106 protein-coding genes (2 of these 106 only partly in view) are annotated in these 112213 nt (G+C 65.0%); 55 read left to right on the top strand and 51 right to left on the bottom strand.

Features of this window, described 5'->3' with window-relative positions; all coding sequences use genetic code 11:
• The 5 genes in view from BRAGE_RS0116935 to BRAGE_RS55905 are tightly spaced (at most 11 nt apart) and all read right to left on the bottom strand, a layout consistent with a single transcriptional unit that may run on beyond the window.
• Positions 1 to 971, bottom strand: partial view of an O-antigen ligase family protein gene (locus BRAGE_RS0116935; RefSeq protein WP_027557818.1) — the 5' portion only. Its footprint begins 310 nt before the window's first position; 971 of the gene's 1281 nt are visible here — the first part of the coding sequence; the start codon lies at positions 969 to 971; its stop codon lies off the left edge, out of view.
• Positions 972 to 982: 11 nt separating this feature from the next.
• Positions 983 to 2362: a glycosyltransferase family 4 protein gene (locus BRAGE_RS0116930; protein ID WP_027557819.1), complete on the bottom strand. Its 1380-nt coding sequence runs from the start codon at positions 2360 to 2362 to the stop codon at positions 983 to 985.
• Entirely contained in the window at positions 2359 to 3099 is a 741-nt protein-coding gene (locus BRAGE_RS0116925) for an ABC transporter ATP-binding protein (protein ID WP_027557820.1), read from the bottom strand. Before BRAGE_RS0116925 ends, BRAGE_RS0116930 begins: the two co-directional genes overlap by 4 nt.
• A gap of 3 nt (positions 3100 to 3102) precedes the next feature.
• The gene (locus BRAGE_RS0116920; RefSeq protein ID WP_027557821.1) at positions 3103 to 5043 is read right to left on the bottom strand and encodes a glycosyltransferase; all 1941 of its coding nucleotides are present in this window, start codon (positions 5041 to 5043) and stop codon (positions 3103 to 3105) included.
• An 8-nt stretch (positions 5044 to 5051) separates the two neighbouring features.
• Entirely contained in the window at positions 5052 to 5213 is a 162-nt protein-coding gene (locus BRAGE_RS55905) for a hypothetical protein (RefSeq protein WP_167336510.1), read from the bottom strand.
• Positions 5214 to 5338: 125 nt separating this feature from the next.
• On the opposite strand from BRAGE_RS55905, the gene BRAGE_RS0116910 reads away from it, so the two are divergent.
• Together BRAGE_RS0116910 and BRAGE_RS0116905 are read left to right on the top strand one after the other, a co-directional pair.
• A complete protein-coding gene (locus BRAGE_RS0116910; protein WP_027557822.1) occupies positions 5339 to 6226 on the top strand; it encodes a DUF6502 family protein in 888 nt (295 codons plus the stop codon).
• The gene (locus BRAGE_RS0116905; protein WP_027557823.1) at positions 6223 to 7452 is read left to right on the top strand and encodes a DUF5666 domain-containing protein; all 1230 of its coding nucleotides are present in this window, start codon (positions 6223 to 6225) and stop codon (positions 7450 to 7452) included. The genes BRAGE_RS0116910 and BRAGE_RS0116905 overlap by 4 nt, the downstream gene beginning before the upstream one ends.
• Positions 7453 to 7483: 31 nt before the next feature.
• Here BRAGE_RS0116905 and BRAGE_RS0116900 read toward each other — a convergent pair whose 3' ends face one another.
• Together BRAGE_RS0116900 and BRAGE_RS0116895 are read right to left on the bottom strand one after the other, a co-directional pair.
• Positions 7484 to 8848 (bottom strand): M23 family metallopeptidase, encoded by a 1365-nt coding sequence (locus tag BRAGE_RS0116900; protein WP_027557824.1) that lies wholly within the window; start codon positions 8846 to 8848, stop codon positions 7484 to 7486.
• A gap of 111 nt (positions 8849 to 8959) precedes the next feature.
• Positions 8960 to 9640, bottom strand: coding sequence for a peroxiredoxin (locus BRAGE_RS0116895; protein ID WP_084334134.1), 681 nt, complete (start codon positions 9638 to 9640; stop codon positions 8960 to 8962).
• Positions 9641 to 9844: 204 nt separating this feature from the next.
• Here BRAGE_RS0116895 and BRAGE_RS0116890 point away from each other — a divergent pair, with 204 nt between their 5' ends.
• Complete coding sequence (locus BRAGE_RS0116890) at positions 9845 to 13654, top strand: YhdP family protein (RefSeq protein ID WP_051378469.1); 3810 nt, start codon at positions 9845 to 9847, stop codon at positions 13652 to 13654.
• A 133-nt stretch (positions 13655 to 13787) separates the two neighbouring features.
• On the opposite strand, the gene BRAGE_RS0116885 is transcribed toward BRAGE_RS0116890, so the two are convergent.
• From BRAGE_RS0116885 to tyrS, 4 genes are all read right to left on the bottom strand, one after another.
• Complete coding sequence (locus BRAGE_RS0116885) at positions 13788 to 15482, bottom strand: methyl-accepting chemotaxis protein (protein WP_027557827.1); 1695 nt, start codon at positions 15480 to 15482, stop codon at positions 13788 to 13790.
• Positions 15483 to 15876: 394 nt separating this feature from the next.
• Complete coding sequence (locus BRAGE_RS0116875) at positions 15877 to 16281, bottom strand: DoxX family protein (RefSeq protein ID WP_027557828.1); 405 nt, start codon at positions 16279 to 16281, stop codon at positions 15877 to 15879.
• 219 nt (positions 16282 to 16500) lie between these two features.
• Positions 16501 to 17712: an MFS transporter gene (locus BRAGE_RS0116870; protein ID WP_416207773.1), complete on the bottom strand. Its 1212-nt coding sequence runs from the start codon at positions 17710 to 17712 to the stop codon at positions 16501 to 16503.
• Between the two features lie 116 nt (positions 17713 to 17828).
• Positions 17829 to 19082 carry a tyrosine--tRNA ligase gene (gene tyrS / locus BRAGE_RS0116865; protein ID WP_027557830.1) on the bottom strand — a complete coding sequence of 418 codons (1254 nt, stop codon included), beginning with the start codon at positions 19080 to 19082 and terminating at the stop codon, positions 17829 to 17831.
• A gap of 160 nt (positions 19083 to 19242) precedes the next feature.
• Here tyrS and BRAGE_RS0116860 point away from each other — a divergent pair, with 160 nt between their 5' ends.
• From BRAGE_RS0116860 to BRAGE_RS0116845, 4 genes are all read left to right on the top strand, one after another.
• Positions 19243 to 20346, top strand: coding sequence for an anhydro-N-acetylmuramic acid kinase (locus tag BRAGE_RS0116860; protein ID WP_027557831.1), 1104 nt, complete (start codon positions 19243 to 19245; stop codon positions 20344 to 20346).
• Between the two features lie 55 nt (positions 20347 to 20401).
• Positions 20402 to 20647, top strand: a complete 246-nt coding sequence (locus BRAGE_RS0116855) for a hypothetical protein (protein ID WP_027557832.1) — start codon at positions 20402 to 20404, stop codon at positions 20645 to 20647.
• 96 nt (positions 20648 to 20743) lie between these two features.
• Positions 20744 to 21421, top strand: a complete 678-nt coding sequence (locus BRAGE_RS0116850) for a glutathione S-transferase family protein (protein ID WP_027557833.1) — start codon at positions 20744 to 20746, stop codon at positions 21419 to 21421.
• Positions 21422 to 21430: 9 nt separating this feature from the next.
• Complete coding sequence (locus BRAGE_RS0116845; protein ID WP_027557834.1) at positions 21431 to 21754, top strand: DMT family transporter; 324 nt, start codon at positions 21431 to 21433, stop codon at positions 21752 to 21754.
• On the opposite strand, the gene BRAGE_RS0116840 is transcribed toward BRAGE_RS0116845, so the two are convergent.
• The gene (locus tag BRAGE_RS0116840; RefSeq protein WP_027557835.1) at positions 21751 to 22263 is read right to left on the bottom strand and encodes a DUF1697 domain-containing protein; all 513 of its coding nucleotides are present in this window, start codon (positions 22261 to 22263) and stop codon (positions 21751 to 21753) included. The genes BRAGE_RS0116845 and BRAGE_RS0116840 overlap by 4 nt on opposite strands.
• A 7-nt stretch (positions 22264 to 22270) precedes the next feature.
• Complete coding sequence (locus BRAGE_RS0116835) at positions 22271 to 22918, bottom strand: alpha/beta hydrolase (RefSeq protein WP_018641706.1); 648 nt, start codon at positions 22916 to 22918, stop codon at positions 22271 to 22273.
• Between the two features lie 351 nt (positions 22919 to 23269).
• Here BRAGE_RS0116835 and BRAGE_RS0116830 point away from each other — a divergent pair, with 351 nt between their 5' ends.
• From BRAGE_RS0116830 to BRAGE_RS0116795, 8 genes are all read left to right on the top strand, one after another.
• A complete protein-coding gene (locus BRAGE_RS0116830) occupies positions 23270 to 24409 on the top strand; it encodes a cysteine desulfurase family protein (protein ID WP_027557836.1) in 1140 nt (379 codons plus the stop codon).
• Between the two features lie 113 nt (positions 24410 to 24522).
• Positions 24523 to 26019 (top strand): Fe-S cluster assembly protein SufB, encoded by a 1497-nt coding sequence (gene sufB / locus BRAGE_RS0116825; protein ID WP_028146302.1) that lies wholly within the window; start codon positions 24523 to 24525, stop codon positions 26017 to 26019.
• Positions 26020 to 26080: 61 nt separating this feature from the next.
• Entirely contained in the window at positions 26081 to 26830 is a 750-nt protein-coding gene (sufC, locus tag BRAGE_RS0116820; protein ID WP_027557854.1) for a Fe-S cluster assembly ATPase SufC, read from the top strand.
• An 11-nt stretch (positions 26831 to 26841) separates the two neighbouring features.
• Positions 26842 to 28164 carry a Fe-S cluster assembly protein SufD gene (gene sufD / locus BRAGE_RS0116815; RefSeq protein ID WP_027557855.1) on the top strand — a complete coding sequence of 441 codons (1323 nt, stop codon included), beginning with the start codon at positions 26842 to 26844 and terminating at the stop codon, positions 28162 to 28164.
• Positions 28161 to 29408 carry a cysteine desulfurase gene (locus BRAGE_RS0116810; protein ID WP_027557856.1) on the top strand — a complete coding sequence of 416 codons (1248 nt, stop codon included), beginning with the start codon at positions 28161 to 28163 and terminating at the stop codon, positions 29406 to 29408. The genes sufD and BRAGE_RS0116810 overlap by 4 nt, the downstream gene beginning before the upstream one ends.
• Positions 29405 to 29776: an SUF system Fe-S cluster assembly protein gene (locus BRAGE_RS0116805; RefSeq protein WP_027557857.1), complete on the top strand. Its 372-nt coding sequence runs from the start codon at positions 29405 to 29407 to the stop codon at positions 29774 to 29776. The genes BRAGE_RS0116810 and BRAGE_RS0116805 overlap by 4 nt, the downstream gene beginning before the upstream one ends.
• 49 nt (positions 29777 to 29825) lie before the next feature.
• Positions 29826 to 30224, top strand: coding sequence for a HesB/IscA family protein (locus BRAGE_RS0116800; protein ID WP_027557858.1), 399 nt, complete (start codon positions 29826 to 29828; stop codon positions 30222 to 30224).
• A gap of 176 nt (positions 30225 to 30400) precedes the next feature.
• Entirely contained in the window at positions 30401 to 30838 is a 438-nt protein-coding gene (locus BRAGE_RS0116795; protein WP_027557859.1) for a TfoX/Sxy family protein, read from the top strand.
• Positions 30839 to 30934: 96 nt separating this feature from the next.
• Here BRAGE_RS0116795 and fabA read toward each other — a convergent pair whose 3' ends face one another.
• The 4 genes from fabA to BRAGE_RS0116775 all read right to left on the bottom strand — a co-directional run bounded on the left by fabA (position 30935) and on the right by BRAGE_RS0116775 (position 35555).
• Positions 30935 to 31468: a bifunctional 3-hydroxydecanoyl-ACP dehydratase/trans-2-decenoyl-ACP isomerase gene (gene fabA, locus BRAGE_RS0116790; protein WP_027557860.1), complete on the bottom strand. Its 534-nt coding sequence runs from the start codon at positions 31466 to 31468 to the stop codon at positions 30935 to 30937.
• Positions 31469 to 31547: 79 nt separating this feature from the next.
• Positions 31548 to 32615 carry a GGDEF domain-containing protein gene (locus BRAGE_RS0116785; protein ID WP_027557861.1) on the bottom strand — a complete coding sequence of 356 codons (1068 nt, stop codon included), beginning with the start codon at positions 32613 to 32615 and terminating at the stop codon, positions 31548 to 31550.
• Between the two features lie 161 nt (positions 32616 to 32776).
• The gene (locus BRAGE_RS0116780; protein WP_027557862.1) at positions 32777 to 34306 is read right to left on the bottom strand and encodes a DEAD/DEAH box helicase; all 1530 of its coding nucleotides are present in this window, start codon (positions 34304 to 34306) and stop codon (positions 32777 to 32779) included.
• 286 nt (positions 34307 to 34592) lie between these two features.
• Positions 34593 to 35555, bottom strand: a complete 963-nt coding sequence (locus BRAGE_RS0116775) for a helix-turn-helix domain-containing protein (protein WP_027557863.1) — start codon at positions 35553 to 35555, stop codon at positions 34593 to 34595.
• 209 nt (positions 35556 to 35764) lie between these two features.
• Here BRAGE_RS0116775 and BRAGE_RS0116770 point away from each other — a divergent pair, with 209 nt between their 5' ends.
• From BRAGE_RS0116770 to BRAGE_RS0116745, 5 genes are all read left to right on the top strand, one after another.
• A complete protein-coding gene (locus BRAGE_RS0116770; RefSeq protein ID WP_027557864.1) occupies positions 35765 to 37279 on the top strand; it encodes a caspase family protein in 1515 nt (504 codons plus the stop codon).
• 306 nt (positions 37280 to 37585) lie between these two features.
• Positions 37586 to 37774, top strand: a complete 189-nt coding sequence (locus BRAGE_RS48765) for a hypothetical protein (RefSeq protein ID WP_027557865.1) — start codon at positions 37586 to 37588, stop codon at positions 37772 to 37774.
• 475 nt (positions 37775 to 38249) lie between these two features.
• Positions 38250 to 39497, top strand: a complete 1248-nt coding sequence (locus BRAGE_RS0116755) for an FAD-dependent oxidoreductase (protein ID WP_181411716.1) — start codon at positions 38250 to 38252, stop codon at positions 39495 to 39497.
• Between the two features lie 179 nt (positions 39498 to 39676).
• Positions 39677 to 40444 carry an outer membrane protein gene (locus BRAGE_RS0116750; RefSeq protein ID WP_027557867.1) on the top strand — a complete coding sequence of 256 codons (768 nt, stop codon included), beginning with the start codon at positions 39677 to 39679 and terminating at the stop codon, positions 40442 to 40444.
• A 334-nt stretch (positions 40445 to 40778) separates the two neighbouring features.
• Positions 40779 to 41570, top strand: a complete 792-nt coding sequence (locus BRAGE_RS0116745; RefSeq protein ID WP_051377905.1) for an outer membrane protein — start codon at positions 40779 to 40781, stop codon at positions 41568 to 41570.
• Between the two features lie 72 nt (positions 41571 to 41642).
• Here the strand turns inward: BRAGE_RS0116745 and BRAGE_RS0116740 are convergent, their stop codons facing one another.
• Positions 41643 to 42413 carry an SDR family NAD(P)-dependent oxidoreductase gene (locus BRAGE_RS0116740; protein ID WP_027557869.1) on the bottom strand — a complete coding sequence of 257 codons (771 nt, stop codon included), beginning with the start codon at positions 42411 to 42413 and terminating at the stop codon, positions 41643 to 41645.
• A gap of 21 nt (positions 42414 to 42434) precedes the next feature.
• Entirely contained in the window at positions 42435 to 42620 is a 186-nt protein-coding gene (locus BRAGE_RS0116735; protein WP_027557870.1) for a hypothetical protein, read from the bottom strand.
• A 143-nt stretch (positions 42621 to 42763) separates the two neighbouring features.
• Between BRAGE_RS0116735 and BRAGE_RS0116730 the strand changes: the two genes are divergently transcribed.
• On the top strand, positions 42764 to 43399 hold the full coding sequence (locus tag BRAGE_RS0116730; RefSeq protein ID WP_027557871.1) for a hypothetical protein: 636 nt from the start codon (positions 42764 to 42766) through the stop codon (positions 43397 to 43399).
• Positions 43400 to 43468: 69 nt separating this feature from the next.
• Here BRAGE_RS0116730 and BRAGE_RS0116725 read toward each other — a convergent pair whose 3' ends face one another.
• From BRAGE_RS0116725 to parE, 3 genes are all read right to left on the bottom strand, one after another.
• Complete coding sequence (locus BRAGE_RS0116725; RefSeq protein WP_027557872.1) at positions 43469 to 45016, bottom strand: outer membrane protein; 1548 nt, start codon at positions 45014 to 45016, stop codon at positions 43469 to 43471.
• 287 nt (positions 45017 to 45303) lie between these two features.
• Positions 45304 to 46086, bottom strand: a complete 783-nt coding sequence (locus tag BRAGE_RS0116720; RefSeq protein WP_027557873.1) for an outer membrane protein — start codon at positions 46084 to 46086, stop codon at positions 45304 to 45306.
• Positions 46087 to 46481: 395 nt separating this feature from the next.
• Complete coding sequence (parE, locus tag BRAGE_RS0116715) at positions 46482 to 48530, bottom strand: DNA topoisomerase IV subunit B (protein WP_027557874.1); 2049 nt, start codon at positions 48528 to 48530, stop codon at positions 46482 to 46484.
• 274 nt (positions 48531 to 48804) lie between these two features.
• Here parE and BRAGE_RS0116710 point away from each other — a divergent pair, with 274 nt between their 5' ends.
• Positions 48805 to 49335: a DedA family protein gene (locus BRAGE_RS0116710; RefSeq protein ID WP_027557875.1), complete on the top strand. Its 531-nt coding sequence runs from the start codon at positions 48805 to 48807 to the stop codon at positions 49333 to 49335.
• A 39-nt stretch (positions 49336 to 49374) separates the two neighbouring features.
• Here the strand turns inward: BRAGE_RS0116710 and BRAGE_RS0116705 are convergent, their stop codons facing one another.
• Positions 49375 to 50376, bottom strand: a complete 1002-nt coding sequence (locus BRAGE_RS0116705) for an MBL fold metallo-hydrolase (RefSeq protein WP_027557876.1) — start codon at positions 50374 to 50376, stop codon at positions 49375 to 49377.
• A gap of 378 nt (positions 50377 to 50754) precedes the next feature.
• On the opposite strand from BRAGE_RS0116705, the gene BRAGE_RS0116700 reads away from it, so the two are divergent.
• Positions 50755 to 51423: an FMN-binding negative transcriptional regulator gene (locus BRAGE_RS0116700; protein WP_027557877.1), complete on the top strand. Its 669-nt coding sequence runs from the start codon at positions 50755 to 50757 to the stop codon at positions 51421 to 51423.
• Positions 51420 to 52403, top strand: a complete 984-nt coding sequence (gene argC, locus BRAGE_RS0116695) for an N-acetyl-gamma-glutamyl-phosphate reductase (RefSeq protein WP_027557878.1) — start codon at positions 51420 to 51422, stop codon at positions 52401 to 52403. Before BRAGE_RS0116700 ends, argC begins: the two co-directional genes overlap by 4 nt.
• 119 nt (positions 52404 to 52522) lie before the next feature.
• On the opposite strand, the gene BRAGE_RS0116690 is transcribed toward argC, so the two are convergent.
• The 4 genes from BRAGE_RS0116690 to BRAGE_RS0116675 form a co-directional block, all read right to left on the bottom strand.
• Complete coding sequence (locus BRAGE_RS0116690) at positions 52523 to 53293, bottom strand: outer membrane protein (protein WP_027557879.1); 771 nt, start codon at positions 53291 to 53293, stop codon at positions 52523 to 52525.
• A 176-nt stretch (positions 53294 to 53469) separates the two neighbouring features.
• Complete coding sequence (locus tag BRAGE_RS0116685; protein WP_027557880.1) at positions 53470 to 54336, bottom strand: ornithine carbamoyltransferase; 867 nt, start codon at positions 54334 to 54336, stop codon at positions 53470 to 53472.
• Positions 54337 to 54369: 33 nt separating this feature from the next.
• A complete protein-coding gene (locus BRAGE_RS0116680) occupies positions 54370 to 54768 on the bottom strand; it encodes an MAPEG family protein (RefSeq protein ID WP_027557881.1) in 399 nt (132 codons plus the stop codon).
• A 131-nt stretch (positions 54769 to 54899) separates the two neighbouring features.
• Positions 54900 to 56708, bottom strand: a complete 1809-nt coding sequence (locus BRAGE_RS0116675; protein WP_027557882.1) for a PHA/PHB synthase family protein — start codon at positions 56706 to 56708, stop codon at positions 54900 to 54902.
• A gap of 254 nt (positions 56709 to 56962) precedes the next feature.
• On the opposite strand from BRAGE_RS0116675, the gene BRAGE_RS0116670 reads away from it, so the two are divergent.
• The 5 genes from BRAGE_RS0116670 (at position 56963) to BRAGE_RS0116650 (ending at position 62023) form a co-directional block, all read left to right on the top strand.
• On the top strand, positions 56963 to 57235 hold the full coding sequence (locus tag BRAGE_RS0116670) for a hypothetical protein (protein ID WP_027557883.1): 273 nt from the start codon (positions 56963 to 56965) through the stop codon (positions 57233 to 57235).
• A gap of 217 nt (positions 57236 to 57452) precedes the next feature.
• Complete coding sequence (locus BRAGE_RS0116665; RefSeq protein ID WP_027557884.1) at positions 57453 to 58673, top strand: LL-diaminopimelate aminotransferase; 1221 nt, start codon at positions 57453 to 57455, stop codon at positions 58671 to 58673.
• A gap of 30 nt (positions 58674 to 58703) precedes the next feature.
• The gene (locus tag BRAGE_RS0116660; protein WP_027557885.1) at positions 58704 to 60020 is read left to right on the top strand and encodes a homoserine dehydrogenase; all 1317 of its coding nucleotides are present in this window, start codon (positions 58704 to 58706) and stop codon (positions 60018 to 60020) included.
• A 138-nt stretch (positions 60021 to 60158) separates the two neighbouring features.
• On the top strand, positions 60159 to 61160 hold the full coding sequence (gene glpX / locus BRAGE_RS0116655; RefSeq protein WP_027557886.1) for a class II fructose-bisphosphatase: 1002 nt from the start codon (positions 60159 to 60161) through the stop codon (positions 61158 to 61160).
• A 143-nt stretch (positions 61161 to 61303) separates the two neighbouring features.
• Positions 61304 to 62023 carry a haloacid dehalogenase type II gene (locus tag BRAGE_RS0116650; protein WP_027557887.1) on the top strand — a complete coding sequence of 240 codons (720 nt, stop codon included), beginning with the start codon at positions 61304 to 61306 and terminating at the stop codon, positions 62021 to 62023.
• A gap of 19 nt (positions 62024 to 62042) precedes the next feature.
• Here the strand turns inward: BRAGE_RS0116650 and BRAGE_RS0116645 are convergent, their stop codons facing one another.
• Entirely contained in the window at positions 62043 to 62918 is an 876-nt protein-coding gene (locus BRAGE_RS0116645) for an ABC transporter substrate-binding protein (protein ID WP_159073915.1), read from the bottom strand.
• A gap of 88 nt (positions 62919 to 63006) precedes the next feature.
• Between BRAGE_RS0116645 and BRAGE_RS48760 the strand changes: the two genes are divergently transcribed.
• The gene (locus tag BRAGE_RS48760; RefSeq protein WP_159073916.1) at positions 63007 to 63933 is read left to right on the top strand and encodes a LysR family transcriptional regulator; all 927 of its coding nucleotides are present in this window, start codon (positions 63007 to 63009) and stop codon (positions 63931 to 63933) included.
• 34 nt (positions 63934 to 63967) lie between these two features.
• On the opposite strand, the gene BRAGE_RS0116635 is transcribed toward BRAGE_RS48760, so the two are convergent.
• Positions 63968 to 64582: a TetR/AcrR family transcriptional regulator gene (locus tag BRAGE_RS0116635; protein ID WP_051377904.1), complete on the bottom strand. Its 615-nt coding sequence runs from the start codon at positions 64580 to 64582 to the stop codon at positions 63968 to 63970.
• 262 nt (positions 64583 to 64844) lie between these two features.
• Between BRAGE_RS0116635 and BRAGE_RS0116630 the strand changes: the two genes are divergently transcribed.
• Both BRAGE_RS0116630 and BRAGE_RS0116625 read left to right on the top strand, forming a co-directional pair.
• The gene (locus BRAGE_RS0116630; RefSeq protein ID WP_028146301.1) at positions 64845 to 66047 is read left to right on the top strand and encodes an efflux RND transporter periplasmic adaptor subunit; all 1203 of its coding nucleotides are present in this window, start codon (positions 64845 to 64847) and stop codon (positions 66045 to 66047) included.
• A gap of 5 nt (positions 66048 to 66052) precedes the next feature.
• The gene (locus BRAGE_RS0116625) at positions 66053 to 69196 is read left to right on the top strand and encodes an efflux RND transporter permease subunit (RefSeq protein ID WP_027557891.1); all 3144 of its coding nucleotides are present in this window, start codon (positions 66053 to 66055) and stop codon (positions 69194 to 69196) included.
• An 85-nt stretch (positions 69197 to 69281) separates the two neighbouring features.
• Here BRAGE_RS0116625 and BRAGE_RS0116620 read toward each other — a convergent pair whose 3' ends face one another.
• The 4 genes from BRAGE_RS0116620 to BRAGE_RS0116605 all read right to left on the bottom strand — a co-directional run bounded on the left by BRAGE_RS0116620 (position 69282) and on the right by BRAGE_RS0116605 (position 72454).
• A complete protein-coding gene (locus BRAGE_RS0116620) occupies positions 69282 to 69968 on the bottom strand; it encodes an alpha/beta fold hydrolase (protein WP_027557892.1) in 687 nt (228 codons plus the stop codon).
• 168 nt (positions 69969 to 70136) lie between these two features.
• Positions 70137 to 70553 carry a cupin domain-containing protein gene (locus BRAGE_RS0116615; RefSeq protein WP_027557893.1) on the bottom strand — a complete coding sequence of 139 codons (417 nt, stop codon included), beginning with the start codon at positions 70551 to 70553 and terminating at the stop codon, positions 70137 to 70139.
• A gap of 46 nt (positions 70554 to 70599) precedes the next feature.
• Positions 70600 to 71343 (bottom strand): SDR family oxidoreductase, encoded by a 744-nt coding sequence (locus BRAGE_RS0116610; RefSeq protein ID WP_027557894.1) that lies wholly within the window; start codon positions 71341 to 71343, stop codon positions 70600 to 70602.
• A gap of 178 nt (positions 71344 to 71521) precedes the next feature.
• Complete coding sequence (locus tag BRAGE_RS0116605; protein WP_027557895.1) at positions 71522 to 72454, bottom strand: LysR family transcriptional regulator; 933 nt, start codon at positions 72452 to 72454, stop codon at positions 71522 to 71524.
• 102 nt (positions 72455 to 72556) lie between these two features.
• On the opposite strand from BRAGE_RS0116605, the gene BRAGE_RS0116600 reads away from it, so the two are divergent.
• From BRAGE_RS0116600 to BRAGE_RS0116585, 3 genes are all read left to right on the top strand, one after another.
• Complete coding sequence (locus BRAGE_RS0116600) at positions 72557 to 72883, top strand: hypothetical protein (RefSeq protein ID WP_027557896.1); 327 nt, start codon at positions 72557 to 72559, stop codon at positions 72881 to 72883.
• Positions 72884 to 72899: 16 nt separating this feature from the next.
• Positions 72900 to 73373 carry a hypothetical protein gene (locus BRAGE_RS0116595; RefSeq protein ID WP_027557897.1) on the top strand — a complete coding sequence of 158 codons (474 nt, stop codon included), beginning with the start codon at positions 72900 to 72902 and terminating at the stop codon, positions 73371 to 73373.
• Positions 73374 to 73662: 289 nt separating this feature from the next.
• Positions 73663 to 74421 (top strand): sulfite exporter TauE/SafE family protein, encoded by a 759-nt coding sequence (locus BRAGE_RS0116585; protein WP_027557898.1) that lies wholly within the window; start codon positions 73663 to 73665, stop codon positions 74419 to 74421.
• Positions 74422 to 74437: 16 nt separating this feature from the next.
• Here the strand turns inward: BRAGE_RS0116585 and BRAGE_RS51680 are convergent, their stop codons facing one another.
• Positions 74438 to 75724 (bottom strand): adenylate/guanylate cyclase domain-containing protein, encoded by a 1287-nt coding sequence (locus tag BRAGE_RS51680; RefSeq protein ID WP_051377902.1) that lies wholly within the window; start codon positions 75722 to 75724, stop codon positions 74438 to 74440.
• 224 nt (positions 75725 to 75948) lie between these two features.
• On the opposite strand from BRAGE_RS51680, the gene BRAGE_RS48750 reads away from it, so the two are divergent.
• Positions 75949 to 76440, top strand: coding sequence for a cupin domain-containing protein (locus tag BRAGE_RS48750; protein ID WP_051377900.1), 492 nt, complete (start codon positions 75949 to 75951; stop codon positions 76438 to 76440).
• Between the two features lie 55 nt (positions 76441 to 76495).
• On the opposite strand, the gene BRAGE_RS0116570 is transcribed toward BRAGE_RS48750, so the two are convergent.
• Entirely contained in the window at positions 76496 to 77161 is a 666-nt protein-coding gene (locus BRAGE_RS0116570) for a GntR family transcriptional regulator (protein WP_027557899.1), read from the bottom strand.
• Between the two features lie 118 nt (positions 77162 to 77279).
• On the opposite strand from BRAGE_RS0116570, the gene BRAGE_RS0116565 reads away from it, so the two are divergent.
• The 7 genes from BRAGE_RS0116565 (at position 77280) to BRAGE_RS0116535 (ending at position 84830) form a co-directional block, all read left to right on the top strand.
• Entirely contained in the window at positions 77280 to 78074 is a 795-nt protein-coding gene (locus tag BRAGE_RS0116565; protein ID WP_027557900.1) for an enoyl-CoA hydratase/isomerase family protein, read from the top strand.
• A gap of 9 nt (positions 78075 to 78083) precedes the next feature.
• Positions 78084 to 79337, top strand: coding sequence for a CaiB/BaiF CoA transferase family protein (locus BRAGE_RS0116560; RefSeq protein ID WP_027557901.1), 1254 nt, complete (start codon positions 78084 to 78086; stop codon positions 79335 to 79337).
• A 51-nt stretch (positions 79338 to 79388) separates the two neighbouring features.
• Positions 79389 to 80381: a Bug family tripartite tricarboxylate transporter substrate binding protein gene (locus BRAGE_RS0116555; protein WP_027557902.1), complete on the top strand. Its 993-nt coding sequence runs from the start codon at positions 79389 to 79391 to the stop codon at positions 80379 to 80381.
• Positions 80382 to 80581: 200 nt separating this feature from the next.
• The gene (locus BRAGE_RS0116550) at positions 80582 to 81064 is read left to right on the top strand and encodes a tripartite tricarboxylate transporter TctB family protein (protein ID WP_028146300.1); all 483 of its coding nucleotides are present in this window, start codon (positions 80582 to 80584) and stop codon (positions 81062 to 81064) included.
• A gap of 11 nt (positions 81065 to 81075) precedes the next feature.
• Positions 81076 to 82617 (top strand): tripartite tricarboxylate transporter permease, encoded by a 1542-nt coding sequence (locus BRAGE_RS0116545; RefSeq protein WP_027557903.1) that lies wholly within the window; start codon positions 81076 to 81078, stop codon positions 82615 to 82617.
• Positions 82614 to 83621 carry a 4-hydroxythreonine-4-phosphate dehydrogenase PdxA gene (locus tag BRAGE_RS0116540; RefSeq protein WP_027557904.1) on the top strand — a complete coding sequence of 336 codons (1008 nt, stop codon included), beginning with the start codon at positions 82614 to 82616 and terminating at the stop codon, positions 83619 to 83621. The genes BRAGE_RS0116545 and BRAGE_RS0116540 overlap by 4 nt, the downstream gene beginning before the upstream one ends.
• Positions 83622 to 83807: 186 nt before the next feature.
• A complete protein-coding gene (locus BRAGE_RS0116535; RefSeq protein WP_035729772.1) occupies positions 83808 to 84830 on the top strand; it encodes a L,D-transpeptidase family protein in 1023 nt (340 codons plus the stop codon).
• Here BRAGE_RS0116535 and BRAGE_RS0116530 read toward each other — a convergent pair.
• The 10 genes from BRAGE_RS0116530 to BRAGE_RS0116485 all read right to left on the bottom strand — a co-directional run bounded on the left by BRAGE_RS0116530 (position 84809) and on the right by BRAGE_RS0116485 (position 96524).
• Entirely contained in the window at positions 84809 to 85816 is a 1008-nt protein-coding gene (locus BRAGE_RS0116530; RefSeq protein ID WP_027557906.1) for an ABC transporter substrate-binding protein, read from the bottom strand. The genes BRAGE_RS0116535 and BRAGE_RS0116530 overlap by 22 nt on opposite strands.
• Entirely contained in the window at positions 85813 to 87909 is a 2097-nt protein-coding gene (locus BRAGE_RS0116525) for an adenylate/guanylate cyclase domain-containing protein (protein ID WP_027557907.1), read from the bottom strand. The genes BRAGE_RS0116530 and BRAGE_RS0116525 overlap by 4 nt, the downstream gene beginning before the upstream one ends.
• Positions 87910 to 87930: 21 nt before the next feature.
• Positions 87931 to 88947, bottom strand: a complete 1017-nt coding sequence (locus BRAGE_RS0116520; protein ID WP_027557908.1) for a SphA family protein — start codon at positions 88945 to 88947, stop codon at positions 87931 to 87933.
• 51 nt (positions 88948 to 88998) lie between these two features.
• Positions 88999 to 90429 (bottom strand): DUF1254 domain-containing protein, encoded by a 1431-nt coding sequence (locus tag BRAGE_RS0116515; protein ID WP_035731270.1) that lies wholly within the window; start codon positions 90427 to 90429, stop codon positions 88999 to 89001.
• A 29-nt stretch (positions 90430 to 90458) separates the two neighbouring features.
• On the bottom strand, positions 90459 to 91484 hold the full coding sequence (locus BRAGE_RS0116510) for a DUF1254 domain-containing protein (protein ID WP_027557910.1): 1026 nt from the start codon (positions 91482 to 91484) through the stop codon (positions 90459 to 90461).
• 12 nt (positions 91485 to 91496) lie between these two features.
• Entirely contained in the window at positions 91497 to 92438 is a 942-nt protein-coding gene (locus BRAGE_RS0116505) for an HlyD family secretion protein (protein ID WP_027557911.1), read from the bottom strand.
• Positions 92438 to 92677: a DUF3302 domain-containing protein gene (locus BRAGE_RS0116500; RefSeq protein ID WP_027557912.1), complete on the bottom strand. Its 240-nt coding sequence runs from the start codon at positions 92675 to 92677 to the stop codon at positions 92438 to 92440. Before BRAGE_RS0116500 ends, BRAGE_RS0116505 begins: the two co-directional genes overlap by 1 nt.
• 13 nt (positions 92678 to 92690) lie before the next feature.
• Entirely contained in the window at positions 92691 to 93674 is a 984-nt protein-coding gene (locus BRAGE_RS48745; RefSeq protein ID WP_051378467.1) for an HAD family hydrolase, read from the bottom strand.
• 119 nt (positions 93675 to 93793) lie between these two features.
• Positions 93794 to 95500 carry an arylsulfatase gene (locus BRAGE_RS0116490; RefSeq protein WP_027557914.1) on the bottom strand — a complete coding sequence of 569 codons (1707 nt, stop codon included), beginning with the start codon at positions 95498 to 95500 and terminating at the stop codon, positions 93794 to 93796.
• A gap of 10 nt (positions 95501 to 95510) precedes the next feature.
• The gene (locus BRAGE_RS0116485; RefSeq protein WP_027557915.1) at positions 95511 to 96524 is read right to left on the bottom strand and encodes a formylglycine-generating enzyme family protein; all 1014 of its coding nucleotides are present in this window, start codon (positions 96522 to 96524) and stop codon (positions 95511 to 95513) included.
• Positions 96525 to 97004: 480 nt separating this feature from the next.
• Between BRAGE_RS0116485 and BRAGE_RS0116480 the strand changes: the two genes are divergently transcribed.
• Positions 97005 to 97991 (top strand): helix-turn-helix domain-containing protein, encoded by a 987-nt coding sequence (locus tag BRAGE_RS0116480; protein WP_027557916.1) that lies wholly within the window; start codon positions 97005 to 97007, stop codon positions 97989 to 97991.
• Positions 97992 to 98447: 456 nt separating this feature from the next.
• On the opposite strand, the gene BRAGE_RS0116470 is transcribed toward BRAGE_RS0116480, so the two are convergent.
• Positions 98448 to 99524, bottom strand: a complete 1077-nt coding sequence (locus BRAGE_RS0116470; protein WP_028146299.1) for a methyl-accepting chemotaxis protein — start codon at positions 99522 to 99524, stop codon at positions 98448 to 98450.
• Between the two features lie 282 nt (positions 99525 to 99806).
• Here BRAGE_RS0116470 and recJ point away from each other — a divergent pair, with 282 nt between their 5' ends.
• The 3 genes from recJ (at position 99807) to BRAGE_RS0116455 (ending at position 103416) form a co-directional block, all read left to right on the top strand.
• Positions 99807 to 101648 carry a single-stranded-DNA-specific exonuclease RecJ gene (gene recJ / locus BRAGE_RS0116465; protein ID WP_027557917.1) on the top strand — a complete coding sequence of 614 codons (1842 nt, stop codon included), beginning with the start codon at positions 99807 to 99809 and terminating at the stop codon, positions 101646 to 101648.
• Between the two features lie 64 nt (positions 101649 to 101712).
• Positions 101713 to 102522, top strand: coding sequence for an SDR family NAD(P)-dependent oxidoreductase (locus BRAGE_RS0116460; RefSeq protein ID WP_027557918.1), 810 nt, complete (start codon positions 101713 to 101715; stop codon positions 102520 to 102522).
• A 96-nt stretch (positions 102523 to 102618) separates the two neighbouring features.
• Positions 102619 to 103416, top strand: coding sequence for an aldolase (locus tag BRAGE_RS0116455; RefSeq protein WP_027557919.1), 798 nt, complete (start codon positions 102619 to 102621; stop codon positions 103414 to 103416).
• 6 nt (positions 103417 to 103422) lie between these two features.
• Here the strand turns inward: BRAGE_RS0116455 and BRAGE_RS0116450 are convergent, their stop codons facing one another.
• Positions 103423 to 104652 carry a lytic murein transglycosylase gene (locus BRAGE_RS0116450; protein WP_027557920.1) on the bottom strand — a complete coding sequence of 410 codons (1230 nt, stop codon included), beginning with the start codon at positions 104650 to 104652 and terminating at the stop codon, positions 103423 to 103425.
• Between the two features lie 124 nt (positions 104653 to 104776).
• Here BRAGE_RS0116450 and BRAGE_RS0116445 point away from each other — a divergent pair, with 124 nt between their 5' ends.
• The 3 genes from BRAGE_RS0116445 (at position 104777) to BRAGE_RS0116435 (ending at position 105617) form a co-directional block, all read left to right on the top strand.
• Positions 104777 to 105031, top strand: coding sequence for a hypothetical protein (locus BRAGE_RS0116445; protein ID WP_027557921.1), 255 nt, complete (start codon positions 104777 to 104779; stop codon positions 105029 to 105031).
• A gap of 61 nt (positions 105032 to 105092) precedes the next feature.
• Positions 105093 to 105344, top strand: coding sequence for a hypothetical protein (locus tag BRAGE_RS0116440; protein ID WP_027557922.1), 252 nt, complete (start codon positions 105093 to 105095; stop codon positions 105342 to 105344).
• An 84-nt stretch (positions 105345 to 105428) separates the two neighbouring features.
• The gene (locus BRAGE_RS0116435) at positions 105429 to 105617 is read left to right on the top strand and encodes a hypothetical protein (protein ID WP_027557923.1); all 189 of its coding nucleotides are present in this window, start codon (positions 105429 to 105431) and stop codon (positions 105615 to 105617) included.
• 33 nt (positions 105618 to 105650) lie between these two features.
• On the opposite strand, the gene BRAGE_RS0116430 is transcribed toward BRAGE_RS0116435, so the two are convergent.
• Positions 105651 to 106181, bottom strand: a complete 531-nt coding sequence (locus BRAGE_RS0116430) for a MarR family winged helix-turn-helix transcriptional regulator (protein ID WP_027557924.1) — start codon at positions 106179 to 106181, stop codon at positions 105651 to 105653.
• Between the two features lie 54 nt (positions 106182 to 106235).
• Here BRAGE_RS0116430 and BRAGE_RS0116425 point away from each other — a divergent pair, with 54 nt between their 5' ends.
• Together BRAGE_RS0116425 and BRAGE_RS0116420 are read left to right on the top strand one after the other, a co-directional pair.
• Positions 106236 to 106715: a carboxymuconolactone decarboxylase family protein gene (locus tag BRAGE_RS0116425; RefSeq protein WP_027557925.1), complete on the top strand. Its 480-nt coding sequence runs from the start codon at positions 106236 to 106238 to the stop codon at positions 106713 to 106715.
• 21 nt (positions 106716 to 106736) lie between these two features.
• Entirely contained in the window at positions 106737 to 107240 is a 504-nt protein-coding gene (locus BRAGE_RS0116420) for a cupin domain-containing protein (RefSeq protein WP_027557926.1), read from the top strand.
• A gap of 19 nt (positions 107241 to 107259) precedes the next feature.
• On the opposite strand, the gene BRAGE_RS0116415 is transcribed toward BRAGE_RS0116420, so the two are convergent.
• Positions 107260 to 108861 (bottom strand): peptidase M23, encoded by a 1602-nt coding sequence (locus BRAGE_RS0116415; RefSeq protein ID WP_027557927.1) that lies wholly within the window; start codon positions 108859 to 108861, stop codon positions 107260 to 107262.
• Positions 108862 to 108906: 45 nt separating this feature from the next.
• Complete coding sequence (gene efp, locus BRAGE_RS0116410; protein WP_027557928.1) at positions 108907 to 109473, bottom strand: elongation factor P; 567 nt, start codon at positions 109471 to 109473, stop codon at positions 108907 to 108909.
• 162 nt (positions 109474 to 109635) lie between these two features.
• Between efp and epmA the strand changes: the two genes are divergently transcribed.
• Genes epmA through BRAGE_RS0116395 form a run of 3 tightly spaced genes read left to right on the top strand, consistent with a single transcriptional unit; the run spans position 109636 to position 112092 of the window.
• The gene (epmA, locus tag BRAGE_RS0116405) at positions 109636 to 110700 is read left to right on the top strand and encodes an EF-P lysine aminoacylase EpmA (RefSeq protein WP_027557929.1); all 1065 of its coding nucleotides are present in this window, start codon (positions 109636 to 109638) and stop codon (positions 110698 to 110700) included.
• Positions 110697 to 111791, top strand: coding sequence for a lysine-2,3-aminomutase-like protein (locus tag BRAGE_RS0116400; protein WP_027557930.1), 1095 nt, complete (start codon positions 110697 to 110699; stop codon positions 111789 to 111791). Before epmA ends, BRAGE_RS0116400 begins: the two co-directional genes overlap by 4 nt.
• A gap of 46 nt (positions 111792 to 111837) precedes the next feature.
• On the top strand, positions 111838 to 112092 hold the full coding sequence (locus tag BRAGE_RS0116395) for a hypothetical protein (protein ID WP_027557931.1): 255 nt from the start codon (positions 111838 to 111840) through the stop codon (positions 112090 to 112092).
• 52 nt (positions 112093 to 112144) lie between these two features.
• On the opposite strand, the gene BRAGE_RS0116390 is transcribed toward BRAGE_RS0116395, so the two are convergent.
• A protein-coding gene (locus BRAGE_RS0116390; RefSeq protein ID WP_027557932.1) for a 3-deoxy-7-phosphoheptulonate synthase crosses the window boundary here: on the bottom strand, positions 112145 to 112213 show its end. The gene runs 1017 nt beyond the window's last position; the window shows 69 of its 1086 coding nt (coding positions 1018-1086); its start codon lies beyond the right edge, outside the window; the stop codon is at positions 112145 to 112147.

The following is a 112213-nucleotide window of genomic DNA, read 5'->3' as shown; positions in this document are numbered from 1 at the left end:
TGCTCGAACTGGCGCTTGATCGAGCCGGTACCGTGGCCGATCAGAGGCGCCTCCGTGAAGGCGTGAAGCGCCTTACGCCAATAGGTCAGCCGCTGTGCGGTCGATGCGTGGCTGATGTCCTCGTGGCCGTGGCGGTATTCGACGGCAATGTCGGTGACGCGCTGGCGCAGATAGGGCGACGTCGTCCAGGCGAGGCTGCTCGCGGCGATCGTGCCCGCGAGCAGGATCAGCGCCGCGCGCCGGCTGAGGTGTTTCCACGCGAACAGGCCGAGCAGCACCGCGATGCAGAGCAGGGCGGTGCGGGCCGCGGCGACGAACACCATGTTGGTGGCGAACAGCAGGATCAAGGCGATGCAAGCGGCGGTCGCGACCGCGCGTCCGCCGCGCCAGAACGTCATCGCCGGCAGCGCGAGAGCGAAGGCGCAAAGCGTGAATTCCTGGCTCTGATCGATGTAGTTCTTGACCGGGACGCCTGATGACGCCGTCGCGGTGATCTTCCAGGCGGGATCGAGCAGCACGATCCAGGAGTAGACCGCAAGCAGCGCGCAGGAGCCGAGAAAGGCGAGACAGACCTGGAGGCCGCGTTCCGACCGGCCGAAATGGTAGATCAGCGGCGGAATGAGCACGAGCTTTGCGACCGGCTTGACCGCGTGCAGCCGGTCCGGCCAGGCGCCGTCCGACCACGGCATGCCCACAAGCGCGAGCAGCAGGAAGGCAAAGGGCAGCGCAAAGGCAGGCCGTGCGAACTCGCGCGCATAGTCGCGCCAGTCGATGGTCGGAGTGACAGCCAGCAGCCAGAACCCGACGAAGATTGAAGGCGCCGTGGTCGACCATGGCAGCGACGCTGCGATCAGGACGACGAGCACGTCCGCGGCCCGGCCCAGCGCTGCTGAACGGCCCAGCGCCTGCCATCGGCTGCGCCGGATCTGCGGACCGGCCGGGCCAGACCATAGCGCGGATTCGGCGGTCATGCGGACGGCGCCTACTGTGCGGCGACCAGCCGTTCCCTCGTCAGCTCATGGCCGAGGAAGTCGCGGGCCTGGGTCTCGTAGCCGAAGCGCTTTGCAAGCTCGTGGCGCCTTGCGCGGATCCTGCCGCGGCACTCCTCCTGCCGCGTCAGCACGCGCGTGACGGAGGCGGCGATCGCCTCGGTCGAGAACGGGTCGAAATAGTCGGCGAGCTCGCCCGCGACCTCGCGGAACACCGCGATGTCGGAGCACAGCACCGGCGTGCTGGCCGCGAGCGCTTCGATGATCGGGATGCCGAAGCCTTCGGCAAGGCTCGGCATGATCACGCCGTGTGCCTCCGCGATCAGCGCGGCCTTTTCATGCTCGTCGACATAGCCGGCGAAACGGACGTTGTTCGGAAGATCGCGCATCCGGCTGATCTGGCCGGCATAGCCGATCACCACGAGATCGGCCTGGGGGATGTTGCGGAAGGCGCGAATGACGGTGGCGACGTTCTTGCGCGGCTCGTTCGACACGATGATGACGAAGTTCGGCCGCCCCGGACGCCCCGACGGGGCTGGGAGGTGCAGGACATCCGGGGCGTCGAACCGGGTGCGGGGATACACGACCCGCGCCGGCAGGTGCGCAAATTGCGGCAACAGTTCCCTGAACCGCATCATGCTGTAGTTTGAAACGAAGGCGAGCTCGTCGGCCTGGCGCAGGCTGGTGCGAATTCGCGCCAGGAACTGCCGCGTGGCGATGTCGCTGAGCTTGAGGTCGGTGAGCGGCAACAGATCGTGGACGACGCAGATCACCTTGGCGTCCGGCCTGCGCCTGATCGCGACGCGAGTCGGGGTGTCCACGACGATGACGTCGTAGTCGCGCGCATCGATCCGCGGCGGCGGCAGCAGGAAGAAGGCCGAGGAGTCCTGATAGTTGAAGAATCCGGGCTCGAGCTGGAAGTCGCGGAACAGTTCGAGGTGGCTCAGATCCGGCGGAATATATTCGAGCGCGGCGGTGCGGTTCTCGATCAGCCGCGCGTGCAGGCCACGCAGGCCGATCGCGCGCAGCAGGCAGAGCAAGTTGTCCCGCGACAGCAACAGGCCGGCCCGCTGGCGGAGCCAGTCGAACTTGCGGCGCGTGCCGCTGAGCGTCACCGGCCCGCTCACATTGACTTCGTCGAGGAAGCGATAAAGAGCGAGCAGCTCGATGTTGCGCGACTGCGCCGGAAACAGCTTGGTGCGTCGCTCACGCCGGCACAGCTTGCGGTGGCGCTTGGAGGTCTCGACCAGCAGCGTGAGCTCGTGGCCCTCCGAGGCGAGCGAACGGGCCAGCTCCCGGGTGAAGTGGAAGATGCCGCGCTTGTGATTGGGTTGTCCGAGCGACTCGGACACGAAGAGGATGTTCTGTTTCATGCGCGTTTCTCGCGGAGCTCGAAGGCGTGCGTGGCCGGCGGCTCGACCGTCACGGTCGAGGCGATGCGGCCGTGATCGAGGTTGATGATGCTGGAGCAGGTGCGGCGCAGCAGCGGCTGGTCGTGCGAGGCGATGATCACGATCGCCGCCTGCGACACGAGGTTCAGAAGGCGTTCCTGCGCCTTCTCGGCAAAGTGCTCGTCGACCACGCTCAGCCATTCGTCGAGCAGCAGGATGTCGGCCGGGAAGGCGGTGGCGGTCGCGAACAGCACGCGCATCAGCATGCCTGAGGAGAACATCCGTAACGGCAGCCGCTGCATGCGCGTCTCGAGCTCGGTGAAGGCCCAGATCTCGTCGATCACGCTGCGGGTCGGCTTGCGGCCGCTGATCCGCAGCAGCAGCGCGATATTGTCCTCGGCGACGAAGTCGACGTTGACGCCGGCATTCAGGCCGAGCAGGGGCATCACGTTGCCGCGGATATCGACGCTGCCGCTGCTCGGCGGATAGACGCCGGCGATCAGCCGCAGCAGCGTGGATTTGCCGGAGCCGTTGGGACCGGCAAGCCCGATGCGGGCGCCTGCTTCGGCTTCGATCGTGACATCGTCGACGGCGCGGATGATCCGCATCTCGCTGGGCTCGCGGATGAGATGGCCGAGCAGCCGCCGCTTCAGCGAATGATCGTAAGCGCCGTAAAGCGGATAGTCGAGACAGACGTTGCGCAAGTTGATCGAGACCATGCGTCAAATCCAGAATGCCGCTTTGCGCAGGTGAACCAGCGTCAGCAGGCTCGCACCAATCAGAAGCGCCAGCGCGACGAGCACGTAGGCGATGCTGACGGGATCGACATGGCCGCCCGCCAGCGGCTCGCGCCAGACCGCGAACAGATGCGTCAGCGGATTGAGCCGCATCACTGTCGAGCGGTGGTTGATGATGTCCGACGACCAGATCACGGGCGAGGCGAGAAAGGCGAGCATCAGCGTGGATTCGATGATGGGCTTGAGGTCGCGATAGCGCGTTGCCATCGCGCCGAGGACGAGGCTTAGGGCGAAGGTGCAGGCCACGAAGACCAGGAGGCCGGGCAGCGCCGCCAGGGCGTGCGAGAGGTCGTGGGGCGACAGGATGAGCCACAGCACCAGCGGCACGCAGGCGTTATGGAGCGCGAACAGCGCATGCCGGAACGTGCATTGCAGCAGGAAGATGATCGGCGGCAGCGCCCGGTCGCGGATCATGCTCGCGGAGTTTTGCAGCGCCGTGGTGGCGTCGAGCACCACGCTGTTGAGGAAGGTCCAGGCCGTCATCGACAGCGCCAGCATGGGCAGGCGCGATACCACGCCGGCGTTCGACATCTGCCCGATCACCGAGCCGAGCACCGCGACCACGATCGCCATCTGGAGCGACATCCAGAACGGGCCGAGCAGCGAGCGCACATAGCGGTGGCGCATGTCGGACCAGGCCAGCGCCGCCGCGATCCGGACGGTGTCCACCCAGCCGGTTGCCTGCGGCGGCTCGGGCCGCGCCGATCGCTGCTCGCTGGGGGCGGCGACGGCTTCGCGGTAGACGGTCTCCATGCCTTGCTTGAAGGCGGTGGCGGAATAGCGGCTGAGCGCGCGCGTCCGCGCCGACAGTCCCATGCGGCGCCGCCGCTCGGGATCGCGGATCAGGGTGTCGATGGCCTCACCCAGCTTCTCGGCATCGCCGGGCGGCACCGTGATCGCCTCCATGCCGTGGCGGGCGACGCGCGGCACCGCGGTGTCGAGTGCAGTGTTCACCACCGGACGGCCGGCAGCCATGGCCTCGAGCTGCACGAGGCCGAAAGTCTCGGCATTGGTGACCGAGGGCATCACGAAGACGTCGGAAAGGCACATCAGCTTGATGCGCTCGCAATCATTGACCGAGCCGAGCAGGCGGACTCGGTCGCCGACGCCAAGCTCGGCGATCAGCTGCTCGAGCCGCGGCCGCTCCACGCCCTCGCCGATGATCCAGGCCTCGAAATTGTGCAAAGCCGCGGCGCGGATCAGCACGTCGAAACCCTTGTAGGGCACGAGCCGGCCGCAGGCGAGCACGAGCCGGCCGCGATCATTGACGTGGTGCGGCTCGATCTTCGCCCAGTCATAGCCCGAAGTGTCAATGCCGAATGGCACGACGTGGCACTTGTCCTCGAACTCGCGCAGCAGGGGCGTGTTGTCGACCAGCACGTGGTCGGACACGACGATCGCCTTGGCGCGCCGCAGCGTCCGCCGCATCAAGGGTTCGATGAACCAGCGCAGGCCGGCATGGCTGACGATGTCGGCATGCCAGTGCACCACCAGCGGCCGCTTGGCGCCGAATCCGAACGCGAAGACGAGGTCGGCGAGCGGAAAGGGGGCGTGCAGGGCGAGCAGATCGTGCTCAGCCATCTTGCGCCAGAGACGCCAGGGATAGGTCGGGGCGGCAGGGAGCGACAGGACATTGCCGAACGAGCGGACGCGCTCGACCGGCACATCGTCGACGACGATGTCGCGCCGCTCGGCCGATTGCGAGCAGACCAGCACGGCGGAGGCGAAGACGTCCTTCAGGCTCGCGCAGATGTCGCGGATCACCGTGAGGGTGCCGCCGAACAGGTCGGGATAATAGATCTTGAAGATGTGCAGCACCGACGGGCGGCGCGGGGTTTCGTGCAAGTTGTCTTGGGTGTGATGCATGATGGCGGTCAGCCTGCGAGCAGCGCGGCGACGAACGGTGCGGCCAGCACCGAGATGAAGATCACGCCCCGCATCAGTGCCGGCAGCATCGGCTCGATCAGGCCGTGGCGGCCCTCGAACATCGGAACGGTACACGGTGCACTGGAAATGCGGGCCAAGCGGTCGGCCATGGTCAATGTCCCTTTAAATCGCGCCCTCAGTGGCGTTCCGTATATGTGGGAAAATTTACCACGTCAATCGCAAAGCGGGAAAATGTGGGATTGTGTCCCACGTGAGGCATTGGTACAATTCAGACATGAATGCCAAGCCCGGGTCCAAAGCAGCGGCTCCGCAGCCGAATGCCGCCGCGAAGCTGCACGCGCCGCTGGCGCGGCTGCTGCGCCCGCTCGTGCGGCTCTGCATCCGCAGCGGCATGACCTTTCCGGCGCTGGCGCAATTGCTGCGCGAGCTGTTCGTCAACGTCGCCGAGCACGATTTCGCGCTGGAAGGAAAGGAGCAGACCGACAGCCGCGTCAGCCTGCTCACCGGGATCCATCGCAAGGAGGTGGCGCGGCTGCGTGGCGCAGGCGCACCCGTGCACGAAGCGCCGGCGGCGGTGTCGCTGACCAGCGCCGTGATCGCGCGCTGGCTCGCCGCGCCCGAGTTCACCGACGCGAAAGGCGAGCCGCTGGCGCTGCCGCGCACGGCCGAAGGCGATCAGCCCTCGTTCGAGCAGCTCGTCGCCTCCGTCACGAAGGACGTGCGCCCGCGCGCGGTGCTCGACGAATGGGTCGACCGCAAGCTCGTCACCATCAACGGGAACGACGAGATCGAGCTGGTCGAGGCCGCCTTCGTCCCATCAGGCGAGGACGACAGCAAATGGCACTATCTCGGCCGCAATCTGCACGACCATATCGCGGCGGCTGCGCAGAACGTCTCGGACGGGCCGCGCTTCCTCGAACGCGCGGTGCACTACAACAACATCTCGCCGAAGCTGGCGAAGCGCCTCGAGGCGCGCTCGCGCGAGCTCGCCATGGACGCGCTCAAGACCGCCAACCGCGAGGCCAACCGCGCGCTCGCCAAGGACAAGGGCGGTGACGCCCGCTGGAATTTCGGCATCTACATCTACAGCGAAGATGCCGACGAGGAGGGCGAGGCGACTGATCGCGGCAAACAGGCTGGCAAAGAGGGCAGCTCCTCATGAGCCGGCCGCCGCTGATCTCGCGCCGCCTTCTGCTGACGGGACTCTGGCTCGCCGGCACGGCGATCGCCCGTGCGCAGAGCGGGCGCGGCACCGACCAGGGCATCGGCGGCACCGGGCTCACGCGCGGCGATGATCACGGCATCGGCGGCACCGGCATCGTCGGTGTGATCCAGCGTTTCGGCAGCATCTACGTCAACGGCGAGCGCATCACTTACGCGAACGACGTTCCGGTCCGGATCGACGGCGAGGCGGCGAGCACCAAGGCGCTGCGTATCGGCCAACTCGCGCGCGTGGTCGCAACCCGTCAGGCCGACGGCACGCTGGTCACGCGCAACATCACGATTGCGAGCGAGGTCGCAGGTCCCATCGAATCGGTGAAGGGCAACGAGCTGACCGTGCTCGGCCAGAAGATCGTGGCGAGCGGCAAGGAGACCAAGCTCCGCGCCGGCGCGCACGTTGCCGTGTTCGGCCTGCGCCGGACCGACGGCGTCATCGTCGCCAGCCTGGTCGAGCCGCGGCGCGAGGCGGCTGCGCGCGTCACGGGCCTCGTCGAGCGCGGGGCGGACGGTCTGCATATCGGCGGGCTGAAGCTGAGCGGCGTCGATCCCTTGCTGGTCGGCCAGCGCGTCCAGATCGAGGGCAGCGCGACCCAGGGGATGATGCAGGCCGCGCGCACGCGGATCGACGATTTCTCCGATCTCGTCGGCGCCAGCCGGCTGTCGATCGAGGCCTATGTGCAGCGGTCGGGCGCAAACCTCCAGCTCGGCTCCGGGCTGATTGCCCGTGACAGCTCGCGCTTTGGCCCTGCGGCCGGCGAAGCGCGAATGGTGGTCAACGGCGCGTTCGACCGCTCGCGCGGCCTCCAGCTCGATTCGGCGCGCGCGGTCGGCCAGTTCCCAGGCTCGCCGACGCAAGGGCCGGGCGGGGCCGGCAATCCCGGGCGTTCGCCGGGCGGCTCGATCCTGCATCCGAATCGCGGCACCACCATTCAGGGCGGCGGCCCGTCGACGGCGCCCGGTGCACCGGGCGCGCCAGGTGCGCCTGGATCTGGCCCCAGCACGACACCTGGCCCCGCGCCGACGGGACCGACCGGCCCGTCAGGTCCCGGCGGTTTGGGCTCGCCCGGTGGTCTTGGCTCGCCCGGCGGCCCCATGGGTCCGGGTGGTGGAATGGGTGGTGGCGGCTTCGGCGGTCCCGGAGGCGGGATGGGCGGCGGGCGGCGCTAAGAGGCCGCGCACGCCGGAAGCAAGCGCGGGCCTAGCCTGCGCTGAGGCGCACGCCGGCACGCAGGAATTTCTGCGGATCGACCGCTTCGCCGTCGATGCGGGTTTCGTAGTGCAGATGCGGACCGGTGGAACGTCCGGTCGAGCCGACGAGGCCGACGACCTGGCCGATCTTCACGATCTCGCCGACCTTGACGATGATTTCGGAGAGATGGCCGTAGCGGGTCGAAAGCCCGTTGCCGTGATCGACCTCGACCATGCGGCCGTAGCCGCCGGACCAGCCGGCCGAGACCACCTTGCCATAGGCGGTGGCGCGGACCGGGTCGCCCGTTGCGGCGCGGAAGTCGAGCCCAGTATGCATCGCAGGGCGGCCGAGGAAGGGATCGCTGCGCACGCCGAAGCCGGAGGTGAACTCGACCTCGCCGATGACGGGCTTGCGATAGGGCACCAGCGCCAGCGTGCGATTGAGCCGATCCATCTCGGCGCGGGTGATGTTGATGCGGTTGAGCTGCTTCTCGAACGGTCCGGCATTGGCGGAGAGCTTGACCGGCACGAACGGGCCGCCCATGGCGCTGCGCGGCACGGCGGCTTCGAGATTGGCGAGGTTCAAACCGAGATCGCTGACGACGCCGCGCATCCGGCGCATCCGCGAATCCATGCCGTCCTCGACGGCGCTGAGCGCCGCCATCTGGCGACGCTCGACCTGGTCGAGAGAGCTCGTGAGCCGGACCAGGACGTTGTCAAAACCCTGGTTCTTGGCGAACTGGCTGGTCGGCGGAGCCGCCACGGTCGGTGTGCGCGACTCGAGCCGCGCCTCGCGATCCGGCGGCGCCACGAAGATCACGGTGTCGCTGATCGGCGAGGGTTTGGGCGTGCCCTGCGTCGTGCTCTGGCCGGCATCGCCGCGCTGCGGAGCCGAGCGCGGGATCGATCCGGTCACGTCGGGCATGGCGCCGAGCGCCGTCGCCCGGGACTCGAGCGCCGTCTGGCGCTTCATGATCTGGTCGAGCTTCTGGTCGAACTGTTCCTGGTCGAGCAATTGGCGGCTGGTGGTGCGGTCGACCTTGGCGCGCAGCTCGGCGATGCGGTCCTCATAGGCGTATTGCATCTCGGCCTGACGGGCGATCAGGCGGGTCAGGACGTCGTCGCGGAACGCAAAATAGGTGGCGGTTGCCGCCGACCACAGGCCGAGCAGCACGACGGTGCCGACGACAATCCAGAACACCACGGGCCCGAGGCGAACCTGCTTGCCGTGATGCACGATGGTGTAGGCGTCGTCGGTCGCGGGCAGCGGAATCGCGGCCGCTGCCGTGGCGGCAGGACGCCGCTGGAAGGCCCGTCCGTGGTCGTGAGGATGATGCTGGGGGTACTGCGAGTATTGGGCAGAACTTTTCGACATCGGCACTCCCGCGCCGGTCGGATGGGTTCCTTGCGGCTCAATTGCCGCAGCAATCTGGGCTGGTCATGGTTAATTTTCCGGAAATGGAACCGTTAGAACTTAACGGGCTGGTTAAAGACTTCTTGCCGCTTCGAGCACCTGATCGGCGTGGCCGTCGACCCGGACATTGCGCCAGACCCTGGCGATCTTGCCATCACTCCCGACCAAAATCGTGGTCCGAAGAATCCCGAGGAAGCTCTTGCCGTACATGGATTTTTCGCCCCAGGCTCCATAGGCCTCGAGCATCTCGTGCTGCTCATCCGAAATGAGAGGAACGCCGAGCTTGTGCTTGTCGCGGAACTTCTCCTGGGCCTTTAACGGATCGGCGGAGATGCCGAGCACAGCCGTGCCGGCTTTGGCGAAGTCGTCGGCAAGCCGGGTGAAGTCGATCGCCTCCCTGGTGCAGCCGGGCGTGTCGGCGCGGGGATAGAAGAACAGGACGAGCTTGCGGCCGGCATAGTCGGACAGCGTGACGACATTGCCGCCGTCGCGGGGCAGGCGGAAGGCGGGGGCCTTCTCGCCCTCGGCCAAGGCCACCTTCGCCGCCGCGGCCGATTTGGAAGAATTTAACTGTTTCGATGCGGCCCCATGCGATGCTGTCTTTGCTATGCTCGCGGCTGATTTGCTGGCCGGTGCCCGCCGGGTTTTGGCGAGTTTTGTTTGACTGGATGCCCGCGTTTTCAGGGTCTTCTTTTTAGCCGTCGGACTGCCGGAGGGCGTTTTGGACGATTTCTTTCGGGATTTCTTGGACATACGCCTTCCTTTCGACGCTTTCGGCGGGTCAACCAAAGCGGTATTGCAGCTCTCGTCCGGCACGCCGGATTCGCGCCCTTGGCTGGGCAAGTCTGGCGGCGCCGGGATATGGTTACAAGGATTTCCACGCACCACCCCACTGCTCGTTGAACGCGCTCCCGGGGCGAAATGACGAACAGCAGGAATATTCGAGGTATGGCGGCAATGCCGGGGCGGGGTGCTTCCATCCCTGTCGACGGCTGCGGTCCCGGCGGTGCTCAAACCCATGATGGGCGCCTGTATCGAGAGGCAATGGCAAGGAATACGTCGCCCCAGGATCACAATCGGGATTTCGATCGGCGCGGCGGCTATCAAGAGCCGCCGGATTGGGACGAGGCCGATTGGGATCAGGATCAGGAGGAGGAGGCGGGCCATCGGGCGCGCCGCCTGCTGTCGCGCTCCGGTTCGCGCTTTCGGTTCGGTGATAGCTTCTCGTCGTTTCGGCGGGCGCTGCCGAGCGGACGCTGGCTTCGCCGGATCGCCGTCGTCGTAGGCACTCTCGTCGTCATCTTCGTCGGCTGCTTCGGCGCGCTGTGGTGGCGCCTTGGCGCCGGTCCCATCAATCTCGACATCGCAACGCCCTGGCTCGCCGCGGCGATCGAGGACAATATCGGCCACGGCAATACGGTCGAGGTCGGCGGCACCCAGATCGAGCGGGCCGGCCGGGTCCGCATCGCCGTCCGCATCCGCGACATCGTCGTCCGCGACCACGATCATGTCGTCGTCGCCACCGCGCCGAAGGCCGAGGTGAAGTTGTCGGGCGCCGGCCTCCTGATGGGCCATTTGCGCGCCGAGAGCCTCAATCTCGTCGACGCCGAGCTTGCGATCCGCATCGCGCCGGACGGCACCGTCACCGTCTCCGCCGGCGACACCGCCAAACCGCTGGCAACAGGTGTTGCGTCCAAGAAGGACGCGGGCCTGCCGCCGACGTTCCCGCGCAATGGCGTCCCGCCGCCGCCCTTTGCGACCGCGCCCGCGGGCCAAGACCCATCCCAAGCCGCATCGCAAGCGGCACCGCAGGCGACCGCACAGAGCGGCATCCTTCAGGGCCTCGACTGGCTCGACAGCCTGAGCATGACCGGCCTCGACGGCCAGAACCTCAACGAGATCGGTCTGAAGAACGGCAACCTGATCGTCGACGATCAGCAGCGCGGCAGCAAATGGACCTTTGAGAACATCACGCTCAGCCTGCGCCGGCCGAGCCGTGGCGGCGTCACGCTCAGCCTCGGCGAGGAGGGCGCGCGTCCGTGGATGCTGCGGGCCACGATCGGCCCCGCCGAGAACGGCGTGCGCTCGGTCGACATCAAGGCCGACAAGGTCTCGACCTCCAACATCCTGCTGGCGCTGCGGGTCAAGGATCTCACCTATACCGCCGACCTGCCGCTGACCGGCGAGCTCAAGGGCGAGCTCGGCCGCGACGGCGTGCCGACTTTCTTCCGTGGCAAGATCGTGATCGGCGCCGGCAACATCATCGATACCGATACGCCCGATTACCCGATGGCGATCGACCAGGCCGAGATCAACATCGAGTGGGACGCCAATCGGCGGGTGCTGGTCGCGCCGTTCAAGATCCTCTCGGGCGCGAACCGTCTGACGCTTCTGGCCCATCTCGAGCCGCCGAACGGCACCGTCAACGACTGGCAGCTCGGCTTCAGCGGCGGGTCGATCCTGCTCGGCGGCATCGACAACGAGCCGCCGCTGGTCTTCAACCGCATCGCGATCGGCTTTCGCTTCGACACCGACCACAAGCGCATGTTGCTGACGCAGGCCGACATCAGCAATGGCGAGATCGGCGTCGCCGGCACCGGCGCCATCGATTATTCCGGCGAGCCGCGGCTGACGCTGGGCTTTGCCGGCACGCCGATGTCGGCCTCGGCGCTGAAGCGGATGTGGCCAACGCTCGTCGTGCCTGAGCTGCGCGAATGGGTGATCGAGCGGATCGAGCGCGGCACGCTCCAGCGCATCGAGATCGGCATCAATTCGCCGACCAGGAACCTGCCGCGCAAGGGCCCGCCGATTCCCGACGACGGCCTCTCGGTCAACATCGTGGCGAGCGGCGTCGCGGTCCGCCCCGTCGACGGCATGCCCGTCGTGCACGACGCCGATCTGAAGGCGCGCGTCACCGGGCGCACCGCGACCGTGAACATCGGCCAGGGCATTGCCGACACGCCTGCGGGCCGCAAGGTCACGATCTCCGATTTCGTCTTCGAGGTGCCCGACATGGCGCCCAAGCCGTCGCCGTCGCGCACCAGGTTCCGCGTCGACGGTCCGGTACCGGCGGCGGCCGAAATGCTCGCCAATGATCGCCTCAGCGATCTGTCGGCGACGGTCGTCGATCCCAACACCAGCAAGGGGACGTTCACGGCGAACATTCAGCTCGGCTTGCCGGTCAAGGGCGAGTTGACCAAGGCCGACACCGTCTATGCCGTCACCGCCGACCTCAACGGCTTCTCAGCCGACAAGCTGGTGATGAACCAGAAGCTGGAGGCCAACAACCTCAAGATCGCCGCGAACAACCAGGGCTATCAGGTCAAGGGCGACGTCAAGATCAACGGGCAGGCGGCCTCGCTTGACTACCGCAAGCCGGCCGAGGGCGACGCGGACGTCAGATTGCAGGCGACGCTGGACGATGCGAGCCGCGCGCGCCTCGGCTTTGATCTCAGCCCCGCCGTCAGCGGCTCGCTGCCGATCAAATTGTCGGGCAAGATCGCCGGCGGTCCCGACCAGACCACCAAGCTCGGCGTCGAAGCAGACCTGACCTCGGTCAAGCTCGACAACATCCTGCCCGGTTGGGTCAAGCTGCCGGGCAAATCGGGCAAGGCCAGCTTCAAGGTGGTGCCGACGGCGCAGTCGACCCGTTTCGAGGACATCGTCATCGAAGGCGGCGGTGCTTCGATCAAGGGCTCGCTCGAGGTCGATCCGAACGGCGACCTCATGAATGCGAACTTCCCGACCTATTCGCCGTCCGACGGCGATAAGGCGTCGTTGAAGGTCGAGCGCAGCCAGGACGGCGTGGTCAAGGGCACGATGCGCGGCGATGTCTTCGACGGCCGCGGCTTCCTGAAATCGGCGATCTCAGGCAATTCCAAGGACGATTCCAAGAACAAGCTGAAGAACGTCGATTTCGACATCGACCTGAAACTCGGCGCCGTCATGGGGTTCAACGGCGAGGCGATGCGCAGCCTCGATGCCAAGATGTCGAAGCGCAGCGGGGCCATCAAGGCGTTCGCGCTGAGCGGCAAGATCGGCAACGACTCGCCGGTCGCGGCCGACCTGCGCGGTGGCCGCGCCCAAGGCAACCGCGAGGTGATCTACCTCCAGACCAACAATGCCGGCGCGCTGCTGCGCTTCACTGACACCTACACCAAGGCGGTCGGCGGCCAGATGGTGGTGGCGATGGAGCCGCCGACGTCGGAGCCGAACGCCTCGCGCGAGGGCCTGATCAATGTGCGCGATTTCACGGTGAAGGGCGAGGCGCAGCTCGAGCGCGTCGCGGCCGGCGCGCCCAACGGCACCGGCAACGGCGTCTCCTTCAGCGCGCTGCGCGCCGAGTTCACCCGGCAGAACGGCTCGCTGACAATCCGCGATGGTGTGGTCAAGGGTCCGATGATCGGCGCCACCATCGAGGGCTCGATCGATTATCCCGGCAACCAGGTGTGCATGAGCGGCACCTTCGTGCCGATGTACGGATTGAACAACATGTTCGGACAGATTCCGGTGCTGGGGTTGATCCTGGGGGCTGGCGACAAGGAGGGACTGATCGGCGTGACCTACGAGGTCGTCGGCACGCCGGCCGCCCCCGTGATGCGGGTCAATCCGATCTCCGCGATCTTTCCCGGCGTGACGCGGAAGATCATGGAGTTCAACACCGGGAAGCAGAACTCGCCGTTCGAGGAATTCCCGTCGCAATCGAATGACGGCTCGACCGGCTCGACCCGCCAGCTCTCAAACGGGTGCAGCCTGGCGCGGCGGTAAAGGCGGGCGGGCTGTCTCCGGCGTCATGGCCGGGCTTGTCCCGGCCATCCACGCCTCACCACACGGCACCAAGAACGTGGATGCCCGGGACAAGCCCGGGTATGACGACGATCGTGACGGCTGTAGGCGGCGTTTACGCCGCGCGCACGCCTGCGAGGAACGTTCCGACTTCGCCGGAGAGCTGCTCGGCCTGCTTGGAGAGGTTGCTGGCCGCGGCGAGCACCATGCCGGCGGCGTTGCCGGTCTCGTTCGCTGCCGTGGAGACGCCGCCGATATTGGTGGTGACCTCTTTCGTCGCCTCCGCGGTCTGCGAGACGCTGCGGGCGATCTCGGCGGTGGCGGCGCCTTGCTCCTCGATGGCTGCTCCAATCGAGGTGGCGATGCGGCTGACCTCTTCGATGGTGGCGGTGATGCCGCCGATGGCGTCGACGGCCTCCCTGGTGGCGCCCTGGATCTGCGCGATCTTGTCGCCGATCTCGCGGGTGGCCTCCGCGGTCTGGCTCGCCAGCGACTTCACCTCGGAGGCGACGACGGCAAAGCCGCGGCCGGCGTCACCGGCGCGTGCCGCCTCGATGGTGGCGTTGAGCGCGAGCAGATTGGTCTGTGCCGCGATGCTGGAGATCAGCTCGGCGACGTGCTCGATTTGCTGGGCGCCGTCGGAGAGCGCGCGCACGATGGTGTCGGTGCGGCGGGCGCTGTCGACGGCGCGCCCCGTCACTTCGGCGGACTGCGCGACCTGACGGCTGATCTCGGTGATGGAGGAGGAGAGCTCCTCGGCGGCGGCCGCGACGGTCTGGACGCGCTGGCTGGCTTCGGTGGCGGCCGAGCCTACCACGGCAGCGCGTCGGTTGGTGCCTTCGGCGGTCGACGACATCGACTTGGCGGTGGTCTCGAGCTCGCCGGAGCCCGAAGCCATCAGGCCGACGAGCTGGCCGACGGAGGCATCGAAGCGGTCGGCGAGCGCGATCAGGGCCTCGCGCTTCTCCTGCTCGCTGCGGGTCTTGTTGGCGGCCTGCTCGGCCTCCAGGTTCCGCGCCGTCAAAGCGGTCTGTCTCAGCACTTCGAGCGTCTCGGCCATGCGGCCGATCTCGTCGCCGCGGTCGGTCTCCTCGACCGGTCTGTCGATGGCGCCGTCGGCGATCTCCTGCATGCGGTTCTTCTGGCGGTCGAGCGCACCGAGCACGTCGCGGGCGATCAGCCAGGACAGCGTCGCCATCAGCAGCATCAGGCCGATGCCGATCGCAGCGAGTTCGAGCGTAAGCGCGCGAACGTCGGCGTCGATGTCGTCGACATAGAGGCCATAGCTGATGGTGACGTTCCAGGGCGCGAATTTGCGCGTGAAAACGGTCTTGCGGACCGGCTCGGTCTGGCCCGGACGAGGGTACAGGTAGGAGGCCACGCCGCCCTGGGCATTCTGATTGGCGGTGTTCATGATCGCGTCGGCGATCAGGACGCCATTGGAGTCGATGGCGCCTGTGATCTTGCCTTCGAGCTGCTGGTTGGCGCCGTTCACGAACAGCGAGGTGTCGGGATTGTAGACGACGGGATAGCCCTGGCCGCCGTTGAAGCTCATGCGGCGGCCGCTCTGGTGGAACTGGGCCTTCGCCTCGGCCTGCGTCAGCTTGCCGGCGGTGACCTCGTCCTGAAGCGATTGTGCGTAGTTGTAGAGGAGTTCCACCGCGGTCCGCATTTGCTGGACACGGTCCTCCATCATGCGGCTCTTGCTGAGCACCGCCGATACGCCGATGATAGCCGTGACCGTGAGCGCCGCGAGGCAGACCATGCTGGTCAGCTTGGTGCGGATCTTCAGGTGACTGAGCAGCTTCATCGCGGCCTCTACGGAATGGTTGTTATTGCTCGTATCGGTAGCATGAAGTTCTTACCAATCATGAACGTAGGCATGCGACGGCCCGTCGCGCAGCACGGCATTTGCAGCCTTATGCGCAAGTGTGCAGGCAAATCGCGATGCATCGCCGCGCACCCGTGTTTTTGCGGGTGGACGTCGTTCTCAGACTTTAGTGCTGATTGGGCTTGGCCGGACGTGCAATGAATCGATTCGTTCACCGCCTCATCATGTCCGTGCTGCTGGTCGCGGCCCTCGTTCTGATCTGGAACGTGCTGGGCTCGCGGTAGGCGGCACCGGCGAAACTGCCGGTGCCGTCGTTTACTTGCGCGTCAACCGCGTGCGTCAGCGCCGCGCGAACGCGCCGCCGATCAAGCCGTTATTTCTTGCCCATCGCCGCATCGGCGCTGACCGAGCCGCCGCCGGCCGCCGAGAGATAGAGGCACGCGAAGCAGAACAGGATCGCCGCGGTGCCGCCATTGAGCAGCGGCAGGAACACCGGCGTCTCGCCCTTGAACATGTGGCCCATGAAGTAAGCGAAGGCCATCTCACCCGAGAGGATGAAAGCGCTGAGGCGCGTGAACAGGCCGATCATCAGCAGCGCTCCGAGCACGAGCTCGAGCGTACCGGCCACATAGATCAGCGGCGGGATGTTCGCGAAGTAGGGAAGCACCGGAAACTTGAACAGCTTGGCGACGCCGTACTGGAACAGCAGCAAGCCGGTGAAGAAGCGAAACAGGCTCAAGAGAACCGGTTGAAAGCGAACGAGATAGGGAAAGTCCATTGGTTTGTGCCCTCCATCCAATGCGCGACTTGGACCGCATTCGGTTCCGCCTCGCAAGCCACCCGGCATAATTTTCGCGCTGACATTTTCGTCATGTTGGACAAAACACCGCATGCCGGGGTTTTAGCCGCCTGCGATTCGGATTTTTGCGCGCGTTCGCGTCGTGCCCATCCGTAATTTTCCGGTGACGCGAATGCGCTTAGGTTACTCCTGCGAAACCTAGCGCCGCAAGGCGGGCACGATCAGGAACGGGATCATCCCGAGCACCACGCTCGCAAGTGCGAAGGCGAGCAACGCGTTGTAGCCGTGCGTCGCATCGTGGATCAGGCCGCCGCTCCAGGAGCCGAATGCCGAGCCCAGCCCGCTGCCGATCGAGATCGTGCCATAGATGGTGCCGACGCGCTTGCCCTGGAAGATCCGCATCGCGGTCGCGCTGATCAGAGGGCCGCGTGAGCCCATCATGCTGCCGAAGCAGACGACGAAGCCGGTCAGCAGCAGGATGTTGGGCGAGTACTGCAGCAGCCACAGCAGAACGATGCCGAGGATCGAGATCGCGTAACTCAAAAGCACCGAGGGTCGGCGCCCGATCAGGCCGTCGAGCGCGGACACGCCGAGCATTCCAAACACCAGCACGACGCCAGAAAAACCCCAGGCGGTCGCGGCCTGGAGCGGCGGGAAACCGGCATCGATCAGATAGGCCACGATCTGCGCGGCGATCGCATACATTCCGACGGCGGTGAAGAAGAAGGTCGAGAACAGCGCCCAGAAGGCGTGATGACGCATCGCGCCGAGCAGCGTCCAGCCATTGTCGACGAAGTTCGGATCGGTCTTCTTCACGACATGAGGCGAGCCCGCGGCGAACAGCCGCCACGGCAGCAGCAACAGCGGCACCAGCAGGCCCAAGGCTGCGAAGCCGAACAGCTGGTAGGTGTCGCGCCAGCCAATGTGGTCGATCAGGAGCTGCGAGGCCGGCAGCAGCGCCAGCACGCCGCCGCCCATTGCCGAATAGACCACCGACATCGCGGTCGGCAGACGCGGCCCGAACCAGCGGCCGAGCAGGATCGAGTTCGGCACGATACCGATGAAAGCGACGCCGATGCCGACGCAGAGGCCGATCGAGAGCTGGAACTGCCATAGATGCTGCGCATGCGCCGCGATCAGGAACGCCGCGCCGAGCAGCAGCAGGCCGAGCGCATAGACGATGCGCGGTCCGGAATGGTCGAACAGGCGGCCGACGAAGGGGGCGGTGAGGCCGCTCGCAAGCCAGGTGAGGGAATAGACCGACACGATCTGCGCGCGGTCCCAGCCGAAGCTTTCGGAGATCGGCTTCAGGAACACGGTAAAGCTGTCGCCGAGCCCGCGGCCGAGAACCGCGAGCGTGAAGCAGAGCGCGAGCACGGTGAGCGCGATGCGAACGGCGCCCTGCGGCATCCCCGCAGTGCTATCCTTGCTCGTTTCCGCCGTCGTTTTCTTGGGCGTGTTCTGATCCATTGCCCGTCAGGGAGCGCGCTTCGGCGCGCCCTGACAAGCATCAAAAGCTCATACGCCTATGCAGGCCTGATCAAGACGTGCTTCTTCTTACCGAAGGACAGCTTGATCACGCCTTCCGGCGTCAGATTGCCGGCCGACAGCGCCATCTTCTCGTCGGTCACGGGCTCATCGTTGACGCGGAGGCCGCCGCCCTTGATCTGGCGCCGCGCCTCGCCGTTGGAGGCAACAAGGCCCGCCTTGACGAAAGCGTTGAGCACGCCGAGGCCGGCGTCCAATTCGCCGCGCGGAATTTCCACGGTCGGGAGGCTTTCGGCCAGCGCGCCTTCCTCGAACGTGCGGCGCGCGGTTTCAGCGGCTTCGTTCGCGGCGTCGCGGCCGTGCAGCAGAGCGGTCGCTTCGGTCGCGAGCACCTTCTTGGCCTCGTTGATCTCGGAGCCGCCGAGCGCCTCGAGCTTTTTGATCTCGCTCATTGGCAGCGTCGTGAACAGCTTCAGGAACTTGCCGACGTCGGCGTCCTCGGTGTTGCGCCAGTACTGCCAGAAATCATAGGGCGAGAACTGGTCGGCGTTGAGCCACACCGCGCCTTGCGCGGTCTTGCCCATCTTGGCGCCCGAGGCGGTGGTCAAGAGCGGCGTCGTCAGCGCGAACAGCTGGTGCGTGCCCATGCGGCGGCCGAGATCGACGCCCATGATGATGTTGCCCCACTGGTCCGAGCCACCCATCTGGAGCCGGCAGCCGGTACGCTTGGCAAGTTCGACGAAGTCGTAGGCCTGGCAGACCATGTAGTTGAATTCGATGAAGCTCATCTCCTGCTCGCGCTCGAGGCGCAGCCGCACGGAGTCCATGGTCAGCATGCGGTTGACCGAGAAGTGCCGGCCGACGTCGCGCAGCATCTCGATCCAGTTCAGCTTGGTCAGCCATTCCGCATTGTCGAGCATGATGGCGTCGCTCTTGCCCTCGCCATAGCGCAGCACCTTTGCGAACACGCCGCGGATCGATTCCTTGTTGGCCTCGATCTCGGCGACGGTGCGCATCGCACGCGTCTCGTCCTTGCCGGAGGGATCGCCCACCATCGTGGTGCCGCCGCCCATCAGCGTGATCGGCTTGTTGCCGGACTGCTGGAGCCAGTACAGCATCATCATGGTCAGGTAGTTGCCGATATGCAGCGAGCGGGCCGTGCAATCGTAGCCGACATAGGTGGTCGCCTCGCCCTTGGCGGCGAGCGCGTCCAGCCCCTCGAAATCGGAGCATTGGTGGATGAATCCACGCTCTTGCAGGGTGTTGAGGAAATCCGATTTAAATGCAGTCATCTGTCGGCGTGCCTGATCATTCTTATTTTACGATCATTGCGGCAAGTTGCGGAACCAGCGCCAGCCGGGCTGCCGCAAAAATGCGCGCTGTGGCATTATAAGATGTACTTGTTTGATACAAGTCAGGCGTCAGGGTAGGGGACGTCGAGGCCCGCTTGAGATGATGTTGACGGCACTCGGCTTGATGAGCGGCACCTCGCTGGACGGGGTGGATGTCGCGCTGATCGAGACCGATGGAAAACAGGTGAAGGCGTTCGGACCGTCCGGCTACCGGCCCTATGGCCCGGCGGAGCGCAATTTGCTGCGCCAGGCGCTGTCCGAGGCCGTGCACCTGCCGCGGCGCGATGCCCGGCCGGGCATCCTGGCCGAGGCCGAGCGCGCGGTGACGCAGGCGCATGCCGAGGCGGTCGCCGCCTTCGTCGCCCAGAACCGGATGCGACCGGAGGACATCGACATCGTCGGCTTTCACGGCCAGACCGTGCTGCACCGTCCCGAGAAGCGGATGACGGTCCAGATCGGCGATGGGCCGGCGCTCGCCAGGGCGATCCATATTCCCGTGATGCATGATTTCCGCGCCGCCGACGTCGAGGCGGGCGGGCAGGGCGCGCCGTTCGTGCCGGTCTACCACCGCGCGCTCGCCAATTCGCTGGAGCGCGAAGGGCCGATCGTCGTGGTCAATATCGGCGGCGTCTCCAACATCACCTATATCGACGGCAATGACACGCTGATCGCTTGCGATACCGGGCCCGGCAATGCGCTGCTCGACGATTTCATGTACCGCACCATGAACCAGGCGTTCGATGCCGAGGGCAAGTTCGCCGCGCTCGGCAAGGCGGACGACGCCTGGATCGCGCGGGCGCTGGAATTGCCGTTCTTCGCAAGCCCCCCGCCGAAATCGCTCGACCGCAACGATTTCGCCGCGCTCAAGCTCGGCGAGGTCGCGCCGGCCGATGGCGCGGCGACGCTGACGGCCTTCACTGCGGCGGCGATCGCCCGCGTCATACCGCTGCTGCCGCGGCGGCCGCGGAGCTGGATCGTCTGCGGTGGCGGCGCCCGCAACCTCACCATGCTCCGCATGCTGCGCGAGCGAGTGGGCTCGGCCACCGTCGAGGCGGCCGAGACGCTGGGCTGGGCCTCCGACGCCATCGAGGCGCAGGCCTTCGGCTTCCTCGCCGCGCGCGGCCTCAAGGGCCTGCCGCTGTCCTATCCGGCGACCACGGGCGTGCCGATGCCGATGACCGGCGGGGTGATCGCGCGGCCCTGATCGCGCGAGCGCTCAAGACCATGTATCTTGGGCACCGGGCACCTGGGGGCTGACAATGAAACTGGATGATCGTCTTCCGCCGGATTTTCCCTTCCTGGCGGATCGGCCGGTCTGGCTGTTTGTGCTGGTCTTGCTGGCCGGGATGACGGTCATCTGGATGATTAACAGTCTGTATTTCGGCTGGCTGCACCGCAGGGCTCCGGGGCTGTTTCGTTCCCGCGTCCTGCTGGCCATTCTGGCGGTCTGCGTCGCCTTTATCGCGATCGGAATGGCTATCAATCCGACCCCGGTTCGGCCGTAACCGAAGCTGGTTCAATGCAGATGCATTGATCTTGACGGATATATGCAAATGCATCTATATTAGATGCAGTTGCATCTAACCGCCAGGATCGTTGCCATGACCGCTTCACTGAAACTCATCAGCCACAAGCTTTGCCCCTATGTGCAGCGCGCCGTGATCGCGCTCAAAGAGAAGGGCATTGCGTTCGAGCGGATCGATATCGATCTCGCCAACAAACCCGACTGGTTCTTGAGGATCTCGCCGCTCGGCAAGGTGCCGGTGCTGGTGGTGACGACGGACAAGGGCGAGGTGGCCTTGTTCGAGAGCAACGTGATCTGCGAGTACATCGAGGAGACGCAAGCCGGCGCCAAGCTGCATCCGGCGGATGCCTTGAAGCGTGCCGAGCACCGCGCCTGGATGGAATTCGGTTCGGCGATCCTCGGTGATCTCTGGGGCCTGGAGACCACGACGGATCCGGCGACCTTCGAAAGCAAGCGCCAGGCGCTTGTCGCGAAGTTCGCGCGCGTCGAAGCCGCGCTCGGCGCAGGGCCTTATTTCGCTGGCGAAGCGTTCAGCCTGGTCGATGCGGTGTTCGCGCCGGTCTTTCGCTATTTCGATCTGTTCGACGAGCTGGCCGAGCATGGCATCTTTAGGGATGTGCCGAAGGTCCGCGCCTGGCGCGCCGAGCTCGCAAAGCGCCCGAGCGTACGCACTGCCGTCGGCGAAGACTATCCGCAATTGCTCCGCGCTTTCCTCGTGCGGCACGATGCGCATCTGCTCAAGCTTGCTGCCTGAGCACAGCCGATGTCGCAGTCTTTGGCCTGGCTGATGCTGGTGATCGCCGGCGCGCTCGATGTGGGCTGGGCGATCTCGATGAAGTACGCAGAAGGCTACACGCGCATCGGCTGGAGCATCGCTTCGCTGGTGCTGCTCGCAGCCTTCGTGTTCCTGCTCGGGCGCGCGCTGAAGGTGCTCGAAGTCGGCGTTGCCTATTCGGTGTGGACCGGCATCGGGGCTGCCGGCACGTTCCTGTTGGGAGTCGTGCTGTTCGGGGAAACGCTCAGCGCTATGAAGCTCGTAGGTATCGTGCTGGTGCTGATGGGGATTACCGCGCTCAAGCTGGCCTAAAGCTCCGCGGCCATCTTCGCCAGGGTGGCGATGGTGTTCATGTTGCGCGCGGTGCCGGTCTTGGCGGCGGGGATCGCGAGTTTTGACGTCCCCATGCCGTCGCCGTAATGCACGTAGATCTCGCGGCGGCCGAGCTTGACCTCTTCGTCCTTCTGACCGCGAATTCCGGCGAGCGTATCGGCGGGCGGCGCCTTGTCGAGGAAGATCGCGACCGTGCGGTTGGGCGCCATTTTGGAAAACGGGTTGCCAGCCAGAACCTCTGCCATCTCGGCGGCGCTGCGCACGAGCACACCGACCGGCGCGCCGGCGAAGGCGTGCAAGCGCTTTTCCAGTGCGGCCTTGATTGCGGATTCCGATTTGCGGCTGGTGAAGACCACATTGCCGCTGGCGATGTAGGTGCGCACGGCTCCAAAACCGAGCTCTTCGTACATCGCCTTGAGCTCGGTCATCGGCAGCTTGCCGGTGCCTCCGACATTGACCGCGCGCAGCAGGGCTACGAACGCGGCCATATCGTTCTTATCGGACGTTGGCGAGGCGCATGTCGAGATACGCCGTGATGGTCTCCATCAGCGGCTCGAGCTTGGCGTCGAAGAAGTGGTTGGCGCCGGGGATGATCTGCTGGTCGATCACGATGCCCTTCTGCGTCTTCAGCTTCTCGACCAGCGTGTTGACGTCCTTCGGCGGCACCACTGCGTCCTTCTCGCCATGCACGATCAGGCCGGACGAGGGGCAGGGTGCGAGGAACGAGAAGTCGTAGAGATTGGCCGGCGGCGCGATCGAGATGAAACCCTCGACCTCGGGACGGCGCATCAGGAGCTGCATGCCGATCCAGGCGCCGAAGGAGAAGCCGGCGACCCAGCAGGCGCGTGCCTCGGGATTGATGGTCTGCGCCCAGTCGAGCGCGGCGGCCGCATCCGACAATTCGCCGGTGCCGTGGTCGAACGAGCCCTGGCTGCGGCCGACGCCGCGAAAGTTGAAGCGCAGCACCGAGAAGCCGCGATGCGCGAAGGCGTAGTAGCACTGGTACACGATCTGATGATTCATCGTGCCGTGAAACTGCGGATGCGGATGCAGGATCATCGCGATCGGCGCGTTCTTCTGCTTGGCCGGGTGATAGCGGCCTTCGAGACGGCCAGCAGGGCCGGCGAAAATGACTTCAGGCATCGATGATCTCTTGATTGATGTGCTGGAGCGAGGTTCCTCGGCAATCAACCGATTGTGGCTTCATCGACTTTGATGCCGACGAAGCGCGAATGAAGGATGAGAAGGCGTGCGCCTCGCGGTGATGCGCGATTGGCGCGCGGTGACTTGACGGCCGCGTTCTAACATAGGCTGCGGGGCAAAAAGCAAGCATCTTCAACATCAGTCAATGCGCTCAAGACGTTAGCGCGTCATGGCGGCGTCATCGCCGACCGCGGTTTCGGAATCACGGTTGCCAAGAGCGTGGCGGCGGCCCATGTCGGGGCGGCGAGGCGAGCCGACCAGGCCTCGGAAAACAAGGTAACATAATACTCAATGCCGCGCCGCGTTTATCTCGACTGGAATGCGACCACGCCGCTCCGCACTGAAGCGCGGGCCGCGATGCTCGCTGCCTGGGACCTGATCGGCAATCCGTCGTCGGTTCATGCCGAGGGGCGCGAGGCGCGACGGCTGGTCGAGGAGGCACGGAGCGCGCTTGCAGCGGCCACCGGTGCGCTGCCGCGGAACGTCGTCTTCACCTCCGCTGGAACCGAAGCCAACGCGCTGGCGCTCGCGCCGGGCCTGAAGAGTCCGTCTGGCGGTCCTGTCGAACGGCTGCTGGTCTCGGCGATCGAGCATGCCTCGGTGCTGGCAGGCGGCCGATTCCAGGCCAATAGAATCGGTCAAATCCGGGTCACGCGCTCGGGCGTGATCGACCTCGATCATCTGAAGGAACAGCTGGGCGACGGTCCGCCGGCGCTGGTCTCGATCATGGCGGCCAACAACGAGACCGGCGCGGTTCAGCCGGTCGCTGAAGCGGCGCGGATCGTCCACGAGGCCGGCGGCCTCCTGCATGTCGACGCGATCCAGGCGCTCGGCAAAATTGCTTTCAATATTAACGCGGTAGGCGCGGACCTTGCGACCTTTTCTGGGCACAAGATCGGCGGCCCAAAGGGCGTCGGCGCGCTGGTCGTCGCCGAGGGAATCGCCGGACTGGAGCCGGTGCTGCGCGGCGGCGGGCAGGAGCTGAACCGCCGCGCGGGAACCGAGAACGTCGCAGGCATCGCCGGGTTCGGTGCGGCGGTGAGGGCGGCGCTTCAGACTCTCCCGGAAGATGTGGAGCGGATGACAACCCTCAGGAATCGCTTGGAAAATGGACTTCGCGGCGTCGCCGGAGGCACCATCTTTGCCGACGACGTGGAGCGGCTGCCAAACACGGTCCTTTTCACCGCACCCGGCCTGAAGGCCGAGACTGCAGTGATCGGCTTCGACCTCGAAGGAGTCGCTGTCTCCTCTGGCTCCGCCTGCTCGTCCGGCAAGGTCCAGCCGTCCCACGTACTGTCAGCCATGGGGTATGATGCCACCGTGGCCCAGGGAGCGGTGCGTCTCAGTCTGGGCTGGTCCACGGAGCCAAATGACATCAATAGGGCGTTAGAGGCTTGGCGAAAGCTGGGTAATACCCTACTTAGAGCGTAAGCGACGAAACACGGCTTGAACGGTTCTAAGCACGTGCTTTCGGCCAGAAAACATCGTAATACTCGTCCGAGTTTGATCCACCGCGGTCCTTGAAACCGCGAGCGGAGGATGGAATGCCAGCCGTACAAGAGACGGTCGAGCGCGTGAAGCGCATCGACGTCGACCAGTATCGTTATGGGTTTGAAACCCTGATCGACTCCGAGAAGGCCCCCAAGGGGCTGTCGGAAGAGATCGTAAAATTCATCTCGCAGAAGAAGAACGAGCCCGCCTGGATGCTCCAGTGGCGGCTGGAGGCCTATCGGCGCTGGCTGACCATGACCGAGCCGACCTGGGCGCGCGTCGAGTATCCCAAGATCGACTTCCAGGACATCTACTATTACGCGGCGCCGAAGCCGAAGAAGACGGTCACCTCGCTCGACGAGATCGATCCGGAGATCCTGAAGACCTACGAGAAGCTCGGCATTCCCTTGCGGGAAGTTGCCATGCTCGAAGGCGTCGAGCCCAAGGTGGGCGAGGAAGATCCCGCCCGCCGCAAGATCGCGGTCGACGCGGTGTTCGATTCGGTCTCGGTTGCGACCACCTTCAAGGCGGAGCTCAAGAAGGCCGGCGTGATCTTTATGCCGATCTCGGAGGCGATCCGCGAGCATCCTGAGCTGGTGCAGAAATATCTCGGCTCCGTGGTTCCGACCTCGGACAATTTCTATGCGACGCTGAACTCGGCGGTGTTCTCCGACGGCTCGTTCGTCTACGTGCCGCCGGGCGTGCGCTGCCCGATGGAGCTGTCGACCTATTTCCGCATCAACGAGCGCAACACCGGCCAGTTCGAGCGCACGCTGATCATCGCGGACAAGGGCTCCTACGTCTCCTATCTCGAGGGCTGCACCGCGCCGCAGCGCGACGAGAATCAGCTGCACGCGGCCGTGGTCGAGCTGGTCGCGCTCGATGACGCCGAGATCAAATATTCGACGGTGCAGAACTGGTATCCGGGCAATTCGGAAGGCAAGGGCGGCATCTACAACTTCGTCACCAAGCGTGGCGACTGCCGCGGTGATCGTTCCAAGATCTCCTGGACCCAGGTCGAAACCGGCTCGGCGATCACCTGGAAGTACCCGAGCTGCATCCTGCGTGGCGATAATTCGAGCGGCGAGTTCTACTCGATCGCGATCTCGAACGGCTTCCAGCAGGTCGATTCGGGCACCAAGATGATCCATCTCGGCAAGAACACGTCGAGCCGCATCATCTCCAAGGGCATCGCGGCGGGCAAGTCGCAGAACACCTATCGCGGTCTCGTCACCGCGCACCGGAAAGCGACCGGCGCGCGTAACTTCACGGCCTGCGACTCGCTGCTGATCGGCGACAAATGCGGCGCGCACACCGTGCCGTACATCGAAGCCAAGAACTCGTCGGCAACGTTCGAGCACGAAGCGACGACCTCGAAAATCTCCGAGGACGTGCTGTTCTACTGCATCCAGCGCGGCCTTTCGCAGGAAGAGGCTGTCGGCCTCGTCGTCAACGGCTTCGTCAAGGACGTGCTGCAGCAACTGCCGATGGAATTCGCGGTGGAAGCGCAGAAGCTGATCTCGATCTCGCTTGAAGGGTCGGTCGGCTGATCGCCGATCCTCGCGGCGCGCTGAGGCGCTCCAACATCAATTGAATAGACTGGATACCACGATGGCTTTGCTTGAAGTGAAAGACCTCAAGGTTCGTGTCGAGGAGCGTGAGATCCTCCACGGGCTGACGCTGACCGTGAACGAGGGCGAGGTGCACGCGATCATGGGGCCGAACGGCTCCGGCAAGTCGACGCTCTCGCACGTCATCGCGGGCAAGCCCGGCTACGAGGTCACCGACGGCCAGATCCTGTTCAAGGGCGAGGATCTCCTGGAGATGGACCCGGACGAACGTGCCGCGAAGGGCGTGTTCCTGGCTTTCCAGTACCCGGTCGAGATTCCCGGCGTCGCCACCATGACGTTCCTGCGCACCGCGCTGAACGCGCAGCGCAAGGCGCGCGGCGAGAGCGAATATTCCACCCCGGACTTCCTGAAGAAGGTCCGCGAGGTCTCGAAGTCGCTGAACATCCCGCAGGACATGCTCAAGCGCGGCGTCAATGTCGGCTTCTCGGGCGGCGAGAAGAAGCGCAACGAGGTGCTTCAGATGGCGCTGTTCGAGCCGAGCCTGTGCATCCTCGACGAGATGGATTCCGGCCTCGACATCGACGCGCTGCGCATCGCCGCCGACGGCGTCAACGCGCTGCGCTCGCCTGGGCGCGCGATGGTCGTGATCACCCACTATCAGCGGCTGCTGAACTACATCGTGCCTGATTTTGTGCATGTGATGTCGCGCGGTCGGGTCGTGAAGAGCGGTGCCAAGGATCTGGCGCTGGAGCTGGAGGCGTCCGGCTACGCCCAGTTCGAGGACGCGTAAGGATTTTTGCGATGAACGTTGCTGTGGCAAAGACCGGGAACGGCCGCGCGGTGAGCGATCTCTTCGCCAGCGCCGAAGGCCGCCTGCCGGGTTCGCCGTCCGTGATCGCCGGCCGCCGCGAGGCGTTCGAGACCTATGAGCGTCTCGGCCTGCCGCATCGCCGGATCGAGGAATGGAAATATACCGATCTGCGCGCGCTGGTCGGCGAGGTGCTGCCGCTGGCGGCCAGCCCCGATGCGGCTGCGCTCAAAGCTGCCGCGGAGGCCGTGAAGGCGCATGCGATCGCAGGCGCCCGCAAGCTGGTGCTGGTCGACGGTGCGTTCGTGGCCGATCTCTCCGACGTCAAGGCACTCTCGTCCGAAGCGAGCCTCAGGACGCTGCGCGAGGTGCTGGCGAACGAGGCAAATCCCGCCACCAGCGATCTGCTCCAGACCGCCGCGACCGATGCGGTGATCTCGCTCAATGCGGCGATGGCGACGGATGGCGTGGTGGTCTCGGTGGCCGACGGCACGCAGCTGTCTGCGCCTATCCAGGTCATCCACATTGCGACCGCGGCTGGCGCGTCCGCGTTCACTCGCTCGCATCTGCGGATTGGCAAAGGCGTGCGCGCCACAATCGTCGAGAGCTTCGTCGCGGCCGGGAAGGCGAGCGGCTACCAGGTCAACGATGCGGTGATCCTCTGGATTGGCGATGACGCTGACATCGCCCATATCCGTTTGATGGACGACGCGCCTGACGCGGTGAACGTCACCTCGCAATTCGTCACCGTCGGCGCCAACACCAAGCTGAACTTCTTCAACATGACCACCGGCGCAGCCGTCAGCCGCCTGCAGGGCTTCATCACGCTGGCAGGCGAGGGCAGCGAGCTCTCCGCCAATGGCGTCAACCTGTTGCAGAAGACCGAGCATGGCGACACCACGCTGGTGGTCGATCATGCCGTGCCGAACTGCGTCAGCCGCGAGGTCTTCCGTGCCGTGATCGACGATCGCGCCCATTCGGTGTTCCAGGGCCGCATCATCGTCCGTCCCGATGCGCAGAAGACCGACGGCAAGATGATGACCCGGGCGCTGCTGCTCTCGGACGAGGCCGAGGCCGACAACAAGCCCGAGCTCGAGATCTTTGCCGACGACGTCTCCTGCGGCCACGGCGCTACCGCCGGCGCGCTGGACGACAGCCTGCTGTTCTATCTGAAGGCGCGCGGTCTGCCGGAGAAGCAGGCTCAGGCGCTGCTGATCCAGGCTTTCGTCGGTGAGGCGATCGAGCAGATCGCTGATGACGGATTGCGCGAGCACGTGATCGGCATCGCCGAGCGCTGGCTGGAGCGGCGGTCATGAGCACCCATCCCGCAGTCAAGAACGGCGCCTATGACGTCGCGCGCGTGCGCGAGGACTTTCCAGCGCTCGCCCTGGAAGTCTACGGCAAGAAGCTGGTCTATCTCGACAACGCCGCCTCGGCGCAGAAGCCGAAGTCCGTGCTCGACCGGATGACGCAGGCTTATCAGTCCGAATACGCCAACGTGCATCGCGGCCTGCATTACCTCGCCAACGCTGCGACCGAAGCCTATGAGGGTGGCCGCGCCAAGGTGGCGCAGTTCATCAATGCTGCGCGGACCGAGGAAGTGATCTTCACCCGCAACGCGACCGAGGCGATCAATCTGGTCGCGTCTTCGTGGGGTAGCCCGAACATTAAGGACGGTGACGAGATCGTCCTCTCGATCATGGAGCATCACTCCAACATCGTGCCCTGGCATTTCCTTAGGGAGCGCCAGGGTGCCGTGATCAAGTGGGCGCCGGTCGACGACGAGGGCAATTTCCTCATCGACGAGTTCGAGAAGCTGCTGACCGCGAAGACCAAGCTGGTCGCGATCACGCAGATGTCGAACGCGCTCGGCACCATCGTGCCGGTCAAGGACGTCGTCAGAATTGCCCACGCCCGCGGCATCCCGGTGCTGGTCGACGGCAGCCAGGGCGCGGTGCATTTGCCCGTCGACGTCCAGGATCTCGGTTGCGATTTCTACGTCTTCACCGGGCACAAGGTGTACGGTCCGACCGGCATCGGCGTGCTCTGGGCCAAGTACGACCACCTCGTCGCGATGCGCCCCTACAACGGCGGCGGCGAGATGATCCGCGAGGTCTCGCGCGAGATCGTCACCTATGGCGATCCCCCGCACAAGTTCGAGGCGGGCACGCCCGCGATCGTCGAGGCCGTCGGGCTTGGCGCTGCCATCGACTACGTCAATTCGATCGGCAAGGAGCGCATCGCCGCGCACGAAGCCGACCTGACTGCCTACGCCCAGGAGAAGCTGCGCGAGATCAATTCGCTGCGGCTGATCGGCACGGCCCGCGGCAAGGGGCCGGTGATCTCGTTCGAGCTCAAGGGCGCGCACGCCCATGACGTCGCCACCGTGATCGACCGCCAGGGCATCGCGGTGCGCGCCGGCACGCATTGCGTGATGCCGCTTTTAGAGCGGTTCAACGTGACCGCCACCTGCCGGGCCTCGTTCGGCATGTATAATACGCGGGAAGAAGTCGATCATCTGGCACAGGCGCTGCTCAAGGCGCGGGATTTGTTCGCATGAGTGACACGGCCGAAATCAAAGCCAATCCGATGGAGACTCTCTCGGCGCTGCCGCCGGAGGAGACCGAGCGCCTGACCACCGAGATCATCGCCGGCCTCAAGACCGTGTTCGATCCGGAAATCCCGGCCGACATCTACGAGCTTGGCCTGATCTACAAGGTCGAGATCAAGGATGATCGCTCGGTCGACGTGCTGATGACCCTGACGACGCCGAACTGTCCGGCCGCCGGCGAGCTGCCGACCATGGTCGAGAACGCGGTTGCCAGCGTCCCCGGCGTCGGCGTGGTCGACGTCAAGGTGGTCTGGGAGCCCGCATGGTCGCCGGAACGCATGAGCGACGAGGCCCGCCTCGTGCTCAACATGTGGTGACGGTCTCGGCCCGCATTGAATTCGCTCCGCAACGGACCACATAGATAACATGACCCAGGCAACATCAGCTTCGACACCAAAGCCCCGGCGGCCCCGCCCGCAGGTGATGCGGCTGACCGATGCCGCTGCCCAGCGCATCACCGAGCTGACCCAGCGCGCCGATTCCGAGATCGTCGGCCTGCGTGTCGGCGTGAAGAACGGCGGCTGTGCCGGCCAGTCCTACACGGTCGAATACGCCCACGAGATCCGCCCGACCGACGAGGTCGTCGAGGACAAGGGCGTCAAGATCCTGGTCGACCCCAAGGCCGTGCTGTTCCTGCTCGGCACCGAGATGGACTACAAGGCCGACAAGATGCAGGCCCAGTTCGTCTTCAACAACCCCAACCAGATCTCCGCCTGCGGCTGCGGCGAGTCGGTCGAGTTGCGGCCGGCGAAGATCGACGGGTAAGCCCAGCTTTCTCCTCTCGCTCCGCCGTCGTCCTGGCGAACGCCAGGACCCATACCGCGTGATCTAGCGGTGACGTGCGGTACCAGTACCACGCTTTCTTAGCTGCCAGTCTTCGCTAAACTCCTCCCTGTGATTATGGGTCCCCGCGTTCGCGAGGACGACGGCGGGGGAGTCCAATGGACCGCGAATTCCTGATCGACCTGTTCGCCGATTTCGGTCCCGTCACCATCCGAAAAATGTTCTCCGGCTACGGCATCTCCGCCGACGGCACCAACTTTGCGCTGTCCCTGCGGGCCGGCCTGTTCTTCCGCGCCGACGAGGTGACCATTCCGGAATTTGAGGCCGAGGGGTCAAAGCCGTTCCAGTACTCGACCCGCGCCAAGACCGTGACGGTCAATTCCTACTGGGAGCTGCCGGCGCGGCTGTTCGACGATTCCGCCGAGCTTGCGCAATGGGCAAGGGCGGCGCTCGCCGCGGCCCAGCGCGCCAAGGTGAAGAAGCGGCCGAAGCGGAAGAAGGTGGCGGCGAAGAAGACTGCGAAGAAGGCCGCGCCGAAGAGAGCCGCAGCGAAGAAGCGGTCGGCCGACAAGGCAGCCAAGAAGACGGTGCGGTAGGGGGCAAAGCGGAGCGTGCCCACGATTAGGATTGTCATCGCGAGAAGTCGTGGGCACGGCGCGATGCGCCTTTGCCCATCCTACGAGACCTGAGAATTAGTCCGCGGCTTTCGTCAAACCAACCCGCATATCCTTCGCTACGAACACGCTGACGCCATCCGCAACCACACGGCCATCGGCAATGCCGAGCACCAGCTTGCCGCGCCGGACCATGCGCATGGCGACCTCGTAGCGCACGGAGCGCGTCTGCGGCGTGATGGCGCCCGTGACCTCGACTTCGCCGACACCGATGGCGCGGCCCTTGCCCGGTGAGCCCGACCAACCGAGCCAATAGCCGATCATCTGCCACATCGCGTCCAGGCCGAGACTTCCTGGCATCATCGCGTCACCGCGATAGTGGCAGTCGAAGAACCAGTGGCCCGGGACAATGTCGAGCTCGCCGACGATGTGGCCCTTGCCGTATGTGCCGCCGTCCAGGCTGATCTCGGTGATGCGGTCCATCATCAGCATCGGCGGCGCCGGCAATTGCGCGTTGCCCGGGCCGAAATAGCCGCCTTCGCTCGATCTCAGCAGCTCGTCCCTGGTGTAGGACGGCTGCGGCGTGTGAAAGTCATGCGGATTGTTGGCCACGACGACAAATCCTCGATGCTCAGGCAGCGAGGAAGATGTCGTTCGGCAGATTGGAAAGTCAAGCGCGCGACGAGCCGCCTCAGGCCACGCGGCTGTGGCTCTCGACGGCGAACTCCGGATCGGCTTCGCAGATCACGCGGTTGCGGCCGTTGCGCTTGGCGGCGTAGAGGCAGGCATCCGCGCGCTCGATCAGCGCGTCGGTGTCGTCGCCTTCCTTGAGCATGGAGACGCCGACGGAGATGGTGACGCGGCCGAGGATCTCGCCGGTGGACTTCTTCTTCAATTCCTTCGCCATCACGGCACGGCGGATGTGATCGGCCACGGTGAGGGCCTGGCGCAGCGCCGTGTTGGGCAGCACGACCGCGAATTCCTCGCCGCCATAGCGCGCGGTGATGTCCTGGCCCTTGATGGTCTGCTTCAGCGACAGGCCGACGAGCCGCAGCACCTGGTCGCCGGTGAGATGGCCGTAGGAATCGTTGAACGATTTGAAGTGATCGATGTCGAACAGCAGCAGCGACAACGGCTCGCCGCTCGCCAGCGCGCTCTGCACGGCCATGCCGATCATGCGGTCGAAATATTTGCGGTTGCCGAGGCCGGTGAGCGGATCGGTCAGGCTCTCGGCGCGGATCGCCTCCAGGCTCTGCTGGAGGTTGCTGATCTCGTTCTTCGACAGCGTCAGCCGGTCTTCCAGCGCTTTGTTGGTCTCGCGCATCTCGCTGGTCGAGCGCAGCAGCGTCTCGACGATCGCCTTGACCTGGTCGCGGTTCTTGGCCGAGGCCAGCTTCGCGGTCGCGCCCGACAGGCTGGCATCGTAGGAACCGGTCATTCCGAGCGCTTCGCCCAGGACCTTCATCACGTCGTCGATCTCGCCGATGACGCGCGCGCCGACCTTGTCGATGCGGTCGGTGGTCTTGATGTGGGAGAGATAGGTCTCGTAGATCTGCTCGAGATCGGCTTCGGTCAGCTTGCCGTTGCGCGCCAGCGTCTCGTTGATGATCTTGTTGAGCGGCGCGTTGTAGCCGGTGGCGTACACGTACCAGATCTCGTAATTGCGGGGAATTGCCGTCTGCCGAAGCGATCGGATCTGACCGAGCGCTACCTCGGCGAACGCCATCGTGCGTTCGTGTTCGTCGAGCACCTTGACCACAGAACATACCCCACGGCGATCGGTACGCGGCCGATCACTGCAATGCTTAAATTATGTTCGTAGGCTAACGGACGATCGTGAACGACCCGTAAATATACGTTCACGAATGCATCTGAAAAAGTGTGTGGACGTCTGTCTCAACCAACCTGAAGCATCGCGCTTCAAGCGCCGGCGGGCGAAGAGCGCACTGGCCGGAGCAGGAACGCCGGCAGGTGCGAATGATCGCCCGGCTCGGTGTCGGCCTCGCGCTGCCGGCGTGGCTCGGGACGGCCGATCGACGGCACATGCGAATTGCTGGCCTGCTGGCGCGAGCCGTGACGCGGCTCGGATGATTGCCTGGCTTCGCGCGGAGGCCTTGCCTCGCGTGCGGGCCTCGCCTCAGCGGCGGGCCGTGCTTCGGCTGAAGGCCTTTCAGAAGCGTGTCGTGCCTCACCACGCGGCTCGCGCGGCTCATGGCTGCGTTCGCGGTCGCGACCGCGCTGCGGCTTGCCGCGGCCGCCGCGTGAACGCTCGCGTTCCCGTCCGCGCGGACGCTCGCTCTGCTCGCCCGAGTCCGCATGGACTTCGTAGTCGCCCTCGGCGCGCGGAATGCTCTGGCCGATCAGCTTCTCGATCGCGGCCATCGACTTCTGGTCGAGCGGCGTCACGATCGAGATCGCGGTGCCGGTGCGGCCGGCGCGGCCGGTACGGCCGATGCGGTGGACATAGTCGTCGGCGTGATGGGGGACGTCGAAATTGAAGACGTGGCTGACCTCGGGGATGTCGAGGCCGCGCGCGGCGACGTCAGAGGCGACGAGCAGGGGCAGCTCGCCCTTGCGGAACTGATCGAGCGCGGCCATGCGGGCCGGCTGGTCCATGTCGCCGTGCAGCGCGCCGACACTGAAGCCGTGCTTCTGGAGCGATTTGTGAACGATCGCGACCTCGCGCTTGCGATTGCAGAAGATGATCGCGTTCTTGAGGTCCTTGGCCTCGCGCAGCAGGCGGCGGAGCAGCTCGCGCTTCTCGTGCGCCTCGCGCCCGGCGGGCACCTGGGCCTGCGTCACGGTCACGGCGGTGGTGGCGGGGCGGGAGACTTCGACCTTCTGCGGGTTGTGCAGGAAGGCCTCGGTGATGCGCCGGATCTCCGGCGGCATGGTCGCGGTGAAGAACAGGGTCTGCCGCGTGAAGGGGACCAGCTTGCAGATGCGCTCGATGTCGGGAATGAAGCCCATGTCCAGCATGCGGTCGGCTTCGTCGATGACGAGCAGCTCGACGCCGGTGAGCAGCAGGCCGCCGCGCTCGGTGTGGTCGAGCAGGCGGCCCGGGGTGGCGATCAGCACGTCGACGCCGCGCATCAGCTTGGCATCCTGGTCGCCGAACGAGACGCCGCCGATCAGTAGCGCAACGTTGAGTTTCTGGCCGGCGCCGTAGCGGTCGAAGTTTTCCTTGACCTGCGCCGCGAGCTCGCGGGTCGGCTCCAGGATCAGCGTGCGTGGCATGCGCGCCCGGGCACGACCCTTTTCGAGGATGGTGAGCATCGGCAGCACGAAGGCCGCGGTCTTGCCGGTGCCGGTCTGGGCGATGCCGAGCACGTCCTTGCGTGCGAGGACGTGGGGGATCGCCTGTTCCTGAATGGGGGTGGGATTGGTGTAACCGGTGGCCGCTACTGCGGCGAGGACTTTTTCGGACAGTCCGAGATTTGAAAAGGACATTGAGCCTCTGGTCGAAACCGCCGTTCGGAATCGAGGGTAATAAGGCTGTCGCGTTCCACCCCGAAACGGCGCGCTCTCAAAGAAGCTGGGGGTGCTGACTCACGCGGACAAAGCGCCAGGCTCAGGAATCGGTCTTCGACCTGAGCCGCGTCGCCCCGGAACATAGGCAGGAATTGGCCAAAGTCAATGGAGCGGGCGCGGGAAGACCCTAAAAAACCTGAGGTTTTTAGCCAAATACCGGGTGCGTCAGGGGTTTTCCGCCGGGCTGGAACCGCAAGGGGCGCGCCTAGCGCCCCTCCGGCCCCTGGGCGCGGAAATCGCCTGGAGCCATGCCATAGGCGGCGTTGAAGACCCGGTAATAGGTCGCAAGGCTCTCGAAGCCGCACGAGGTCGCGATGTCGGCGATCAGCCGTTCCGGCGCCTCGCGCATCAGGCGGCGGCTCTGTTTCAGACGCTCGTCGGTCACGGTCTGCGAGAAGCTCTTCTCGGCGGCCTCGAACAGCATGTGGAGGTGGCGCACGGACACGCCGAGCTGGTCGGACACCATGGCCGGCGCCAGATCTGGGTTTTGCAGGTGGCGCACGATCAGGTGCCGCGCCTGCGAGAGGCGGGCGGTCCGCAGCGCGGCCTGTCCGCGGCGGCTGCCCGGCCGCACGATGCCGCGCTCGATCAGCGCCAGATGGGCGAGGGCCTGGACGAGGGAGGTCGCGTCGGTCGCGCTCTCATCCGCGGCGCCCTCGCCGAGATCGGTGAAGCAGGCCGCGAGCAAGGGCGCCAAAGCGTGGTCGTTGAAGGTCTTCGGCGCGAGCTCGCGCATCCGCTTGTCCTGGGCCGGGATGCTGCTCATCGGGATCTTCACGATTCGCAGGTGGAAGCCCCCGGCGGCGAGCGGCGCGGTGCGGTAGGGCAGGTCGGTATGGCTGGTGGCGAAGCTGCCATTGGCAATCGCGAACTCGCTTGCGCGCATGCCGCCGAACCAGCCGCCGCTGCCGAGCTGCTGGTAGACGCAGATGGAATCGCCAGGGGCGTAGGCGATGTCGGATGCGCTGCGCTCGACCGTATAGGGCGAGGCCTTCAGCTCGACGAGGCCGGCGCCGCCGAGCTGGCGCAGCGAGAATTCGCCGAAGAAGTCCGCGCGCCGTTCGCGCTCGAGCTCGGCGGTGACGCCGAACAATCCCTTGGCCCGCACCTCGCGCCAATAGTCGAAGCGGTCATGCGGTTCGACTTCGTCAGTACACCAGCGATACACGGCAGCCCCCGCTTGCAGCGCGACGCCCTAGAAAAAGCAGATTCCGGCCGAATCTGCCATAGGCCAGATGACGGAACCGGGGCGCTCGAAGCGGGGAGCCCTTGAACCGCCGATATGGCTCGGCCGACTATCACATCAGCGGCGGAGGCTTCAATGAACGACAGTTCGAGGGAGCCGGGGACCGGCCGTTCTGCAATGGGATTTATTCGATGACGCGTCGGCTTTTCAGAATTCTGGCGGCCCTTGGTCTAGCGATGAGCCTTGGCGGCGTCGCGCTGCCCGCACATGCCGAGAAGCGCGTCGCGCTCGTCGTCGGCAACAACGACTACCGCAACGTCCCGAAGCTGCTCAAGGCCGTCAACGATGCCCGCACCATGGGCGATACGCTGAAGCAGCTCGGCTTCCAGGTGATGGTCGCCGAGAACCAGAACCGTCAGCAATTCTCCGAGACGCTGCTCGCTTTCGACCGGGCGATCGAGCCCGGCGACACCGCGTTCTTCTTCTACGCCGGCCACGGCTTCGAGATCGCGGGCCAGAACTATCTGCTGCCGACCGACGTGCCGGCAGCGACCGAAGGTCAGGAAGAGCTGGTGCGCGACGCCTCCATCCTCGCCGACCGGATCGTCGAGCGGCTCCAGAACAAGAAGGCGCGGACCTCGATCCTGGTGTTCGATGCCTGTCGCAATAATCCATTCGAACGCGCCGGCACGCGTGCGGTTGCCGGCGGCGGCGGGCTCGCGCCGATGACGCAGCTGCCCGAAGGCGTGTTCTCGGTGTTTTCGGCAGGTCCCCGCCAGACCGCGCTCGACCGTCTGTCCAATGACGACGCCAATCCCAATTCGGTGTTCACGCGCACCTTCGCCAAGGAGCTGCTCCAGCCCGGCGAGAACCTCGTGCAGGTGGCGCAGCGCACCCGCCGTATGGTCAGCGAGATGGCCGACACCGTCCGGCACAAGCAGGTGCCGGTCTATTTCGACCAGATGGTCGACGACGTCTTCCTCAGCGGCATCGCCAAGGACGCCGCGGTGCGGCCGGCCGAGCCACCGCCGCAGAAGGTCGCCGCGCTGCCGCCGGTGTCGGTGCCGCGCGTGCCGAAGGAGGACACCACCAACGCGCCGATCGCGAGCTTCTCGCGCCACAATGGCGGCTGGAGCGTGGTGTTCTCCTTCGCCGATCCGACGCTCGGCATATCCTGGCGCATGGCCGGCAAGGGCGAGTTCCGCGAGACCGGTTTCATCGACACGCTCGATCCGCGCACCCGCAAGCGGATGCCAAACCCCTCGATCGAGCTCCCGCCGGATGCGCAGGCCGGCACCATCGAGGTCCGCTATGTTGACCAGTCCGGCGATATGCAGGGGCCGTTCCCGATCAGGTTCGATCCCGAGGCCGCGCTGATCCGCGACCAGCGCAAGATCCTCGACATGACCGCGACGAGCTGGCTGTCATTTCGCGAGTTCAATGGGCTGCTGGTCTATTACACGCACCTCGTGTCCTACCGCTGCGCCATCCGCGAGGTGCGGATCGGCATCGACACTGCCGTGCCCAATCAAGTGCTGAAGATGCCGAATTGCGACATGCGCGATCCCAGCGCGATCACTGCCGGCATGCCGCTCTACATGAAGCTCGGCCCCGCCACGCAATTCGTTTCGGTGGAGCTGACTTATCGTGACGGCAGTGTCTCGGAGATCAAGAGTTTCCGCACGGCGAACCGCAGCAACAATTGACGCCGCTCGATCATCAGCCGCGTCGTGACGCTCGGGAGCGCCTAGCCCCTGCGATCGTGCACCACGATCTACGCAGCGCCCGCGGCCCGTCGGGCGCATGCTGCTCGGACAATGCGCAACCTTAGAATGGTGGCGGGGTTGGGAAAAACCTGCAAGGCTACGTTTTTTTGCAGGTTCCGGCAGCGGAATGTGCGCCAGATATTTTAGGGCTTTTTGCTTTTGCCAGGCTACCGCCCCCGCGCTTTCCACGTTGCTGTCGGCTGGACGCAACATTCCTGCGCCATACTCCGTCGCCGGAGGTGAGACATGTCGGATATAGCTAATCAGGCCAGCTTGCGCGCGGACGCCGAGAAATTCGCTGGCAACAAGACGCCGCTCCGCGAGCGTGCCTTTGCCGGCGCCTATCTAACCGCTGTCGGCGTCGCGATGATCTGCTGGCTCTATGTCATCACCCGCGCTGCGCTTGCCGCGATCAGCTGGATGGTGTTCGGCTAACCTGCCGCCAGAAACTGACTGATCTTGATCGCCGCGCAGACGATCATACCCCACAACGCGAAATTGATCTGCAACGCCTCGGCCATTGCCATTTCCCCACCTGGTTCCCTCGAGTGCCGCGTTCATTGAGCGACGCGATCTTCTTCGGCGATACAACTTACAATCTCGCCTATGATTTAGGTCGAATCTTAGGCAACGCCGGACGGCAGGAAAATCCGTATCGCTACGGTTCGAAGAGGGTTCCTTGTGGACCGGGCGGAGCGCTAGAGCTGGTGGAACCGGAACCTTCTGCTCGCGGATCGACGAATGCGGATGGTTTCTCCGCTGCATTCAATCGTTTGAGAGAGGGCAGATATTCCTGTCTCGGCGGCCACCGACGGGTACCGCGGGCCTCCGGCGGATCTCAAATGACCGCTGCGGTCGTGTGGAACTCGGGCTAAGCTTCTCCCCATCCTCCAAGCGGCAGCGCGCCACAATGACAACCAATCAAGCACCGAACCGGCTGACAAACGTCCGATGCTGCATCGTTGGCGGCGGGCCGGCCGGCATGATGCTGGGCTATCTGCTCGGACGCGCCGGCATCGACGTCGTGGTGCTGGAGAAGCATGCGGATTTCTTCCGCGACTTTCGCGGCGACACGGTGCATCCCTCGACGCTCCAGGTGATGGACGAGCTCGGCCTGATCGACGACTTCCTGAAGCTGCCGCATCAGCGCTTGCAGAAGATGGACGGCCTGTTCGGCGGCACAAAGGTGCGCATCGCCGATCTCAGCCGGCTTGACACGAAATATCCTTTCATCGCCTTCATGCCGCAATGGGACTTCCTCAATTTCCTGCGGGAGGCCGGCAAGCGGTTCGCATCGCTCAAGGTGATGATGAATACGGAAGCCGTCGACCTGATCCGCCGCGGTGACGCCATTGCTGGCGTGCGCGCGAACACGCCGGATGGCCCGGTCGACATCGAGGCCGATCTCACCATCGCCTGTGATGGCCGGCATTCGACCGTGCGCGAGCGCGCGGGTCTTGCGGTCGAGGAGATCGGCGCGCCGATGGACGTGCTGTGGTTCCGCGTCGGCCGCAGGGCGGACGAGACCGAGAACCTGTTCGCGCGCATCGAGCCCGGCAAGATGATGGTCACCTTCGACCGCGGCGACTATTGGCAATGCGCCTATGTCATCGCCAAGGGACAATACGATGCGGTGAGGGCGAGGGGATTGCAGGCGCTGCTCGACGACGTCGTGCGCATGGCGCCGATCCTCAGATCCGGCATCGCCGACGTGAAGAGTTTTGACGACGTCAAGCTGCTTACCGTCGCGATCAATCGCCTGAGCCGCTGGACGCGGCCAGGATTGCTGTGCATCGGCGATGCCGCGCATGCGATGTCGCCGGTCGGCGGCGTCGGCGTCAATCTCGCCGTGCAGGACGCAGTCGCGACTGCAAACCTGCTTGCGGACAAGCTTCAGCGCGGCTGCCCCTCCGAGGATGAGCTCGATGCGGTGCGGCGCCGCCGAGCGTTCCCGGTGCGGATGACGCAGACGATGCAGGTGATCGTGCAGAACAACATCATCAGCGGCGCCTTGCAGGGCGGCGATCGGCCGCTGAAGGCGCCGCTGGTCCTGCGCGTCCTCACCGCCGTGCCGTGGTTGCAAGGCATCCCCGCGCGCTTCCTGGCCATCGGCGTGCGGCCCGAGCATGTGCAGTCGAAGGCCGCGCCTGCACTGTAATGCAAGCAGGTGGTAGGGATAATGCCGCGTTAAATCGCGCGCGGTGCGTTGCGCGCGAGCAACAGCGCAAACGGATTCACGGCGCACTATGTGGCAATCCGGCATCTTAACTTTCTTGATTCAAATTTGAGTAAGACCTGCGTGTGAGCGTGCGCCCATCAAAGGACACGGGGTGTACCATGCGTAACAAATTGATTGCCGCCTTCGCCTGCACGACCGCTCTGGTTTCGACCGGCGCTGCCTCCGCCGCCGATCTCGGTGCGCGCTACACGAAGGCGCCCGTCTATGTCGAGCCGCTGTTCAACTGGACCGGTTTCTATGTCGGCGGCCACATCGGTGGCGCCTGGACCAACGAGCAGTTCATCAACAACGGGACCGGCGCGCCGTTCGGCGACCTCGTTCCGGGACAGGGCTATCGTCAGCGCAGCGCGGGCATCATGGGCGGCGCGCAGATCGGCTACAACTGGCAGGCCAACAACTACGTGTTCGGCGTGGAAGGCACGATCTCCGGCCTCGACAACAAGGGCACGGTCGTGAACACCGCCTTCGGTGCTGGCGACGACATCTTCACCTGGCGCGCCAACGTGCTCGCGACGGTCGTGGGCCGTGCCGGCTTCGCCGTGCAGAACAATCTGTTCTACATCAAGGGCGGCTATGCCGGCGTGAACAACCGTCTCAACGTCAGCGACACCGTTGGCCCGGCGACGGGCTCGGGCGGTCAGACCCACTGGGCCAACGGCTGGACCGTCGGCGCCGGCTGGGAATACGGCATCACCCGCAACTGGATCGTCGGCCTCGAATACAATTACGCGGCCTTCGGCAGCCAGACCTATCAGCTCGGCGGCACCTCGGGGAACTACACCTTCGATGCCAAGCCGCGCGACATCCAGTGGGCCGTCGTGCGCGCCAGCTACAAGTTCGACGCGCCGGTCATCGCGCGCTACTGAGGACGTCAACGAAACGACCAAGCAAGCGACAAAAAACCATCACGACCCAAATTCAAAAGCCCCGGCATTGCCGGGGCTTCTTTTTTTCCGCAGGACATTGCGGAAGCTCAACTCCGATGCCGAGGCTTCTTTGCCTGCGACAGGACTCCGATCCTAGGACGTGCATGGGTCAGCGTTGCCGACCTTTGCGTACCGGAAATGTCACGTTTTCCCGAATAGCGCCTGGAAACCAGCGGGAACCGCTAGTTCGTCATCGCCGTCCAAATTGGCGATGCATAAGCTGCCTCATCGACACGATTCCATTTCTCGCAGTTTTTTTCCGAAGGGGACATCGATGAAAACGGCAATGGCTTTCGCTGCCGAAATGTCACTTCTGTTCGCGGCGACGGGCGCGGCCTGCGCAGCCGACATGGCGGTCAAGGCTCCCCCCATGCCACCGCCGGTCGCGGTGTACAATTGGACCGGCTGCTATGTCGGCGTGGAAGGTGGCTGGTCCTGGGGCCGTGATCGCGCGATCAGCAACGGTACGAACAATGGCCTGGACAATGGGACTGCCGGAGCCCTCAAGACTTCAGGCGACGTCAACGGAGGCCTGGTCGGTGGAACGATCGGTTGTAACTATCAGCGCGACCGGTGGGTGTTCGGCATCGAGGGGGACGGATCGTGGTCTGGCAAGACGGGTAGCTCCAACCTGGTGAGCCCGCCGTTCGTGCCGACCTTCAGGGAAGACGTGTCGCAGAGCTGGATCGCGACGATCCGCGGCCGCGTCGGCTTCACTGTCACACCGACTGTGCTGCTGTACGGCACCGCGGGTGGCGCTTTCGCGGATTTGCGTATCCATGAGTTCGATCCGACGGCTGCCGCCGGTTCGCCGGCTGGTATCGGAGCCACGGAGACACAGACGTTTGCCGGCTGGACCGCTGGCGCCGGTGTCGAATGGGCCTTTGCGCCAAGCTGGTCGGCGAAGGTCGAATACCTCTATATGGATTTGGGCAGCAAGGGGTTCTTCCAGGCGACTGCGACGGGGTGCTGTACCTTCCAGTCGACCCATCTCACCGACAACATCGTGCGCGCCGGCATCAATTATCGCTTCAACTGGGGAAGCCCAGTCGTCGCGAAATACTGACGCTCGTCCACGTCCACGACATTCGATAGCCCCGGCCTTCGCGCCGGGGCTATTTTCATGGAGCGTGGCGCCTCACGCCATGACCGAGAATCCACCGTCGACGGGGATCGCGGTGCCCGTGACGAAGTTCGAGGCGGGCGAGGCGAGGAACACCGCGATGCCGGCGAAGTCGTCGATGTCGCCCCAGCGGCCCGCAGGCGTGCGCGCCAGCACCCGTTCGTGCAGACCTGCAACCTGCTGCCGCGCGCCGCGCGTGAGGTCGGTGTCGATCCAGCCCGGCAGGATGGCGTTGACCTGGATGTTGTCGGGCGCCCAGGCATTGGCGCAGGCGCGCGTGTACTGCACGATGCCGCCTTTGCTCGCCGCATAAGCGGTTGCGAAGCTCGCGCCGAAGATCGACATCATCGAGCCGATGTTGATCACCTTGCCGTTGCCGGACGCCTTCAGCGCCGGATAGGCGAGCTTCGAGCACACGAAGGCGCTGGTGAGGTTGGTGTCGATCACCTTGTTCCACTCGTCGAGCTCGAGCTCGTGCGGCGGCTTGCGGATGCTCATGCCGGCATTGTTGATGAGGATGTCGATCCGGCCGAACTCCTTGACGACACGGTCGATCATGGCAGCGACCGCCACCTTGTCGGTTACGTCAGTGGCGACCGCGATCGCCTTCACGCCGCGCGCCTTGAGGTCGGCCACGGCAGCGGCGGATTTGGCTTCGTTGCGTCCGACCACGGCGATGTCGGCGCCCGCGTCGGCCAGTCCGTGGGCGAGGCCGAGACCGATGCCGCCATTGCCTCCCGTCACGATCGCGACCTTGCCGCGGAGATCGAACCGGCTGGATGTCATGCTTGTATTCCCTGGTTTCTTCTATTGGTTGCTCTGCCAGATCAGCACCAGCCCGAAGCCGGCCATGGCGGCGCCATAGCCGGCCCATTGCAGCTGGTTGACCATGAAGCTCGATCGCGGCCAGGGAACGGTGCCCGTTCCCTGTCCGATCCAGAGCAGCCCGACGGCGAGGGCAAACAGGCCTGCTACAAGCAGAAATCTGCGCATGCGCTCCTCCCTCGGTTCTGCTTCTGTCGCGCCGCGGCATGAACGAAGTTGGCATCATTCGGCCGCCGCCACGAAAACTTCGACACAGACTAGCCGTAGCTGTGGTGCTGATACAATGGCCGTCCCCGTCGGAAGGTGCTGCCATGCACTTGAAGAGGCTACTCGTCGCGGCCGTCATCGTCTCGGCGCTGCTGGCCGGCTACGTGGCCTGGCCTCGCCATGCGGATCTGCGCGCCTTCGATCCGGCCGAGATGGCGCGGCTCGAGACGGCGATGTGGCGCGACTATTACGAAGAGCGATATGGCGCGCTGTTTTATCACCTCTACGAATCCACACGAACGCAATTCGGCTTTTCGCCACTGAAGGGCCTGCGGATCGCGATCAGCGCCGCCGAGGCAGCCAGGACATTCCAGCCGACACGCTCGCGGCAGGAGGCCGACGCGGCGCTGCCGCCGCTGATCGTCTACTATGGAGAGCTTTCCTCCGCGGCGCCCACGGCGTTCGATGTCGAGGAGGCCGCGCGTCTCGAGCTCGACTGGTGGCAGGCTCGCCGCGAAGCGGTCGATCCGCGCGACTACGGCCTGACCATCGCGCGCGTGGCCGAGCTCACCTATGGCAGGATCCCGGATTCAGGCATCTGGCAATTCGGCATCGTACGGGCGGAAGCCATGGCCTATCGCGACGCGCGCGGTGCGGCCATCACCGCTTCCGATTGGGGCGAGATCGAGGCGCAGCTCGCGCGGGCCTACCGGTCGCTCAACGCGAGTGTCAGCCGCTGAGCGAGACAAGAAAAGCCCCGGAGGATCCGGGGCTTTTGACGTTTGAGACTCGGCTCGGTCAGTACCTGGTCAATATTTGGCGACCACCGCGTTGGTCGCGTTGAAGCGATAGACCAGCGAGGTGCTGATGGTCTGCACCCACGGCTTGAACGTTGTCGCCCTGCCGCTCGGTCCGCCGCCGAAGGCGGGCACGATGGTCTCCGGCAGGGTGATGCGGTCGTAGTAGGCGGAGCGGTACTCGGACTTCATGAACCAGCCGGGGGCCGTGATGCCGAAGATGTCGAGGTTGTTCTCGATGCCACCGCCGACGAACCAGCCGTCGCGACGGAAGGACGTCGTCGTGAAGGTGTCGGTGGCAGGCAGGTCGAGCGTGGACAGCGTGGTGCCTGACCACTCGGAGCCGGAGTAGCCGGCATTCACGTAGGACAGTACGCTCGGAGCCACGAGGTAGCCGAGCCGTGCGCCAGCGGCGTAGCTGGTCCGGAGCTTTTCGCGGCCTTCGAAACTGACGAAGGCATTGCTGGGCAGGGACCCGCGGATGTCGCCAAATTGACCGTCGGCGAAGACACCCGCCACCCACTTGCTGAACTGCCAGTCGTATCCGATGCCGACCGTGCCGAACCAGCCGCTGCCGCCGGCCCGTTGATCGCGGGACAGTGTCGTGCCGGCCGGCCCGAAGAAGCCGCCGGAGGTCCCATCGCTGATGACGTTGCTGTCAGCATTCCAAAGCCCGCCGCCGCCGCCGCCGAAGACATAGAGGCCGGTCCAGCTCGGAGCTGAGATGGCTGCTGGCGCCTTCGCGTAGAGCCGTGGGGCGGGATCGGCGACCGCAGCCGATCCAGTCGAGTTGAAGCGATAGACCAGCGAGGTGCTGATGGTCTGCACCCAGGGCTTGAACGTCGTCGTCGTGCCCGTCGATCCGCCGGCAAGGGCGGTTTCCGGCAGGGTGATGCGGTCATAGAACGCGGAGCGGTACTCGGTCTTCATGAACCAGCCGGGGGCCGCGATGCCGAAGATGTCGAGGTTGTTTTCGACGCCGCCGCCGATGAACCAGCCATCGCGGCGGAAGGATGGAGTCGTTGCGATGGTCGTGGTCGGCAAGGTCAGGGTCGACAGGGTGCTGCCCGACCACTCGGAGCCGGAGTAGCCGGCATTCACATAGGAAAGGACATTGGGAGCCACGAGATAGCCAAGTCGCGCGCCGGCCGCGTAGCTCGTTCGAAGCTTTGCGGTGCCCTCAGCGCCGTACACAGCATCCACGAATGAGCCGCGGAGATCGCCAAACTGAACGTCGGCGAAGATGCCGGTCACCCACTTGCTGTTGAACTGCCAGTCGTAACCGAGGCCAACCGTGCCGAACCAACCGTTGCCGCCGAGCCGCTGATCACGCGTGAGTCGCGTGCCTGCCGGCCCGTAGAAGCCAACGGCCCCGTCGCTGAAGACGTTGCTGTCCGCATTCCACAGCCCGCCGCCGGCGCCGCCGAAGACGTAGAAGCCGGTCCAGCTTGCGACCGGCACTGGGGCGACGGCCTTGAGGGGCCGGGCGCCGAGATCGGCTGCCGTGGCGGTTCCCGAGCATGCAGCCGCCGCCGCAAATGCAATCACCAGCTTCTTCATTCCTGCTCCCTCAGCCCCGATCGTCTCGCCGCAACCGCGATGCGATTCCATTCGATCTGTTCCAAAGGGATAGACGAGTTCCAGGCGGAAGACTGTTGCTGGCCAGCAACGACGCGAAATCTGCGCAACGCCTGCGGCGACGGGGCTGGGCTCCGCCGCCGTGCCCTGTATCGGAGCGTGTGCGCGGATTCAAAATCAGCGCGAGGAATGCACCGCGCAACGAAAAAGCCCCGGGCGATGCCGGGGCTTTGACGTCTGAACTTGCGTTCGGATCAGTATTTGGTCGCTCAGTACTTGGCGACGACCGGGCCGGTCCAGTTGAAGCGGTAGACCAGCGAGGTCGAGATCGTCTGGTTCCAGCTGTTGGCGCGGATGTCGCGGCCAACCAGCACGTTGCCGGCATCGAACAGCTCGTTCTGGGTCTTGGCGTTGTAGAAGGCCGAACGATATTCGGTCTTCATGAACCAGCCGGGCGAAGAAATGCCGAAGAAGTTCAGGCTGTTCTCGACGCCGCCACCGACGAACCAACCGTTGCGGTTGTAGCCGTTGAGGTGGATGCCAGCCGGAGCGCCCGCCAGCGTCAGGAAATTGGTGCTGCCGAAGTGAGCGCCGGAGTAGCCGCCGTTGACGTAGGTGAGAACGTTCGGAGCAACCAGCCAGCCGAGGCGCACACCAGCGGCCCAGGAGTCTTCCAGCTTCTGGCTGCCGGTGATGCCAGCGATCGGATCCTGGATGGTGGCGCGGATGCTGCCGAACTGACCATCGGCGAACACGCCGGCGACCCAGGTGCTGTTGAACTGCCAGTCATAGCCGAGGCCGACGGTGCCGAACCAGCCCGAGCCGCCCTGGCGCTGATCGATCGTCAGCGGAACGGCGCCGACCGTGGTCTGGACGCGCTGGTCGGCGTTCGAGAGGCCGCCGCCGCCGCCGCCGAAGATGTAGAAGCCGGTCCAGTTGGCGACGGGAGCCGCAACCGGGGCCTTCACGTAGGGGCGCGCAGCAAGGTCGGCCGCCGAGGCCGAACCGGTCATTGCCGCAACAGCGGTCAGAGCGAGCAAAATCTTCTTCATCTTAAAATCCCCAACCTTTGTCTGTCGTAGCAGGCGCGAGCGCACTGAAGTCCGTGTCATCTGATGCCCGGACTATAGACGGTTCTCCCCGAAATGCTGTTGCTGCGCAGGCACAGTCGCCGGAAAACGCCCTTCGGTCGGGTTTTGATACGTGATCGGCGAAGGCCTAAAAAGCGTAGTAATTACAATATTTTGTTTCGGGTTTTGGTCTGCGTGCCCTGAGTAAGTTTTCGTTAGCAGATCGCCGTTGTCCGAAATGGAGGCAGGCCTGCCTCGGCCGTTGGCGACCCTGAGTCGTTGGCCGAGTCGCTCTCTCGCGGCGATGCTGAGGCCTGGCTGCAACAAAAAAGCCCCGGCCGACGGCCGGGGCTTTCTGCAAGGCATTGGAGCCTAGTTCAGACGTCCAGCAGCTCCTCGCTCGCGAATTCGGCCTTGTCGGAGATGAAGGCAAAGCGCGCCTCGGCCTTGGTTCCCATCAGGCGCTCCACCGAATCCGCGGTGGTGTCGCGGTCGTCGGCGAGCAGCACCACCTTCAGCAGCGTCCGCTTGCTCGGATCCATGGTGGTTTCCTTGAGCTGCGCCGGCATCATCTCGCCAAGACCTTTGAAGCGGTTCACCTCGACCTTGGCGTTGGCGTTGAACTCGCTCTTGAGCAGCGCTTCCTTGTGCGCGTCATCGCGGGCGTAGACCGACTTCGAGCCGTGCGTCAGCTTGTAGAGCGGCGGCACGGCGAGGAAGAGGTGGCCCTCGTCGATCAGCCGCGGCATCTGCCGGTAGAAGAACGTGATCAGCAGCGAAGCAATGTGCGCGCCGTCGACGTCGGCGTCGGTCATGATGATGATGCGCTGATATCGCAGATCCTCTTCGCGGTAATGCAAGAGCTGGCCGCAGCCGATCGCCTGCACGAGATCGGAGAGCTGGGCGTTCGCCGTCAGCTTGTCCTTGCCGGCGGAGGCGACGTTGAGGATCTTGCCGCGCAGCGGCAGCACCGCTTGCGTCTTGCGGTCGCGGGCCTGCTTTGCGCTGCCGCCCGCCGAGTCGCCCTCGACGATGAAGAGCTCGGAGCCTTCGGTGCCGGCATCGGTGCAGTCGGCGAGCTTGCCGGGCAGGCGCAGCTTCTTGCCTGCGGTTTTCCGCGCGGTTTCCTTTTCCTGTCGCCGGCGCAGCCGCTCCTCGGCGCGGTCGATCACGAAGTCGAGCAGCCGGTTGGCCATGTTCGGATTGCCCGACAGCCAATGGTCGAACGGATCCTTCATCGCCTGCTCGACGATGCGCTGCGCCTCGGCGGTGGCCAGACGATCCTTGGTCTGGCCCTGGAATTCCGGCTCGCGCACGAACACCGACAGCATCACGGCCGCGCCCACCATCACGTCTTCGGACGTGATGGACGAGGCGCGCTTGCCCTGGCCGACGCGCTCGGCGTGATCCTTCAGGCCGCGCAGCAGCGCGCTGCGCAGGCCGGATTCGTGCGTGCCGCCATCCGGTGTCGGCACCGTGTTGGTGTAAGACGACAGGAAGCCGTCGGCATCCGCGGTCCAGGCCACGGCCCATTCGCAGGCGCCATGCGAGCCGTTGCGGCCCGACTTGCCGGAGAAGATGTCGGGATGCACCAGCGTGTCGGCGTGGATCGCGGCGGCAAGATAGTCCTTGAGGCCGCCGGGGAAGTGGAATGTGGCTTCGGCCGGAACGTCCTCGACGCCCTTGAGCAGTTCGGGCGCGCAGTTCCAGCGGATCTCGACGCCGCCGAACAGATAGGCCTTGGAGCGCGTCATCTTGAACAGGCGCTGCGGCTTGAACGCGGCCTTGGCGCCAAAGATGTCGGTGTCGGGCTTGAAGCGCGTGCGCGTGCCGCGGCGGTTGTTGATCTTGCCGAGATCCTCGAGCTTGCCCTTCGGGTGCCCGCGCTCGAACGTCATGCGATAGAGTTTCTGGCCGCGCGCGACCTCGACCTCGAGATGCGAGGAGAGGGCGTTCACCACGGAGATGCCGACGCCGTGCAGACCGCCCGATGTCTCATAGACCTTGGAGTCGAACTTGCCGCCCGAATGCAGCGTGCACATGATGACTTCGAGCGCCGACTTCTTCGGGAACTTCGGATGCGGATCGACGGGGATGCCGCGGCCGTTGTCGGTGACGGTCAGGTACCCGTCGGCGCTCAGTTCGACGCCGATGAAGGTCGCGTGTCCCGCCAGCGCCTCGTCCATCGAGTTGTCGATGACTTCGGCGAAGAGGTGATGCAGCGCCTTCTCGTCGGTGCCGCCGATATACATGCCGGGCCGACGCCGCACTGGCTCCAGGCCCTCGAGCACCTCGATGTCGGCGGCGGTGTAATCGGCCTCGCCACCGCTCGCGCGCGGAGCCGGCTTCGCGGCGCTCTGACGCGCTTTCGGCTCGTTGCCGCCGAACAAATCGTCTTTGCCTTTTGTTTTCAATTGCTTGGACATATATCTTGATGTGTTTTGAGGGTCGCGCAGGCGGCGAATCGGTTCGGGCGACTATGCCACGGCTCACCTATAGAGGTCACCGCATGCCGGCCAAGGGGGTGTGGGTGGGAGCCAATCCCGGCGATTTTACGCCGCAGGCCCGCCAATTCCCGGCAATTTGACGTGCCGGTCCGGTTTGGCGCCGGTTTTGTGACTTGATGTCACACAAGTCCTTGGCTTACCAGTCGTTTTCATCGAGCAGCACCTTGAGGCAGGGCGGGAAGGCTATTTCTGAATGGAGCAGTTTGCGCACGCCCTGGCCGACTTCGTGCGCGCTCACCAGGCCTGGGCTGCCCCGATCGTGTTCCTGCTCGCCTTCGGCGAGTCGCTGGCTTTCATCTCGCTGCTGATCCCGGCCTGGGGCGCTCTGGTGGCGATCGGCGCGCTGATCGGGGCGAGCGGGATCAGCTTCTATCCGGTCTGGATCGCCGGCGGCCTCGGGGCGGCGCTCGGCGACTGGGTCTCCTACTGGTTCGGTTATCGATACAAGGAGCAGGTCGCGCAGATGTGGCCGCTCTCGCGCTATCCGGAACTCTTGCCAAGGGGCGAGGCCTTCGTGCGCAGCTGGGGCGTGCCCAGCATCTTCATCGGCCGCTTCTTCGGGCCCTTGCGTGCCTCGGTGCCGCTCGCGGCCGGCATCTTCGAGATGCCGTATTGGAGCTTTCAGGCCGCCAATTTCATCTCTGCACTGATCTGGGCGGCGGCGCTGCTGCTGTTCGGCGACGTGATGGCCAAGCTGATGGAATGGCTCTGGCGCCTGTTCTGACCGGGCGGCACGCCGCCCGGTCAGGGCGCAAGGCGTAGCTTACAGCGAAGCGTTCCAGATCGACGGGATCCAGCGATAGCCCGAGCCGTCCTTTTCCTTCTCGACGCGGACGAGACCGGGGAAGGCGGCATGGAAGGCCTGGATTGGCATCTTCTCGGCGATCGCCATGTCGTAGAGCTTGCGCCGCGTCTCCTGCGCCAGCGGCTTGTCGACGTCGGAGGCGATGTTCCATTCGGGATGCCTCACGAACAGGAACGCCGCGCCAGCGGTGATGTCGACCTGCACCAGCACCTTCTCCGCGCCGGAGGCGACGATGAAGGAGTTATGGCCGGGCGTGTGGCCGGGGCTCGCCACCGAGGTGATGCCGGGCGCAACCTCCTTGCCGGACTCGTATTGCGTGACCTTGCGGCCGAGCGCATCGAACACGCGGCGGATGTTCTTGAAGTTGCCCTCGAGGATCGGATTGCCCGTCCCCTTGCTCATCTCGCCGTCGTCCATCCAGAACTTCCATTCCGTCGACGGCACCATGATCTCGGCGTTGGGGAAGGCCGGCTTGTTCTCGGCAGCGAGCAGGCCGTTGATGTGGTCGCCGTGGAAGTGGGAGATGATGACGGTGTCGACCGCCGCGCGGTCGATGCTGGCGGCCGCGAGGTTGTTGTGGAACTGGCCGACCTTGCCTTTCGTCTGCGTGAACTGGTCGGGTCCGAGACCGGTGTCGATGACGACGAGCTTCGGCCCGGTGTTGACGACGACCGGATTGAAGGTGTGCGTGACCTTGTCCGTCGGCAGATGGTTTTCCGCGAAGATCTTGTTGATGTCGTCCTTGCTGGCGCCGGCCGCGTAATTGTCAGTCAGGTTGACGGTGGCGACGCCGTCGCAGACCACCGTGACCTGGTGGGTGCCGACATTGTAGCGGTAGAAGCTCGCATTCTGTGCGGTCGCCGGGGGCGCGGCGGCGCTCGCGGGCGAGGTCTTCACGAAGGGCAGGAGCGCCGAGGCGGCGGCACCGGCCAGCGTTGCGCGACGGGTAATCTCGGTCATGGCGATGTCCTGGGCTGGGTTTTCGAAAGACTAAGGACCGGCAGGCTGTGGCGCGTCGGTCTTTCTCCGGAACCCCTACGGTTAAAGGAAATTCCGCTGCGGTCCGATGACATCCTGCCATCGCGCCTGCGGCATCCCGCCCTCGGGCGCCACGCATTTGGACTTGACCCTGGAACCCGCCGGCCTTATAGCCGCGCGCCATGATCAACGCCGCGACCATCCTGTTCGCCCGTCGCCGCCGCCGCAGCTGTGCGGTTTGGGCGGTCGATCGCGTTTGAGATCATCGTCTTTGCCGCTGGATCCGATCCGCGGCATTCTCTCTCCTGTCAGCGCGATCTGATCCGGCGGCCCCCCAAGGAGGCCCAGCAGGAGACCACGATGTACACGCCACCATTTTTCAAGCAGGACCGCGCCGCGAGCCTGAAATTCGCCGAGGAGCGCGGCTTCGGCACCATGTGCGCCTTCGACGGCTACAAACCGGTGGCCTCGTCGCTGCCGTTCTATCTGACCTATGCCGCCGACGGCACGCCGCAGGCCGCCTTTCATGTCGCCCGTCACAATCCGCTGCTAAAGCTTGCGGGCGGCGATGCCTCGTGGCTGCTCGCGGTCAACGGCCCCGATGCCTATGTATCGCCGGACTGGTACGTCTCGCCGGACCAGGTCCCGACCTGGCTGTACCAGTCGGTGCATCTGAGCGGGCCAGTGCGGCTGTTGTCGGGCGACGAGCTGTCGGTGCAGATCGATACGCTCAGCGACAAGTTCGAGAACTGGCTGCTGCCGAAGAAGCCCTGGACCTCGGCCAAGATGACGGCGGGCCGGCTCGAGGCGTTGAAGAAGGGGATCGTGGGTCTGGTCATGACGGTTGAAGAGGTTGAAGGCAGCTTCAAGCTCAACCAGCACAAGTCGGACGCCGACTATGCGGCGATCGCCAATGCGCTCGGGGCACAGCCTGCTGCCGACGCCAGAGAGATCGCGCAATTGATGCAGGACGTGAGGCCGGAGGCCTTCGTGAACGAAACCAACATGCTCGAAAGGAGCGCGCCATGAGCCTCACGGAAACCACCAAAGCCCCGACCACCGGCGCTCCGAAGAAGCCGGCCACCGTCTTCGTCGACGGCGGCTCCGGCACCACCGGCCTTGGCATCAACGAGCGGCTGAAGCTCCAGAGCGACGTCGTGGTAAAGACCATTGCCGATGACAAGCGCAAGGACCCCGTGGCGAAGAAGGCGCTGATGGAAGAGGTGGACCTCGTCATCCTCTGCCTGCCCGACGATGCCGCCAAGGAAACTGTGGCGCTGGTCGACAGCATGGGCAATTCCGCGCCGAAGGTGCTGGACGCCTCGACCGCGTACCGGGTCGCGCCCGATTGGGCCTATGGCTTCCCCGAGCTGACGCCGGGCCAGGCCGCCAAGATCAAGGCCGCGAACAAGGTCTCCAATCCCGGCTGCTATCCGACCGGCGGCATCGCGCTGCTGCGGCCGATCGTCGATGCGGGTCTGCTGCCTTCCGATTATCCCATCACCGTCAACGCGGTGAGCGGCTTTTCCGGCGGCGGCAAGTCGATGATCGCAAGCTTCGAGGACGGCAGCGCGCCGTCGTTCGAGCTCTACGGCCTCGGCTTCGAGCACAAGCATCTGCCGGAGCTGCAGCTCTATTCGAACCTGACGCGGCGGCCGATCTTCATCCCCTCGGTCGGCAATTACCGGCAGGGCATGCTGGTCTCGATCCCGCTGCAGCTCGACACGCTGCCGGGCAGGCCTGGTGGTGCCGACCTCCAAGCCGCGATGGCCAAGCGCTATGCCGGGTCGAAATACGTCAAGGTGATGCCGCTGCAGAACGAGGCGACCAAGGGCGGCCGGCTCGAGCCGGAGGCCCTCAACGAGACCAACATGCTCGAGCTCTACGTCTTCGCCAGCGACAAGTATCACCAGGCGGTGCTGGTCGCGCGGCTCGACAATCTCGGCAAGGGTGCCTCGGGTGCCGCCGTGCAGAACATGCGGCTGATGCTGGGATTGCAGGAGGAGTAGGGCGCGCTTCTGCCGCGTCATGGCCCGTCTTGTCCCGGCCATCCACGCGTTGCCGCGATCAAGGAAGAACGTGGATGCCCGGGGCAAGCCCGGGCATGACGACTACGAGGTTGGTGCGCTCAGTATTTCGCGATGACCGGCCCGCCAAACCGGTAGTTGATACGGGCAGTGATCAGGTCGACGTCCTGGCCGATGCGCTCGGTGCGCGAGAACGTGCCGGCAGCAGGCGCCGCCAGGCCGGTCGCCAGCAGGGTGACGTCGCGGTGACCCATGAACATGTGGTCGTATTCGAGGCCAACCGACCAGTTCGGGGCAAAGCCGTATTCGAAGCCGACGCCGACAGTGCCGCCCCAGCGGGTCTCGTTGGCACGATCAAACTCCGCCCCAGCCAGACCGCCCGTACCGATACCGCTGTAGCGATCACGGGTGACGGCGGCGCCGCCCTTCACGTAGAGCAGCGCGTTGTTCCAGGCGTAGCCGACCTGGCCGGTGAACAGGCCGAAGGCGTCGACGCGGGTGCGGTTGGCGACGCCGAGCACGGTGCTCGTATTCCGGCCAGAGAGATCGGCCCAGTCGCCCTGGGCTTCGAGGCCGAACACGAAGGTGCTGCTCTGCCAGCGGTAGCCGACCTGGCCGCCGGCAACGGCGCCGGTCGCATCATGGCAGCCTTCGGATACGCCGGGGGCGAAGCCGACCGTCTGGTCCCAGCACTTGCGTGACGTGCCGTAACCGCCGTTGGCGCCGATATAGAAACCGCTCCAGTCGTAGATCGCGGCGATCATCGGCGGCGCCTTGGTGTAGGGCCGGGCGGCGAGATCTGCGGCACCGGCTTCGGTCGCGAAGGCGGCCAGAGAGAGGGCGCCAAGCGCGGATGCAATCTTCCAATTCATGTCAGCCCCGAATCAATCAATTGAGATGGGTGAATATAACTGTGGATGAGTGACAATCTGTGCGAGCAAACCGGCAGGCTGTCGTTTTCGTCCGCGGTGTTGTCGCTCGGCAACATGGCGGCGCTCGCCGGCGCCCGAAGACCCGGCTTGCACCGGTCGCGAGCCTTCCCCCGCCTTTACGCGACCGTCCATTCGAGCAGCGCATTCTGCGCGTGCAGGAGATAGGCCTTTGCCGGCGGGCTCTGGCAGGCCGGATGCGACGTCGCATCGGCGCTGACCTCCTGACCTCTGGTCACGGGCGGGCAGGGCAGGAAAATCACGTCGGGGCGGCACCGGTTCAGGGTCGCGGCCGATATCCGGTAGCTCGCCAGTTGATCGTCCTGTGCTCCGACAGGCCAGCAGTCCGTGATGATCACGTCCGCATCGAACGAGGCGTCGAGATCGGTCGTGGCGGTGAAGTTCGGGCTGGCGAGATCCCTGACATGCCAGTCCGACGGATAGGCCTGGGTCACCTTGATCGGCAGCGCGATCGAGGCTTCAACCCAGGACCGAAGGATATTGGCATCGGGCGCTACGCCAACGACCTTGAGATCGTCGAGATGCCCTCGCTTGCTCCTGACATAGGCGAGATCGCCGAGCGTCTCGCAAGGATGGTTCGAGCGCGTTCTCGCATTGATGACCGGCGCTTCCGCGCTGGCCGCGAGCTCTCGCAAGGCCGACAGCTCCCGTGTCCGCACGACCAGGATGTCGAACCAATTGTCGAGATATTTCGCGAGATCGGCGGTGGCCTCGGCGGCATTGAGCCTGACCGGCGCATGGACGCAGATGCCGCCCATCGCCTGGATGCCGAGGTCGAAAGCGGTGGTATTGCGCCATCCGCCATCGTCGACGATGAGCCCGACGCGCTTGCCGGCGAGCGGCTGCGGCATGACGCGGTCGCGCCAGGCCGCCGCGAGCACTTGCGCGCGGTCGACGATCGATCTGATCGTGTTCGCGTCGACGTCCTGGAACTGGAGAAAGTCCCGGTTGGCTTCGTGATGCATTGCTAAGCGTTGCCGCGCGTCGGGGGCGCGCGATCAGAATACCCTGAAGATTGCCAGCACCAGCACGGCCTGCGCCAGGAAGCCGACGGTAAAGGCGAGGGTGCGGAACACCGGGATGCCGAGCGCATAGACAATCAGATGCGCGACGCGCGACCAGAAATAGACCGCGCAGGCGAGCACGGTCCATTTCGAGGAATAGTCGATCGCGTTCAGGATCAGCACCAGCGGTGCGAACAGCACGAGGTTCTCGACCGCGTTGTCATGGGCGAACATTAGGCGGTTCGCCCATTCGGCTTGCGGCTTGTCGCCGCGCGAGGGGTTGGCCAAGGCGCCGCTAAGCCCCCGAACCTGGCAGCGGTTGATGGTGTAGGGAATCCAGAGGATCCCGGTCAGGATCACCGTACAGGTCAGCCAGAACAATTCGCGCGTCATAACCCGGTCCCCTCTGTCGTCGCTGTGCTTGAGGCGAGCTTATACAAACGAGAAAGATTGCGCCATGCGCCTCGTATTCGTTTGCGCATGATCTCTCCGGAAAACCGCTTCGCACTTTTCCGGATCATGCGCTACGCGCGGACCCTGACATAGCTGCCGGGCGCGTCCTCGATCGGAGGCAGGGCATCGCTGCCGATGCTGCGCGCGGGCACTTCCTCCGGATCGAGGCTGCCCAGCCATTCGCGCCAGTCCGGCCACCACGAGCCCTTGTGCTCGACCGCGCCCTTCATCCAGTCCGCGACCGTGATGTCCTTGATGTTGTCGTTGGTCCAGTACTGGTACTTGTTCGAGGCGGGCGGGTTGACGACGCCGGCGATGTGCCCCGAGCCCGACAGCACATACTTCACCGGTCCGCCGAAGAACTGCGAGCCATACAGCACCGATTCCGCCGGTGCGATGTGGTCCTCGCGGGTGGCGAGGTTGTAGACGGGCACCTTGACCTTGGAGAGATCGAGCAGGGTGTTGTCGAGCACCATGGTGCCGGTCGACAGCCGGTTCTCCAGATAGCAATTGCGCAGGTAGTAGGAATGGTTCGCCTGCGTCATCCGTGTCGCGTCGGAATTCCAGTGCAACAGGTCGAACGCGCTCGGCTGCTGCCCCTTCAGATAGTTGCTGACGACGTAGGACCAGATCAGGTCGTTGGAGCGCAGCATGTTGAAGGCCATCGCCATCTTCGAGCCTTCGAGCACGCCGGCTGCCTTCATGTCGTGCTCGAGCGCTGCGATCTGCTCCTCGTCGACGAAGACGAGGAGGTCGCCGGCGTGGGTGAAGTCGACTTGGGCGGCGAAGAACGTCGCGGACGACACCCGCTGGCGGCGCTTCTCGGCGAGCCAGGCCAGCGTGGTCGCAAGCATGGTGCCGCCGACGCAATAGCCGGCGGTGTGCACCTTCATCTCGCCGGTGACCTTCTCGATCACGTCCATCGCCGTGAGCGGGCCTTCCTTCATGTAGTCTTCCCAGCTCTTGTTGCCGAGCCGCTTGTCGGGATTGACCCATGAGATCACGAACACGGTGATGCCCTGGTCGACGCACCACTTGATGTAGGATTTCTCCGGCTTGAGATCGAGGATGTAGAACTTGTTGATCCAGGGCGGCACGATCAGGAGCGGGGTGCGCAGCACCTTCTCCGTGGTCGGCGCATACTGGATCAGCTGCATCATCTCGTTCTGGTAGATCACCTTGCCCGGCGTCGTCGCCATGTTGACGCCGACGACGAGGTTGTCCGGATTGGACTGGCGGATCTTCAGCATGCCCTTGCCGGCGGCGATGTCCTCGGCGAGCATCTTCAGGCCGCGCGCGAGATTTTCGCCGCTGCTCGCCACCGTCTCGCGCAGCACTTCCGGATTGGTCAGCACGAAGTTCGACGGCGAGATCGCGTTGGTGACCTGCTGGACGTAGAACTCCGCCTTGCGGCGGGTCTGCGGATCGAGCCCTTCCGCATCGCGCACCAGTTCCTGCGCCCATTTGCTCGTCAGCAGATAGAGCTGCATCATGAAATCGAAGAACTGGTTCGACTTCCATTCCGGATCGGCAAAGCGCTTGTCGCGCGGCGAGGGCGCGATCGCGGGCGCGGCGTCCTGGCCGGCCATGCGGCGTGCCGCCGTGCCCCAGAGATCGAGATAGTCCTTGGCGAGCTTGGTCTGGAGGTCGGAGGAGCGGGACGTATCCGACAGCCAGTATTCCGCGACCGAGGTGAAGGTCTTGACCACTTCCGTCAGCTCGGCCGGCGGACGGTCCTGCACCTCGCCGCTCTCGCGCGGCTTGAGGTAGGCCGCGAGCGCCTTGCCGCCGCTCTCCATCGCCCGCGCGACATTCATCGCGAAGGCTTCCGCATCGAACTTGGTCTCGGGTTTGGGCGTGTCGGTCGTGACGGTACTCATGACCAGAACAGTAACGATTCATTCCGTATTCGTCACCGCGAAGCTAGCATCTTTGGCGTTAAACACTCTCGAAGATGTGTTGCGGTGCGACAAATTTTCTTGGTTCCGTCACAATCGAGCCGCACCGCTCGTCTTGGTAGTTTCGGGCTGTTTTCTCGCTCGCACCATTTCGGGCAGCAATGGTTTGAGCTTGGGCGTGGTGTCGGGTAGGCTTGCCCGAGGCCGTGCTTTGGGACGAGTAGGGGATTTCCCAAGTGTTGGCGTTTAGGGACCTGCAAAAGTCGCTACGGATCTGTGGCGCGCTGAGCGTGGCATTTGTGCTTGCCGGCTGCTCGAGCCAGCTTGCCGATCTCACGCCCGCGGATGCGCAGGCGCATCCCAAGGAGCCCGGCAGCTATCTGCCGGTACACGACCTGCCGCCGGATCGCGACCAGGCGGTCATTCCGCCGGAGCAGCGCGCCAAGATCGAGGCCGAACTCGCCGCCGCCCGCGATCGCCAGGCCACTGCTGCCAAGGATGCGAAATAGCGCAGCGCAAGGTAATCGCTGGCGCCCCCGTCGTGCCGTGCTAAAAGACCTCAGTTCAGCCGAGAGTCAGGGCGAACGACTTCAGCCACCATCGTCGAAAATTGCTCTAAGTATTTGATTTTGAGTGATTTGCGCGAGAGGGGCGGGGCGCCTTTCGAAGGCGGCCGCCATGGCCTGTCGATTCTGTCCTGACCGGTTGCCCGGAGCCCAGAGAGCCATGGAAGAATTTTACCGCATTCGCCGCCTTCCGCCTTACGTGTTCGAGCAGGTCAACCGGGCCAAGGCGGCCGCGCGGAATGCCGGCGCCGACATCATCGACCTCGGCATGGGCAATCCGGATCTGCCGGCGCCGCCGCACGTGCTGGAGAAGCTCAAGGAGACGCTCGGCAAGCCGCGCACCGACCGCTACTCGGCCTCGCGCGGCATCCCCGGCCTGCGTCGGGCCCAGGCCGCCTATTACGCCCGCCGCTTCGGCGTGAAGCTCAACCCCGACACCCAGATCGTGGCGACGCTCGGCTCCAAGGAGGGCTTTGCCAATGTGGCCCAGGCGATCACCGCGCCGGGCGACGTCATCCTGTGTCCGAACCCGAGCTATCCGATTCACGCCTTCGGCTTTTTGATGGCGGGCGGCGTGATCCGCTCGGTACCCTCCGAGCCGACGCCGCAATTCTTCGAGGCGGTGGAGCGGGCGATCGTGCATTCGATCCCCAAGCCGCTGGCGCTCGTCGTCTGCTATCCGTCGAACCCGACCGCCTATGTCGCGAGCCTCGACTTCTACAAGGACCTCGTCGCCTTCGCGAAGAAGCACGAGATCCTGATCCTGTCGGACCTCGCTTATGCCGAGGTCTATTTCGACGAGAACAACCCGCCGCCCTCGGTGCTCCAGGTGCCCGGCGCGATCGACGTCACCGTCGAGTTCACCTCGATGTCGAAGACCTATTCCATGGCCGGCTGGCGCATGGGCTTTGCGGTCGGCAATGACCGCGTGATCGCGGCACTCGCGCGCGTCAAATCCTACCTCGACTACGGCGCCTTCACGCCGGTGCAGGTCGCCGCGACCGCCGCGCTGAACGGCCCTGATGATTGCATCAAGGAGATGCGCGACACCTATCGCAAGCGCCGCGACGCGCTGGTGGAATCGTTCGGCCGGGCGGGGTGGGAGATCCCGCCGCCGGAAGCCTCGATGTTCGCCTGGGTGCCGCTGCCGGAGGCCTTCCGCAGTGTCGGTAGCATGCAGTTCGCGACCCTGATGGTGGAGAAAAGCGGCGTCGCGGTCTCGCCCGGCGTCGGCTTCGGCGAGCATGGCGAAGGGTATGTCCGCATCGCCATGGTGGAAAACGAGCAACGGATCAGGCAGGCCGCGCGCGGCGTGCGCCGCTTCCTTGAAAGCGGCATCGAAACGTTGCACAACGTGGTTCCGCTCGCCAATCGGCGCTAAGCTTCTCTTCGGCAGGTTTTCTAAGACATCATGGTTGCACCCCTGAAAGTGGGCATAGCGGGGCTCGGCACCGTGGGCGCCGAAGTTGTCCGTTTGATTGAAACGCAGGCCCGTGTGCTCGCGGGCCGCAGCGGCCGCGGTATTCGCGTCGTCGCCGTCACCGCGCGCTCGAAGGCGAAGAAGCGCGGCGTCGATCTGCGCGGCGTCGAATGGGCCAGGGATCCGATGGCACTCGCCACCCATCCTGAGGTCGACTGCTTCGTCGAGTTGATGGGCGGCGCCGGCGATCCCGCGCTCTCCGCGGTCGAGGCCGCGCTGGCCGCCGGCAAGTCGGTCGTTACCGCCAACAAGGCGCTGCTCGCCAAGCACGGCATCAAGCTGGCGAAAGCCGCTGAAACGCACGGCGGCGCGCTGAATTTCGAGGCAGCGGTCGGCGCTGCGATCCCTGTCATCAAGACGTTGCGCGAAGGTCTTGCCGGAACCGGCATCAGCCGCGTCTACGGCATCCTCAACGGCACCTGCAATTACATTCTGACCCGGATGGAGCAGGAAGGCCTGTCCTTCGCCGAATGCCTGAAGGACGCGCAGCGGCTCGGCTATGCCGAGGCCGATCCGTCCTTCGACGTCGACGGCCATGACACCGCGCAGAAGCTCGCGATCCTCGCCAGCCTCGCTTTCGGCACGAAAGTTGCTCAAAGTGCGGTGTATGTCGAAGGCATCTCCTCCATCGCGCCGGAAGATCTTCGTGCCGCCGCCGATCTCGGTTACCGGGTCAAGCTGCTCGGCGTTGCCGTTCGCACCGCCAAGGGCATCGAGCAGCGCGTGCATCCGACCATGGTTCCAAAATCCTCCTCGATCGCGCAGGTGATGGGTGTCACCAATGCGGTCACGATCGATGGCGAGGGCATTCCGCCGATCACGCTGGTCGGCCCCGGTGCGGGCGGTGCTGCCACCGCATCCGCCGTCGTCGCCGACATCGCCGACGTCGCGCGCGGCATCCGCGCCAACCCGTTCGGCCGGCCGATCGCGCAGCTCCACGACACCAAGAAGGCGCCGATGGAGCGTCACGAGGGCGGCTATTACATCCGCCTCCTGGCGCGCGATTTCCCGGGCACCGCGGCTGCGATCGCGACCCGGCTCGCGGAGCAGAAGATTTCGATCGAGTCGATCGTGCAGCGCCATCCCAATGGCGGCGCTGCGCCCAGCGACGGCAAGGCGGTCCCCGTGCCCGTCATCCTGATCACCTATGCCACGCATGAGGACGCCGTGCGCCGCGCGCTCGCCGCCGTGCAGAAGGACAAGGTGATCAGCGGACGGCCGCAGGTCATACGGATTGAGAAGAACTAGAGCATGACCCGGAAAGATGTGAAGCGGTTTTCCGAAAAGGTCATGCTCAAACAATGACACGGTTCGAACGAACTGTGGGTGTTACGAGTTGATGCGGACAGGGCGTCCTGTCCAAAACTGTTTCGAAGGAGTTAGCCGATGTCGACCCATATTGAAGTCCCTCCGCACGCATTGCTCGAGCGCATTCTCACGCTGGAGATCGTGCGGGTGACGGAGCGGGCGGCGGTGTCCTCGGCGCGACTGCGCGGGCACGGCAACGAGAAGGCGGCCGACCAGGCCGCGGTGGACGCGATGCGGCGCGAGCTCAACAAGCTGCCGATCCAGGGCACCATCGTGATCGGCGAGGGCGAGCGCGACGAGGCGCCGATGCTCTATATCGGCGAGCAAGTCGGCCTCAAGGCCGGCCCGCAGGTCGACATCGCGGTCGACCCGCTCGAGGGCACCACGCTGTGCGCCAAGAACATGCCGGGCTCGATCGCCACCATGGCGATGGCCGACGGCGGCACGCTGCTGCATGCGCCCGACGTCTACATGGAGAAGCTCGCGATCGGTCCCGGCTACGACAAGGGTGTTGTCGAAATTGATGCCTCGCCCGCCGACAACGTCCGCCGCCTCGCCAAGGCCAAGGGTGTCAAGCCCGAAGGCATCACCGTTCTCGTGCTCGACCGTCCGCGTCATGCCAGCATCATCGAAAGCGTGCGCTCGACCGGCGCTGCGGTGCGCCTGATCACCGACGGCGACGTCGCCGGCGTGATCCACTGCGCCGACCCCGACAACACCGGCGTCGACATGTATCTCGGCACCGGCGGTGCGCCGGAAGGCGTGCTCGCGGCCGTGGCGCTGCGCTGCATCGGCGGCCAGATGCAGTGCCGCCTGATCCTCGATTCCGACGAGAAGCGCGAGCGCGCTGCCAAGATGGGCGTCAACGATCCCAAGATGATCTACGGCATCGAGGACATGGCGCGCGGCGACTGCCTGTTCGCCGCCACCGGCGTCACCACGGGCTCGCTGCTCTCGGGCGTCAAGTTCCGCAAGGACGGCGTGATCGAGACCGAGACGGTGGTGATGCGCTCCGTCACCGGCACCGTGCGCTACATCAAGGCCGAGCACCGCGAGCTCGCGAAGTTCCATCTGGACTAAGTCCTCTGACGTCATTCCGGGGCGACGGGACCGCGCAAAGCGCGGCCCGGAGAACCCGGAATCTCGCGCCACAACTTCTGGATTCCGGGCTCGCGACTTCGTCGCGCCCCGGAATGACAACAAGAACAACAGAGGAAGCGCACATGTCCGATCTCACCGCCGTCAAAGCCCTGGTCTTCGACGTGTTCGGCACGGTCGTGGACTGGCGCACCAGCCTAATCACCGACTTCATGTGGTGGGCGAAGGGCCGCGGCATCAGCGCCGACTGGACCGCTCTGGTCGACGGCTGGCGCGGCATGTACGTCGCCTCGATGGACGACGTGCGCAAGCATCCCGAGCGCGGTTATGTCATGCTCGATGACCTGCACCGCCGCTCGCTGGAGAAGCTGGTCGAGAAGTTCGAGATCAAGGACCTCACCGCCGCCGATCTCGACCATCTCACCAAGGGCTGGCACCGCCTCAATCCCTGGCCTGACAGCGTCGCCGGCCTGACGCGTCTGAAGACCAAGTTCGTGATCTCGCCGCTGTCGAACGGCAACGTCGCGCTGCTCACCAACATGGCGAAGTACGCCGGTCTGCCGTGGGACCTCATCATGTCGGCCGAGCTGTTCGAGCACTACAAGCCCGATCCCGAGACCTATCTCGGCGCGGCAAAGCTGCTCTGCCTTAAGCCGCAAGAGGTGATGATGGTCGCCGCCCACAACGGCGATCTCGCCGCCGCGCAGAAAAACGGCCTGAAGACCGCGTTCGTGGCGCGGCCGACCGAGTACGGCCCGCTTCAGAAGGTCGATTTCGAAGCGACCGGCAACTGGGACATCGTTGCCAGGGATTTTGGCGGGGTCGCTGACAGGCTGGGGTGCTAGGACAGCGGAACGCCCGCTCTCAAATCCTCCCGAACGCGACCGTGGCCTTGTCGTAGGTGCCTTCGCCCATCGTGCCGTCCTTGAAGATGCCGTGCTTCGCGATCCAGTCGAACGACTGCTCGTAGATCTCGCGAGAATAGGGTTCGAACACGATCCGCTCGCCCGGGCCCCAGCGTCTGGTGTCCATGGCCGCGTGAAAGCGCTCCGGAAATTCGTTCTTGTAGTAGCGGGTGTAGAGCTCCGGACGCAGGTCGATGTCGCGCTGGGCCTTCTTCAGGGCGCGGAAATAGCGCTTGATGTCCTCGGGCGCCGGATCGCCGTTGATCATGGACGCGATCATGAACGTCGTGTCGATGATCTTGCGATAGCCGAGCTGCTCGGCGAAATAATAGGGGCCGTTGAACAGCGCGGCCGCCTCGCTCTTGCCCTCGAACAACAGCTCCATGCGGCGGAACAGCATGCCGTCCTCGAAGGTCAGGTTGATCTCGCCGGGCGCCAGATACGGTTCGAGCGCCTGGATCGTCGAATAATGGCTGCCTGACTGGAAGCCGACCGAGATCGGCACGCCGGCGAGATCCGACGGTGTGCGGATCCTTGAATCGGCCGGAACGAAGATTCCCGAAGGCGCGACCGAGTAGACGTCGGCGTAGAGCTTGGCGTGGCCGTTCGAGGCCGCGACATTGACGGTCCAGTGGCAGGCGCAGCTGACGTCGGCCTTGCGCCCCTTCTCGATGCTCTGGAACGCGCCTTCATTGACCTTGTTGTGGTGCTGGCCCTCGGTCGAGCGGATCAGCTCGCGAAATTCGTAGTCGAGCCCTTCGTCGCGAAAATAGCCTTTCTCCTCGGCCACCCATTCCTGCAGGCGGAAATGAGACTCGATCACGAATTTGGTCATGGCGTCCTCCATGTTCGCGTGGCCGTTCGATTGACTGCAGGATAGCAAACGGCGAAGCTCGATCCATGGCCGCAAGGGAATGTTTCATATGTCGAAAATGGAATCTTCCGGGATCGACTTCCGCGACTTGCGCGTGCTCGATGCATTGATCCGCGAGGGCAGCATCACGCGCGCGGCCGCGAGCCTCGAGACCACGCAGCCGGCGATCAGCAAGCTCCGGGCAAGATTGCGGCTGCGCTTCGACGATCCCTTGTTCGTGCGACGTGGCACCGGCGTGCAGCCGACGGCACGCGCGGTCGAGATGGCCGCCCAGGTCCGCGCCCTGCTCGAGATGGCCGACCGGTTATGGCAGGAGCGGTTGCCGTTCGATCCCGGGAAATCCGAGAAGACTTTCAGCCTGCTTTTGACCGACGTCGGCATGGTGCGGTTCCTGCCGCCTTTGGTGGCGCGCCTCGCCGAACTCGCTCCGCGGGTTCAGCTCCGCGCCATGCCGCTCGATTCCCGGCACTTCGCGCTCAAGCTGGAGGCGGGGGAGGCGGACCTTGCGCTCGGCGCCTTGCCGCGCGCGGCGGGGCATCTTCGCTCGCAGCGGCTCTATTCGGACGGCTACGCAAGCGTCGTGAGGCGAGGCCATCCGAGGCCGGCAGAGGCGCGCACGCGACGGGGATTTCTCGAAGAGAAGCATATCGTGATCACGGCGTCCGAGACCGGGCATGCGGCCCATCTCGAGACGCAGCGCGTGCTGACGCGCGCGATCGCGCACACAAATATCCTGTTGCAGGTGCCGAGCTTCATCGCGGGCGCGATCGTCGCCTCGCAGACGGATGGGGTCGCGACCTTGCCCGCCAATCTCGCCGCCATCGTCGCCGAGCCGCTCGGAATGACGGTGTTCAGGACACCGATTGCGCTACCGCGGATCGAGATCGCGCAATATTGGCATGAGCGCTACCATCGCGATCCCGCCCACCGCTGGCTACGATCGGTCACGCTCGACCTGTTCGGCAATCGCGCCTGACAGGAGAGAAGAGAAGCGCCGACGCGGTCGCGGTTCAGGATCGCGCCGGCGTTACGCTGCCGGACGGACGGTCAGCTTCAGCGCCATCCTCCGCCGCACAGAACGTCGCAATCGCCAGGTCGATCCGCCGGTCCACCGCGCGGCGGTTGAGGCGAAAGCCGGTGTCGGTCAGCAGCCTGAAATGATCATGGCCGAACACCATGCCGAACAGCATTTCGGCGACCAGGCGCAGCGGCACGTCCTCGAAACGGGGCTCCAGGCGGATAGTCCTCAGCAGCTCGACGATATGCTGCGTGCCGCTCTCCATGATGACCTCGGCAAACATGCGCCCCAGCTCCGGCGAGGCCTGACGTTCACCGATGATCAAACGCTGCAGCGCGATCTCGCCCGGCGATAGCGCCACGTCGGCGGCCTCTCGGAGCATGTTGCGAAGCCGGGTCACTGGCGAACCTTCCGAAGGCGCGTCGGCGTAATCGGCTTCGGGCAGGCTGCGCAGCAGCATGGCGCGAAAGAGTTCGGTCTTGCTCTCGAACAATTTGTAGAGCGTCTTCTTCGACATGCCCGCAGCGCCGGCGATGTCGTCCATAGTGGTCGCGGCAAAACCCTTGCTGGTGAAGGTGTCCTTCGCGGCCGCCAGCAATTGCACCATGCGCGCATCCGGAGCGGGAGGACTCCGTTCCGGCGCGGCATCGCTGCTGGCGTGCCTGCGATTCGCCGATGTTTTCGCCATCCAAAACCTGCCGCCAAATCCGAGCCGCTTCACGACTGCTTGAACGCAACGATGCGCGCAGCCTAGCACTTGACTTCGGGAAAGGAAACTACCAAGTTTCCACATGGAAACTGATGAGTTTCCGGATGTTTCCGCGCGCGGTGCCCGGAAGGGGCCGCAACCTCACCCATGGATCGTCATCATGCGCCCCCCGATCGCCCGTGCTGTTCCGTTGATTGCCCTGCTGCTTGCAGCCTGCGGGGACCAGAGCCAGCAAGCCGGGCCTCCACAGATGGTGCCGGAGGTCGGCGTCGTGACCTTGAAGCCGCAGGAAGCGAAGATTTCGACGGTCCTGCCGGGACGCGTCGTCGCCTATCAGGTCTCCGAGGTCCGGCCGCAGGTCACCGGCATCCTGCTCAAGCGCGACTTCGTCGAGGGCGCCGAGGTGAAGGAGGGCGACCTGCTCTATGAGATCGACCCCGTTCAGTACAAGGCAGGCCTTGCGAGCGCGGAGGCCGCGGTGCAGCGGGCCGAGGCAACGCTGGTCAGCGTCAAGCTGAAGGCTGCGCGCAAAACCCAGCTTTTGCAGACCAACGCCGCCAGCCAGCAGGACGTCGACGACGCGGTCGCTGCCTACAAGCAGGGCGAGGCCGATCTGAAGGCGGCCGAGGCCAACCGCGACACCGCTGCGATTTCGCTCGACCGCACCAAGGTCACCGCCTCGATCTCGGGCCGGATCGGCAAATCGACCATCACGCCCGGTGCGCTCGTCACCGCGAGCCAGGCCACCGCGATGACGACGATCCAGCAGCTTGACCCGGTCTATATCGATCTCGACCAGTCGACCTCCGAGATGGAGCGCCTGCGCAACCAGATTGCGAGCGGCCGTCTCAAGCGCCCGGCCGACGGCGTGCAGGTCGAATTGCTGATGGAGAGCGGCAAGGCCTATGGCCACAAGGGCAAATACGGTTTCACCGATACCAGCGTCAACGAGAGCACCGGCTCGGTCTCCTCGCGCGCGATCTTCGCCAATCCCGAGCGCGCGCTGCTGCCCGGCATGTATGTGCGCGCACGAATCGTCGCCGGCGTCGACCCTGCCGCGATCCTGGTGCCGCAGCGGGCGGTGTCGCGCAATCCGCTGGGGCAGGCGGTGGCGATGTTCGTCGACAAGGACGGCAAGATCCAGCAGCGCACGCTCGATCTCGGCGAGGACGTCGGCGGCAACTGGCTGGTGCGATCAGGCGCCAAGGCGGGCGATCGCCTCGTCGTTGACGGCACGCAAGAGGCGCGCCCCGGCTCGCCCGTGAAGACGGTGGAGGTCGTCGTCGATCCGGCAACCGGCCTCACGGTGAACCCGACCCAGCAGGCCGATGCGCGGCCCGTTCCCACCACAACCGAGCAATAATCATCATGTCGCATTTCTTCATCAAGCGGCCGATCTTCGCCTGGGTCATCGCCATCCTGATCATGCTGGGCGGCGTGCTCGCCATCATGCGCCTGCCGATCGCGCAATATCCGCAGATTGCCCCGACCGTGGTCACGATCACGGCGACCTATCCCGGCGCAAACGCCCAGACCGCCGAGAACTCGGTGACCAAGGTCATCGAGCAGAACATGACCGGCCTCGACCATCTGCAATACATGTCCTCGTCGAGCACCTCGACCGGCGTCGTGCAGATCTCGCTGACCTTCACCAACGAGGCCGATGCCGACATCGCCCAGGTGCAGGTCCAGAACAAGCTTCAGCTCGCGACCCCCTTGCTGCCGCAGGTGGTGCAGCAGCAGGGCATCAAGGTCGTGAAATCGTCGGCGAGCTTCTTGATGGTGCTGGGCTTCGTCTCCGCGGACGGACGGCTCGCCGCCAGCGACATCGCCGATTACGTGGCGTCTTCGGTCAACGATCCCATCAGCCGCGTCGCCGGCGTCGGCCAGGTGACGCTGTTCGGCGCCGAATATGCCATGCGCATCTGGCTCGATCCGGACAAGCTGACCAAATACAATCTGATGCCCGGCGACGTGATCGCGGCGATCCAGACCCAGAACACCCAGGTCACGGCCGGCCAGCTCGGCGGACTTCCGTCCGTCGGCGGCCAGCAGCTCAATGCCACCATCACCTCGCAGAGCCGCCTTCAGACCGTCGAGCAGTTCAAGGACATCATCCTGCGCACCGCGACATCGGGCCAGACGGTCCGCATCGGCGACGTCGCGCGCGTCGAGCTCGGCTCGAAGTCCTACGATTCCACGGCGCGCTACAACGGCAAGCCGGCGGCGGGCATGGGCATCAGCCTTGCGACCGGCGCCAATGCGGTCGCAACCTCCGAAGCGGTGAAGGCGCGCGTCGCCCAGCTCAGTGCCACCATGCCCGAGGGGCTTCGCGTGGTCTATCCCTACGACACCACGCCCTTCGTCAAGCTGTCGATCGAGAAGGTGATCCACACCCTGTTCGAGGCGATCGCGCTCGTCTTCGTCGTGATGTTCGTGTTCCTGCAGAGCTGGCGCGCCACCATCATCCCGACCATCGCGGTGCCGGTGGTGCTGCTCGGCACCTTCGGCGTGCTCTCGCTCGCCGGCTACTCCATCAACACGCTGACGATGTTCGCTATGGTGCTGGCGATCGGCCTGCTGGTCGACGACGCCATCGTCGTGGTCGAGAATGTCGAGCGCGTGATGGTCGAGGAGCATCTCGGCCCGCGCGAGGCGACTGAAAAGTCCATGCGCGAGATCACCGGCGCGCTGGTCGGGATCGGCGTCGTGCTCTCCGCCGTGTTCATCCCGATGGCGTTCTTCAACGGCTCGGTCGGCATCATCTACCGGCAGTTCGCGCTGACCATCGTCACCGCTATGCTGCTCTCGGTGCTGGTGGCGCTGGTGCTGACGCCGGCTTTGTGCGCCACCATCCTGAAGCCGCCAAAACATCACGGCAGCCAGCGCGGCTTCTTCGGCCTGTTCAACCGCGGTTTTGACCGCATGGCGGACGGCTACCAGCGCGCGGCGGGCGGCGCCATCAGGCGCGTCGCGGGCGTGATCATCGCCTTCGCGGCGATCGTCGCCGGCATGGTGTTCCTGTTTCAGCGGCTGCCGAGCTCGTTCCTGCCCGAGGAGGACCAGGGCACGATCATGACCCTGATCCAGCTTCCGGTCGGCGCGACCTCGGCGCGTACGCTCGAAGTCATCAAGCAGGTCGAGCATCAGTACCTCGACAACGAGAAGGATGCGGTGGAGGGCGTGTTCGCGGTCAGTGGCTTCAGCTTCGCGGGGCAGGGCCAGAATGTCGGGCTCGCCTTCGTCAGCCTGAAACCGTTCGATGAGCGCAAGCATCCAGGCACCTCGGCGCAGGCCGTGGTCGGCCGTGCCATGGGGGCGTTCATGAAGATCCGCGACGCCATGGTGTTCGCGGTGTTGCCGCCGTCGATTCCCGGCTTCGGCAATGCCGGCGGCTTCGACCTCTACCTCCAGGACACCGGCGGCAACGGTCACGAGGCGCTGATCCAGGCCCGTAACCAGCTGCTCGGCCAGCTCGCCGCAGACAAGCGGGTCGTGCAGGCGCGGCCGAACGGGCAGGACGACACGCCGCAATTCGATCTCGACGTCGATCAGGCCAAGGCCACTGCGCTCGGCGTCAACCTCAACGACCTCAACACCACGCTGTCGGCGGCTTGGGGCGGCGCCTATGTCAACGACTTCATCGACCGCGGCCGCGTCAAGCAGGTCTATGTGCAGAGCGATGCGCCGTTCCGCATGGACACCAGCGACATCGGCCGCTGGTATGTCCGCAATGCTTCGGGCTCGATGGTGCCGTTCTCGGCGCTCGCCACCGATCGCTGGAGCTTTGGCTCACCGCGCCTCGAACGCTACAACGGCGTTGCCGCCGTCGAGCTCCAGGGCCAGGCGGGGCAGGGCATCAGCTCGGGCGTCGCCATGCAGGCGGTGGAGGAGCAGATGGCCAAGCTCCCCAAGGGCTACGGCCATGAATGGACCGGCTTGTCGTTCCAGGAGCGGCTCACCGGCAGCCAGACCCTGTACCTCTATTCGATCTCGCTGCTGATCGTGTTCCTCAGCCTCGCCGCACTCTATGAGAGCTGGTCGGTGCCGTTCGCGGTGATGCTGACGGTGCCGATCGGCGTGCTCGGTGCGCTGCTCGGAGCGACGCTGTTCAACCAGGCCAACGACGTCTATTTCCAGGTCGGCCTGCTCACGACGATCGGCCTCGCTTCGAAGAACGCGATCCTGATCGTCGAATTCGCGCTGGAGCAGATCGCGGCCGGCCGCGGCCTGGTCGAGGCGACGCTGCATGCGGCGCGCCAGCGCCTGCGTCCGATCCTGATGACCTCGCTCGCCTTCATCCTCGGCGTGCTGCCGCTGGCGGTGGCGACCGGCGCCGGCTCCGCCAGCCAGAACGCGGTCGGCATCGGCGTTGCCGGCGGCATGATCGCGGCAACCGTGCTCGGCATCTTCTTCGTGCCCGCGCTGTTCGTCCTGGTCCGCAAGATTTTCCCGGGCAAGCAGACGGATGCAGCCGAAAATCCCGTCGCCGTTGCGGCGCCCGCGGAATAGATCACAGGCCCGGCAGACACGCGCCGCCGGGCCTGATCTTGAAAGCTATGATCGCATCCGCATCGGGCCGGCAGCGGCGCCGATATCAGCTTTTGGAGACCGCGCTCACAGCCTTGCGGATCACGTCCAGGACCACGTCCGGCTTCGACAGCATGGGGACGTGGGACGAGGTGACTTCGGTCACCGTCGCATTCATGCGCTTCGAGACGGAGCGCTGCAGCTCCGGGTGAACCGTCTGGTCCTGGGTCGCGAGCACATACCAGCTCGGCTTGGATTTCCACGCCGTGCCGTCGACCTTCTGGTTGAAGAGATCTGCCACCGGCGCGCCTTGCGTCGCATACACCAGCTTCTGCTCGGCCTCGGGCAGGTCTCCGGCAAAATGCTTGACGCCGCTTGGCTTCAGCCAGATGCGCCCTTGCGGCGCATCGAGATGGCTGAACACCTCAGTCGTCGGAAACTTCGCAAGCTGACTCTGCGAGGTTTCATCGGCATCGGGGGCGAGCGCGGCGATGTAGACCAGCGCGGCCACCCGCGGATCAGTTCCGGCGTACGTGATCAGCGTGCCGCCATAGGAGTGGCCGACGAGGACCACTGGCCCTGGAACGCGGCCAAGACATGCCGTCACCGCGGCGACGTCGGTTGCGAGTGAATCGAGGCCGTGCTGGCTCGCCATGACTTCATGACCTTCGGCCTGCAATTTCGGGATCAGCTTGCCGAAGCACGATCCGTCAGCCCAGAGGCCGTGTGCGAAAACGATGCCGGGTTTGGTCATGATGGTCTCCGTTGGCTGCTTGTGGGCGAGCGCATGTGCGCGTGAAGCGTGGAGCAGGGGAGCTTCACGCTAGCGCGCCATCAATTCAGCCGACAGAGGGGGCTAGGGATAATCGGGCGAACGCGAAATTGCAGGCCGAGGCAGCTGTGGCGGCCCTCGGCCCGCGCTCTACTTCGCGATCGGCATCACCAGTTCCGTGTCGGCTGTATCCAGCACGAAGACCGCGAGCAGCTTCGCGGGCTCGCTATCACTGGCATTGGCGCTGACGGCATGACGGTCGCCGGGCCGTTCGGAAAAATTCTCGCCCTTGCGATAGACCTTGGCGGGGCCGTCATTGACCTGGCTGCGGATCGCGCCTTCCAGCACGGTGGCATAGATGAACGCGGAGCGCGGGTGCATGTGGGCCGGCGAGGAGCCGCCAGGACCATATTCGACCAGCACGCCCTTCATGCTCTTGCCCGGGACGTTGGGCAGCGTCTGGTCGAAAACGACCGTGATCTTCGCAGGCGACGCTGCCGTCTCGGCTGCATGGGCCGCCATGAAAGTCGCGGCATAAACCGCGGCTGCGATCAGCAATCTGCGCATGGGTAGTCCTTCATTGTGGTTGCAGTGGCCGCGGGATCGCGGATGCTCAGGCCGTCGCCAGCCATGTCGCGAGCGACGTTTTCCCGAGACGTGCCTCGCCGAGCGGGACCAACGAAGTGTCCGCGATGGGAGAGCCATAATATCCTGCCTTCGCGTCACCCACGACCGGACGGCTGTCGCCGGCCGCTTTCAGACGGCGCGCAACGAACTCGTTGAAGGGCGCCTTTTCAGGTCCCGCGATATCGATCGTGCCGTTCAACGGCCGGCCCGTTGCGACCTCGGCGAGGGCAGCGGCCACGTCGTCGGATGCGATCGGCTGGAACGCCGCCGATGGGACGACGATCCGGCCTTCGGCCGCGCCCGACTCCGCGATGGCGCCGAGGAATTCGAAGAACTGGGTGGCGCGCACGATCGAGTAGGGGACCGACGATGCCTTGACGATGGTCTCCTGCGCGAGCTTGGCGCGGAAATAGGCGATGTCGGGCGACCGATCCGTGCCGACGATCGACAGCGCGACGTGATGTTTGACGCCCGCTGCGGCCTCTGTCGTCCCGAGGTTCTTGCTCGATCGCTCGAAGAATTCGAGCACGGCCGCAGGCTCCCAGGACGGCGCGTTGGCGACATCGACGACGACGTCGGCACCGGTCAGCACCGCTGCGAGGCCTTCCCCGGTCACCGCGTTCACGCCCGATTTTGGCGAGGCCGCCACCGCCTCATGGCCCTGTTGCTGCAGCTTCGCCACGAGCTTGGATCCGATCAATCCGGTCCCACCGATCACGACGATCTTCATGGCATGTCTCCTTGGCACTGCGTGAGCTTCAGATGACTAGGACAGCCGGCCTGACGCTCTCAAGCCGGTCTGCGTCATCTGGAAAGTATCTTACGCCAGATGCGACTGAGGCTCTTGCCTGGAACGGGCCAGCCTTGCCGAAAAATGCTCCAGACCGATGGTTCCGGACGGCGCCCGCTTAAAGCTCGGACGCGAGCTGCGCGACCTGTTCGCGCAGCCAGGTGTGAGCCGGATCGTGATCGTAAGAGGCGTGCCAGAGCAGCGAGACCGTGACGTCGCGCAGCTCGATGGGCAGAGGGCTGATGCTGAGCCCCAGCTCGGTGGCAAAGCGGCGCGCCAGCCGCGAGTGTATCGTTACGATGACCGGCGCGCGCGCCACCAATGACGGCACGGTGAGAAAGCGCGGCGTGGTCAGGGCGACGGACCGGCGCAAGCCGAGCTTCTCCAGCGCATCGTCGACGATGCCCCGTGGATTGCGCGCGGGCCGCAGGCTGGTCAGCACATGCGGCAGCCGCACATAGTCGTCGAGCGAGATCGGAGGCTCGATCCCGGTCTTCTCGGCATCGAACATGCACACATAGCTCTCGCTGAACAGCTTGCGGCGCTTGTGGTGGAGCTGTCCCTGCTGGAATGCGTCAAAGCCGATGGCGAGGTCCATCTCGTCGGCATCGAGCTCGTCGAGCAGGCGCGAGGCGTCGAAATTGTAGAGCCGCAGGTGAATGCCGGGCGCGACGTTGCGCATGCGCGCCAGCAGCGCCGGCATGATCAGGACCTCCATGCTGTCAGGCAAGCCGAACCTGAACGTTCGCACCGCTGTTGCCGGATCGAAGGCCTGCTCGCGCGACACCAGCGCTTCGACCTGGGCCAGCATCGACTGCACCGGCTCGAGCAACGTCACCGCGCGCGGCGTGAGGCGCATGCCGTCGGGCCCCCGCGTCAGCAGCTCGTCGCTGAACAGCTCCCGCAGACGCGCGAGGTTGTGGCTCATCGCGGACTGGCCGATGCCGACCCGCGTTGCAGCCCGCGTGACGTTCCGCTCGGTGAGCAGCGCGCCGAGATGGACAAGGAGATTCAGGTCGATACGACCAAGATTGACAGCATCGATACCCATTATCGACCCCATCTGTTTGATCAATGATCTTAGCCTGCCCATGTCCTGCCGCAAGGGAGCAGGCGGGCATCGCGCCCGCCGCCCAAACCAACGGAGGGTCGCATGTCGATCCGCAGCACACTTCTCGCAGCCGCCTTCACCATCGCTTCTCTGGGAGCCGCTCACGCCGCCGGGCTGAAGCCGATCGAGGGCAGCAGCATCCGTCTCGGCGAACTCACGGGCGTTGCCTATTACACCGTCGAGCCCGCCGGATTCCGCGTCGTCACCACGCTCGCGCAGGGCGAGGCCGGGACGCCGATCCGCTTCGTGTCGGTGCTGGCGCCGGGCCAGCGCGTCCTTCTCTCGACGCCGATGGAGGCAAGCGCGCTGGAGATCAGCCGGACCGGCGATCGGCTGACCATCCGCAATCCGAACGCGATCTCGAACTGAATCCCGAGAGCCGGCGATGTCCACGATCCGTCTGCATCGAACCACCACCTTGACCCCGGAGAGGTACATCGCCGCGCTCACCGATTTCGGTCCCGATCGCTCCCATGTGTTCAGCAACAGTGCCGATGAGTATCTCGAACTGCATCATCTCGGCCCGACGCGCGCCGACGTGACGGAAGGCTCGCGCGGTGTCTGGGAGCGGCTGCATTACGACTGGTCCAACCCCAACCGCGTCGTGCTGACGACGATCGATTCCAATGTGTGGGGCGGCGCGTCGGGCCACACCTACAATTTCACGCGGCGGCGCGACGGGATGACCGACATCGACGTCGTCGTCGTGCTCGAAGGCAAGAACCTCAAGGGCTGGATCCTCGGCCTCGTGCTCGGCACCATCGGCAGAGGCGTCCTCGAACGGGCGTTCGAGAACTCCGTCCAGGCGATCGAAAGCCGGAACGTCATTTCAGGTCGTTTCGGAAGAGCCGCCGTTTAGTCAAAAAGCCCGACCGAATTGCACCGAGTACAATGTTCTTATTGTACTGAGATGTGTATCGGCTCATAGTCCGGGCAATCAGAACATTGCACCGGGTTCGCCCGGGACTACGGAGCCACGAAAATGACCGTCAGTTATCTCGACCTGTTTCTCGGATTCCTCGGCTTGGTGTTTGGCGTGCCCTCGGCGCTGCCCGGCCTGTTTTTCCGGAACGAGGACACCTCACGCCGGCGGGCTTCGTAGAGAAAGCGAGGGGTGGGATCAGCCAAATCGTGTCGGAGATGCCGATATGGAATTGACGGTCACCACCATCCTCATCGCCTTCGCCGGCGTGTTCCTGATCTGCTTCATGAAGGGCGCCTTCGGCGGCGGCTTCTCCATCGTTGGCATTCCGCTGTTGTCCTTCGTGATGGACCCGGTGACCGCCGGCGGCCTGCTCGCGCCGTTGTTCATCGCGATGGACCTGTTCGCGCTGCGCTACTGGAAGCCGTCGACCTGGTCGAAGCCGGACCTCGCGCTGCTGCTGCCCGGGCTGCTGATCGGCATCGGGCTCGGCTATGGCCTGTTCCGCGTGCTCGACCATCGCGCCGTCGCGATCGTGATGGCGGTCGTCACCCTGGTCTTTGTCGGGCTGTGGTTCTTCAGCGATCCGAAGGTGATCATCCGCCCGCGCTCGAAGCCGAAGGCGGTCGCCGCCGGCCTCGCCTCTGGTGTCACGACCATGGTGGCGCATTCAGGCGGACCGCCGCTGGCGATGTATCTGCTGCCGCTCGGCCTCAGCAAGGAGGTCTATGCGGGAACGACGAGCCTGTTCTTCACCGTCGGCAACGCCACCAAGGCCGTGCCGTGGCTGCTGCTGGTGCGCCCCAGCGGCAACGTCTGGATCGTGATGGCGATCTGTCTGTTCGCCATTCCGGCCGGCGTCTGGCTCGGCTGGCGCCTGCACGGAAAGCTCGATCAGCAGCAGATTTTTCGCGCCTGCTACGGTCTGCTCGTGGTCACCGCGTTGAAGCTGTTGTGGGACGGCGTCTCCGGCTATCTCGCGTGAGGGATACGCGCGCTGGTCAATTCGGGCCCAATCGCGAACCGCCGATGCGGTTGTATTCGGCAAGAAAATAGTCGTTTGGAAGATGGCCGTCGCTGTTGCGCGAGCATTCCTTCTTCAAGCCATTGAGAAAGAACATCTCGTGCGCGCGATGGTGTTTGGCTTCGATCGGGCCTCGTGATTCCAGCTCGAACAGGCCATTGACGTGTCCTGCCACGGTCTCCGAGACGTTGATCCGTCCGACAACGCCGAAGGCTTCCATGAACCATGCGGTGTTGACCGCGTCGCCCCAGATATCGAAGGTCATCCTGCGGTTGCCGACGACACCGGAAATGACCGGCCCGGTATGGATGCCGATGCGCAATTGCAAGGCCTGGTCTCCGCTGGCCCCGCCCTGCGCCCCCAGATGGTCCAGCCGGGCGCGCATCTCCAGCGCCGCCAGGCAGACATCGATCGGGTGGCGTCGATCGGGCGAAAGGACGCCGGCGACCGCCATGTAGGCATCGCCCATGGTCTTGACCTTCTCCAGCCCGTGTCGGGCGCCGATCTCGTCCAGGGTCGAGAAACAGCGATCGAGGAGGTTGATGAGCCGCGCCGGCTCGGTTCGTTCGGCGAGCAGCGTGAAGCCTTGGATATCCGCGAACAGGATGGTCGCGGACCGCGTGTATCTGGGCCGGACCCTGCCGCTGCGCCTCAGCTCGTCGGCGATCGGAGCAGGCAGGACATTGCGCAGCAGATCCTCGGCGCGCGCCCGGTCTGCGGCGGCCTCCAGTCGGGCCTGCTCCATATCCCTGATCGTCCGGCCGTACTCGATCAGCTTCCGGCGCAGCTCGAGTTGCGCCAGCACCTGACGGGACAGCATCCGGAGCGCCTCTGTCTGCTCGAATGACAGCCGCCGCGGCTCGAAGTCCATCACGCAGAGCGTGCCGAGCGCATAGCCCTCATCGGTGATCAGCGGCATGCCGCAATAGAAGCGGCAGGGCGGCGTCAGCATGACCATCGGGCTGTTCTCGAAGCGCGGATCGGATTTCAGGTCGGGCACGACGAGCAGCTCGGCGCCGCAGATCGTCGTGCAAACCGCGCTCGCGCGGGGCGCGTCGGTGACTTCGGCCGGCAGGCCGTATCTTGCCTTGAGCCAACGCCGCTCATCATCGATGAAGCTGATATAGGACACCGGGCAACCGCATATCTGCGCCGCAAGCTGGGTGATCTCGTCGTAAGCGGATTCCGGCGCGCTATCGACGATGTCGAGCGCGTGCAGGGCGGCCAGACGTTCAGTCTCGTTTGCGGCGGCCGGTGAGGGCATGCTGGTCTCCGCGTCTGGAGAACCTGAAAGGAGAATCCGAGACAGGCCTCCCGCTCATTTGGGAAGCCCCACAGGCGCGGCAAGTGGCGGCCGCCGTGGTGGGACGGGCGTGGTTCCATCATCACGCATCCTTGGCAGGCGCTGGAAGGAACGTTGCGGCATCGGGCGGGTTCGCACCCGCTGCAAGTCAATGTGTCGCAACCCTATCCGCGGAGGGAACCGCCATGACCAGCAATATGACCAGTGATGTCGCGCAACCCCTGTTCCGCGCGCCGGGGACTGGACCTGCGCTCGACGTGCTCGGCGTGACACACAGCTACAAGGCGATGGCGAGCGAGACCGGTCAACAATTCTCGATATGGGAATCGATCGTGCCGCCGGGGCGCGGCGCACCGGCGCACACGCATAGCCGCGAGGATGAAGCATTCTATGTGCTGAGCGGCGAAGTGCTCATGGACGTCGAAGGCACGACCGATCCACTGCGTCTCGGCCCCGGCGCATTTGTCTTTGCGCCACGCCACCGGCGCCACGGCTATCACAATGCCGGCACCGATACCGCGCGCCTGTTGGTGTTCGCGATGCCTGGCGCCGGCCTCGATCGCATGTTCGCTGCCTTCGCAGAGCTGGCGAAGCAGAACGGACGGATGCCGCCGATCCAGAGCGTCGCGGCAATCGCCGAGCAGCATGGCGTCGTGATCCATTCGTCGGCTGATTGAACCGCTGTTTGCCGGCGCGTTCGGCGCAGGTCAGGCTGATGCTCAAGCCTTTGCCTCACGCGATCTTCAGCGTGGGCTCGCTTGCGTCGGTTTCGGCAAAGCCGGCCTGCAAGACCTCCTCGCGCTTGTGCCGCAGATGGGCGCGCAGGATGTGGGAGAGGCCGGCGCCGTCGCGCCGCTGCAGCGCGTTCAGGATCGCCTCATGCTCCTTCACCGCCAGCGCCCAGCGCTGCGGTGTCATCGGCGTGACGTAGCGCGCGCGGCGGATGCGCGCGGTCACGGAGGCATAGACCGCCGCAAGCGCGGGATTTCCCGCCGCGGTGACGATGGCTTCGTGAATGGCCCGGTTGCCGCGATAGTACTGGATCAGATCGCCCTCGCGATAATGCCGCACCATCTCCTCATGCGCGGCAGCGATCTCACCGATCCCGGCATCGCTGATGCGCTCGCAGGCGAGCTCGCCGGCAAGGGCCTCCAGGCCCTGACAGACCTCGAACAGATCGCGCATGTCCTTGTCGGTCAGTTTTGCCGCGCGCGAACCGCGATGCGGCAGCAGCTGCACCAGCCCCTCTGCGGCCAGCACCTTGAGCGCTTCGCGCAGCGGCGTGCGCGAGATCTGGAGCCGTTCGCACAGCTCGCGCTCCGGGATCCGCGCGCCCGGCGGGATCTCGCCATCGAGCAGGATGGCGCGGATGCGGCCGACAACCTCCTCATGCAGCATGGCACCTGCTCCACGGTTTGAATGCAAAAATGCAATCATGCGTCGAAATCTGGAAGTTCCAGCTTGATAATCGTAAATTTTGCATTCAAAAATGTAAAAAACAAGAGGATATGAGGAAATGGACCAGGCAGTGGAGGCAAACGACCTCGTTTTTGAATGCAAGGACGGCATCGGGCGGATCACCTTCAACCGCCCGCAGGCCCGCAATGCCTTCACCTTCGCCATGTACGAGCGCCTCGCGGCGATCTGCGAGGAGGCCAACCGCGATCAATCGATCAAGGTACTGGTGCTGCGTGGGGCCGGCGACAAGGCCTTCGCGTCGGGCACCGACATCAACCAGTTCCGCGAATTCAAGACGCCGCAGGACGCCATCGACTACGAGAACCGGATCGACCGTGTGCTCACCACGCTCGAGCAGTGCCGCGTGCCGACCATCGCCGCGATCAACGGCTTCTGCACCGGCGGCGGAGCGGGCATTGCCGCGGCCTGCGACCTTCGCATCGGGACGCGCAGCACGAAAATCGGATTTCCGATCGCGCGGACGCTGGGCAATTGCCTGTCGATGTCCAATGTCAGCCGTCTCACCGCGCTGATTGGCGCCGCCCGCGTCAAGGATCTGATCTTCACCGCGCGCCTCGTCGACGCCGCAGAGGCCGCGAGCGTCGGCTTGCTCGGCGAGGTCGTTGATGACATCGCAGTGCTCGACCAGCGCGCCGACGAGGTGGCCCTGCTGCTCGCCAGCCACGCGCCGCTGACGCTGACTGCCACCAAGCAGGCGGTCGCCCGGCTGCAAAAGCGGCTGACGCGGGACGAGGGCGAAGACCTCATCCTGATGTGCTACACGAGCCAGGACTTTCGCGAAGGGCTCGATGCTTTCCTCAACAAGCGCGCGCCGCAATGGCGCGGGCAATAGGACGCCCCGATGCAAAGCTCGCAATCCACCGCCCGCCGTTCCGGACCGCTCGCCGGCCTCAAGGTCATCGATCTCACTCACGTCATGGCGGGGCCGACCTGCACGCTGATGCTCGCCGACATGGGCGCCGACGTCATCAAGATCGAGAAATCGCCGAACGGTGACGACACCCGTCATTCGGTGCCGCCGAAGATCGGCGACGAGGCGGCTTCCTTCCTGATGATGAACCGCAACAAGCGCGGCATCGTGCTGGACCTCAAGACCGACGGCGGCAAGCAGGTGCTGCGGCGACTGATCGCCACCGCCGACGTGCTGGTCGAGAACTTTGCGCCCGGCGCCATGGAGCGCCTCGGCTTCGGTTACGAGGAGCTGCACAGGCAGCATCCCTCGCTGATCTATTGCTCGCTCTCGGGTTTTGGCCGTACCGGTCCCTACAAGCACCGCCGCGGCTTCGACCTCGTCGCGCAGGCCATGAGCGGCATCATGAGCTTTACGGGCGAACGTCCCGACGGTCCGCCCGTCAAGTGCGGACCGCCGCTGTCCGACATCACCGCCGGTCTGCTCGCGAGCATGGGCATTCTGGCTGCCTATACGCACCGTCTCAAGACCGGCGAAGGGCAGTGGGTCGAGACCTCGCTCTATGAGGCCGCATTGGTGCAGACCTATTGGCAATCCACGATCGCGCTCGCCGCCGGCACCGCGCCGCGCGCGATGGGCTCGGCCCATCCGCTCAACGCGCCTTATCAGGCCTTCGAAGCCTCCGACGGCTGGCTCGTTGTCGGCGGCGCCAACAAGAAGCACTGGCTGCTGATGCTGGAAGCGCTCGGCGCGAGCGAGCTCGCCGTCGATCCGCGCTTCGTCAACGGCTCGGACCGCATGGCGAATTTGAAGGAGCTCGAAGCGGTCCTGAGCGAGCGCTTCCGCACCAAGTCGCGGGCGCATTGGCTGGCGGCGCTGGACGAGAAGGGCGTGCCGTGCGGCCCCGTGCACGACATGCTGGAGGCGCTGAGCGATCCGCAGACGCTGGCGCGCGAGATGGTGGTCGAGGTCGAGCATTCCACGCTCGGACCGGTCAAGACGATCGGTCTTCCCGTGAAGTTTTCGGAGACCCCAGGCAAAGTGCTGTCGGGCGCACCGGTCTATGGTGAGCATACGCGCGATGTGCTGGCTGAATACGGGTTCGACCCCAAGCAGATTGAAGCGCTCGAGCAAGAAGGCGCGATCGTTATGGCATCAGGGAGGCGCGAGGAACGCGTCGCCTGACCGGACGTCGATACGACGGATCAAACAAAACAAAAGAAGCTGGAGGAAATCATGGGTCGGACATCAACGCTTCTGCTCTCTGTGGCTGTGGCCGTGCTCGCAGGCACGCCGGCGGCGTTGGCGGCGTGGCAACCGCAGAAGCCGATCGAGTTCGTGGCCACGGCAGGGCCGGGCGGCGGCACCGACAATCTCGCCCGCGCGGTGCAGAACATCATTACCAAGTACAAGCTGACGGAGCAGCCGATCGTCGTCGTCAATAAGGGCGGCGGCAGCGGCGCCGAAGGCTATGTCTACGGCAGGGCCTCCGCGGGCGATCCCTACAAGGTGATCTTCGGCACATCGAACGCCTGGCAGCAGCCGCTCGTCTCCAAGGTCGCCTTCAACTACACCGACCTTACCCCGATCGCGGCGATGGCGCAGGACGAGTTCCTGCTCTGGGTCAAGCAGGACGCGCCCTACAAGAATGCGGGCGACTACCTCAAGGCGGCCGCGTCGGGCGAGTTCAAGATGGGCGGCGCGCAGTCCAAGGACACCGACGAGGTGCTGACGCGCATGATCGAGAAGGCCGGCAAGGTCAAGCTGACCTACATCCCCTTCAAGAGCGGCGCCGAGACCGCCGTGCAGCTCGCCGGCGGACATCTCGACTCCCACGTCAACAATCCCAGCGAAAGCGTCGGGCAATGGCGCGGCGGCACGCAGCGGCCGCTGTGCGTCTTCAGCCCGAAGCGCCTGCCGCAGGGGCCGAAGGTCACGGCGAGCGAAGGCTGGAGCGACGTTCCGACCTGCGTCGAGCAGGGCCTCGACATCAAGCAATATGAGCAGCCGCGCACGGTGTGGCTGCCCGGCAAGATCACGCCGGACCAGGCCGCGTACTATGTCGACCTCATGAAGAAGGTGCAGGCGACGCCAGAATGGAAGGACTACATCGAGAAGACCTCCCAGGTCGACACCTTCCTGACCGGCGCCGAGTTCGACAAGTTCATCAAGGAGGACCTCGAGCACGTCAAGCAGGTCGCGGGCGAGCAGGGCTGGCTGGTGAAGTGAGGCGGGGCTCGTGCCACAATCTCCACCGTCGTCCCGGCGAACGCCGGGACCCATACCGCGTGATCTCTCGAGGACGGTTGGTCGTCGTACCGACGTGGCTTCGAGTCTTCGTCAAACGTCTCCCTGGGGTTATGGATCCCGGCGTTCGCCGGGACGACGCTTAGTGGTGGGTAAAACACGCGATTCGACTGGAGCCCTCGATGATCTCGCGCCGCGCGCTTGAGCTTGCGACCGCCGCTCTCACCGGCAGCTTCGGTGTCGCTGTCGTCATCTCCAGCCTCGACAACGGCATCGGCTGGTCGAGCGCGGGCGTGGACGCCGGCACGTTCCCGTTCCTGACCGGCATCATCATCGTCGCTGGCAGCCTCTACAATCTGGTGCGAGGCGTGCTGCCGGTCGCCTCGCTCGCCAACGTCCCCATCGCGATCACGGGAATCGAGCTGCGCCGGCTCGCCGGGCTGTTCGTGCCGGCTGCGATCTTCGTGGCCGCGATCCCGCTGCTCGGCATGTATCTCGCCTCGGCGGGGTATGTCTTCGCCGTGCTGGCGATCCCAAGACACCAATCCCTGCCGCGCGCGCTCGCCATGGCGGCGGCCACGGCGCTCGCGCTCTATGTGGTGTTCGAGCGCATGTTCCAGGTCAGCCTGCCGCACGGCGCGCTCGCCGTCGCGCTCGGCTTCTGACGGAGGAGCGGATGGACAATCTCCAGGAGCTCCTCCACGGCTTCACCATCGCGGTCACCATGCCGCATCTGCTCCTGATGGCGGTCGGCGTGCTGCTCGGCATTCTCGTCGGTGTGCTGCCGGGACTAGGCGCGCCCAACGGTGTGTCACTGCTGCTGCCGCTCACCTTCGGCATGCAGCCGGTGTCGGCGATCATCCTGCTCTCCAGCATGTATTGGGGCGCGCTGTTCGGCGGCTCCGTCACCTCGATCCTGTTCAACATCCCCGGCGAGCCGTCCTCCGTCGCAACCACCTTCGACGGCTACCCCATGGCGCGCGACGGCCGGCCGACCACGGCGCTCGCGACCGCCTTCGGCTCGGCCGCGTTCGGCGCGCTGATCGGCGTCATCCTGATCACGTTCCTGGCGTCCTGGGTGGCGCAGGTCGCGCTCGCCTTCGGGCCGCCGGAATATTTCGCGGTCTATTTCCTGGCCTTCGCCAGCTTCGTCGGCATGGGCGGCGCGGCGCCGATCAAGACCGTCGTGGCGCTGGCGATCGGCTTTGCCATCGCTGCGATCGGCATCGACACCGTCTCCGGCAGCGTGCGCCTCACCATGGGCGTGGACGAGCTGGTGAAGGGCGTGAACTTCGTTGTCGCGGTGATGGGCCTGTTCGGCATTGGCGAGCTCTTGGTCGCGGTTGAGGAGGAGTTCCATGCCCGCGCGGTCTCCTCCAAGATCGACTGGCGCGAGGTGTTCCGTGCGGTCGGCCGGCTGCCGCGCCACAGCGTTGCGCTGCTGCGCAGCGCCGCGATCGGCTGCTGGATGGGGATCACGCCGGGCGGCCCGACCGCGGCGTCCTTCATGAGCTACGGCATCGCCCGCCGCTTCTCGCGCCGCGGTCGATATTTCGGCACCGGCGAGGTCGAAGGCATCATCTCGCCGGAGACGGCCGACCACGCCGCCGGCACCAGCGCGCTGCTGCCGATGCTCTCGCTCGGCATTCCCGGCTCCGCCACCGCCGCCGTCATGATGGGCGGCCTGATGATCTGGGGCCTCAATCCCGGCCCGATGCTGTTCGTGGACCAGAAAGACTTCGTCTGGGGCCTGATCGCCTCGATGTATGTCGGCAACATCGTCGCCGTCGCGCTGGTGCTGCTGACCGTCCCGGTGTTCGCCGCCTTGATGCGGATTCCCTTCGTGGTGATCGCGCCGCTGATCGTCATCATCTGCGTCGTTGGCGCCTATTCGGTGTCGAACTCCTATCTCGACGTAGTCATGATGCTCGGCTTCGGCATTGTCGGCTATCTCTTCAAGAAGCTGTTCTATCCCTTGGCGCCGCTGGTGCTCGCGATCGTCATCGGCGACAAGGCCGAGGATGCGTTCCGGCAATCGATGCTGATGTCGAAGGGATCGCTCGGGATCTTCTTCGCCAACAAGCTGGTGACCTGCCTGATCGTGGGCGGCATTGCGCTGCTCCTGCTTCCGCTTGCCTTGCAGTTCGCGCGCCTGTTTCGCAAGCCTGCGCCATCCGCCAATGAGACGACGACTGCTCAGGAGAAGGTGATCATATGACCGCAAAGCCGCTCATCGCGCTGGCAATGGGAGATCCCGCCGGCATCAGCCCAGAGCTGACTGCGAAGCTGGTGGCTCAGGACGATATCCGCGCCCGCTGCCGCCTGGTCGTGATCGGCGACCGCCGGATCTTCGACGAGGGCGCGCGCGTCGCGGGCGTCACACCGGAGCTGACCAGAGTGGAGCAGGGCGCCAACTTTCGCGCGACACAGGGCGATGCACTGTTCCTTGACCTCCGCCATCTCGATCCCAGAAATGTCGAGCCGAAGACCGCGACCCTTGCCGGCGGCAAATTCGCGCTCGCCAATTACCGGCACGCGCTCGAGCTTGGCCGCGACGGCCATGTCGATGCCGTCTGCTTCACTCCCTTCAACAAGCAGGCGATGCGGCTTGCCCGCGCCGAGTATGACGACGAGATCGCGTTTTCCGCAGAGGTTGTCGGGCTCAGGACGCCTGCAAGCGAATTCAACGTGCTGGACCGGCTCTGGAACGCACGCGTCACCTCGCACATTCCGCTGAAGGACGTCGCCGCAAACCTGTCCAGCGAGCGCATCCACCGTGCGCTCAAGCTGACCGATGCCTGCATGCGCAACGCCGGTTTCGCGCGGCCGCGCATCGCGGTCGCCGGTCTCAATCCGCACGCCGGCGACGGCGGCAATTTCGGCCGTGAGGAGATCGATGTGATCGCGCCCGTGGTCGCGGCCGGGCAGGCCGAGGGCATTGCCGCCGAGGGACCGTTCCCGGCCGATACCGTGTTCCTGCGCGCCAAGGCCGGCGCCTTCGATGCGGTGCTGACGATGTATCACGACCAGGGCCAGATCGCGATGAAGCTGATGGGGTTCGATCGCGGCGTGACCCTGCTCGGCGGCTTCCCGTTCCCGATCTGCACGCCCGCGCACGGCACCGCCTACGACATCGCCGGCCAGGGCATCGCATCGATCGGTGCCAGCCGCGCCGCGCTGCTGCTCGCGGCGGAGATGGCGGCGCGCCGCGCGGCGGTCTGATATCTCGCCGTAGGACGCGACCTCATCCTGAGAGCCCGCCGTGGGCGGACGTCTCGAAGGATGCGCCGCAGACAACTCCGCCCGGGAAAAACCGGAAACTTCTGCCCTCGCGCCGAGTTGCCATTTCGGTGAGTGTCTCCATCCCGGAGCTGGCAGATGGGCGGTCGCGTGTTGCGAAGGACAGTGATGGGCGCCAGGTCGGCCGGCCGCGCCCGCGAAATCTGCCTTGTTCTGGCCCTTGCGCTGAGCACGGCGCCTGCATTCGCGGCCGAGATCAACCCCGCCGCCATCGATTCTGCCGAGCCCTCGAAGAAGAGTCTCTCGAACGAGAAGCCGACGCCGGCGGGCGTGCGTCTGCAGGTCCTGCTCGACAGGGCGCATTTCTCGCCAGGCGAGATCGACGGCAGGTTCGGCGAGAACGCGAAGAAGGCGCTGCGGGCCTATGCCGAAGCCCGGCAACTGCCGAGCTCGGACAACCCGACCGAGGAGGTCTGGAAGGCACTGCGGGCGGACGACCGGCCGGTGACGCTGACCTACACCATCACCGAGCAGGACATGGCGGGCCCGTTCCTGAACAAGCTGCCGTCGAAGATGGAGGACATGAAGGACATCCCGAAGCTTGGCTACACCAGTCCGCGCGAAGCCCTCGCCGAGAAGTTCCACATGAGCGAGCGGCTCCTTGCCGCGCTCAACCCCGGGCGCCAGTTCGATCGAGCCGGCGACACCATCGTCGTCGTCGACACCGCGAGCGCAGGCGAGGAGGCACCCGCCAAGGCCGACCGGGTCGAGATCGACAAGGTCAGGCAGACCGTCAAGCTGTTCGACAAGTCGAATGCGCTGATCGGGTTCTATCCGGCAACCGTCGGGAGCGAGGAGAAGCCGTCGCCTTCAGGTACGCTCAAGGTCACGGAAGTCAGCAAGAATCCGTTCTATCGCTACAATCCCGCTTACCGCTTCAAGGGCGTCCATTCCCGCAAGCCCTTCACCATCAAGCCCGGTCCGAACAATCCGGTCGGAACGATTTGGATCAACCTGTCCGCCGAAGGCTACGGCATTCACGGCACGCCATCGCCGGACAAGATCTCCAAGGCCGAATCCCACGGCTGCGTGCGCCTCACCAATTGGGACGCCGAACGCGTTGCCGGGCGCGTCGCGAAAGGGACGCCGGTCGCGTTCGTGGATGATCACTATCCGACCGCTGCCAGGTAGAGCTGCGTGTCGAAATAATCCGACGCGCGCACGGCATTGGTGACACCGGCGTCCGTCATGAAGAAGTCGCTGACCTGCTGCAACCATTTTGCGACGGTTCCGTCCGCGTAGAGCCGCCGCCATTCACGCGCGGAGTAGAGTTTTTGCGCCTTGAAGGCCTCGGTGAGATCGGCCGGACGCGACCGCCTGTAGTGGGCCTGGAGCGCTTCGGCCGCGGCGGCCGGGTTGCGCACCATGTGGTCGTTCGCATCGACCCAGCCACGGATGATCCGGCTCAGGATCTCCTTGTTTCCGGCATAATAATCGGTCCGCGCCGCCCAGCCGCCGAGCACGGCCGATTGCGGATAGAACGCAGAGGCATCCACCAGCTTCACCGCCTCGGGCAGCGCCTCGCGCACGGCGACGTTGAACGGTACCCAGAGCGCGACGGCCGGCACTTCGCCGGCGATGAACGCCCCGACCGCGTCCGGCATGCTCGAATTGACGATCTCCACCTCGGACGGATTGATGCTATTGGCGCGTAGCGCCCGGTCGAGGAAGATGTGCGCCGTGGTCTTCTTGGTCGTCGCGATCCGCTTGCCCCTGAGATCGGCGAGCTTGGTCACCCCGAGCGACGGCCGGCCCCAGAGCTGCGCGGTCGCAACCTCGATGTCGTTGATGAGAAAACCCCGGCCGCGACCGAGCGCAAGATAATTGGAGATGACACCGCCGGCCGAGACGACCTCGAGCTCTCCGCGCATCATCGCCTCGAAGACCTCGGGGCCGGTGTTGAACTCTTGCAGCTCGAAATCGATGCCTTCGCGGTCGAACGAGCCGCGATCGAGGCCAGTCCGGATATGACCGTCCACCGCGACCACGTGGAGATAGCCGAGCCGGAGTTTCGTGCGGGCCTGCGCAATGGCCGGTGCCGCGAGCCCGACCGACGCGACCGCCAGCGCGGCGCCACGGCGCAGCAATTGCCGGCGACTGGGCTCGCGAATGCTCATGCCGCCGCCCCCTGGGCTGAGGACCGTAATCGCTGGGCATGAAGCAGCGCGACGGAGTCCTTGGGATAGTCGTGCAGGAATCCGGAGAGCCGGACCGGGGCCGTCTCGGCCGAACCGTCCTGGGCGATTGACGCGAACACCTCGTCCCAGCGGCGGCACATCGCAATCTCGGCCTCGCCCGCCTGCGCCAGCTCCCCGCGCAGCTCGCTGACCTCGATCGGCTCGGCAAACCCCTTCGGGGTGATGTTGTCGACGCTGCGGAACAGGAACGCATGGCCCACGCGGGCACGAACAGCCGAGCTGACCAGCACGCGCGTGCCGTAGCTCTTGTTGAGGCCTTCCAGCCGTGACGCCAGGTTCACGGTGGCGCCGAGCGCGGTATAGTTCATCCGGTCGCTCGAGCCGACATTGCCGACCACGGCATCGCCGACATGCAGGCCGAAGCGCGTGTCATAGGGCGGCCAGCCCTCGCGCCTAAAGTCCTTGTTGAGGGCCTCGTTGGCCGCGAGGCAGGCGAGAACCGCGCGGCAGGCATTGGCGGTATGATCAGGATCATCCGCGGGCGCATTCCAGAACGCCATCACGGCATCGCCGATATATTTGTCGACCGTGCCCTGGTGCCGCATGATCTCGTCCGACAGCACCGCGAAATAGCGCGAGGTGTAGATCATCACCTGCGACGGGTCCGCGCGTTCGGTCTTGGCCGTGAAGTCGGCGACGTCAGTGAACAGCACGGTGACCTCGCGCCTGGAGCCGCCGAGGCGGAGTGATGAGCCGGTCTCGATCAGCTGCCGCACGATCGGCCGCGGAATGAAGCTCGCAAAGCTGCGGACCACGCTGCGCATGGTGAAGACCGAGCGGCCGAGCTCCTCGACCTCGGCGATGGCGGAATGGATGCGCGGCCGTTCCGCGATGTCGAAACGCTGGATCGCATCGGTCTCCTCGACCAGCTTGCGCAGCGGCTGCGCCATCCGCGACCCCAGCCAGAACGCGAACGGCATGGTCGCGCCGACGAAAGCCAGCGCCAGCGCGAACAGCGTGCGCCGCTCATTGATGATCTGGGCGTAGAATTCATCCAGCGGTGCGAACATCGCGAGCCGGACATTGGCCGAGCCGGTCGTATCCAGCCGGTGAACCGCAGCGATATAGGTCCGGCCCGCGGCGTCATCGAAGAATTGCTGGGCCGGCCCGCCGCCGCGCCAGGAGCGGATGATCGGCACCAATGCAGGAAGCCTGAGCGCGCCGATCTGCGGCAGGTCGTCCTGCCGCTCCGGGATCTCCGCCATCAGGCGGTTCATCTCGGGATGGCCGACGATGCGGTCGGCATCATTGAACAGGAAGGCGAGGCCCGATTGGCCGAGCTTCTGCTCCGCCAGCATGTCCTCGAACCGGTTCAGCAGCACGTCGCCGGCGACGACGCCGCGGCGGCCTTCCTTCAGCGGCGTCCGCAGCGTGTAGCCGGGCTCGCCCGTGGCGTAGAAGACGTAAGGCCCCGTCAGCAGCGTCTTGTCGTTCCTGAACGCCTCGACATACCAGGGCCGCTGCCGTGGGTCGTAGCCGGCAGGGCCGGGGACCTCCGCGACCTCGATGAGGTTTTCGGACAGATATTGCGTGACCGGGGCGCTGCCGGCCGTGCGCGAGATCACGACCAGCCGGAATTTCGCATCCTCATCGACCTTCAGGCCCGCCCGGAACGCCGGCTTGGCGCGGTCGATCACGTCCATCTCGATGAAAGAGCCGTCCTCGTAGCCGACATAGAGATTGAAGAGCTGCGGGTTGTTGCGCAGCATCGCCGCCATCAGGCTGTATAGCCGCGAATTGTCCGCGATGTCGGCCTCCTGGATCGGCGGCATGCCGGACAGGACGTCGAGATTGTCGCGGACATTCTTGAACTGCTCGTCGACATGGTCGGCACCGAGCTGCGCCACCTTCTCGATGAAGCCGGAGGCGGCCGTCCGCGTGATCGAAGTCACGCGCTCGAAGCTGAGATAGACCAGCGTCAGGCCCACGAGCAGCACCACGCCCACGAACACCGTGATGATCGATGTCTGGAAGCCGATGCGAAACTGCCGCTTTGTCTTCTCTCCCGTCATCGGAGCTGCGTGACGCCTCCGTCAGTATTTTCGAACGATCGGCTTCGTCGCGGCCGGCGCGGGCGCTGCCGGCGAGACCGAGAAGGTGACCCAGGTCGACCAGCTGTTCGGCCGGTTCTCGGTCTCGAGGTCCTTGTAGCCGCGGATGTTGAGATAGCCCTGATAGCCGTCGGACATCGGGATCATGAAGCCGATCTGCGGGCCGATGCCGACCGACATGCCCCTGAAACCGCCGAGCTTGGCGCCGGGGCCGCTGTCGTCGGTGATCTGCTGGAAGTAGTAGCCGGTGAGCCCGACATGGACGTTCTTGCTGACGAACTGCGAGGCGGCCCAGTCGAGATGGAAGTCGATGCCATTCTGGTACTGCAGCGCGCCGTTCATGAAACTATAGGTGAGGCCGCCGACGACAGAGAATTCGTGGCCGGTCTTCGGATCGAGATAGGTGTAGCCGGCGCCCGCATCGATCGCCGGGAAGCCAAAACTCAGATTCGCGAGCCGGCTGGAATCATAGGTGCCGCTCGGGATGTTGCCGGTGATGTAGACCAGCTCGTTGTGGACGCCCTGGTTCCATTTCAGCGTGCCCTGGTAGAACACGTCGGTGAGCGTGGTGCGGTTGTCCGTGGCGCTGCCCGAGATGGCGTTGCCGCGTGGCCCGGTCAGCGTCGCGTCGATGCCGACGCCGATGTTTCCGGGAGCGGTGAGCACGGTGAAGCCGGCCTGGCCGCCGAGCACCGGCATCGCCGAGGTGTAGGTGATACCCATCACGAGCACGTCGGCATGAGCCTTGAGGCCGGCGGTCACCGATCCCGAGATGCCGCCGCTGGTGACGAAGTTCTGCCCGGCCCCGGCTTTTTCGTTGAGGTGAATGTACATCGTCGAATAGGCCCATCCCGGCGTCACCGGCACGGCGGCGAGGCTGCCGAAGATGCCTGGAAGCCAGAAGCTGACGCCGCCGGAATCGGCGAGGGCAGGCTGGGCGGCGAAGCCGGTGAACGCCATTGCGATGCCAAGCGTGGCGCTGCGAAGCTGTCCCGTCATGTCATTCCCCTCACGCTTGTCGTAGCCACCAATCCACGTCCCACGGTCCCGCTACTTCGTGGCGCCTCCGACGGTCGTCGCGAACCGTTCGACGTCAGGTAGCTTCCAGCTCTTCGCGAAGAGTTCCTGCTTCGGCCCGTAAAGGCGGAACATCAGCTCGAACTTGCGGGCGGGGTCGGTCGGGATCCAGTTAGCCTCCTGGCCGGCGGGCGGCTTCGGCCCGAGATAGAGATCGACGGACCCGTCAGCATTTCTGTTCCCGTTGGCATTGTTCGAAGCGCGACTCGCGCGGTCGACGTTCTTGATGAGCGCGTGCGTGTCGCGATCATAGGCCGTCAGCGACCAATACTGCTCGACCGGCACATCAGGCGGAACGTGCAGGCGATACGTCGTCGCGCCGTCGTAGCTCTGGCCGTCTCTGTCCTTGATGTTGATCAGGTAGAACTGGCCTGCACCGAGCCGTTTGATGCCGATATAGGCGTACGTATAGGTAATGCCCCGCCAATCGACCGGATAGGCGTCCGGCTCGTCGAATTCAGCCGCCGCCGCCTTGAGCAAGTCGGGATGCGCCGGAACGGTCCAGTGCGTTCCCTCGAAGAACGGAGGCAGACCGGCGTCGTATTTCGCCGCCATCCATGCATGCGCTTCGGCGATACCGGCTGCGAGGGCCTGCTTCACCCTCGCATCGGGCGCGAACGCCTTGCCTTTCTCGATACCGATCGCGCGCAACTGATCGATCATCGCGCGGTCGCGTGGAAGCCATGGCTCGCTCTGCACGGCGCGATGGAGATTGACGAAGAAGCTGTCGTCGTAGCGGATCGTCGAGTCGAACACGACGTCCTTGACGTCGGTAAAGACCGTCTGCGGCGGGCTGGATGCCTGGGAGATCGGATAGATCTTGATCTGCTTGCCGTAAGCGATGGAGTTCGCCACGTCGGCATCGCCATGGCTTTTCATATTCGAGCGGAACAGGGCGTAGCTTCCAAACGTGTTGGGCTGAAGCGGTTCGAAGCCTGCGGGCACCTGGCCCGTGTAGCCGGGCGGCAGCATCACGAGCTTGACGCCGGCCCCCTTGTCGACGCCGAGCAGGCCTGCGTCTTCCAGCGGCTGCTGCCAGGCATTGACGATGTTGGCATTGAGGGAGCCCGCAGCGCCTGCCGGCGGAATCTCGATCACGATCGGACCAGCATCCTTCGTGTTGAGGAACGCCATCAAGTAGAGCGTATCTGGGTTCGGCGTCAGCGTCTGGTTCTTCCAGTCCAGCGGCTTGCCCCAATAGATCACCTGGTTCACCTTGCCCGGCGTCTTGGTCAGCATCTCCTGGAGCATGAGGTCGTAGTTGACGATCGGCATCCCCCAGATGACGGCCTCGACGGCGCGGGCTTGAGCCTGGTGCGCAGTGAGTTCATCCAAGGAGTTCGACTGCGCATTCGTGCCCATGGTCAACATGACGGCGAAAGCGGCAACGATTGCACGCTTCATGACAGCCTCCAGGGTATGCATAATGTCGCTCATGATCCGCCCACCGCCTGCGGTTCGGGGAATTTCCACTTGCTGTTCAGGATTTCGGGCCGCGGCCGGTAGAGCCGGACCGTGTAGTTCCAGCCCTTCATGATCGGCAGGCAGTTCGGGATCTTGCCGTCGCAGCCGCCGAACTGCACAGCGACGAAGCCGTCAGCAGATTTCGCCGCGGTGATGTTGTTGAGCGAATACGCGCCGTATGGGTTCTTCTCGAAGTAGCCCTCGGCATTGTAGAGGCTGATCGACCAGAAACCGTCGACCGGCACGTTGCCGGGAACGGTCAGTTTGTAGACCGTGGTGCCGTCGTTCCTTTCCGGATTGAAGCTGAGATAGGTGGCTTCCTTGTCGGGATTGCCGCCCCATCCGGCTGCGGTCCCGATCAGATGCTTGACCGGATCGACCTGCTCCTTCGATCCGAACGCATTCTTGAACCCACCCGTCGTTGCAGCCAGCACCAGAAGGGCATCCCGGACCTTCTTCTGGCTGCCGGCATCCCAGTTCGGAATGTCGAATTTGCCCGGAGACTTCTGGCTGATCCTGACCGCGTCCTGCAAGGCGTGGACTTTTTCGATGTCCTTGGGATCGTTGGGGTCAACCAGCGTCCGCAGCGCGATCATGACGTAGCGCGTGCCGACCTTGTTCTTGTCGAATGTGTAGCTCCCCGCGCCATATTCGACCTTGCCGACGACGTAGTGGTCCTCGTTGATCACCTGCATTGACCGGAATCGCTTGCCTGCATCCGGTAACGTGATCGTCGCGGGGCCGGCGTCGAGGTCGAGGACGACGGTCGAGTACAACGTGTCGCGGTTGGACCGGATCACCATCTGCTTGTTGATCTGAATCGGTTCGCGATGGTGAAACAGCTTGCCGATCCCGCCGGCATCCTTGACGCCGTTGCCGAAATAGAGATCGCTCTCTGCGCGGCCAAAATTGTCGACCGTCACCGGGACTTGCGATTGCGCATGCGCGGCGGGCGTGAGGAGAAGGAATGAAGCCGTCATCAATGCTCTTTTCATGGCGCCTCTCGCTCAGAACGGATTGACGTAATTCAGTATCGCGACCTGCCGCAGGATCACGCGACGCACGACATGGGTCGGCTTGACGTGGTCGGTATAGATCGCGGCCGTGCCGGCGCTGCCGGCCGGCAAACGTCTGACGAAATCGGCATCGTCGAGCTTGACGCGAACGACGAAAGGCGCGGCCTCGATCGCTTTCGGCATGACGGCCGTGCCCGACGTCTGGGTCTGTCCCGGCGCAATCGCCTGGAGCACGCTCTCGACCTTGCCGGCAAAAATCTGCCCGGGCGCGAATTTGAAGGTCGCCTCGACCTCCTGGCCGGGTGCCACGTAACGTGCATCGATCTGGTTGATCTCGACGCCGATGATGGTGGAGGAGGTGTCGATGAAGGCCATCACCGGCGACAGCGGCAAATTGGCGACGCGCGCGCCCTTGCGCAGCGCAAGATTGGTGACGTAGCCGTCGGTGGGCGCACGCACCACGGTCTTGTCGAGGTTCCACTGCGCGGCCTCGAGCTGGCCGGAGAGCTGATCCGCCTCGGACTGGCGCTGCTCGACATCGAAGCCGCGGCCGGCGTCGCGCTCGTAAAGTTGCGTCATCTGGCCGAGCCGCGTCTTGGCGAGCTTGAACTGGGCATCGATCGCCTTGACCTGGGCGGCGTAGGGCGTCGGATCGATCTTGAACAGCACGTCGCCGGATCGGAGCGGCACGTTGGCGGCGACAGGGACGTCGGTCACTTCGCCGGCGACGTCAGGCACGATCGAGACCGCATTGCGCACGACCAGCGCATTGCCTTGCGGCGCGCCCCATCCCATCGGGATGAAGAGACAGATCAGTACGATCGCCATGACGATGAAGGGCGACGCCTTCCAGAACAGGTTGAAGCGCACGACGCCGAAGTGCACCAGAAGAAACAGCAGCACCAGGTAGGTGTTGAGGATCGCGACGGCCATCACGCATCTCCCGCCTTGCGCGCGGGCACGTCGAGATAGGCCCAGATGAATGCGAGCGGCCACAGCGCGAAGCCGAAGAACAGCGTGATCCAGCCGGCGACTGTCACGGCCTGCGCATGGGGATGGCCGCGGGACTTCGCGATGTGTCCGGGCAGCCAGCCGGCGATGCAGACGACGCCGATCGCGCTGGCGAGCAGGATCACCAGCACGATCCATGCGAAGATGTCGTAGCCGCTCATGACGGCCGCCTTGTCATTGCGACGCTCCCGTGCTGCCGCGCTCGAACGCGAACACTGTCTTCCAGTCCTTGGCCATATCGACCACGGTCCAGCCACGCTGCACCGCTTCATCCCAGGCCTTGTCTAGCTTTCCGATTTTGGACCGCCGGTCGTAGGCATATTCGCGGGCTGAATCAGTGTGATGGACGATGCCGAGGAAACGAGCGCCAGGCCCGGCCGCGGTCCATTGCAGCATCTGCTGGTCGCCGTCCGAATTGCCGAAGGCGAGGATCGGGCGACGGCCAATGAAGCGGTTGATGCCTGACGGCTTGCCGGGGCCGTCATCGATGAATTCGACCTTGGGCAGCTTCGTCAGGAGAGGGCGTCCGTCGGGGCCGATCCTGAATTGCGTGATGCCGGACGAGCCGACCACCTGCTCCGGCGGAATGCCGTAGGCTTTCTCGGCCCACACCCGCATGAATTCGACGCCGCCGCCGGAGACGATGAAAGTCTTGAAACCGTTCGCGCGCAGATAGGCGATCAGCTCGACCATCGGCTGATAGACCAGTTCGTTGTAGGGACGGTCAAAGCGTGGGTGTCTGGCCTGCGCGAGCCATCCGGCTACCGATACGGCATAATCATCGGTCGTCATGCCGCTATGTGCGGCCGCGATCAGCCCCAGCAAGCCTTTCTCGCCCTGCGACGCGAGGCCTTGCTTGTCACCCGAGAGGAATGCCTTGAACGGTTGCTGATGCCTCCATTCGGGATGCTTCGGCGCCAACGCCTTGACACTGTCGAAACCGAAGGCGAGCTGGAAATAGACCGGCTGCTCGCACCAGAGCGTGCCTTCATTGTCGAACACAGCAATGCGCTCGGCGGGCGGCACGAAGTCCGGTCCAGCGTCCTTGGTCACACGCGCGACGAAATCGGTCACCGCCTGCTTCGCCGCGCCGTCGTTCCAGGATGGCAAGGGATCGGTCTGGGCCGATGCGCGCGATGCTCCGACCGAGACGAGCATGACGACGGCCAGGACGACGCGATATGACTTTCGCGACGCGATGGCGCGCCATTGCGACCAAGACGGCCGGATGCGCTCTTCACGATCCGACCGTTGCATCTCCCGCCATTCCGCCACCGTCAGTTACTCTGCGCGGCTTCGAAGCTACGTTGCATCTTCTCCTGGAGTTGATCGATGCTAAAGCTCGAAGGTCGCTGGCTGGGCGGAAACTCCTTGAAGGTTGCAAGGAATTGACCGACGATTGCAGGGCCGGCAATGAGGACGCCGGCAGCGTCCGACATCAGCCAGTCATAGTAGGTATTGGACGTGATATCGGCGCGTTCGTAAGGATCGGACCGCAGGTTGAAGAATTTCGGGACACGGAGCTTCGTGAACGGCTCGGCCCAGATTCGCATCGTTCCCGTCGCACGCTGTTCCTCGAAAACGACCTTCCAGTTCTCGATGCGCGCCGCGACGAGGTCGCCGTCATCGTTGAAGTAGACGAATTCCTTGCGGGCGCTGTTCGGCTGTTGACCGGTGAGGTAGGCGAGCTGGCTGTAGCCGTCGAGATGGACCTTGTAGGTCTCGCCGCCGATCTGATAACCGGTCAGCAGCTTCTGCTTGACGTCGGCATCGCCTGCTGCGGCGAGCAGCGTCGGCATCCAGTCGAGACCGCTGACGATCTCGTTCGACACGGTGCCGGCAGCGATGCGGCCGGGCCATCGGATCATGCAGGGAACGCGGAACGCGCCTTCCCAATTGGTGTTCTTCTCGCTGCGGAACGGGGTCGTGCCGGCATCCGGCCAGGAATTTTGGTGCGGTCCGTTGTCGGTCGTGTAGATCAGGATGGTGTCGTTGGCGATGCCGAGATCGTCCAGCGCCTTCAGGATCGTTCCGATCGTCGCGTCGTGCTCGATCATTCCATCCGCATATTCTGTCCGGGACGTCAGCCCGGGCTTGTCGCGATGCTCGGGCCGGACGTGCGTGCGGAAATGCATGCGGGTGGAGTTGAACCAGCAGAAGAACGGCGTGTTGGCCTGGGTCTGCCGCTTGATGAAATCGATCGCGGCAGCCGAGGTCTCGTCGTCGATCGTCTCCATCCGCTTCTTGTTCAGCGGGCCGGTATCCTCGATGGTCTGCTTGCCGACCCGTCCGAAGCGTGGGTGCTCGGTCGGATCGTCGCGGTCGCTGGCCTTGCAGCGCAGGACGCCGCGCGGTCCGAATTTCTCCAGGAAGCCGGGATCGCGCGGATAGAACCGGTTCTCCGGATCTTCCTCGGCGTTGAGGTGATACAGATTGCCGTAGAACTCGTCGAAGCCGTGTACGGTCGGCAGGTACTCGTTGCGGTCGCCGAGATGGTTCTTGCCGAACTGGCCCGTGGCGTAGCCAAGCGGCTTGAGCAATTCGGCGATCGTCACGTCGCGTGACTGGAGGCCGACGGCGGCGCCGGGAATGCCGACCTTCGACAATCCCGTCCGCAGCGTGCACTGGCCGGTGATGAACGACGATCGCCCGGCGGTGCAGCTCTGCTCGGCATAATAGTCGGTGAACATCATGCCTTCTTTGGCGATGCGATCGATGTTCGGGGTGCGATATCCCATCACGCCGAAAGAATAGGCGGAGATATTGGTCTGGCCGATATCGTCACCGAAGATCACGAGGATGTTCGGCTTGCGGCCGGACGACGTCTGCGACGGGTTGGGCGCTGGGGCTGCTTTCTGGGCCTGCGCCATGGCCTCGGACGTCAGGGCCGCGGCGGCGACGATGGAGGATGTTCCAAGCAGCAGATGTCTGCGATCGATCGGTTGACTGGACTGGTTGTTCTTGTTCTTCAACTCGCTGCTCATGCGATGCTCCCTATGTTGCAGCAGATCCTTCTTGTTCGCGGTGAGTGACGGGAGGCATCCGCACCACGCAGCGGAAGCCGACATGGCTGGTCGAGGTGTCGATCGGCTCGGCATGCCGCGCGGCGGGACGATAACGGCGGCAATAGTTCGGCGCGCAGAGATGCGAGCCGCCCTTCAGAACCTTGCGCGGAATGCGGATGTCCGGTTGACATGGATCAAAGCTCGCATCCTCGCGGCCGCCGCGCGGATTGCTTGGGATGCAGCAGGGTTTTGCAGCCTCGGCCGTGTGCCGCGCCGACCACCAGTCGGATGTCCACTCCCAGACATTGCCGATCATGTCGTAGAGGCCGTAGCCGTTGGGCGGGAAGGCCATGACCGGCGAGGTACGTGCGTACCCATCTTCGCCGAGATTCTGGACGGGGAAGTTTCCCTGCCAGATATTGGCCATGTGCTTACCGCCCGGCATCAGCGCATCGCCCCAGGCGAATTCCTCGCCCTCGAGGCCGCCCCGCGCGGCAAACTCCCATTCGGCTTCCGTCGGCAGCTCCTTGCCGGCCCAACGGGCATAGGCCGCCGCATCGCTGTAGGAGACGTGCACGACCGGATGATCGTCGAGGCCCTTGATGTTGCTGCCGGGACCGTAAGGATGACGCCAATTGGCGCCGCGCATGAATGACCACCACTGGCTCCAGTCGGTGAGATCGGTGATGCGCGGCAGCGGAGAGAAAACCAGTGATCCCGCGTAGAGCATCTCCTTCAGGGCGCCTGGATAGTCCTTCGGATCCGGAACGATCTGGGCTTCAGTGACATGGCGTGTCGCGTTGACGAATTGCTTGAACTGCCGGTTGGTGACCGGCGTGCGATCGATCCAGAAACCGTCGACGGCGACCCGATGGCTCGGCGCCTCCTCGGGGTAATGATGGTCGGATCCCATGCGAAAGGTTCCGCCGGGAATGAAGAGCATCTCGCCGGTCTTTGCATCGTCCGGCAACCACTCGCGATGATCGAGGTCCGCCCGCAACATGGTGGACCTGACGCTACGGCGAAGGTTTTGGCAGGTGCCGACGACGGCGCGTTGTCCGGTACGCTGGACGCATTGTCTGGTCCCCTCTTTCTCGACGCTCGGGGAGACGAAGACGCGTCATTGCGTCAAGATCTCTTTCCTTTGCGCGCAGGGCTTCCACCACGCGGCAAAACGCCACCGCGTGCGCCCTGCCATCGACAGAGCGCTTCCGATTGAGATCGCTGAGGTTGCAAACGGTATCCGAAGAATGGGAGGCTGTGATGTGCAGTTTGTGCCAGTACGCTGAAGCAGCGGCTGAGACTTAACGCCCCATGTCACAAATCGCAGCAACTCGCGCTGAATACGGCAATCTCGCTCGCCGGATTTCGATAGCGTTTGTATCAAAACGCGCAGGCGGGTTGTCGCACCCATCTCGCGTTGTGGTGGTATTTCGCGGCCGCCTGCCGCAGAATTGTCGCGCTTGAGTAACAGAGTGCAGCCATGGGGCAGTTCCTTCTGGTTGATTCGCGTAAGCTCGACGGTTTCGAAGGACTTCACCAGGCCGTCCACGGCTCGCATGTCGACGTGATGCAGCTCGGACGCGGGCGGCTGCGGGGAACGTTGTCGCACGTTGGTATCGGCGACTTCTCGCTGAGCATCGGCACCTTCAACGTCGGCATGCGCACGCAGCGCGTCTCCAGCGACGACAAGCTGATCATCGGGATGCTGCTCGCGGCTGAGGAGCGCGTTGCGCACTGGTCGTTCGACATGCAGCTCAACGACGTGCTCGTGATCCCGCCGCTGCTCGAGCATGACGGCGTCTTCCATGGCGCGTCCGCTTACGCCGCGATGCGCTTCGACCTCGATGGAGTTGCCTCGCTGTTCGGCGGCGAGGCGCGGCTGAGCGATCCCGACACCTGGCGCAGCCGCAGCCATTTTAAGGCGGATCCCGAGAGCGGTGCGATTGCCTCGCGTCGCCTGGTCCGGATCATGTCGCATCTGCGGACGAACACGGAGGGCTTGACGCCCTCGACCGCCGAGTTCTGGAAACGGGCGATTGTGGAATGCATGGCGGCCAATGTCATGTCGTCACTGCCGCCTGACCACAGCAGCTGGCTGCCTTCGGCGCGACGGCTGATCCGCAGGGTTGAGGATTATCTCGACGAAGCCGGCACGCGCCCGGTGCATGTGTCGGAGATCTGCGCGGCATTGAGCGTATCGCGGCGCACCTTGCACCGTGCCTTTCAGGAGGTATTCGGCCTCGGTCCGGTCAGTTTCCTCCGGCACAAGCGGCTATGCGCCGTTCATTCCATCCTGCGCCAGAGCGCGCCCGGCTCAACCACCGTGGCGGCCGTCGCGATGGAGCAGGGCTTTTACGAGCTCGGCCGGTTCGCGCAATATTACTTTGCAGTGTTTGGCGAGCGCCCGTCGCAGACGCTCGGAATTGCCGCGTTGCGGGCACAACGAGCCGGCATCGCCAGGGCATAGCGCTGCCGCGGCTACTTCGGCGCGCGCGTGCCTAAGCGTTCGACGAGGCGGATCAAATAGCCATCGGGATCCTGGACCAGGAATTCGCGCTGCCCGATTTCGTCGTTGCCGACCGATCATCGGCGATCTCGAACCCGAGCAGGTCCTGCCAGAACGACAGGCTGACGTGAATGTTCGAGATGCCGAGTTCGGGCACCAGATCGGCAACGCCGTCACGAGGTGCGTTCCCTTGCTCTCGGAGGTGGCGCGGGCGACAGGGTCGAGAAGGGGTGGCTTGGTCATCAGACGCGAACAGCCCCGGCTGCCAACGGCGCCATCATCGCATCATGCCGGTGTTTTGCCCGACCTGTCAAACGGCCTTGCCCGACCTCTCAAATGGCAAATGAAAAATCGTCATGAAAACGACCCTTCCGCTACTGTGCATGGGGTTGTTTTCACGATCTGGGTTGAACAGGCTCACACCCCGCAGACGATCACGCCATACCAGCCGAGCCCGCGATAGGTCTCATAGCCCGGCGTCGCGTGGAAGGCGATCATCGTGCCGGTCCGGTCGTGGTAAAAGCCGGAGCGCTGGCCGTTCAGCGAGAGCGAGATGCGCTCGCTGAGGATGCCCTGGCCGTCGGAGGCGGCGATCACGCGGAAATTGGAGTCGACCAGCAGCACGCGGGCCTTGTCGCTGTCGCCGACGCGGACCCCTTGCACGATCGCACGGGCCTGCGGCTCCCAGTCGAAATGGATGGCGAGCACGCCGATCGGCGCGCCGTGGGCCTCTCCGCCGGCACGGACGCTGGCGCAGTAGGTCGCGACCTGCGCGTTGCCGAGCAGCGGCTGGTTCTCGACATCGCCGGCGACATAATCGTCGCCGGAGCGAAGGGTGCGCGCTTCGCGAAACCACTTGGTGTGGGCGACGTTCTGGCCGACGACACGAAAGCGGTCGGTGCGGCCGTTGGCGATGACGTTGCCGTCGAGGTCGCAAAGCCAGAGGTCGAGATAGACGGTGTAGGCGCCGAGGATGACGCCGAGCCGCTGCGAGGCGTAGGTGACCGCGGCCGGAGCAGGGGAGGCCGCGCAATCGACCACGGCGGAATCGGTCGCCCACCAGCGCACGTCGCAGGTGCGCTCATAGAGGTTGCGGTCGATCAGCTCGACCGCGTTGAGCGACAGATCGACCATGCGCTCGCCGCGCGAGCGCTGGCTCATGCGGTCGATCGAGGCGACGAGATCGCCGGTGCGTTTCGTCAACTGGGTCTCGAGCTCGCGTGCGATGGTCTCGACCTGCTGGCCGACGCCGCGCACCTCCTGCGCCACCACGGCAAAGCCGGCGCCTTGCGCGCCGGCGCGCGAGCTCTCGATCAGCGCGTTCAGCGCCAGCATCTTCATCTGGTTGGTGATCTGCTGGATCGCCTTGGTCTTGTCGACCGCGATCTGGTTGACCTCCGCGGTGAGGCGGTTGATCAGCGCGGAAATGTCGGAATCGTCGTCGGCGGGTTCGTTGGAAACGGGCTTGGCTTTGAGACCCAGCGCAGCAGACATCGGGGAGCTTCCCTTGGCAATGAGGCCTGATCTGCAATGAACCCGGAACAACAACTCACAGATCGAATACGATTCTTTTTCGAGGATTCCGCCTAACGCCTGCTTAATTTGCTGTTTTGCGGATTGCCCAAATGATAGTCAGTCCGCGCAGCAAAGCGGCAATCCACCGCTTTGTGCGGCGGGGACATTGCAAACACCAGGGGATTCCCGGTCAATCGTCATTGTCGGCCGATCGCCGCATCGCCTGTATCGGGTTCGCCTTCCTCAAGCCAGTTTCGATCCATGACACCGCCCGCCACCACCTTGCCGACCGAGATGCCCCAGGCGTTCCTGGGCGTCGCGCGCTCGCTCACCGACAAGCTCTGGCGCGACCGGCTGGACGCGCGCGGGGCGGCCAAGGCGCTCGCCATCGTGCAGCGGCACCAATTGCCGGAACTGCTGGCGCGGGTGCTGGCGGGCCGCGGGGTGGACATCGACGCGGTCGCCGACTTTCTCGATCCGACCATCCGGAAGCTGATGCCGGATCCGTTCACCGTGACTGAGATGGAGGCCGCGGCGAAGCGGATCGCGGACGCGGCGGCGAGGGGCGAGAAGGTCGCGATCTTCGGCGACTACGACGTCGATGGCGCCACCTCGGCGGCGCTGCTGGCCTGGCACCTGCGCCATTGCGGGCTCGATCCGCTGATCCATATCCCTGACCGCATTTTCGAGGGCTACGGCCCCAACACCGAAGCGGTTCGCGGACTGGCGGCCAAGGGCGCCACGCTGCTCGTCACCGTCGATTGCGGCACCACCAGCATCGAGCCGCTGGCCGAAGCAAAACGCCTCGGCATGTCCGTGGTCGTGATCGACCATCACCAGGCCGGTGACGAGCTGCCGGAGGTCGATGCGCTGGTCAATCCGAACCGGCTCGATGATCTCTCGGGTCTCGGCCATCTCGCCGCCGTCGGCCTCGTGCTGGTGACGCTGGTCGCGGTCAATCGCGAGCTGCGCCAGCGCGGCTTCTGGAATTCCGAGATGCCCGAGCCCGATCTACTGGGCATGCTGCATCACGTCGCGCTCGGCACGGTCGCCGATGTCGCGCCGCTGATCGGCCTCAATCGCGCCTTCGTCGCCAAGGGCCTGATCGCGATGAGGCGGCGCGACCATGTCGGCCATACCGCACTGATGGACGTGGCGCGGCTCAACGGCCCGCCGGAGGCCTGGCATCTCGGCTTCATGCTGGGTCCGCGCGTCAATGCTGGCGGCCGCATCGGCCGCGCCGATCTCGGCGTGCGGCTTTTGCTGGAAGGCGACAGCGTCGAGGCCGCGCGGATCGCCGCCGAGCTCGATCGCCTCAACAGCGAGCGCCGCATCATCGAGCAGGCCGCGGAAGCGCAGGCGGAAGCCGAGGCGCTGGCCTCGATCGGGCTGGAGGATAAGCTCGGCGTCATCGTCACGGCGTCTGAAGGGTGGCATCCCGGCGTGGTCGGCCTCGTCGCCTCGCGCCTGAAGGAGAAGTTTTCGCGGCCCGCTTTCGCCATCGCGCTCGAGCCCGGCGGCATCGGCACCGGCTCGGGCCGCTCGATCGCCGGCGTCGATCTCGGCAAGGCGGTGCGGCAGGCTGTGGCCGACGGCATCTTGCTGAAGGGCGGCGGCCACGCGATGGCCGCCGGCGTCACGCTGCGGAAAGAGAAGCTCGCCGAATTCCGTGCCTATCTCGAGACCGCGCTGGCGCAGGACGTCGCCGAGGCGCGCCACGTCAATGAGCTCGATATCGACGGCGCGGTCTCCGCGCGTGCGGTAACGACGGAGCTCGCGACGACGCTCAATCGCGCGGGGCCGTTCGGCAGCGGCAACCCGGAGCCGGTGCTGGCGCTGCCGGGGCATCAGCTCGTCTTTGCCGACGAGGTCGGGCAGGCGCATTTGAGGCTGCGTTTTAAGTCGGGCGACGGTTCGATCGTCAACGGCATCGCATTCCGCGCAGTCGGCCAGAAGCTCGGCAATGCGCTACTCGCCAATCGCGGCCAGCAACTACATGTCGCGGGATCATTGTCGGTCGACCGCTACCAGGGCGCCGAGCGCGTGCAATTCCGCGTCCTCGATGTCGCGCTACCGGACCAGGGGCCATCCGTGATCAGATAACGCAAGACCCGGCGCGATTTTCCGGCAAGATCATGCCGCAACGACAAAAAAGAAGGGAGTGAACATGGCAGGGCAGGTTGAGGGCAAGGTCGCGCTGGTGACGGGCGGCGCGTCAGGTATTGGCGAGGCCATTGTCGAGCTGTTCGCGCGCGAGGGCGCCACTGTTGTCATCACCGATATCGACGAGCTGCGAGGCCCCGAACTCGAAAAGCGCGTCACCAAGGCGGGCGGCAAGGCGATCTTCCTGGAGCAGGACGTCACCAGCGAGGAGCGCTGGATCGAGATCGTCGCCGAGATCGCGAAGCGCTATGGCCGGCTCGACATCATGGTCTCCAATGCGGGCATCGGCATTGCCGTGCCCTCGATCGTCGACATGACGCTCTCCGACTGGCGCAAGCAGAACGCGATCAATCTCGACGGCGTGTTCCTCTCGGTCAAGCACTGCCTGCCGCTGATGCGCAAGACCGGCGGCGGCTCGATCGTCATGATGTCCTCGCTCGCGGGCCTGCGCGGTGCGCCGGGGCTCTCGGCCTATTCGCTGACCAAGGGCGGCGTGCGGCTGTTCGCCAAGTCGATCGCGATGGAGTGCGCGGCAGCAGGTGACGGCATCCGCGTCAACTCCGTGCATCCCGGCATCATCGACACGCCGATCTGGGGCAAGATTCCGACCGGTGCGGCCGGCGCCGGCCAGAATGCGCCGATCGATCCGGAGGAGCGTGCCAAGGTCGCAACTCCGCTCGGGCGCGCCGGCCAGGCCGCGGAGATCGCCTCCGGCGTGTTGTATCTGGCTTCCGATGCCTCGCGCTACGTCACCGGCAGCGAGCTCGTCATCGACGGCGGCATGAATGCCGGCGGAGTGCCGCGTCGAGCGTGAGACGCGCAGGGCAGGGTGGCGGTCGCGGGGGCTGACGTGCAGGCGCGGCCCCTGTAGAACGCTGACAGCTTCCGACCGACAGAGGTGTCCTTCGCCATGGCGCACAGCCTTCATTCGCCGTCTTCCGCGCCCGAGCCCGTCCGCTCGAACCGGCCGGACCTTGCCACCGATGCGATCCGCACCGCGCGCGAGGATCTCGCCGCCTGTTTCCGCATGGCCGCCCGAAACGGCTTTGAGGAGGGCATCTGCAACCACTTCTCGGCCGTCGTGCCGGGCCATGACGATCTCTTCCTCGTCAACCCCTATGGCTACGCGTTCCGCGAGCTGAGCGCCTCGAAGCTGCTGATCTGCGACTTCCACGGCAACGTGCTCGACGGTGAAGGCGTTCCCGAGGCGACCGCCTTCTACATCCACGCCGAGATGCACAAGCGCCTACCGCGCGCCAAGGTCGCCTTCCACACCCACATGCCCTACGCCACCGCGCTCTCGATGACCGAGGGCGATCCGCTGATCTGGGCCGGCCAGACCGCGCTGAAATTCTACGGCCGCACCGCGGTCGACCGCGACTATAACGGCCTTGCCCTCGATAACCGCGAGGGCGCGCGCATCGCGTCCGCAGTTGGCGATGCTGACATCGTCTTCATGAAGCATCACGGCGTGATGGTGTTGGCGCCGACCATCGCGGAAGCCTGGGACGATCTCTATTATCTCGAGCGCGCTGCCGAAGTGCAGGTGCTCGCGATGTCGACCGGACGCAAGGTGCTGCCGGTCGATCCCGCGATTGCGGCCGAGACCTACAGGCAGATGCGCGAGGGCGATTCCGAATCCGCGCGGCTGCACCTCGCCGCGATCCGGCGGCAGCTCGATGCGGAAGAGCCGCAGTACCGGCACTGAGGTCGCCTACGACCCCTGCCGCAGCTTCGCCAGCACCTTCAGCCCGCCATAGCCATCTGCCGGCGTGATCCCTGCGCGCTGCTGAAAATCCTTGATCGCCTTCATGGTGTCGTTGCCGACGCGGCCGTCGGTGCCGCCGGTGTCGAACCCGGCCTTTGTCAGCCGCGTCTGCATCTCCTGCACCTCGGCGAGCGTCAGCGCGCGTTCGGAGCCGGGGAAGGGCTGGGTGAAGGGCGGCGCGCCGAGACAGCGGTCGCCGAGATGGCAGATCGCCAGCGCGTAGTTCATCGAGGGATTGTAGCTCTTCACCGAATAGAAGTTCGGTCCGAGCAGGAACGTTGGCCCACCCGCGACCGGCGTCCACATCTGTGCGGAGGCGTTCGGCTGCGGGAACGGCTGTCCGTCGGCGCGGGTGACGCCGGCCGACTGCCACGCCGCGTAGGTGCGGCTGCCGCTTGCCTCGCCGGACGCGCGCACCTCGTAGCCCCAGTGCTCGCCGCGATGCCATTTGCCGCGATTGACCAGATATTTTGCGGTCGAGCCCAGCGCGTCGTCGGGCTTGCCGAACGGCGAGACCTTGCCGTCGCCGTCATAGTCGATGCCGACATTGAGCCAGACCTCCGGCATCCATTGCGAATGTCCCATCGCGCCGGCCCATGAGCCCTTCATCTCCTCGGGCGTGCTCCAGCCCTTGTCGACGATGCGCAGGGCGTTGATCAGCTCGGTCTCCCAATAGGCCTTGCGGCGTGGCTCGTTCCAGGCGAGCGCGGCGAGGGAGGGAAACACCGGCGTCATGTGGTTCTGCTGCACCAGCGGATCGCCATAGGCGGACTCGACGCCCCACAGCGCCAGCAGCGTGCCGCGCTCGACGCCGAAATCGCGCTCGATCCGCGCGAGCAGCGCCTCGTTGTTCTTCAGCGCGATCTTGCCGTTGATGATGCGCCAGTCCGAGACGCGGCGGTTGATGTATTGCCAGACCTGCTCGTGAAATTCAGGCTGGTTGCGCATCTGCTTGAACACGCTCATGTCAGGCTCGACGCGTCCCATCGCGCGCTGCCATGTCGTGGCCGAAATGCCCTTGGCCATGGCGCGAGCGCGAAAGCTCTCGCGCCACTCGTCGAAGCCCGGAGGTGCCGCAAGCACATCCGCGGGCGAGGCGAGCAGAGCGGCTGCTCCGAGCGCGGATTTCAGCAGGGTGCGGCGGCTACGAAGGGACGAGGAATCAGCTTGTTTCATGGTGCCATTCTAGCCGGAAAATCGCGCAGGTGAGTCGGTTCCTGGAACGCCGGGAACAGCCCATTGGCCCGGAACAAACTGTCGCACTACCGCATTCCCTCCGCACGATAATGAGGAGGAGAAGATGAGGAAGTATCTGTTTGCTGCCGCCATGGTCACTGCGATCGCGGCCCCCGCATTCGCCGATGAAGTCGGCGTTCACGTCGGTCCGGTTGGCGCCGGTGTGACGGTGGGCCAGTCCCATGAATACCGCGACCGTGATCGCGACCGTACAACCGTCATCAAGGAGCGTGCGCCCGCCGATCGCACCACTGTGATCAAGAAGGAAGATGAATTCGGCAATCGCAGCAAGACCGTGATTCATCACGACAACGACTGACGGCGCAAGGCCCCGGCGCAACGCCGGGGCCACAATCTGTTCATCGAGCATTCGGGGTGGAATGAAGATACGCGCGCATGCGGAAAGCCATGTCGTCGAACTGGATGACGGATCGCAGTGGCAGATTTTCCCCGGCGATCTCGCGACGACGCTGAGCTGGAAGCCCGAGACGGATTTGCACCTGGAGCGATGCCGCGACCGGGTGAGTTCGCATGTGCTGGTGAATGGCGCCGACCAAAGCCGCGTGCGGGTGATCGCGGCGCACGAGACCTGGCCCGACGGCGAGGTTAAGAAAGTGTTGAAGGGCGACTAGGCCGTCCTTGCGCGGTCAGGATACCCCCAACTTTTGGACTGTCGCTTTACGGTCGGTTCGTTTCCGTCTGTGCAAGATACCCGCATGCGGGAGCTGTTCAGCATCATCTACGCCACCCCCTGGCCATTCGGCGCCGGGCTGCTGGTCGTGGTCCTGATGATCATTGCCGAGAACTTTGGCCGCGGCATTCAGGGTGATGGCGGCATCGGCGGCGATTTTTCGGATGCCGGCGGATGTGACGGCGGCGGTGGCGATGGAGGAGGCGGCGACTAGGTCTCGCCCCGTGATGCTGCGAGCATTGCGCAGCTAGCCCTCCTGCAAATCCGCTGCGATCCCTGCGAGCCACCGGCGAATGCTTGCCTCGGTCTTGGCATCGAGGCCGCCGGCAAGGCGCTTCTCCAGCGCGATCACGCGTTCCCGACACGCCTTCAGCAGCGTCGCGCCGCGCGACGTCAGCATCCACTGCTGGATACGGCCGTGGACGGGATGCGGCGTCATCTCAATGGCGCCGTCGCGTTCCAGGTTGCGAATGATCACGCCGACCGTCTGCGGGGTCAGGAAGGTGAGGCGGGCGACGTCTGCCCCCGACAGGCCCGGGTACGCGTTGAGCATCGTCAGCACCGCAAATTGGGGCGATGTCACGCCGAGGTCCGCCAGCGTCCGCTCCATCGTCAGGCGGACCGCGGCGTGAGCCTGGCGCAGGAGATAACCGAGATAGCCTTGCTCGCCGCGCTTGCCCTCGCCGGGAGCGGGCACGCGAACGGTGCCTTCGTCGGCAGACATGGGCGTCTTGCGCGCGGTTTTCGATCTTGTGATGCCGGCAGACTTGCGTGACATGTAAGAGCTCTTATAAGATGTAAGTGCTATTACAATAACACGAGGTGAACGGCAATGTCTCACGCCCGCAGTGAATACGAGGATTTCAAGCGGATCGCGCCCGATGCGTATGATCTGGTGCTCGCACTGGGCCAGGTGGCGGCCAAGGCTGGCCTCGACAAACAGCTGCTCGAGCTGGTCAAGCTGCGCGCCTCACAGATCAATGGCTGTGCCTTCTGCGTGCAGCATCATGTCTTGTTGTCGGAGCGGATCGGCGTGCCCGCCGACAAGCTCCATCTGGTCGCGGTCTGGCGCGAGGCACCTATCTTTTCCGCGCGTGAGCGGGCGGCGCTCGCCTGGGCTGAGGCGCTGACCCTGCTGCCGGACGGCGTCGGCGAAGACGTCTACGCGGAGGCGAGCCGCGAGTTCTCCGAGACGGAGTTGACGTATCTCACCTCGGCGGTCGCCTCGATCAACGTCTGGAACCGTTTTGGCGCGGCATTTCGCTGGACGCCGGCGAAGCGGCCGGTCGCGGCGCATGCCGCGGCATCCTGAACGCAACGAGGAGAGACTGTCATGTCAGCAATGGATTTGGCCACCACGCTGCGCCCGGTGCCATCGCGCGCGACGGCGCTGGCCGTCGTCGGCGGACTTGCCTGCGCGCTTGCGATCGGCAAGGCGCTGCCGGTGACGATGGACACCGTTTCCAGCGCCCTGGCGCCGCTCTGCGCCACCGCCGCGGGGAGCTCGCCGCTCGACAAGGTCGAGCCGATCGGCTCCTACGCGCTGCCCAACGTGCCGGGCAAGCGTGTGACGATCGTGCGCGTGTTCTACGGCCCCGGCGGGTTCTCGCGGCCGCATCGCCACGCGGGGTCCGTCACGGCCTACATCACCAAGGGAGAGATCCGCTCCCAGCTCGGCGGCGGCCCGGTCGAGACGTTCGGCGTCGGCCAGTCCTTCTTCGAGCCGCCGGGCTCCACGCACCTGGTCTCGGCCAATGCCAGCGCAACGGAGCCGGCGGAGTTGATCGCGGTGTTCGTCGCGGACGAGGGCGCGCAGCTGACGACGTATCTGGAGTGATTGGTAAGGGCTCGGCCGCTCAATTCTCCTCGCCGCTCGAGCCCTCGCGCAAATCAGGCTTGACCACGTCCTCCGGCAGCGCATGGGCCACGGGCTGCGGCGTACCCGCGATCTCCGGGCCGACCTCGCGGCCGCGGGCGTGGATCAGGCGTTCATACGCTGAGACCAGCGTGACGTAGGGGCTGACCCAGATCCAGCCATCGCGGGTGAATAGCTGCACGTCGAAATGCAAATGCATCGAGGTGCCGGCGGGATGGTCGAGATAGTTCGAGACCACACCGATCTTCTCGCCTTCCGTGACCGTGCGGCCATTGAGAACGCCGTCGGCGGTCAGCACCTGCGGGTTCATGTGCATGTAGCGGAAGCGGATGTGCTCAGTGCGGCTGTTGACCTCGAGCGTTACCGCCTGATCCTTGGCGCCGCGGATCACGATGGCGTCGCGCACCGCGACGACGCCGCGCTGTTTGGGATCGCAGGGCGCGCGGCCTTCGCCGGGAGGCGGGCAGTCGGCCGCGCGGATGTCCTCGCCCTGGTGGCCGTAACCGCCGGCGCATTGCCAGACCTCGAAACTGCGGGACTCGCAGAAATTGTCACGCCAGGGATAACCGATCGGACCTTCGTTCCTGTCGCGCTTGGCGTAGGATTGCGAGCGCACGAAGGCGGGCGCCTTCTCCAGCGGAAAACGGATCTGGGCATAGGCCATCACGTCGGGATGGCCACCCCTGTTGCGATAGCCTGTGTTCGGGATGATGTCGCCGCTCGGCCGATAGCTGAAGTCCGCCGAACGCTCCGAGGGACGATCAATGATGCCTGAGGCCATGTCCGTCAGCGGCCGCATGCGCTGGCCGCCGGCGATCCGCAGCGCCTTCAGGAAACGCTCGGCGACCGGATAGGCTTCCTTGCAGGCCAGCCGCCGCGGCTTGGCGACGCTGTCCAGGCACTGGATCGACACCACATAGGCGACGCCGAAGCGCGTGAAGGCGTAACGCACGTAACCTTCCCGGATGAACCTGCGCAGGTCCGGATAGGTTGCTGCGAGCGGCTTGACCGGCTCGCCCTTGCCGCCTGAGGGATCGGCGATGTCGTAGATTAGGGCCGAGCCCGTGATCTGTACCTCGACGGGCCTTGCAAACACGCGGCTGGGCATGCCGTCGCCGGCGCCGGGCTCAAGCGAGAACGTCGCGCTGTAACCGGCGGGGCCGGCATCGAACAGGTCGACGGAATTGAAATCGGCCTGGAAGCGCGACAGCGACAGGCTCGCAGGCGCGCCGCTCCGCTGCGTCTCGAGATAAGCCGCTGTATCGAACGGCAGCAGCACTGGCACGGAGCTGCGGGCGATGCCGGTGAAGAACTGCGAGGAGACCGCGTTGAGCTGCACCAGCGCCGGCATCGCGCGCGGGTCATAGCGCGGCACCGAGCGGCGAGGTGCGAAGATGAAGTCGCCCGCGATCTGGGGGCGACTGTTGATCTCGGTGCGGAGCTGGTCGAGCGCTGCGCGCCAGTCGACGCGCAGGGCCGTGAGCGAGGGGCTCCGGAATTCGTCCGCCGCCAGCGGAGAGGCGATGGGGAGCGAAAGCGGCGCCAGAAGAAGCGAGACGAAGCGGAAGCTCTTCCTACCCACTGCCTCGCCCCCCGGCGGTACCCATTCCGATCCCCGGCCCGTCGCTTAGTCCTTGGCGCGCTCGGAGTAGGAGCCGTCTTCGGTCATCACCACGATGCGGGTGCCGACCGAGATGTGCGGCGGCACGGTGGTGCGGACGCCGTTGGACAGCACCGCGGGCTTGTAGGAGGACGAAGCGGTCTGGCCCTTGGTCACGGGCTCGGTCTCGACCACTTCCAGCGTCACGCGCTGCGGCAGCGCGAGCGAGACCACGTTGACGTCGTGGGTCGACAGCTTGACGGTCATATCCGGCTGAAGATACGCGGCCGCGTCGCCGACGACGTCCTTGGAAACCTGGACCTGATCGTAGGTCTCGGGGTTCATGAAGTGGAAGCCGTCGCCATCTTCATAGAGGAACGTGTAGTTGCGCTCTTCGATGGTGGCCTTTTCGACCTGGTCGGTGGTCTTGTACCGTTCGGAGATCTTTACCCCGTCCGAGATTCGGCGCATTTCGATCTGGCTGACCGGGGTGCCCTTGCCGGGATGGATGTTCTCGGCGCTGACGACGACATAAAGCTTGCCGTCTTGCTCGATCACGTTGCCCTTGCGAATAGAACTGGCGATGACTCTCAAAGCTGTATTTCCTGCTTGCTTGGCCCGGCATCGGCCAGGACGTGGTCAAATCGATGGGGGACTTGGGGCCTCAAATCGGACCTCGGCGCCCGTTTCGGGCCGCAACATACTGATTTTGCCGTTCGATGCCAGCCTTTTGCTGGCGGCCAAGGTGGCCGGCTGATGGCTGGGGACAAGCCGATCTCGCCGTTTTGGTCGCCCGAGCGGCACCTCGACCGACGGCCCTTCCTCCAGGCACGGGGCGCCATTACCGGAGCAATACGGGGCTTTTTCGCCGAGCAGGGCTTCGTCGAGGTCGAAACCTCCGTCCTCCAGGTCTCGCCGGGCAATGAGACCCATCTGCATGCCCCCCGGACCGAGATCATGCGCCCCGACGGCAGCCGGGCCAGCCGGTATTTGCGGACCTCGCCGGAATTTGCCTGCAAGAAGCTCCTGGCGGCCGGGGAGCCCCGAATCTTCGAGCTCGCCCGGGTATTCCGCGACCGGGAGCGCGGCGACCTCCATTTGCCCGAATTCACCATGCTGGAATGGTACCGGGCCAGTGCCCCCTATGACGCCATCATGGCCGACACCGTTGTCGTTATCGACCGCGCGGCCCAGGCCACCGGGATCGGGACCTTCTCGTTCCGGGGGCGGACCGCCGATCCGTTTTCCGAGCCTGAGTTGCTGACGGTTGCGGCCGCTTTCGAGCGTTTCGCCGGCATCGACCTGCTGTCGACAATCTCGGGCGCAGAGGGTAACCGTGCCACGCTCGCCCAGGCGGCGGCCGGCAAGGTCCGCATAGCCGAGGACGACACCTGGTCGGACATCTTCAGCAAGGTCCTGGTCGAGCACGTCGAGCCGCATCTGGGGCAGGGGCGTTTGACCATCCTGTTCGAATACCCATCTCCAGAAGCGGCGCTGGCGCGGGTGAAAGCGGAAGATCCGAGGGTCGCGGAGCGGTTCGAGGTCTATGCCTGTGGCGTCGAGCTCGCCAACGGTTTTGGCGAGCTGACCGATGCCGAGGAGCAGCGCAAGCGCTTCACGGAATCGATGGCGGAGAAGCAGCGCCGCTACGGCGAGGCCTATCCGCTGGATGAGGATTTTCTGGCTGCGGTTGCCGCAATGCCGGAGGCGAGCGGCGTCGCGCTCGGCTTCGACCGGCTGGTGATGCTGGCGAGCGGCGCAACACGGATTGATCAGGTGGTGTGGACGCCGCCTGCAGAAGAAGCGTTAAGCGAGAGATGACGAAGACCAGTCTTGCACGTACCTTGCGCGAGCCGGCCGAGCTCGTGGCCGAGGGCCTCGCGCCCGCAGCCGCGCTGCCAGCGCTCGAGCGCGTTGCCGCGCGCTATGCGGTCGCAATCACGCCGGCGTTGGTCGAGTTGATCGACCCGGCCGATCCCGACGATCCCATTGCGCGGCAGTTCGTGCCGACCGCCGCAGAGCTCGAAGTGCAGCCGGGCGAGAACGCCGATCCGATCGGCGATCACCCGCACTCGCCGGTTCCCGGCATCGTGCATCGCTATCCCGATCGCGTGCTGTTCAAGCTCGTCCATGTCTGCGCGGTCTATTGTCGCTTCTGTTTCCGCCGCGAGATGGTCGGGCCCGGCAAGGAGAACGCGCTGTCGGACAGCGCCTATCGCGCGGCAATCGATTACATCCGCGCGCATAACGATATCTGGGAAGTGATCCTGACCGGCGGCGACCCCTTGATGCTGTCGCCGCGCCGGATGAGTGAGATCATGGCGGATCTTGCCGCCATCGATCACGTCAAGATCATCCGCCTCCACACCCGCGTGCCGGTGGCTGATCCCGCACGCATCAGCGAGGAGATGGTCGCAGCGCTGAAGGTTCCGGGGGCGATCACCTGGGTCGCGCTCCATGCCAATCATGCGCGCGAGCTCACGGAAGACGCCCGTGCCGCCTGCGCGCGGCTCGTCGACGCCGGCATTCCCATGGTCAGCCAGTCCGTGCTCTTGCGCGGCGTCAACGACAACGTGGCCGCTTTGTCGGATTTGATGCGAGCTTTCGTCGAATGCCGGATCAAGCCCTACTACCTGCATCACGGCGATCTCGCGCCGGGCACCGTGCATTTGCGAACGACGCTGGCAGAGGGGCAGGCTTTGATGCGGCAGTTGCGCGGACGGGTGTCGGGACTGTGTCAGCCCGACTATGTCATCGATATTCCCGGCGGCGCGGGTAAGTCTCCGGTCGGACCGAATTACGTGTTGGCGGCACAAAATACCGCACCCGACGCGGGTGATGCGGGAGCCGAAACGCGCTATCGTATCGTGGACTATTGTGGCGACGTTCATCTCTATCCGCCCGAAACCTGAGCAGGTGAGATGCGAGCCGCGCGGGACTTTAGGATTGGAGGCGGAAATGAGAAAGATCGTCGTGGCAATGTCGCTCCTGGTGGCGTTCGGCAGCGCAGGCTTTGCGCAGACCGGGAGCAAGGGTACCGGGACGTCGGGACAATCGGCAGGATCCGGCGTACTGCCCGCGCCGGTCGGTCACAGGCAGCCGCGCGCGAGCGACGTGCCGAGCGAGAAGAATCTGAGCGATCCGAACAATCCCGTGAACAAGGAAGACGCAGCGCTCGACAAGAAGATCAAGAGCATCTGCCGCGGCTGCTGAGCCGTTGCAGGCGGGGCGCGACAGCTCGCCCCGCCCGCATTTGCTTTGGCCCTTACGCCGTCCGTTCGTGCAGGCCCGCGCGCTGGGTGTTGCGGCGGATCTCGACCGCGTCGGCGAGCTG

It is taken from the genome of Bradyrhizobium genosp. SA-4 str. CB756 (assembly GCF_000473125.1).
In the GTDB taxonomy this organism is placed as follows: domain Bacteria; phylum Pseudomonadota; class Alphaproteobacteria; order Rhizobiales; family Xanthobacteraceae; genus Bradyrhizobium; species Bradyrhizobium arachidis.
This window is presented reverse-complemented; position numbering and strand designations above follow the sequence as displayed.

Bases quoted from the DNA above. Each gene is read 5' to 3' on its own strand.
- sufB (WP_028146302.1), top strand. From the start codon at position 24,523: ATGCCAGCCGTACAAGAGACGGTCGAGCGCGTGAAGCGCATCGACGTC.
- BRAGE_RS0116515 (WP_035731270.1), bottom strand. From the start codon at position 90,429: ATGAAGCGTGCAATCGTTGCCGCTTTCGCCGTCATGTTGACCATGGGC.
- sufC (WP_027557854.1), top strand. From the start codon at position 26,081: ATGGCTTTGCTTGAAGTGAAAGACCTCAAGGTTCGTGTCGAGGAGCGT.
- BRAGE_RS0116470 (WP_028146299.1), bottom strand. From the start codon at position 99,524: ATGTCTGCTGCGCTGGGTCTCAAAGCCAAGCCCGTTTCCAACGAACCC.
- BRAGE_RS0116605 (WP_027557895.1), bottom strand. From the start codon at position 72,454: ATGGGTATCGATGCTGTCAATCTTGGTCGTATCGACCTGAATCTCCTT.
- BRAGE_RS0116885 (WP_027557827.1), bottom strand. From the start codon at position 15,482: ATGAAGCTGCTCAGTCACCTGAAGATCCGCACCAAGCTGACCAGCATG.
- BRAGE_RS0116770 (WP_027557864.1), top strand. From the start codon at position 35,765: ATGACGCGTCGGCTTTTCAGAATTCTGGCGGCCCTTGGTCTAGCGATG.
- BRAGE_RS0116650 (WP_027557887.1), top strand. From the start codon at position 61,304: ATGTCCGATCTCACCGCCGTCAAAGCCCTGGTCTTCGACGTGTTCGGC.
- BRAGE_RS0116600 (WP_027557896.1), top strand. From the start codon at position 72,557: ATGTCGATCCGCAGCACACTTCTCGCAGCCGCCTTCACCATCGCTTCT.
- BRAGE_RS0116805 (WP_027557857.1), top strand. From the start codon at position 29,405: ATGAGTGACACGGCCGAAATCAAAGCCAATCCGATGGAGACTCTCTCG.
- BRAGE_RS0116795 (WP_027557859.1), top strand. From the start codon at position 30,401: ATGGACCGCGAATTCCTGATCGACCTGTTCGCCGATTTCGGTCCCGTC.
- BRAGE_RS0116505 (WP_027557911.1), bottom strand. From the start codon at position 92,438: ATGGCCGTCGCGATCCTCAACACCTACCTGGTGCTGCTGTTTCTTCTG.
- BRAGE_RS0116850 (WP_027557833.1), top strand. From the start codon at position 20,744: ATGACCGCTTCACTGAAACTCATCAGCCACAAGCTTTGCCCCTATGTG.
- BRAGE_RS0116725 (WP_027557872.1), bottom strand. From the start codon at position 45,016: ATGAAGAAGCTGGTGATTGCATTTGCGGCGGCGGCTGCATGCTCGGGA.
- BRAGE_RS0116870 (WP_416207773.1), bottom strand. From the start codon at position 17,712: ATGCCGCAGGGCGCCGTTCGCATCGCGCTCACCGTGCTCGCGCTCTGC.
- BRAGE_RS0116680 (WP_027557881.1), bottom strand. From the start codon at position 54,768: ATGACGCGCGAATTGTTCTGGCTGACCTGTACGGTGATCCTGACCGGG.
- BRAGE_RS0116435 (WP_027557923.1), top strand. From the start codon at position 105,429: ATGCGGGAGCTGTTCAGCATCATCTACGCCACCCCCTGGCCATTCGGC.
- BRAGE_RS0116855 (WP_027557832.1), top strand. From the start codon at position 20,402: ATGAAACTGGATGATCGTCTTCCGCCGGATTTTCCCTTCCTGGCGGAT.
- BRAGE_RS0116635 (WP_051377904.1), bottom strand. From the start codon at position 64,582: ATGGTGCAATTGCTGGCGGCCGCGAAGGACACCTTCACCAGCAAGGGT.
- BRAGE_RS0116485 (WP_027557915.1), bottom strand. From the start codon at position 96,524: ATGTTGCGGGCGGACCTCGATCATCGCGAGTGGTTGCCGGACGATGCA.
- BRAGE_RS0116875 (WP_027557828.1), bottom strand. From the start codon at position 16,281: ATGGACTTTCCCTATCTCGTTCGCTTTCAACCGGTTCTCTTGAGCCTG.
- BRAGE_RS0116395 (WP_027557931.1), top strand. From the start codon at position 111,838: ATGAGAAAGATCGTCGTGGCAATGTCGCTCCTGGTGGCGTTCGGCAGC.
- BRAGE_RS0116520 (WP_027557908.1), bottom strand. From the start codon at position 88,947: ATGACGGGACAGCTTCGCAGCGCCACGCTTGGCATCGCAATGGCGTTC.
- BRAGE_RS0116750 (WP_027557867.1), top strand. From the start codon at position 39,677: ATGCGTAACAAATTGATTGCCGCCTTCGCCTGCACGACCGCTCTGGTT.
- BRAGE_RS51680 (WP_051377902.1), bottom strand. From the start codon at position 75,724: ATGCCCTCACCGGCCGCCGCAAACGAGACTGAACGTCTGGCCGCCCTG.
- BRAGE_RS0116735 (WP_027557870.1), bottom strand. From the start codon at position 42,620: ATGCGCAGATTTCTGCTTGTAGCAGGCCTGTTTGCCCTCGCCGTCGGG.
- BRAGE_RS0116625 (WP_027557891.1), top strand. From the start codon at position 66,053: ATGTCGCATTTCTTCATCAAGCGGCCGATCTTCGCCTGGGTCATCGCC.
- BRAGE_RS0116500 (WP_027557912.1), bottom strand. From the start codon at position 92,677: ATGAGCGGCTACGACATCTTCGCATGGATCGTGCTGGTGATCCTGCTC.
- argC (WP_027557878.1), top strand. From the start codon at position 51,420: ATGAGCCTCACGGAAACCACCAAAGCCCCGACCACCGGCGCTCCGAAG.
- BRAGE_RS0116740 (WP_027557869.1), bottom strand. From the start codon at position 42,413: ATGACATCCAGCCGGTTCGATCTCCGCGGCAAGGTCGCGATCGTGACG.
- BRAGE_RS0116545 (WP_027557903.1), top strand. From the start codon at position 81,076: ATGGACAATCTCCAGGAGCTCCTCCACGGCTTCACCATCGCGGTCACC.
- BRAGE_RS0116835 (WP_018641706.1), bottom strand. From the start codon at position 22,918: ATGCCTGAAGTCATTTTCGCCGGCCCTGCTGGCCGTCTCGAAGGCCGC.
- BRAGE_RS0116925 (WP_027557820.1), bottom strand. From the start codon at position 3,099: ATGGTCTCGATCAACTTGCGCAACGTCTGTCTCGACTATCCGCTTTAC.
- BRAGE_RS0116645 (WP_159073915.1), bottom strand. From the start codon at position 62,918: ATGACCAAATTCGTGATCGAGTCTCATTTCCGCCTGCAGGAATGGGTG.
- BRAGE_RS0116665 (WP_027557884.1), top strand. From the start codon at position 57,453: ATGGAAGAATTTTACCGCATTCGCCGCCTTCCGCCTTACGTGTTCGAG.
- BRAGE_RS0116460 (WP_027557918.1), top strand. From the start codon at position 101,713: ATGGCAGGGCAGGTTGAGGGCAAGGTCGCGCTGGTGACGGGCGGCGCG.
- recJ (WP_027557917.1), top strand. From the start codon at position 99,807: ATGACACCGCCCGCCACCACCTTGCCGACCGAGATGCCCCAGGCGTTC.
- BRAGE_RS0116710 (WP_027557875.1), top strand. From the start codon at position 48,805: ATGGAGCAGTTTGCGCACGCCCTGGCCGACTTCGTGCGCGCTCACCAG.
- BRAGE_RS0116570 (WP_027557899.1), bottom strand. From the start codon at position 77,161: ATGCTGCATGAGGAGGTTGTCGGCCGCATCCGCGCCATCCTGCTCGAT.
- BRAGE_RS0116440 (WP_027557922.1), top strand. From the start codon at position 105,093: ATGAAGATACGCGCGCATGCGGAAAGCCATGTCGTCGAACTGGATGAC.
- BRAGE_RS0116755 (WP_181411716.1), top strand. From the start codon at position 38,250: ATGACAACCAATCAAGCACCGAACCGGCTGACAAACGTCCGATGCTGC.
- BRAGE_RS48765 (WP_027557865.1), top strand. From the start codon at position 37,586: ATGTCGGATATAGCTAATCAGGCCAGCTTGCGCGCGGACGCCGAGAAA.
- parE (WP_027557874.1), bottom strand. From the start codon at position 48,530: ATGTCCAAGCAATTGAAAACAAAAGGCAAAGACGATTTGTTCGGCGGC.
- BRAGE_RS0116800 (WP_027557858.1), top strand. From the start codon at position 29,826: ATGACCCAGGCAACATCAGCTTCGACACCAAAGCCCCGGCGGCCCCGC.
- BRAGE_RS0116630 (WP_028146301.1), top strand. From the start codon at position 64,845: ATGCGCCCCCCGATCGCCCGTGCTGTTCCGTTGATTGCCCTGCTGCTT.
- BRAGE_RS48750 (WP_051377900.1), top strand. From the start codon at position 75,949: ATGACCAGCAATATGACCAGTGATGTCGCGCAACCCCTGTTCCGCGCG.
- BRAGE_RS0116455 (WP_027557919.1), top strand. From the start codon at position 102,619: ATGGCGCACAGCCTTCATTCGCCGTCTTCCGCGCCCGAGCCCGTCCGC.
- BRAGE_RS0116705 (WP_027557876.1), bottom strand. From the start codon at position 50,376: ATGACCGAGATTACCCGTCGCGCAACGCTGGCCGGTGCCGCCGCCTCG.
- BRAGE_RS0116930 (WP_027557819.1), bottom strand. From the start codon at position 2,362: ATGAAACAGAACATCCTCTTCGTGTCCGAGTCGCTCGGACAACCCAAT.
- BRAGE_RS0116445 (WP_027557921.1), top strand. From the start codon at position 104,777: ATGAGGAAGTATCTGTTTGCTGCCGCCATGGTCACTGCGATCGCGGCC.
- BRAGE_RS0116730 (WP_027557871.1), top strand. From the start codon at position 42,764: ATGCACTTGAAGAGGCTACTCGTCGCGGCCGTCATCGTCTCGGCGCTG.
- BRAGE_RS0116860 (WP_027557831.1), top strand. From the start codon at position 19,243: ATGATGTTGACGGCACTCGGCTTGATGAGCGGCACCTCGCTGGACGGG.
- BRAGE_RS0116555 (WP_027557902.1), top strand. From the start codon at position 79,389: ATGGGTCGGACATCAACGCTTCTGCTCTCTGTGGCTGTGGCCGTGCTC.
- BRAGE_RS0116685 (WP_027557880.1), bottom strand. From the start codon at position 54,336: ATGCATCACGAAGCCAACCGGGACTTTCTCCAGTTCCAGGACGTCGAC.
- BRAGE_RS0116430 (WP_027557924.1), bottom strand. From the start codon at position 106,181: ATGTCACGCAAGTCTGCCGGCATCACAAGATCGAAAACCGCGCGCAAG.
- BRAGE_RS0116845 (WP_027557834.1), top strand. From the start codon at position 21,431: ATGTCGCAGTCTTTGGCCTGGCTGATGCTGGTGATCGCCGGCGCGCTC.
- BRAGE_RS0116585 (WP_027557898.1), top strand. From the start codon at position 73,663: ATGGAATTGACGGTCACCACCATCCTCATCGCCTTCGCCGGCGTGTTC.
- BRAGE_RS0116540 (WP_027557904.1), top strand. From the start codon at position 82,614: ATGACCGCAAAGCCGCTCATCGCGCTGGCAATGGGAGATCCCGCCGGC.
- BRAGE_RS0116510 (WP_027557910.1), bottom strand. From the start codon at position 91,484: ATGAAAAGAGCATTGATGACGGCTTCATTCCTTCTCCTCACGCCCGCC.
- BRAGE_RS0116780 (WP_027557862.1), bottom strand. From the start codon at position 34,306: ATGTCCTTTTCAAATCTCGGACTGTCCGAAAAAGTCCTCGCCGCAGTA.
- BRAGE_RS0116910 (WP_027557822.1), top strand. From the start codon at position 5,339: ATGAATGCCAAGCCCGGGTCCAAAGCAGCGGCTCCGCAGCCGAATGCC.
- BRAGE_RS0116690 (WP_027557879.1), bottom strand. From the start codon at position 53,293: ATGAATTGGAAGATTGCATCCGCGCTTGGCGCCCTCTCTCTGGCCGCC.
- BRAGE_RS0116530 (WP_027557906.1), bottom strand. From the start codon at position 85,816: ATGAGCATTCGCGAGCCCAGTCGCCGGCAATTGCTGCGCCGTGGCGCC.
- BRAGE_RS0116610 (WP_027557894.1), bottom strand. From the start codon at position 71,343: ATGAAGATCGTCGTGATCGGTGGGACCGGATTGATCGGATCCAAGCTC.
- BRAGE_RS0116830 (WP_027557836.1), top strand. From the start codon at position 23,270: ATGCCGCGCCGCGTTTATCTCGACTGGAATGCGACCACGCCGCTCCGC.
- BRAGE_RS0116550 (WP_028146300.1), top strand. From the start codon at position 80,582: ATGATCTCGCGCCGCGCGCTTGAGCTTGCGACCGCCGCTCTCACCGGC.
- BRAGE_RS0116480 (WP_027557916.1), top strand. From the start codon at position 97,005: ATGGGGCAGTTCCTTCTGGTTGATTCGCGTAAGCTCGACGGTTTCGAA.
- tyrS (WP_027557830.1), bottom strand. From the start codon at position 19,082: ATGACTGCATTTAAATCGGATTTCCTCAACACCCTGCAAGAGCGTGGA.
- BRAGE_RS0116525 (WP_027557907.1), bottom strand. From the start codon at position 87,909: ATGACGGGAGAGAAGACAAAGCGGCAGTTTCGCATCGGCTTCCAGACA.
- BRAGE_RS0116660 (WP_027557885.1), top strand. From the start codon at position 58,704: ATGGTTGCACCCCTGAAAGTGGGCATAGCGGGGCTCGGCACCGTGGGC.
- BRAGE_RS0116920 (WP_027557821.1), bottom strand. From the start codon at position 5,043: ATGCATCACACCCAAGACAACTTGCACGAAACCCCGCGCCGCCCGTCG.
- BRAGE_RS0116745 (WP_051377905.1), top strand. From the start codon at position 40,779: ATGAAAACGGCAATGGCTTTCGCTGCCGAAATGTCACTTCTGTTCGCG.
- BRAGE_RS0116905 (WP_027557823.1), top strand. From the start codon at position 6,223: ATGAGCCGGCCGCCGCTGATCTCGCGCCGCCTTCTGCTGACGGGACTC.
- BRAGE_RS0116400 (WP_027557930.1), top strand. From the start codon at position 110,697: ATGACGAAGACCAGTCTTGCACGTACCTTGCGCGAGCCGGCCGAGCTC.
- BRAGE_RS0116810 (WP_027557856.1), top strand. From the start codon at position 28,161: ATGAGCACCCATCCCGCAGTCAAGAACGGCGCCTATGACGTCGCGCGC.
- BRAGE_RS0116560 (WP_027557901.1), top strand. From the start codon at position 78,084: ATGCAAAGCTCGCAATCCACCGCCCGCCGTTCCGGACCGCTCGCCGGC.
- BRAGE_RS48745 (WP_051378467.1), bottom strand. From the start codon at position 93,674: ATGCTCGTCTCGGTCGGAGCATCGCGCGCATCGGCCCAGACCGATCCC.
- BRAGE_RS0116490 (WP_027557914.1), bottom strand. From the start codon at position 95,500: ATGAGCAGCGAGTTGAAGAACAAGAACAACCAGTCCAGTCAACCGATC.
- glpX (WP_027557886.1), top strand. From the start codon at position 60,159: ATGTCGACCCATATTGAAGTCCCTCCGCACGCATTGCTCGAGCGCATT.
- sufD (WP_027557855.1), top strand. From the start codon at position 26,842: ATGAACGTTGCTGTGGCAAAGACCGGGAACGGCCGCGCGGTGAGCGAT.
- epmA (WP_027557929.1), top strand. From the start codon at position 109,636: ATGGCTGGGGACAAGCCGATCTCGCCGTTTTGGTCGCCCGAGCGGCAC.
- BRAGE_RS55905 (WP_167336510.1), bottom strand. From the start codon at position 5,213: ATGGCCGACCGCTTGGCCCGCATTTCCAGTGCACCGTGTACCGTTCCG.
- BRAGE_RS0116900 (WP_027557824.1), bottom strand. From the start codon at position 8,848: ATGTCGAAAAGTTCTGCCCAATACTCGCAGTACCCCCAGCATCATCCT.
- BRAGE_RS0116720 (WP_027557873.1), bottom strand. From the start codon at position 46,086: ATGAAGAAGATTTTGCTCGCTCTGACCGCTGTTGCGGCAATGACCGGT.
- BRAGE_RS0116890 (WP_051378469.1), top strand. From the start codon at position 9,845: ATGCCGGGGCGGGGTGCTTCCATCCCTGTCGACGGCTGCGGTCCCGGC.
- BRAGE_RS0116700 (WP_027557877.1), top strand. From the start codon at position 50,755: ATGTACACGCCACCATTTTTCAAGCAGGACCGCGCCGCGAGCCTGAAA.
- BRAGE_RS0116450 (WP_027557920.1), bottom strand. From the start codon at position 104,652: ATGAAACAAGCTGATTCCTCGTCCCTTCGTAGCCGCCGCACCCTGCTG.
- BRAGE_RS0116565 (WP_027557900.1), top strand. From the start codon at position 77,280: ATGGACCAGGCAGTGGAGGCAAACGACCTCGTTTTTGAATGCAAGGAC.
- BRAGE_RS0116595 (WP_027557897.1), top strand. From the start codon at position 72,900: ATGTCCACGATCCGTCTGCATCGAACCACCACCTTGACCCCGGAGAGG.
- BRAGE_RS0116615 (WP_027557893.1), bottom strand. From the start codon at position 70,553: ATGCGCAGATTGCTGATCGCAGCCGCGGTTTATGCCGCGACTTTCATG.
- BRAGE_RS0116420 (WP_027557926.1), top strand. From the start codon at position 106,737: ATGTCAGCAATGGATTTGGCCACCACGCTGCGCCCGGTGCCATCGCGC.
- BRAGE_RS0116895 (WP_084334134.1), bottom strand. From the start codon at position 9,640: ATGTCCAAGAAATCCCGAAAGAAATCGTCCAAAACGCCCTCCGGCAGT.
- BRAGE_RS48760 (WP_159073916.1), top strand. From the start codon at position 63,007: ATGTCGAAAATGGAATCTTCCGGGATCGACTTCCGCGACTTGCGCGTG.
- BRAGE_RS0116675 (WP_027557882.1), bottom strand. From the start codon at position 56,708: ATGAGTACCGTCACGACCGACACGCCCAAACCCGAGACCAAGTTCGAT.
- BRAGE_RS0116535 (WP_035729772.1), top strand. From the start codon at position 83,808: ATGGGCGCCAGGTCGGCCGGCCGCGCCCGCGAAATCTGCCTTGTTCTG.
- BRAGE_RS0116840 (WP_027557835.1), bottom strand. From the start codon at position 22,263: ATGGCCGCGTTCGTAGCCCTGCTGCGCGCGGTCAATGTCGGAGGCACC.
- BRAGE_RS0116425 (WP_027557925.1), top strand. From the start codon at position 106,236: ATGTCTCACGCCCGCAGTGAATACGAGGATTTCAAGCGGATCGCGCCC.
- BRAGE_RS0116620 (WP_027557892.1), bottom strand. From the start codon at position 69,968: ATGACCAAACCCGGCATCGTTTTCGCACACGGCCTCTGGGCTGACGGA.